Source organism: Brooklawnia propionicigenes (assembly GCF_030297015.1).
Taxonomy (GTDB): Bacteria; Actinomycetota; Actinomycetes; order Propionibacteriales; family Propionibacteriaceae; genus Brooklawnia; species Brooklawnia propionicigenes.
The window spans coordinates 1,956,916-2,069,941 of sequence record NZ_AP028056.1 but is presented as its reverse complement, the minus strand read 5'-3'; the positions used below and the strand labels follow the sequence as shown (position 1 = coordinate 2,069,941).

Annotated in this window: 112 protein-coding genes, 1 pseudogene and 1 riboswitch (1 of these 114 cut by a window edge); of the genes and pseudogenes, 47 read left to right on the top strand and 66 right to left on the bottom strand. The window is 65.6% G+C overall.

Annotated elements, in window-relative coordinates; all coding sequences use genetic code 11:
- From QUE25_RS09400 to QUE25_RS09370, 7 genes are all read right to left on the bottom strand, one after another.
- Positions 1 to 301 carry the start of a GDP-L-fucose synthase family protein gene (locus QUE25_RS09400; protein ID WP_286264355.1) on the bottom strand. The gene continues 677 nt to the left of window position 1, outside the view, so the window shows 301 of its 978 coding nt (coding positions 1-301); its start codon is at positions 299 to 301; its stop codon lies beyond the left edge, outside the window.
- Positions 301 to 570, bottom strand: coding sequence for a GDP-mannose 4,6-dehydratase (locus tag QUE25_RS09395; RefSeq protein ID WP_286264352.1), 270 nt, complete (start codon positions 568 to 570; stop codon positions 301 to 303). Before QUE25_RS09395 ends, QUE25_RS09400 begins: the two co-directional genes overlap by 1 nt.
- On the bottom strand, positions 554 to 868 hold the full coding sequence (locus QUE25_RS09390) for a cupin domain-containing protein (RefSeq protein ID WP_286264350.1): 315 nt from the start codon (positions 866 to 868) through the stop codon (positions 554 to 556). The genes QUE25_RS09395 and QUE25_RS09390 overlap by 17 nt, the downstream gene beginning before the upstream one ends.
- Positions 861 to 1,181 carry a dTDP-4-dehydrorhamnose 3,5-epimerase family protein gene (locus tag QUE25_RS09385; protein ID WP_286264349.1) on the bottom strand — a complete coding sequence of 107 codons (321 nt, stop codon included), beginning with the start codon at positions 1,179 to 1,181 and terminating at the stop codon, positions 861 to 863. The genes QUE25_RS09390 and QUE25_RS09385 overlap by 8 nt, the downstream gene beginning before the upstream one ends.
- A gap of 99 nt (positions 1,182 to 1,280) precedes the next feature.
- Positions 1,281 to 3,953: a CHAT domain-containing protein gene (locus tag QUE25_RS09380; protein ID WP_286264347.1), complete on the bottom strand. Its 2,673-nt coding sequence runs from the start codon at positions 3,951 to 3,953 to the stop codon at positions 1,281 to 1,283.
- Positions 3,916 to 4,329, bottom strand: a complete 414-nt coding sequence (locus tag QUE25_RS09375) for a hypothetical protein (protein ID WP_286264344.1) — start codon at positions 4,327 to 4,329, stop codon at positions 3,916 to 3,918. The genes QUE25_RS09380 and QUE25_RS09375 overlap by 38 nt, the downstream gene beginning before the upstream one ends.
- A 199-nt stretch (positions 4,330 to 4,528) precedes the next feature.
- Positions 4,529 to 5,770: an IS256 family transposase gene (locus QUE25_RS09370; RefSeq protein WP_043537034.1), complete on the bottom strand. Its 1,242-nt coding sequence runs from the start codon at positions 5,768 to 5,770 to the stop codon at positions 4,529 to 4,531.
- 474 nt (positions 5,771 to 6,244) lie between these two features.
- Between QUE25_RS09370 and QUE25_RS09365 the strand changes: the two genes are divergently transcribed.
- Both QUE25_RS09365 and QUE25_RS09360 read left to right on the top strand, forming a co-directional pair.
- Positions 6,245 to 7,195, top strand: a complete 951-nt coding sequence (locus tag QUE25_RS09365) for a hypothetical protein (RefSeq protein ID WP_286264339.1) — start codon at positions 6,245 to 6,247, stop codon at positions 7,193 to 7,195.
- A 307-nt stretch (positions 7,196 to 7,502) separates the two neighbouring features.
- Complete coding sequence (locus tag QUE25_RS09360; RefSeq protein ID WP_286264337.1) at positions 7,503 to 8,444, top strand: alpha/beta fold hydrolase; 942 nt, start codon at positions 7,503 to 7,505, stop codon at positions 8,442 to 8,444.
- Between the two features lie 53 nt (positions 8,445 to 8,497).
- On the opposite strand, the gene QUE25_RS09355 is transcribed toward QUE25_RS09360, so the two are convergent.
- Positions 8,498 to 8,779 carry a DUF2277 domain-containing protein gene (locus QUE25_RS09355; RefSeq protein WP_286264335.1) on the bottom strand — a complete coding sequence of 94 codons (282 nt, stop codon included), beginning with the start codon at positions 8,777 to 8,779 and terminating at the stop codon, positions 8,498 to 8,500.
- 487 nt (positions 8,780 to 9,266) lie between these two features.
- Between QUE25_RS09355 and QUE25_RS09350 the strand changes: the two genes are divergently transcribed.
- The 3 genes from QUE25_RS09350 to QUE25_RS09340 all read left to right on the top strand — a co-directional run bounded on the left by QUE25_RS09350 (position 9,267) and on the right by QUE25_RS09340 (position 12,444).
- Positions 9,267 to 10,304 (top strand): LCP family protein, encoded by a 1,038-nt coding sequence (locus QUE25_RS09350; RefSeq protein ID WP_286264333.1) that lies wholly within the window; start codon positions 9,267 to 9,269, stop codon positions 10,302 to 10,304.
- 212 nt (positions 10,305 to 10,516) lie between these two features.
- Complete coding sequence (locus QUE25_RS09345) at positions 10,517 to 11,683, top strand: nucleotide sugar dehydrogenase (RefSeq protein ID WP_286264331.1); 1,167 nt, start codon at positions 10,517 to 10,519, stop codon at positions 11,681 to 11,683.
- A gap of 158 nt (positions 11,684 to 11,841) precedes the next feature.
- The gene (locus QUE25_RS09340) at positions 11,842 to 12,444 is read left to right on the top strand and encodes a histidine phosphatase family protein (RefSeq protein WP_286264329.1); all 603 of its coding nucleotides are present in this window, start codon (positions 11,842 to 11,844) and stop codon (positions 12,442 to 12,444) included.
- Between the two features lie 137 nt (positions 12,445 to 12,581).
- On the opposite strand, the gene QUE25_RS09335 is transcribed toward QUE25_RS09340, so the two are convergent.
- The 3 genes from QUE25_RS09335 to QUE25_RS09325 all read right to left on the bottom strand — a co-directional run bounded on the left by QUE25_RS09335 (position 12,582) and on the right by QUE25_RS09325 (position 15,654).
- Entirely contained in the window at positions 12,582 to 13,484 is a 903-nt protein-coding gene (locus QUE25_RS09335; RefSeq protein ID WP_286264326.1) for an SMP-30/gluconolactonase/LRE family protein, read from the bottom strand.
- Entirely contained in the window at positions 13,468 to 14,754 is a 1,287-nt protein-coding gene (locus tag QUE25_RS09330; protein ID WP_340312740.1) for an MFS transporter, read from the bottom strand. The genes QUE25_RS09335 and QUE25_RS09330 overlap by 17 nt, the downstream gene beginning before the upstream one ends.
- A 312-nt stretch (positions 14,755 to 15,066) precedes the next feature.
- Positions 15,067 to 15,654: a nitroreductase family protein gene (locus QUE25_RS09325; RefSeq protein WP_286264323.1), complete on the bottom strand. Its 588-nt coding sequence runs from the start codon at positions 15,652 to 15,654 to the stop codon at positions 15,067 to 15,069.
- 90 nt (positions 15,655 to 15,744) lie between these two features.
- On the opposite strand from QUE25_RS09325, the gene QUE25_RS09320 reads away from it, so the two are divergent.
- A complete protein-coding gene (locus QUE25_RS09320; protein ID WP_286264321.1) occupies positions 15,745 to 16,371 on the top strand; it encodes a DNA-3-methyladenine glycosylase I in 627 nt (208 codons plus the stop codon).
- Between the two features lie 233 nt (positions 16,372 to 16,604).
- On the opposite strand, the gene QUE25_RS09315 is transcribed toward QUE25_RS09320, so the two are convergent.
- From QUE25_RS09315 to nrfH, 7 genes are all read right to left on the bottom strand, one after another.
- Positions 16,605 to 17,195, bottom strand: coding sequence for a TlpA family protein disulfide reductase (locus QUE25_RS09315; RefSeq protein ID WP_286264319.1), 591 nt, complete (start codon positions 17,193 to 17,195; stop codon positions 16,605 to 16,607).
- 64 nt (positions 17,196 to 17,259) lie between these two features.
- Positions 17,260 to 18,201: a cytochrome c biogenesis protein CcsA gene (gene ccsA, locus QUE25_RS09310; protein WP_286264317.1), complete on the bottom strand. Its 942-nt coding sequence runs from the start codon at positions 18,199 to 18,201 to the stop codon at positions 17,260 to 17,262.
- A complete protein-coding gene (locus QUE25_RS09305) occupies positions 18,194 to 19,900 on the bottom strand; it encodes a cytochrome c biogenesis ResB family protein (RefSeq protein ID WP_286264315.1) in 1,707 nt (568 codons plus the stop codon). The genes ccsA and QUE25_RS09305 overlap by 8 nt, the downstream gene beginning before the upstream one ends.
- 11 nt (positions 19,901 to 19,911) lie before the next feature.
- Positions 19,912 to 20,631 carry a cytochrome c biogenesis CcdA family protein gene (locus QUE25_RS09300; protein ID WP_286264313.1) on the bottom strand — a complete coding sequence of 240 codons (720 nt, stop codon included), beginning with the start codon at positions 20,629 to 20,631 and terminating at the stop codon, positions 19,912 to 19,914.
- Position 20,632: 1 nt separating this feature from the next.
- Complete coding sequence (locus QUE25_RS09295; protein ID WP_286264311.1) at positions 20,633 to 21,532, bottom strand: tetratricopeptide repeat protein; 900 nt, start codon at positions 21,530 to 21,532, stop codon at positions 20,633 to 20,635.
- A 26-nt stretch (positions 21,533 to 21,558) separates the two neighbouring features.
- On the bottom strand, positions 21,559 to 23,034 hold the full coding sequence (locus QUE25_RS09290; RefSeq protein ID WP_286264309.1) for an ammonia-forming cytochrome c nitrite reductase subunit c552: 1,476 nt from the start codon (positions 23,032 to 23,034) through the stop codon (positions 21,559 to 21,561).
- A gap of 4 nt (positions 23,035 to 23,038) precedes the next feature.
- Positions 23,039 to 23,533 carry a cytochrome c nitrite reductase small subunit gene (gene nrfH / locus QUE25_RS09285; protein WP_286264306.1) on the bottom strand — a complete coding sequence of 165 codons (495 nt, stop codon included), beginning with the start codon at positions 23,531 to 23,533 and terminating at the stop codon, positions 23,039 to 23,041.
- A gap of 212 nt (positions 23,534 to 23,745) precedes the next feature.
- Between nrfH and QUE25_RS09280 the strand changes: the two genes are divergently transcribed.
- Positions 23,746 to 24,924, top strand: a complete 1,179-nt coding sequence (locus QUE25_RS09280) for a pyridoxal phosphate-dependent aminotransferase (protein ID WP_286264304.1) — start codon at positions 23,746 to 23,748, stop codon at positions 24,922 to 24,924.
- A gap of 216 nt (positions 24,925 to 25,140) precedes the next feature.
- Here the strand turns inward: QUE25_RS09280 and QUE25_RS09275 are convergent, their stop codons facing one another.
- Both QUE25_RS09275 and QUE25_RS09270 read right to left on the bottom strand, forming a co-directional pair.
- Complete coding sequence (locus tag QUE25_RS09275; RefSeq protein ID WP_286264302.1) at positions 25,141 to 25,491, bottom strand: DUF488 domain-containing protein; 351 nt, start codon at positions 25,489 to 25,491, stop codon at positions 25,141 to 25,143.
- Positions 25,492 to 25,689: 198 nt separating this feature from the next.
- Positions 25,690 to 25,995: a DUF2249 domain-containing protein gene (locus tag QUE25_RS09270; RefSeq protein ID WP_286264299.1), complete on the bottom strand. Its 306-nt coding sequence runs from the start codon at positions 25,993 to 25,995 to the stop codon at positions 25,690 to 25,692.
- Positions 25,996 to 26,066: 71 nt separating this feature from the next.
- On the opposite strand from QUE25_RS09270, the gene QUE25_RS09265 reads away from it, so the two are divergent.
- From QUE25_RS09265 to QUE25_RS09250, 4 genes and pseudogenes are all read left to right on the top strand, one after another.
- On the top strand, positions 26,067 to 26,780 hold the full coding sequence (locus QUE25_RS09265; RefSeq protein ID WP_286264296.1) for a helix-turn-helix transcriptional regulator: 714 nt from the start codon (positions 26,067 to 26,069) through the stop codon (positions 26,778 to 26,780).
- A gap of 108 nt (positions 26,781 to 26,888) precedes the next feature.
- Positions 26,889 to 27,029, top strand: coding sequence for a hypothetical protein (locus tag QUE25_RS09260; RefSeq protein ID WP_286264294.1), 141 nt, complete (start codon positions 26,889 to 26,891; stop codon positions 27,027 to 27,029).
- A gap of 12 nt (positions 27,030 to 27,041) precedes the next feature.
- Positions 27,042 to 27,695: pseudogene (locus QUE25_RS09255) on the top strand (SDR family oxidoreductase); the annotation flags it as partial.
- 268 nt (positions 27,696 to 27,963) lie between these two features.
- Entirely contained in the window at positions 27,964 to 28,902 is a 939-nt protein-coding gene (locus QUE25_RS09250; RefSeq protein WP_286264292.1) for an alpha/beta hydrolase fold domain-containing protein, read from the top strand.
- 163 nt (positions 28,903 to 29,065) lie between these two features.
- Here QUE25_RS09250 and QUE25_RS09245 read toward each other — a convergent pair whose 3' ends face one another.
- Both QUE25_RS09245 and QUE25_RS09240 read right to left on the bottom strand, forming a co-directional pair.
- Entirely contained in the window at positions 29,066 to 29,989 is a 924-nt protein-coding gene (locus QUE25_RS09245) for a type IV toxin-antitoxin system AbiEi family antitoxin domain-containing protein (RefSeq protein ID WP_286264290.1), read from the bottom strand.
- 293 nt (positions 29,990 to 30,282) lie between these two features.
- Entirely contained in the window at positions 30,283 to 31,326 is a 1,044-nt protein-coding gene (locus QUE25_RS09240; protein ID WP_286264288.1) for a nitrilase-related carbon-nitrogen hydrolase, read from the bottom strand.
- A gap of 37 nt (positions 31,327 to 31,363) precedes the next feature.
- Here QUE25_RS09240 and QUE25_RS09235 point away from each other — a divergent pair, with 37 nt between their 5' ends.
- The 4 genes from QUE25_RS09235 to QUE25_RS09220 all read left to right on the top strand — a co-directional run bounded on the left by QUE25_RS09235 (position 31,364) and on the right by QUE25_RS09220 (position 35,286).
- Positions 31,364 to 33,580, top strand: coding sequence for a heavy metal translocating P-type ATPase (locus tag QUE25_RS09235; RefSeq protein WP_286264286.1), 2,217 nt, complete (start codon positions 31,364 to 31,366; stop codon positions 33,578 to 33,580).
- Positions 33,581 to 33,743: 163 nt separating this feature from the next.
- Positions 33,744 to 34,007, top strand: a complete 264-nt coding sequence (locus tag QUE25_RS09230; protein WP_286264285.1) for a type II toxin-antitoxin system Phd/YefM family antitoxin — start codon at positions 33,744 to 33,746, stop codon at positions 34,005 to 34,007.
- A 3-nt stretch (positions 34,008 to 34,010) separates the two neighbouring features.
- Positions 34,011 to 34,403: a type II toxin-antitoxin system VapC family toxin gene (locus QUE25_RS09225; RefSeq protein ID WP_286264284.1), complete on the top strand. Its 393-nt coding sequence runs from the start codon at positions 34,011 to 34,013 to the stop codon at positions 34,401 to 34,403.
- 43 nt (positions 34,404 to 34,446) lie between these two features.
- A complete protein-coding gene (locus QUE25_RS09220; RefSeq protein ID WP_286264282.1) occupies positions 34,447 to 35,286 on the top strand; it encodes an HAD-IIB family hydrolase in 840 nt (279 codons plus the stop codon).
- A 9-nt stretch (positions 35,287 to 35,295) separates the two neighbouring features.
- On the opposite strand, the gene hemQ is transcribed toward QUE25_RS09220, so the two are convergent.
- From hemQ to QUE25_RS09205, 3 genes are all read right to left on the bottom strand, one after another.
- Positions 35,296 to 36,081, bottom strand: coding sequence for a hydrogen peroxide-dependent heme synthase (gene hemQ / locus QUE25_RS09215; RefSeq protein WP_286264280.1), 786 nt, complete (start codon positions 36,079 to 36,081; stop codon positions 35,296 to 35,298).
- A gap of 62 nt (positions 36,082 to 36,143) precedes the next feature.
- A complete protein-coding gene (locus tag QUE25_RS09210; RefSeq protein WP_286264278.1) occupies positions 36,144 to 37,121 on the bottom strand; it encodes an SRPBCC family protein in 978 nt (325 codons plus the stop codon).
- 9 nt (positions 37,122 to 37,130) lie between these two features.
- Complete coding sequence (locus QUE25_RS09205) at positions 37,131 to 37,466, bottom strand: ArsR/SmtB family transcription factor (RefSeq protein WP_286264277.1); 336 nt, start codon at positions 37,464 to 37,466, stop codon at positions 37,131 to 37,133.
- A gap of 144 nt (positions 37,467 to 37,610) precedes the next feature.
- On the opposite strand from QUE25_RS09205, the gene QUE25_RS09200 reads away from it, so the two are divergent.
- The 4 genes from QUE25_RS09200 to QUE25_RS09185 all read left to right on the top strand — a co-directional run bounded on the left by QUE25_RS09200 (position 37,611) and on the right by QUE25_RS09185 (position 44,096).
- Positions 37,611 to 39,410, top strand: coding sequence for a DEAD/DEAH box helicase (locus tag QUE25_RS09200; protein ID WP_286264275.1), 1,800 nt, complete (start codon positions 37,611 to 37,613; stop codon positions 39,408 to 39,410).
- Positions 39,411 to 39,546: 136 nt separating this feature from the next.
- Positions 39,547 to 42,243: an ATP-dependent DNA ligase gene (locus QUE25_RS09195; RefSeq protein ID WP_286264273.1), complete on the top strand. Its 2,697-nt coding sequence runs from the start codon at positions 39,547 to 39,549 to the stop codon at positions 42,241 to 42,243.
- A gap of 132 nt (positions 42,244 to 42,375) precedes the next feature.
- Positions 42,376 to 43,056, top strand: a complete 681-nt coding sequence (locus QUE25_RS09190) for a response regulator transcription factor (RefSeq protein WP_286264271.1) — start codon at positions 42,376 to 42,378, stop codon at positions 43,054 to 43,056.
- Complete coding sequence (locus QUE25_RS09185; RefSeq protein ID WP_286264270.1) at positions 43,053 to 44,096, top strand: sensor histidine kinase; 1,044 nt, start codon at positions 43,053 to 43,055, stop codon at positions 44,094 to 44,096. Before QUE25_RS09190 ends, QUE25_RS09185 begins: the two co-directional genes overlap by 4 nt.
- Here the strand turns inward: QUE25_RS09185 and QUE25_RS09180 are convergent.
- The 3 genes from QUE25_RS09180 to QUE25_RS09170 are packed head-to-tail and all read right to left on the bottom strand — an operon-like array spanning position 44,019 to position 46,793.
- Positions 44,019 to 44,879, bottom strand: coding sequence for an FAD:protein FMN transferase (locus QUE25_RS09180; RefSeq protein WP_286264268.1), 861 nt, complete (start codon positions 44,877 to 44,879; stop codon positions 44,019 to 44,021). The two genes, QUE25_RS09185 and QUE25_RS09180, sit on opposite strands and share 78 nt — an antisense overlap.
- The gene (locus QUE25_RS09175) at positions 44,876 to 45,358 is read right to left on the bottom strand and encodes an FMN-binding protein (RefSeq protein WP_286264267.1); all 483 of its coding nucleotides are present in this window, start codon (positions 45,356 to 45,358) and stop codon (positions 44,876 to 44,878) included. The genes QUE25_RS09180 and QUE25_RS09175 overlap by 4 nt, the downstream gene beginning before the upstream one ends.
- A 13-nt stretch (positions 45,359 to 45,371) precedes the next feature.
- Complete coding sequence (locus QUE25_RS09170; RefSeq protein ID WP_286264265.1) at positions 45,372 to 46,793, bottom strand: ferredoxin reductase family protein; 1,422 nt, start codon at positions 46,791 to 46,793, stop codon at positions 45,372 to 45,374.
- Positions 46,794 to 47,044: 251 nt separating this feature from the next.
- Here QUE25_RS09170 and QUE25_RS09165 point away from each other — a divergent pair, with 251 nt between their 5' ends.
- The 3 genes from QUE25_RS09165 to QUE25_RS09155 are packed head-to-tail and all read left to right on the top strand — an operon-like array spanning position 47,045 to position 50,499.
- Complete coding sequence (locus tag QUE25_RS09165; RefSeq protein WP_286264263.1) at positions 47,045 to 48,061, top strand: ABC transporter substrate-binding protein; 1,017 nt, start codon at positions 47,045 to 47,047, stop codon at positions 48,059 to 48,061.
- Entirely contained in the window at positions 48,058 to 48,864 is an 807-nt protein-coding gene (locus tag QUE25_RS09160) for an ABC transporter ATP-binding protein (protein ID WP_286264260.1), read from the top strand. The genes QUE25_RS09165 and QUE25_RS09160 overlap by 4 nt, the downstream gene beginning before the upstream one ends.
- 3 nt (positions 48,865 to 48,867) lie before the next feature.
- The gene (locus QUE25_RS09155) at positions 48,868 to 50,499 is read left to right on the top strand and encodes an ABC transporter permease (RefSeq protein WP_286264258.1); all 1,632 of its coding nucleotides are present in this window, start codon (positions 48,868 to 48,870) and stop codon (positions 50,497 to 50,499) included.
- Between the two features lie 146 nt (positions 50,500 to 50,645).
- On the opposite strand, the gene QUE25_RS09150 is transcribed toward QUE25_RS09155, so the two are convergent.
- Positions 50,646 to 51,695, bottom strand: coding sequence for a glycosyltransferase family 4 protein (locus QUE25_RS09150; protein WP_286264256.1), 1,050 nt, complete (start codon positions 51,693 to 51,695; stop codon positions 50,646 to 50,648).
- A gap of 262 nt (positions 51,696 to 51,957) precedes the next feature.
- Between QUE25_RS09150 and QUE25_RS09145 the strand changes: the two genes are divergently transcribed.
- From QUE25_RS09145 to QUE25_RS09135, 3 genes are read left to right on the top strand one after another with little or no spacing between them, the layout of a single operon-like run.
- Entirely contained in the window at positions 51,958 to 53,142 is a 1,185-nt protein-coding gene (locus tag QUE25_RS09145) for an LLM class flavin-dependent oxidoreductase (protein WP_286264254.1), read from the top strand.
- A gap of 12 nt (positions 53,143 to 53,154) precedes the next feature.
- Positions 53,155 to 53,694 carry a MarR family winged helix-turn-helix transcriptional regulator gene (locus QUE25_RS09140; RefSeq protein ID WP_286264253.1) on the top strand — a complete coding sequence of 180 codons (540 nt, stop codon included), beginning with the start codon at positions 53,155 to 53,157 and terminating at the stop codon, positions 53,692 to 53,694.
- The gene (locus QUE25_RS09135) at positions 53,691 to 54,422 is read left to right on the top strand and encodes a CE1759 family FMN reductase (protein ID WP_286264251.1); all 732 of its coding nucleotides are present in this window, start codon (positions 53,691 to 53,693) and stop codon (positions 54,420 to 54,422) included. Before QUE25_RS09140 ends, QUE25_RS09135 begins: the two co-directional genes overlap by 4 nt.
- Before the next feature lie 106 nt (positions 54,423 to 54,528).
- Here QUE25_RS09135 and QUE25_RS09130 read toward each other — a convergent pair whose 3' ends face one another.
- The 5 genes from QUE25_RS09130 to QUE25_RS09115 form a co-directional block, all read right to left on the bottom strand.
- Positions 54,529 to 55,149 (bottom strand): vitamin K epoxide reductase family protein, encoded by a 621-nt coding sequence (locus QUE25_RS09130; RefSeq protein ID WP_286264248.1) that lies wholly within the window; start codon positions 55,147 to 55,149, stop codon positions 54,529 to 54,531.
- The gene (locus tag QUE25_RS09125; protein ID WP_286264247.1) at positions 55,149 to 55,916 is read right to left on the bottom strand and encodes a DsbA family protein; all 768 of its coding nucleotides are present in this window, start codon (positions 55,914 to 55,916) and stop codon (positions 55,149 to 55,151) included. Before QUE25_RS09125 ends, QUE25_RS09130 begins: the two co-directional genes overlap by 1 nt.
- An 84-nt stretch (positions 55,917 to 56,000) precedes the next feature.
- Positions 56,001 to 56,501: a hypothetical protein gene (locus QUE25_RS09120; RefSeq protein ID WP_286264244.1), complete on the bottom strand. Its 501-nt coding sequence runs from the start codon at positions 56,499 to 56,501 to the stop codon at positions 56,001 to 56,003.
- Positions 56,502 to 56,693 (bottom strand): GntR family transcriptional regulator, encoded by a 192-nt coding sequence (locus QUE25_RS14855; RefSeq protein ID WP_425332769.1) that lies wholly within the window; start codon positions 56,691 to 56,693, stop codon positions 56,502 to 56,504.
- A gap of 37 nt (positions 56,694 to 56,730) precedes the next feature.
- A complete protein-coding gene (locus tag QUE25_RS09115; RefSeq protein ID WP_286264242.1) occupies positions 56,731 to 57,417 on the bottom strand; it encodes a hypothetical protein in 687 nt (228 codons plus the stop codon).
- 75 nt (positions 57,418 to 57,492) lie between these two features.
- Here QUE25_RS09115 and QUE25_RS09110 point away from each other — a divergent pair, with 75 nt between their 5' ends.
- Complete coding sequence (locus QUE25_RS09110; protein ID WP_286264239.1) at positions 57,493 to 58,122, top strand: TetR/AcrR family transcriptional regulator; 630 nt, start codon at positions 57,493 to 57,495, stop codon at positions 58,120 to 58,122.
- Between the two features lie 36 nt (positions 58,123 to 58,158).
- Positions 58,159 to 58,818: an SDR family oxidoreductase gene (locus QUE25_RS09105; RefSeq protein ID WP_286264235.1), complete on the top strand. Its 660-nt coding sequence runs from the start codon at positions 58,159 to 58,161 to the stop codon at positions 58,816 to 58,818.
- Between the two features lie 54 nt (positions 58,819 to 58,872).
- On the opposite strand, the gene QUE25_RS09100 is transcribed toward QUE25_RS09105, so the two are convergent.
- The 5 genes from QUE25_RS09100 to QUE25_RS09080 form a co-directional block, all read right to left on the bottom strand.
- Positions 58,873 to 59,721 carry a M23 family metallopeptidase gene (locus QUE25_RS09100; protein WP_286264233.1) on the bottom strand — a complete coding sequence of 283 codons (849 nt, stop codon included), beginning with the start codon at positions 59,719 to 59,721 and terminating at the stop codon, positions 58,873 to 58,875.
- Positions 59,718 to 60,257 carry an ArsR/SmtB family transcription factor gene (locus QUE25_RS09095; RefSeq protein WP_286264230.1) on the bottom strand — a complete coding sequence of 180 codons (540 nt, stop codon included), beginning with the start codon at positions 60,255 to 60,257 and terminating at the stop codon, positions 59,718 to 59,720. The genes QUE25_RS09100 and QUE25_RS09095 overlap by 4 nt, the downstream gene beginning before the upstream one ends.
- 39 nt (positions 60,258 to 60,296) lie before the next feature.
- Positions 60,297 to 61,175 carry a DUF6544 family protein gene (locus QUE25_RS09090; RefSeq protein WP_286264228.1) on the bottom strand — a complete coding sequence of 293 codons (879 nt, stop codon included), beginning with the start codon at positions 61,173 to 61,175 and terminating at the stop codon, positions 60,297 to 60,299.
- Positions 61,176 to 61,360: 185 nt separating this feature from the next.
- Complete coding sequence (locus tag QUE25_RS09085) at positions 61,361 to 61,696, bottom strand: type 1 glutamine amidotransferase family protein (protein ID WP_286264226.1); 336 nt, start codon at positions 61,694 to 61,696, stop codon at positions 61,361 to 61,363.
- 42 nt (positions 61,697 to 61,738) lie between these two features.
- Positions 61,739 to 62,833 (bottom strand): carboxylate-amine ligase, encoded by a 1,095-nt coding sequence (locus QUE25_RS09080; protein WP_286264223.1) that lies wholly within the window; start codon positions 62,831 to 62,833, stop codon positions 61,739 to 61,741.
- Between the two features lie 397 nt (positions 62,834 to 63,230).
- Here QUE25_RS09080 and QUE25_RS09075 point away from each other — a divergent pair, with 397 nt between their 5' ends.
- A complete protein-coding gene (locus QUE25_RS09075; protein ID WP_286264221.1) occupies positions 63,231 to 63,836 on the top strand; it encodes a M23 family metallopeptidase in 606 nt (201 codons plus the stop codon).
- Positions 63,837 to 64,000: 164 nt separating this feature from the next.
- On the opposite strand, the gene QUE25_RS09070 is transcribed toward QUE25_RS09075, so the two are convergent.
- Positions 64,001 to 65,350 carry an aminotransferase class I/II-fold pyridoxal phosphate-dependent enzyme gene (locus QUE25_RS09070; RefSeq protein ID WP_286264219.1) on the bottom strand — a complete coding sequence of 450 codons (1,350 nt, stop codon included), beginning with the start codon at positions 65,348 to 65,350 and terminating at the stop codon, positions 64,001 to 64,003.
- Positions 65,351 to 65,440: 90 nt separating this feature from the next.
- Between QUE25_RS09070 and pdxS the strand changes: the two genes are divergently transcribed.
- Complete coding sequence (gene pdxS / locus QUE25_RS09065; RefSeq protein WP_425332703.1) at positions 65,441 to 66,331, top strand: pyridoxal 5'-phosphate synthase lyase subunit PdxS; 891 nt, start codon at positions 65,441 to 65,443, stop codon at positions 66,329 to 66,331.
- Positions 66,328 to 67,002 carry a pyridoxal 5'-phosphate synthase glutaminase subunit PdxT gene (pdxT, locus tag QUE25_RS09060; RefSeq protein WP_286264213.1) on the top strand — a complete coding sequence of 225 codons (675 nt, stop codon included), beginning with the start codon at positions 66,328 to 66,330 and terminating at the stop codon, positions 67,000 to 67,002. The genes pdxS and pdxT overlap by 4 nt, the downstream gene beginning before the upstream one ends.
- Positions 67,003 to 67,146: 144 nt before the next feature.
- On the opposite strand, the gene QUE25_RS09055 is transcribed toward pdxT, so the two are convergent.
- Positions 67,147 to 68,220 carry an NAD(P)/FAD-dependent oxidoreductase gene (locus tag QUE25_RS09055; protein WP_286268533.1) on the bottom strand — a complete coding sequence of 358 codons (1,074 nt, stop codon included), beginning with the start codon at positions 68,218 to 68,220 and terminating at the stop codon, positions 67,147 to 67,149.
- A gap of 50 nt (positions 68,221 to 68,270) precedes the next feature.
- Between QUE25_RS09055 and QUE25_RS09050 the strand changes: the two genes are divergently transcribed.
- Positions 68,271 to 68,585: a rhodanese-like domain-containing protein gene (locus QUE25_RS09050; protein ID WP_286264212.1), complete on the top strand. Its 315-nt coding sequence runs from the start codon at positions 68,271 to 68,273 to the stop codon at positions 68,583 to 68,585.
- Complete coding sequence (locus QUE25_RS09045; protein ID WP_286264210.1) at positions 68,582 to 68,854, top strand: metal-sensitive transcriptional regulator; 273 nt, start codon at positions 68,582 to 68,584, stop codon at positions 68,852 to 68,854. The genes QUE25_RS09050 and QUE25_RS09045 overlap by 4 nt, the downstream gene beginning before the upstream one ends.
- A gap of 296 nt (positions 68,855 to 69,150) precedes the next feature.
- On the opposite strand, the gene QUE25_RS09040 is transcribed toward QUE25_RS09045, so the two are convergent.
- The 10 genes from QUE25_RS09040 to QUE25_RS08995 all read right to left on the bottom strand — a co-directional run bounded on the left by QUE25_RS09040 (position 69,151) and on the right by QUE25_RS08995 (position 78,123).
- Positions 69,151 to 69,924, bottom strand: coding sequence for an aspartate/glutamate racemase family protein (locus QUE25_RS09040; RefSeq protein ID WP_286264208.1), 774 nt, complete (start codon positions 69,922 to 69,924; stop codon positions 69,151 to 69,153).
- Positions 69,924 to 71,174, bottom strand: coding sequence for an NAD(P)/FAD-dependent oxidoreductase (locus QUE25_RS09035; protein WP_286264206.1), 1,251 nt, complete (start codon positions 71,172 to 71,174; stop codon positions 69,924 to 69,926). Before QUE25_RS09035 ends, QUE25_RS09040 begins: the two co-directional genes overlap by 1 nt.
- Complete coding sequence (locus tag QUE25_RS09030; RefSeq protein ID WP_286264204.1) at positions 71,174 to 71,554, bottom strand: RidA family protein; 381 nt, start codon at positions 71,552 to 71,554, stop codon at positions 71,174 to 71,176. The genes QUE25_RS09035 and QUE25_RS09030 overlap by 1 nt, the downstream gene beginning before the upstream one ends.
- Positions 71,555 to 71,563: 9 nt before the next feature.
- A complete protein-coding gene (locus tag QUE25_RS09025) occupies positions 71,564 to 72,382 on the bottom strand; it encodes an amino acid ABC transporter ATP-binding protein (RefSeq protein ID WP_286264201.1) in 819 nt (272 codons plus the stop codon).
- Positions 72,383 to 72,458: 76 nt separating this feature from the next.
- Positions 72,459 to 73,322: a substrate-binding periplasmic protein gene (locus QUE25_RS09020; RefSeq protein WP_286264199.1), complete on the bottom strand. Its 864-nt coding sequence runs from the start codon at positions 73,320 to 73,322 to the stop codon at positions 72,459 to 72,461.
- A gap of 36 nt (positions 73,323 to 73,358) precedes the next feature.
- Complete coding sequence (locus QUE25_RS09015; RefSeq protein WP_286264197.1) at positions 73,359 to 74,015, bottom strand: amino acid ABC transporter permease; 657 nt, start codon at positions 74,013 to 74,015, stop codon at positions 73,359 to 73,361.
- Complete coding sequence (locus QUE25_RS09010; protein ID WP_286264195.1) at positions 74,012 to 74,692, bottom strand: amino acid ABC transporter permease; 681 nt, start codon at positions 74,690 to 74,692, stop codon at positions 74,012 to 74,014. Before QUE25_RS09010 ends, QUE25_RS09015 begins: the two co-directional genes overlap by 4 nt.
- Positions 74,693 to 74,770: 78 nt before the next feature.
- On the bottom strand, positions 74,771 to 75,835 hold the full coding sequence (locus QUE25_RS09005; protein ID WP_286264193.1) for a zinc-binding dehydrogenase: 1,065 nt from the start codon (positions 75,833 to 75,835) through the stop codon (positions 74,771 to 74,773).
- 6 nt (positions 75,836 to 75,841) lie between these two features.
- A complete protein-coding gene (locus QUE25_RS09000) occupies positions 75,842 to 76,831 on the bottom strand; it encodes a C-terminal binding protein (RefSeq protein WP_286264190.1) in 990 nt (329 codons plus the stop codon).
- Complete coding sequence (locus QUE25_RS08995; protein ID WP_286264188.1) at positions 76,831 to 78,123, bottom strand: aspartate aminotransferase family protein; 1,293 nt, start codon at positions 78,121 to 78,123, stop codon at positions 76,831 to 76,833. The genes QUE25_RS09000 and QUE25_RS08995 overlap by 1 nt, the downstream gene beginning before the upstream one ends.
- Positions 78,124 to 78,288: 165 nt before the next feature.
- On the opposite strand from QUE25_RS08995, the gene QUE25_RS08990 reads away from it, so the two are divergent.
- Positions 78,289 to 79,776: a PucR family transcriptional regulator gene (locus QUE25_RS08990; RefSeq protein ID WP_286264186.1), complete on the top strand. Its 1,488-nt coding sequence runs from the start codon at positions 78,289 to 78,291 to the stop codon at positions 79,774 to 79,776.
- Between the two features lie 220 nt (positions 79,777 to 79,996).
- Complete coding sequence (locus tag QUE25_RS08985; RefSeq protein ID WP_286264184.1) at positions 79,997 to 80,308, top strand: DUF2853 family protein; 312 nt, start codon at positions 79,997 to 79,999, stop codon at positions 80,306 to 80,308.
- Between the two features lie 30 nt (positions 80,309 to 80,338).
- Here QUE25_RS08985 and QUE25_RS08980 read toward each other — a convergent pair whose 3' ends face one another.
- The 7 genes from QUE25_RS08980 to QUE25_RS08950 all read right to left on the bottom strand — a co-directional run bounded on the left by QUE25_RS08980 (position 80,339) and on the right by QUE25_RS08950 (position 87,834).
- The gene (locus QUE25_RS08980; RefSeq protein ID WP_286264183.1) at positions 80,339 to 80,959 is read right to left on the bottom strand and encodes an AAA family ATPase; all 621 of its coding nucleotides are present in this window, start codon (positions 80,957 to 80,959) and stop codon (positions 80,339 to 80,341) included.
- 1 nt (position 80,960) lies between these two features.
- Positions 80,961 to 83,432, bottom strand: coding sequence for an ATP-binding cassette domain-containing protein (locus QUE25_RS08975; RefSeq protein WP_286264181.1), 2,472 nt, complete (start codon positions 83,430 to 83,432; stop codon positions 80,961 to 80,963).
- Positions 83,433 to 83,509: 77 nt separating this feature from the next.
- Positions 83,510 to 84,115 (bottom strand): ECF transporter S component, encoded by a 606-nt coding sequence (locus QUE25_RS08970; protein WP_286264179.1) that lies wholly within the window; start codon positions 84,113 to 84,115, stop codon positions 83,510 to 83,512.
- A gap of 34 nt (positions 84,116 to 84,149) precedes the next feature.
- A riboswitch (TPP riboswitch) is annotated at positions 84,150 to 84,259 on the bottom strand.
- A 170-nt stretch (positions 84,260 to 84,429) separates the two neighbouring features.
- Complete coding sequence (locus tag QUE25_RS08965) at positions 84,430 to 85,074, bottom strand: cysteine hydrolase family protein (protein ID WP_286264177.1); 645 nt, start codon at positions 85,072 to 85,074, stop codon at positions 84,430 to 84,432.
- A gap of 83 nt (positions 85,075 to 85,157) precedes the next feature.
- Entirely contained in the window at positions 85,158 to 86,417 is a 1,260-nt protein-coding gene (locus QUE25_RS08960) for an MFS transporter (protein WP_286264176.1), read from the bottom strand.
- Positions 86,418 to 86,518: 101 nt separating this feature from the next.
- Positions 86,519 to 87,316, bottom strand: a complete 798-nt coding sequence (locus QUE25_RS08955; RefSeq protein WP_286264174.1) for a transglutaminase-like domain-containing protein — start codon at positions 87,314 to 87,316, stop codon at positions 86,519 to 86,521.
- A 128-nt stretch (positions 87,317 to 87,444) separates the two neighbouring features.
- Positions 87,445 to 87,834, bottom strand: a complete 390-nt coding sequence (locus QUE25_RS08950) for a VOC family protein (RefSeq protein ID WP_286264172.1) — start codon at positions 87,832 to 87,834, stop codon at positions 87,445 to 87,447.
- 735 nt (positions 87,835 to 88,569) lie between these two features.
- Here QUE25_RS08950 and QUE25_RS08945 point away from each other — a divergent pair.
- The 8 genes from QUE25_RS08945 (at position 88,570) to QUE25_RS08910 (ending at position 100,325) form a co-directional block, all read left to right on the top strand.
- Positions 88,570 to 90,210 carry a hypothetical protein gene (locus tag QUE25_RS08945; RefSeq protein WP_286264170.1) on the top strand — a complete coding sequence of 547 codons (1,641 nt, stop codon included), beginning with the start codon at positions 88,570 to 88,572 and terminating at the stop codon, positions 90,208 to 90,210.
- Positions 90,201 to 91,013 (top strand): hypothetical protein, encoded by an 813-nt coding sequence (locus tag QUE25_RS08940; protein WP_286264168.1) that lies wholly within the window; start codon positions 90,201 to 90,203, stop codon positions 91,011 to 91,013. The genes QUE25_RS08945 and QUE25_RS08940 overlap by 10 nt, the downstream gene beginning before the upstream one ends.
- Positions 91,010 to 95,479: a hypothetical protein gene (locus tag QUE25_RS08935; RefSeq protein WP_286264165.1), complete on the top strand. Its 4,470-nt coding sequence runs from the start codon at positions 91,010 to 91,012 to the stop codon at positions 95,477 to 95,479. Before QUE25_RS08940 ends, QUE25_RS08935 begins: the two co-directional genes overlap by 4 nt.
- A complete protein-coding gene (locus QUE25_RS08930; RefSeq protein WP_286264163.1) occupies positions 95,476 to 96,534 on the top strand; it encodes a Wadjet anti-phage system protein JetD domain-containing protein in 1,059 nt (352 codons plus the stop codon). The genes QUE25_RS08935 and QUE25_RS08930 overlap by 4 nt, the downstream gene beginning before the upstream one ends.
- Before the next feature lie 488 nt (positions 96,535 to 97,022).
- The gene (locus QUE25_RS08925; protein ID WP_425332702.1) at positions 97,023 to 97,907 is read left to right on the top strand and encodes an IS5 family transposase; all 885 of its coding nucleotides are present in this window, start codon (positions 97,023 to 97,025) and stop codon (positions 97,905 to 97,907) included.
- A 121-nt stretch (positions 97,908 to 98,028) separates the two neighbouring features.
- Complete coding sequence (locus tag QUE25_RS08920; RefSeq protein ID WP_286264162.1) at positions 98,029 to 98,619, top strand: type IV toxin-antitoxin system AbiEi family antitoxin domain-containing protein; 591 nt, start codon at positions 98,029 to 98,031, stop codon at positions 98,617 to 98,619.
- The gene (locus QUE25_RS08915) at positions 98,616 to 99,518 is read left to right on the top strand and encodes a nucleotidyl transferase AbiEii/AbiGii toxin family protein (RefSeq protein ID WP_286264159.1); all 903 of its coding nucleotides are present in this window, start codon (positions 98,616 to 98,618) and stop codon (positions 99,516 to 99,518) included. The genes QUE25_RS08920 and QUE25_RS08915 overlap by 4 nt, the downstream gene beginning before the upstream one ends.
- Positions 99,519 to 99,566: 48 nt before the next feature.
- Complete coding sequence (locus QUE25_RS08910) at positions 99,567 to 100,325, top strand: recombinase family protein (RefSeq protein ID WP_286264157.1); 759 nt, start codon at positions 99,567 to 99,569, stop codon at positions 100,323 to 100,325.
- A gap of 316 nt (positions 100,326 to 100,641) precedes the next feature.
- Here QUE25_RS08910 and QUE25_RS08905 read toward each other — a convergent pair whose 3' ends face one another.
- Positions 100,642 to 100,782 (bottom strand): hypothetical protein, encoded by a 141-nt coding sequence (locus tag QUE25_RS08905; RefSeq protein WP_286264155.1) that lies wholly within the window; start codon positions 100,780 to 100,782, stop codon positions 100,642 to 100,644.
- Between the two features lie 194 nt (positions 100,783 to 100,976).
- Here QUE25_RS08905 and QUE25_RS08900 point away from each other — a divergent pair, with 194 nt between their 5' ends.
- The gene (locus tag QUE25_RS08900) at positions 100,977 to 101,861 is read left to right on the top strand and encodes an IS5 family transposase (protein WP_425332701.1); all 885 of its coding nucleotides are present in this window, start codon (positions 100,977 to 100,979) and stop codon (positions 101,859 to 101,861) included.
- An 820-nt stretch (positions 101,862 to 102,681) separates the two neighbouring features.
- Here the strand turns inward: QUE25_RS08900 and QUE25_RS08895 are convergent.
- From QUE25_RS08895 to QUE25_RS08880, 4 genes are all read right to left on the bottom strand, one after another.
- On the bottom strand, positions 102,682 to 103,431 hold the full coding sequence (locus tag QUE25_RS08895) for a hypothetical protein (protein WP_286264153.1): 750 nt from the start codon (positions 103,429 to 103,431) through the stop codon (positions 102,682 to 102,684).
- A gap of 209 nt (positions 103,432 to 103,640) precedes the next feature.
- Positions 103,641 to 104,252: a TetR/AcrR family transcriptional regulator gene (locus tag QUE25_RS08890; protein ID WP_286264151.1), complete on the bottom strand. Its 612-nt coding sequence runs from the start codon at positions 104,250 to 104,252 to the stop codon at positions 103,641 to 103,643.
- 3 nt (positions 104,253 to 104,255) lie between these two features.
- Positions 104,256 to 104,996, bottom strand: a complete 741-nt coding sequence (locus QUE25_RS08885; protein WP_286264150.1) for a CPBP family intramembrane glutamic endopeptidase — start codon at positions 104,994 to 104,996, stop codon at positions 104,256 to 104,258.
- 188 nt (positions 104,997 to 105,184) lie between these two features.
- On the bottom strand, positions 105,185 to 105,901 hold the full coding sequence (locus tag QUE25_RS08880; RefSeq protein ID WP_286264148.1) for a hypothetical protein: 717 nt from the start codon (positions 105,899 to 105,901) through the stop codon (positions 105,185 to 105,187).
- Positions 105,902 to 106,279: 378 nt separating this feature from the next.
- On the opposite strand from QUE25_RS08880, the gene QUE25_RS08875 reads away from it, so the two are divergent.
- Positions 106,280 to 108,412: a recombinase family protein gene (locus QUE25_RS08875; protein WP_286264147.1), complete on the top strand. Its 2,133-nt coding sequence runs from the start codon at positions 106,280 to 106,282 to the stop codon at positions 108,410 to 108,412.
- Here QUE25_RS08875 and QUE25_RS08870 read toward each other — a convergent pair.
- Positions 108,409 to 108,780 (bottom strand): sulfate permease, encoded by a 372-nt coding sequence (locus tag QUE25_RS08870; RefSeq protein ID WP_286264145.1) that lies wholly within the window; start codon positions 108,778 to 108,780, stop codon positions 108,409 to 108,411. The genes QUE25_RS08875 and QUE25_RS08870 overlap by 4 nt on opposite strands.
- A gap of 196 nt (positions 108,781 to 108,976) precedes the next feature.
- Between QUE25_RS08870 and QUE25_RS08865 the strand changes: the two genes are divergently transcribed.
- Positions 108,977 to 110,008 carry a DNA-processing protein DprA gene (locus QUE25_RS08865; protein ID WP_286264143.1) on the top strand — a complete coding sequence of 344 codons (1,032 nt, stop codon included), beginning with the start codon at positions 108,977 to 108,979 and terminating at the stop codon, positions 110,006 to 110,008.
- Here QUE25_RS08865 and QUE25_RS08860 read toward each other — a convergent pair.
- Entirely contained in the window at positions 109,966 to 110,517 is a 552-nt protein-coding gene (locus QUE25_RS08860; RefSeq protein ID WP_286264142.1) for an ImmA/IrrE family metallo-endopeptidase, read from the bottom strand. The genes QUE25_RS08865 and QUE25_RS08860 overlap by 43 nt on opposite strands.
- Entirely contained in the window at positions 110,514 to 110,984 is a 471-nt protein-coding gene (locus QUE25_RS08855; protein ID WP_286264140.1) for a helix-turn-helix domain-containing protein, read from the bottom strand. Before QUE25_RS08855 ends, QUE25_RS08860 begins: the two co-directional genes overlap by 4 nt.
- Before the next feature lie 426 nt (positions 110,985 to 111,410).
- Here QUE25_RS08855 and QUE25_RS08850 point away from each other — a divergent pair, with 426 nt between their 5' ends.
- Positions 111,411 to 112,376 carry a nucleotidyltransferase domain-containing protein gene (locus QUE25_RS08850; RefSeq protein ID WP_286264138.1) on the top strand — a complete coding sequence of 322 codons (966 nt, stop codon included), beginning with the start codon at positions 111,411 to 111,413 and terminating at the stop codon, positions 112,374 to 112,376.
- Positions 112,373 to 112,987 carry a ubiquitin-conjugating enzyme family protein gene (locus tag QUE25_RS08845; protein ID WP_286264137.1) on the top strand — a complete coding sequence of 205 codons (615 nt, stop codon included), beginning with the start codon at positions 112,373 to 112,375 and terminating at the stop codon, positions 112,985 to 112,987. Before QUE25_RS08850 ends, QUE25_RS08845 begins: the two co-directional genes overlap by 4 nt.
- The last annotated feature ends 39 nt before the right edge of the window (positions 112,988 to 113,026 follow it).

Here is a 113,026-nt window from a genome sequence, read left to right as displayed (position 1 = left end):
ACTGGATGCGCAGATTGTCCGACAGGAAGTCAACCGGGTACGTGCTGTTCGCCAGAATGCCGCCCACCTTCGCGGCCGCAAGCACCACATAGCGCGGTTTCGTAGCAGCGAAGAACTCAAACACGTTCTCACGCTGCTTCAGATCAAGCTCTTTGGACGTCCGGCCCACCAGGTTGTTGAACCCGGCACGCGCGAGCCTGCGCCAGATCGCGGAACCTACCAGCCCGCGATGCCCGGCCACGTAGAACGTGGCGTCCCGGTCGAGTTCTTCAGGCGTGTATGTCACGGAATCGGTCGTCATTATGCAGCCACCTGCCAAGAGGGAAGTGAAACCCTGTCAATCCACGCAGACCCCGCATGCTTCAACGCCTCAATGTCAGCATCGACCATCAGCCTCGCCAACTCCGGACCGTGAATCGTCGCCTTCCAGCCCAGCAGATCATTGGCCTTGGACGGATCACCGATCAGAGCATCCACCTCAGTGGGACGCAGATAGCGCTCGTCGAAACGCACGTGATCTTCCCAGTTCAGCCCCGCGTGACTGAATGCAATCTCAATGAACTTCCGCACCGTGATGCCGGTCCCAGTGGCCAGGACGAAGTGAGGTGCCCGGCAGCGCTTCACGCAATGCCCGGCCAAGCTGACCACCCGCCCCCACAATCACCGTCCGGCGTGGCTGCATCGGAGCCACCGCTGCCAAACGCGGGTGCGCAAGATCCGCATCAGACAAGATCGCCTCCGACAGCGGAATCGGCCAGTCAATACCAACAGTCTCGTCAGCGAGATTCAGATAGGCGTAAGAAGCCCGAGCCTGTGGCGACCAGTGCTCATTGACCAGATAGGAATACGCCGTATCTGGTTCAAGCACTTGGTAACCGTTGGCGACACCTCGCGGCACAAAGACCGCCTTCTCCCCATCTCAAGAGTGAACGACGCCCCAGACGTCTCCCCGGCCGCGGATCAACCCGCGCACCAAAGATGCGGCCCTTGGCCAGGCTGATCAACTTGTCCCACGGTTCGGCATGAAGTCCACGGGTCACCCCTGCCTCGGCGTTGAACGACATATTCTGCTGAACCGGCCGAAAATCCGGCAGCCCGAGGGCAACCATCTTGGCCCGCTGCCAGTTCTCCTTGAACCAGCCACGACTGTCGCCGTGCACCAGCAGATCAACAACAAGCAAGCCCGCTCCCCGGCTGACCCATCAGCCGCAATGCCAAGTCACGCACGTCAGTCCCCGCCGCAACGTCCCCGGATGAGCGTCCATCGATAGCCTGCAACGTCATCGCGAATAGGCACACAACCCAGCCCAGGCCCATGGCGCGGAACTGCACATAGTCATGCCCGGCTTTCCAGGAACCCCTACTACCTCTGGGCGCGCGCGCCAGTAGCGCTCTCGCGCACGGCGGAGAGCCTCCGCCGCAGGGTAACCCTCCAAGAGCGTGGCTACCAGCTCTGCCACGATGACGCCGGTACATCGATCACTCGCTGGTATCGCGAACAGCCCCGCCACCACGGACGCCGCCCCGGACAGCAGGCTCACGGTTGCGAGGTTCAGCGGCTCTCCCGTCCGCGGTCCCATGTATCGTCCCGCGAAACAGGCCTCCAGCACCAGCACACTATTCGACAGCGGCTGCGCAAGCAGATCGATAGCGTCGAGGACCCGCTCTCCGGAAGCGGCAACCAAAGAGCCCTCAGCACGCAGCGCCGACTCCCCATGGCAAGCGGCAATGATCAGCTGACCGGGCCCTAGCTCTGCGCGGAAGTCCTCGGCATCCTGATACACATTCGCCAGCACCTGCCGCTCGCTGCTCCACTCCAGGCCCGGATCGAAATAGGCCACCGTCTCGCCAAGCTGCTCCACAAGCCTGGTCGCCGTGGGCACAACAATCCTGGTGATCGCTGCTCTCACGCCGATAGGTTGATCATCCAGGAGCAGTGCTTCGATCGGGACATGCGTCAAGACAGGCGGCAGAAGCACGGAGATCGACCGCGGCCCCGAACCGACCAACCAGGTCTGGACGGGCCGTGGCACCAGCACACCCGCAAGACGGGACTGCCATTCGAGTAGCTCGGGTCTCCACAAGATGTCCGTCCGGGCCGCGTCGAATGCATGACTGAGTGCATTGATCTGCGAAACGTCCTCGCTATCCAGTCCGACGAGCTGGACCTCAGGCTCGCTCCCCGGAAGCTTCCAGACCACAGGCAGCGCGTGGTTCCTTGTTGGTGACGCGACAGCGAGGATCGCGTCACGAGGATGGGCTGCAGCGAAGTCGTTGAACCCACACCAAGCAGGTCCCTCCTCAAGATCGACGGAGGCGATGCTGGATCCAAGTCGCTGCAGGAGATGCGTCCTTGGGAACGCCAAGTCGTCGGAGCAACGCGAGATCCCCTGGATGCGTGCGATGAAGTCTCTGGTCGCTGCGCTGACTTGCTGATCGCTGACGGCGCGACGCAGGCCAAGCGGGGCCTCATCAAGAACAAGGTCGGCGAATACGTCGCGCCCCGCATCCCCCAAACGCTGCGAAGCTGTTAGTAGGTTGGTCGTGACATCACGAAGGGCGAAATCGTGATCTCCGCGGCGACCCGGGTCCAGTACCTGAGCGCGTGCAGTGCGCAACACCCGCTGGCTCTCGCGCAGAACCACAACGGCGTCATCAACTCGACCCTCGCCCGCGTGAAGCCCGGCAATGTGCGAAAGAGCGTAGGCTTCGCCGTCTTGAATACCCATCTTCTTGTAAAGGCCTGCCGCCTTCATCCCAGCAGCGAGCCGCGCATCCAGAGTCCCCCCGATCTCCGCGAGAAGCAGCTGGAGCCCTGCTTCGGCGAGAGGATTATCTGAGTCTTGCGTCAGCGCTTCGGCTTCCCCAAACGCCTCCCGGCTCCCCTTGATGTCCCCGACAAGCTGGCGGATCTTGGCAGCGGTTCGCAGTGTGCCGGCCAGACCGATTACCCCGGGCCCGTCGCGAAAGCACCCCAATGCCTCCTCAACGTCTTCGACCGCCCCTTGCTTGTCGCCCTCGGTGAGGCGCACCAGGCAACGATCTCGAAGTACGTAGCCGAGACCAGTTCGGTTGCCGATCTGGCGGTAGAGTCCGGCGGCCCGGTCCAATCGGGTCCGACCTTGTGCATTGCGTCCGAGGATCAAGGCATTGCTCGCCAGGGCGCGTTCGATATTCGCCTGGCCAAGTTGATCACCGTATTCAGCGTAGATGACGGCTGCTTCTTGGTACGCATCGTCGGAGACGGCATAGTGGCCCAGCCATGCCTCAAGATGTCCGAGTTCCAGCAGATAGTTGGCGCGGGCATGCGGTAAGACGTTTCCTGCCAGCGCGTGACCGATTGCCTCGAGGGCGTCGACCGGCCGGCCCCGATACCTGCATATCACCGCGAGTTGCTTCCATCCTCGACGCTCAGCCCGCCCATCGCCCGACTGTTGAGCGAGCTCGATTGCGAGTCTGGCGATAGGTTCTGGGTCCTCGCTTCCGCCGCCGTCCGCATATGCCTCTGCAAGAGAGACCAAGACCCACGCTCGACCGGCATCGTCTCCGGCGCGCGCGAAGATCCTCTCCGCATCCTGCAGATGGCCCACAGCCTCACGCGCAAGCCCGAATTGATTCAGCGCCATGCCAGACTCAAGATGCAGATGCGCGGCGACGGACGACGCGTCCCCATCAATTGACCTCAGCGCAATGCTGGCGGCCTCCAGCACGGCGGTAAGTCTGTCGAGGAATCGGAAAGCCTTGGCTCGCAGGGCTAGCACCCAGGCGTACGCATCGCTTCGGGTCCAAGAAGCACACACTCGGAGAAGCTCTTCGGTGTCATTGATGACTTTTTGAGGTTCGGTTTCACAGATCTCGTCCAGCCGGATCAATGCCATCTGAACCGCGCCAAGCTCGGCGGGCGTGGGCGCGGAATCACTGGACGCGGACATGGATGATGCTGCCGGTTTCATCGGTCAGACCTTGGAACAACACACCGTTGGCCGTTCCGTTCAGGGCCCACCCGTGCCCAGAAACCAGCCTCACTTCGAGGAACACGATGTCGACATACCCGCAGGAACGAAGGTAGAGGTTGATCGCTCGAGTGACGGATTCTGCCGTGGCCGACGCAGATGACTTTCGCCAGCCTCGCCGGATCAGCGTGGCCATGATCAACTTGAGCACATCGAACGTCACCCCGGCCGCCACGACATCGACCAACCAGGTGGCGACCTCCACGGGAAGGCCGAGAACTCCATCCGCATTCTGGGGGGCGTCGACCACATCTGCAGGTGCCTCAATGTCCGCGAAGATGACAGCCGATCCATCCGGCATGCCAGCGATCTCCATGGACTCAGAGTACGCGTCAGCGGCGGAGAGCGCCTCATTCCTGCTAGTTGACTGGGCTAACGTCCCCCGCCAACCCAACAACCAGCCCGCTGACCAACGTCACCGGCCAGAATTCATACAGATGATCCACGGACGAGTGCACAGCCAAACACGTCCACGCAGGGTCAAGTCCAGTGGAGTGGTGTAGCGGTTCCTTCGTCTAGGCGGTGAGGGCGAGGGGTTCGGTCACCTCCTCAACGGCGTTGGTGATGGTGCTGAGTCGGCATCGTGCGAGGACGTCGAGGCCGAGGTAGCGGCGCCCTTCTGCCCACTCATCGGTCTGCTCGGCCAAGACAGCGCCGACGAGGCGGATGATCGCTTCCCGGTTGGGGAAGATCCCGACCGCGTCGGTGCGGCGGCGGATCTCACGGTTCAGGCGTTCGGCGGGGTTGTTCGACCAGATCTGGGTCCACACGTCCTTGGGGAAGCCGGTGAACGCGAGCACGTCTGCCCGGGCGGCTTCGAGGTGCTCTGCAACCTCGGGTAGCTTCTCGGCGGTGTAGTCGAGCAGACGGTCGAACTGCGCCTGGACCGACTTTTTGTCGGGTTGGTCATAGACCGAATGGAGCATCGCTTTGACCGCGGGCCACATGCTCTTCGGGGTCACGGACATCAGGTTCGCGGCGTAGTGGGTTCGGCAGCGCTGCCAGGACGCGCCAGGCAGGTTCGCCGCGATCGCCTCCACCAGCCCGGCGTGGGCATCGCTGGTGACCAGTCGGACCCCCGCAAGGCCGCGGGCCACCAGATCGGCGAAGAACGTGTTCCACGCCGGTTTGGTCTCGGAGGTGACGACCTGCAGGCCCAGGACCTCGCGGTGTCCGTCGCCGTTGACGCCGGTGGCGACGAGGACCACGGCGTTGATCACGCGTCCGCCTTCGCGGACCTTCATCGTCAACGCGTCAGCTGCAACAAACGTGAACGGCCCGGCCTCGCCCAGGGGGCGGTGCCGGAACTGCGCTACGTGTTCGTCGAGGTCGGCGGCCATGCGTGAGACCTGTGACTTCGACAGGCCGTCGATGCCCAGGGTCTTGACGAGTTTGTCCATCCGACGAGTACTGACGCCGGCGAGGTAGCAGTCAGCGATCACCGTGATCAGGGCCGCTTCGGCTCGTTTGCGGCGCTCCAGCAGCCACTCGGGAAAGTAGCTGCCGGAGCGCAGCTTCGGGACGGCCACGTCGATGGTGCCGACGCGGGTGTCCAGCGGGCGGTGGCGGTAGCCGTTGCGCTGCGCGACCCGCTCGGTTGAGGGCTGTCCCCATTCGGCGCCGCACACGGCGTCGGCATCGGCCGAGAGGAGGGCGTTGATCATGTTCTGCAGCAGCTGGCGCATCATGTCCGGAGAGGCTTCGGTCAGCAGGTTGCCCAGCACGCGGGCGGGGTCGACAATGTGAGGAGCGGTCATCGTGGTTGATTTCCTTTGAGAGAGCTTTGGTAGGTGAACTCGAAGGATCCCACGGTGACCGCCCTGCCGTCATCGACGGCCACGGCCACTGTGGGGGCTACACCACTCTAGGGGGCTCTACTGAGCGGGCTTGACCGTCGTCCTTGGGGTGGATCATCGTCCTTGGGGGCGGGATGGCTCCGCAGGCTCGATCGCACAGCCCAAGATATTCAGTGCAGAGACTCGCGTGACAGCCAAGGTTTCCGGGCGGTCTCACGGGCTCGACCGTTCCGCCCAGGTATCTAGCTTGTTACAACCTCTTGAAGTCCATGGGACAAGGACTCTCGCGGATCGGCGCCGCCCTAGCGTGGACGGCGTAACCGGTGGAAGCGCGGCCACGCCGTCCAACACACCCGAGGATCGGTCAGCAGATCAGAGCAGGCAGATGCACCACTGCAACGCTCCGGATCGCTGACGCCAGGAAAGGGACCTTGAATGCTCACCGCCACACGCATCGAACTCCGCGGCGTCACCCAGCACAGCGACTACCCGGACGGGGTCATGGCCGAGTGCAAGCTCGACAAGCTGAATGTCGTGCCCACCAGCTGCGGGGATCTCATCCCGCACTACACCGAGCCGGACGTCCGAACCAAGGACGCCAAGTCGATGTCCTTCTACCCCTCCGGAGCGATCCGCGTCATCAATCTGGAGAGCCAGACCCTCATTCCCACCCCCCTCGGCGCCATCCCCGCCGAGCTGGTCACCTTCTACGAGGACGGTCAGCTGGACGGAGTCTTCCCGCTGAACGGACACATTGGTTTCGGATGGACCGAGGCCGAAGAGCTGAAGCTGGCCAGGCCCTTCACGTTCTCGTTCTCGTTCGGCCAAGTCACCGCCAAGATCATCAACGTGCGCTTCTACCCCACCGGCGAGGTCAAGAGCCTCACCCTGTGGTCGGGCGAGACCGTCAAGCTCACGACCCCGGCCGGCATCTTCCCGGCGCGCGCGGGTCTGCGGCTGCATCGCAGCGGCGCGCTGGCTTCGTTCGAACCGGCCATGCCGATCGCGATCCGGACGCCCATCGGCTTCGTCCAGGCCTATGACGTGGACGCCCTCACCATGGCCGGCGACCAGAACTCCGTCCGCTTCGACGAGGCCGGCCGGCTGACCCACGTGGCCACCTCGGGCGACATCATCATCGCGAGCGAATCGTCCGATACGCACCGCATCTCCTCACGAACTTGCCTCGCCCTCGCCAGGGACATCCCCGTCAAGCTGGCGATCGAGATCTTCTTCGACGGTGACCAGGTGACCATCGACAGTGGTGAGGTGTGCCAGACCTTCTCGCTGACCGACACCCGCTTCGTCGCGCTGCCGGACATCGACACCGTCAGCCTCGGTGCCTGCGACTTGGGCTGCGACTCTTGCTCCCTGGGGTGCGCCTGAGGGTGCATGAAAGCCGGTCACCGGGTGATCCGGTTTGCCTCGGTGCGTGTGACTTTGGCTGCGACTCCTGCTCCCTGGGATGCGCCTGAGAGTCGGTCACCGGGCATTTCTGGTGCGCCTCGGTGCCTACGACTCCTGCTCCCTGGGGTGCGCCTGAGGGGGCCTTGCGAGTTGGTGACCGGGTCTTCCAGTGAGCCTCGGGACGGTCGATCAGGTGCGTCTGGAGGTTCCGGCGAATCGGTCGCCGGGACGAGGGTCGCCGCGCGGTGCCTACTCTGGAAGCAGGACCACGTACCGGGAGCATGCCATGACCAAGCCTAGGAATTGGACGCCCAGACGACGCGCCGCGTGGGCGCTGGGCACGGCTGCGTTGGTTGGAGGTACAGTCGCCGCCATCATTGCGCGGAAGCGGGCCGCCGAGACCCCGCCGCACCGTGTGGGCGTCGCGGCCAACGGCATGGGTTACGAGGTGCTCGGCGACGGCGCGCGGACGATTTTGTTCATCCCCGGCGGGCCGGGTAGTGAGATATCCACCGGGTTGATGGGCAAGCTGCGGTCGATGATGTTCGCGCCCTACGTGGATGCCGGATACACCGTATGGAATGTGATCCGACGACGCCATATGCCGGTCGGCCACACCGTCGCAGAGATGGCCGACGACTATGCGCAGTTCGTCCGCGACGAACTGGGTGGGCACGTGGATCTCGTGATCGGCGAGTCCTACGGCGGGATGATCGCGCTGTATCTGGCCGCCAATCACCCCTCCCTGACCGACCGACTAGTGCTGGCTGTCGCGGCTGGGACGATCACTGGATGGGGTGTCGAAGTGGATCTCGACATGGCGCGGGCGCAGGCGGAGGGTCGTTACGACGATGCCGGCGCGGCCTTCCTTGAGTACATCACGCCCGGCGACGAGATGGCCAACCTCCGCCGACGACTCGGCCCACTGGTCGGACGCTTCCTCGCGCACCCCGAGACTCCGCCCGGGGATTTGATCGTAGAGGCCGAGGCAGAGGTCACGTTCGATGCCCGCCCCGAGCTGGGCAAGATCACGGCGTCGGTGCTGATGCTGTGCGGCGATCAGGATCGCTTCTTCTCGCCGGACGACGTCGCCGAGACTGCCGGGCTGATCCCGAATTGCACGCTGATCTGGTACGAGGGCATGGGACACATGCGTGCCGCGAGCAGTGGCCGGATCCCACGCGATGTCCTCGCTTGGACCGAACAGCTGGACGCCGCCGCGGCGTGATGGCCCTGCGCTAGGCAAGGGCCAGGGACGTTACTGCCCGGCGCTGTGGTCGGCTAGGAAGCGGCTTCGGCGGCGAACCGCTTCGCGCTGCGTTCCCGCGCCTTTGCCGCCTCGACCTCGCGGTTCTTCGCTGGCGCGGCGGTGACCAAGTCGTCCAGCAGGTGCTGGGTGGTGTGAGCGATCTCCGCGACGGCCCGGTCGAACGCCTCCTGGTTGCGCGCGGACGGCTTGTTCATTCCACTCACCTTGCGCACGAACTGGAGGGCTGCGTCGTATACCTCGTCGGACGTGGCGTGCGGCTCGAAGTTGTACAAGGGTCGAATGTTTCGGCACATGTCGCCAGGATTGCACGGCCGGCCCCTTGATCCAAGGACGCATTCCGCGGCCTCGACTTGCGCGAACCGAGAAGCCGCCTCGTTGTGCCGTCTCCGACCCCGAAATCCGCCTCCAGACCCCGGCTGCGGCAGGAAATCCCCCGCACCCGCTGATCTTGGGTCGGGTTATCCGCGGGGCCTGCAGACAACCAGACCCAAGTCGGGCACAACGCGACGGCGCGGAGGTCGCGCTGTGCCCTCTGCCGGTGGCCGCACCCTCCGCGGGCGGCTGTGCCCTCCGCGGGTTGGGAGCCCGCTGCGCAACAGCGCGGGCTTCTTGCGCCCCAAATCTGAAGATGCGCCCGATATATCGGGCGCATCTTCAGATTTCCGGCGCGGGAACTGCCCCGACCTCGGGCGAGGGACTGGCGGGGGCCGGACGATCGGCCGACTGCGGCGTCCACGTAGACTGCCCTCAATGCCCACCCGGTCAGGAAGGTCGAGATTCATGACGGACGAGCCGCTGTCCAGCCCCGGTGAAGGCACCGGGTCCTCCGCGCCGGAGACACCGTACGTGCCGAAGTACGAGAAGCGCCGCAACCGTTGGCTGCTGGTGACGGTGGTCGCAGTGCTGGGCGCGCTGTTGCTGGGCGCCGCCGGAATCGCCATCTACTACGGAGTGTCGGCCCTCAACGCCCTCAACGAGGTGCAGCGCGACCCGGGCCTGATGCCCACGGGTCAGCGTCCATCTGCCGTTGAGCCCGAAGACCAATCCAAAGCCCCCCTCAATATTCTCCTGATGGGTTCGGATACCCGCGGTGACGAGCGCGGACGCTCGGACGTGCTGCAGCTGCTGCACATCTCCGGGGACCGCAAGAACGTCTACCTGATGAGCATTCCGCGCGACTCCTATGTCTCGGTGCCGGGTTACGGGATGGCCAAGGTGAACGCCGCCTATTCGTGGGGTGGGGTGCCGCTGGCCATCGAGACCGTGGAGGGCATGCTCAACGTCCCCATCGACCACACCGCGATCATCGACTTCGATGGCTTCGTCAACGTCATCGATGCGGTCGGCGGAGTGACGGTCTTCAACAAGGAAGAGTCCAGCAACGGCGGGTACAACTTCCCCGTCGGCAACGTCACACTGACCGGCGATTCGGCGCTGGCCTACGTGCGCGAGCGCTACGACCTGTCCGGGGGAGATTTCAGCCGCGCCGAGCGGCAGCGCGACGTCATCAAGGCAGTGCTCATGAAGCTGGCATCCCGCGGCGTGCTGAGCGACCCGGGCGCCTTCCGTGAAGCGGTCGGCACCCTCGGCTCCAACTTCACCGTCGATTCCGGACTGACGAACAATGAGATCGTCGATCTGGGCTGGCAGCTGCGCAGCTTCCGGCCGGACGACATCAAGTCGTTCCAGCTGCCCACCGCCGGTTTCGACACCACAGCGGACGGCCAGTCGATCGTCCTGGTCGATCAGACCAAGCTGGGCGAACTGCAGCAGGCCCTGCGCGCCGACGATCTGGAGACGTTCTATACGTCCCTGTGAGGGGTAGGACTCAGTTGTGAGCCGCCTCGGCAAGACGCCGTGAGCCAGCTCAGCGCGTGGACCACGGGCACCATCAGACTCCCCGCGCTCGAGCCGCTGAACTCGGCGGCGGCTGGCGGGCACCATCGCAGCCGGCTCGCGTCGTCCAGTAGTCTGCTGAACAGGCAGCCCCTCCCGGCGCATTCGGCGCCGAGTGAGCCGAAGGAGTCAGTGTGAAGATCGTTGTCGTCGGTACCGGCTATGTCGGCCTGTCGAACGCTGTGATTCTGGCGCAGCACCACGATGTGGTCGCCGTCGATATCAACGCCTCGAAGGTCCAACTGATCAATGCCCGCAAGTCGCCGATCGAGGACGCGGAGCTTGAGGACTATCTCGCGAATGTCCCCCTGTCACTCGAGGCGACGACCGATGCACCCTCGGCCTACCAGGACGCCCAGTTCGTCGTAGTGGCCACCCCCACCGACTACGACCCGGTCGCGAACTTCTTCAACACCTGCTCGGTCGAGTCCACCATCGCCGACGCGCTGGTGGTCAACCCCGCGGCGACCATCGTCATCAAGTCGACGGTACCGGTCGGATTCACCGAACGGATGCGGGCCCGGCACCCGAAGGGGTCGATCATCTTCTCGCCGGAGTTCCTGCGCGAGGGGCGCGCGCTGTACGACAACCTGCACCCGTCACGGATCGTGGTCGGCGACCGCGGCGAGGCCGGCCGGCTGTTCGCCGATCTGCTGCTCGAAGGCACGGTCGAACACAACGCACCAGTGCTGCTGACCGACGCGACCGAGGCCGAGGCGATCAAGCTGTTCTCCAACACCTATCTGGCGCTGCGGGTGGCGTACTTCAACGAGCTCGACACCTACGCGGCCACCCGCGGGCTGAACACCGGGCAGATCATCGAGGGCGTCGGGCTCGATCCCCGGATCGGCTCCCACTACAACAATCCCTCATTCGGCTACGGCGGATACTGCCTGCCGAAAGACACCAAACAGCTGCTGGCGAACTATTCCGAGGTGCCGCAGAACCTCATCGCCGCGGTCGTGGACGCCAACCGGACGCGCAAGGACTTCATCGCCGACGACATCTTGCGCCGCAGCCCCCACGTGGTGGGCATCTACCGGCTGACGATGAAGGCCGGCTCCGACAACTTCCGCGCGTCCTCGGTGCAGGGCGTGATGAAACGCATCAAGGCCAAGGGCGTCCCGGTGATTGTGTACGAGCCGTATCTCCATGACAACGAGTTTTACCGCTCCGAGGTCGTGCGCGATCTGGACGAGTTCAAGCGCCGCTCGGACGTGATCGTGTCCAACCGCGTCGTCGACGAGCTCCGCGATGTGGAGGACAAGGTCTACACCCGAGACATCTACCGTCGTGACTGATGTGCTGGTGTGGCTGTCGGACGAGGCCGCTGGGCCGAGCCCCCATGGGGCGCTTGCCGCTGGCAACTTCCCTTGCCATCCGGCACCCGAGGACTACACCGCTGGGAACATCGGCGGTGGCTTGATTCACCTTCAATGACAACGAAAGCAGGTACCCGGTGACCCGCATCGCGTTTGTGCGACATGGCCAGACCCCGTGGAATGCGACCGACCGGTTTCAGGGGTCGTCCGACATCGCCCTCAACGACTTCGGGCGCGCCCAGGCCGGACGAGCAGCCTCGTGGTTTCTCGACAACCTGCCGGACGCGCAGTGGGATTTCGTGCGCCATTCGCCCTTGTCAAGGGCTGCAGAGACCGCCGCGATCATCGCCGACACGCTGTCGGTTGACAAGCGGATACCGCTGCCCAGCCTGACCGAGCGGGACTGGGCGGCAGCAGAGGGCCTGACGTTCGAGCAATGCCTCGAGCTGTGGCCGAAGATGGCCGAAGTCGACGAATTCGCCGCCCGCGAGCTGATCCCCGGCGCCGAGCCGAAGTCCCTGGTGGTCGAGCGCGGACGCTACTGTGTCTCGACACTCGTCGACCAGTTCCCGGAGGCGCAGGTGATCGCCGCGACCCACGGCACCTTGATGCGGCTGACCCTGACCGACTTCTTCGGCGCGCAAATGGGGTTCGTTCCCAACACCGGCATCGTCGTCATGGATGCCCAGCGCGTGGATGGGGATCTGAGCGTCAATCTGGTGGCGAAAAGCTGGGCCTGAACGGGCGGCATTCTTGTCAATCGCCTAGCCACCCCGACCTTGGGTAGGTTTATCCGCAGGGGTTGCGGATAACCCTACCCAAGATCCTGCCGGGGACCGACCGGCCGGCTCAGAACGGCGATCAGCGTCCGAAGCGATCAGGCGCGGCGCGCCCAGGTGGCGTCCGTGGTGGTCGTCCGGATGCTCAGCAGCTTGTCGGTCGCGCACATGTACAGCGTCTGGCCGTCCGCGCCGCCCCAGCACAGGTTGGCGACACGCACCGGCGTGAAGATGCGCCCGATCTCGGTGCCATCGGGTTCGAAGATGCGCACACCGTCGCCTGCCGACGACCAGATGCGGCCGTCACGGTCGACCTTGATGCCGTCGGGTACCTCGTTGTCGATCTCGATGATCGTGCGTCCCCACTTGGCCAAGCGTCCGTCGATGACGTCGTAGGCGCGGATATGTCGTCCCGGGCCATCTTCGCCTCCCGAATTCGACGAATCGCAGACGTACAGCACCGACTCGTCCGGCGAGAATGCCAGCCCATTCGGGGCGATGACATCGGTCACGACCGGCCAGATCTGCCCGGTCAACTCATCGAAGCGGAAGATCCAGCGGTCGCCGTATTCGCGCACGCCGGGATGTCCCTCGCCAGCCAATTCGATGCCATAGGCCGGATCGGAAAACCAGATCGCGCCATCGCTGGCGACCACGACATCGTTGGGAGAGTTCAGCGAGACACCGGCGAAATGGTCCACGAGAACAGTGACCTCGCCTGTGCTCGCGCTGCGGCGCTGCACGGCGCGGCGTCCATGGCTGCATTCGATAATGTCGCCGTTGCCGTCGATCGCGCGCCCATTGGTGAACTCGACATTGTTCGCGAAAACAGACATAGTCTGCTTGGGCTCCGACCACGCCATGATCGCATTGTTGCGGATATCACTGAATATGCAGGACTGACGATCTGCCAGCCACAAGGGTCCCTCGGTCCAGCTCATTCCTTCGCCAAGAGTCTTGAACTCGACTCCCGGCTCGATCAGCTCAGAGAACTTCGTCATCAGCAGTGGCTTCCTTCCAATTGCCGTCCTCAGGAACAGTTTCACGAATGCCCGCCAGCGGAATCAGTCCGATGAGGCAGATGATAGCCAACATGATGTAGTGGGCAGTGAAGCCGAAGTGATCGATAACAAAGCCTTGCACCGCGGCCGCGAAGACACCGGACACGCCCAGCGCCAGGCCGATCATCAGGCCCATGGCCGTACCGGCCGAACGCGGTAGTGAATCGATCAGCAGCGCGTACACCACCGGGAACGGAGCATTGCGCACCAGACCCCACAGGATCAGCACGATCCATGCCATCGTCAGCGAGCTCAGCGGGATGAAGCACAGCACCATGATGGCCCAGCCGATAACCAGGAAGCGCAGCGCGAACTTTCGGCCGGTGTGGTCGGAGGCCCAACCCCACCCGACCTGGCCGATCCAGCCGGTCAGGCCGGAAGCGCCGGAGACCAGTGCGGCCTCGGTCAACGAGATACCGTGCTGGGTCAACTGCGTAGTCAGGAACGTAACGGCACCGGTCTCGGCCCAAAGGAAGAGGAAGATCAGCGCCATGCACAGCAGGGCGTTGCGACTCTTCAGCACCTGCTTGACGGGCTCGATCAGGTTGCCGGGCGATTTCACCGACAGCTCGTGGGTCGGCCGGGTCATGCCGTGGTCGTCGATCCAGTCGTAGACCTTCTGTTGGTGCTTCTTGGTGCCGATGATCGCTTGGGCGATCATGATCGGAATGCCGATCAGCGGGATCACGAGGAAGGCCTCGCGCCATCCGCTCACACCGAGAACCAGCGCGATCAGGGCGCCGGTGGCGAACTGGCCGAGCGGGAATCCGGTGTGGTGGACGCCGACGGCGAAGCCGCGGTGCTCGCGGGGCCACCATTCGCCGACCAGGGCGACGTTGACGGGCTCAGAACCGCCGCGGCTGATGCCCATCGGAATGCGCAGCAGCAGGAAGGACAAGAACACGCCGGAGAATCCGTAGGTCAGGGCACCGCCGATCGTGCCCAGGGCCATCGCGATGATCCAGGTCCAGGTGCGCCGGTAGCCCGATCCGATGCGGTCGGCGATCCAGCCGAAGAAGATGGCGCCGACAATGGTGCCACCAAAGAAGACGGAGTTGATCAGGCCGGCTTCGGCGTTTGTGAGTCCGAACTCGTCGATGATCGCGGGGAGCACCGCGGGAAGAATGCCCCCGTCGATGGCCGTCATGAGAATGGCAAGAGTGGTAATGAGAAGAATCCACCAGCTAGTCGCAGGGGCATGCGGCAGCATTGAGCGCTTGGCGGGTTGTTCGTCTGGCTGGCGGAATTGGTCGTCCAACGATGTGGTTTGGCCGCTCAAAGGAGTCACCTCCGGGTCGTGGCCCGGCGGCGTCGTCGGGCCGATCCTATGCGATCTCTGATGTATCTGATCGCATATTCGAGGAGGCTAGACCTCTCCGCGCGGCGCGGTCAAGAGGTCATCCGCGTGTCAGTCAGGGCGATATCTTGCGGATGCTCGGTCAGCAGAAGCCAGCCCACGCATTCGCGGGTCGGGTTATCCGCGGGGGGTGCGGATAACCAGACCCACCTGCGGCAGTAGGACTCAGTAGGCGCCGATGACGACCTGATCCAGTGGGAGGCGTCCGCGATCGGCGGAGTCGCGCTGCTGAATCTCGGCAGGCACCGCGTCCGAGTTGTCGTAGGCGCCGAGCGCCATCACGGTGAGCGGGTTCACGCCCTCGGGCAGCTGGAATGCGGCACGAATCGCAGCCACGTCGAAGCCGCCCATCTGATGGGCGCGCAGACCGAGGTATTCGGCCTGAATGGTCGCATTCGCAGCGGCTTGGCCGACGTCGTAGTTGATCCAGCGGGTCATCTTGCCGCCCCGATCGGGTACCGCGGAGAAGACGATCAGCGCAGATGCGCTGCCGGCCCAGATCTTGTTGAAGCCAGCCAACGCGGAGGCGATCGCGTCGAATTCGGGGGTGCCACGGCGGGCAGCGATGAACGCCCAGGGTTGGGTATTGCCGGCCGAGGGGGCCCAGCGGGCGGCCTCAATGATGCTCAGCAACTCGTCCTGGCTGATCTCGTGGGTCTTGTCGAAGCCCCGCGGGCTCCAGCGATCGGCCAGCACCGGCGCAATGGGCGTACCGGTGACGTTGCGGAACTGAGTCCCTGCCGTCTGAGTCATGGATGTCCTTTCAACTGTCCTGCGTGATGGACAACCGGAGCCACGTGGCGACTATTCCGGCGGGCGGCAACTCACAGGCAAGATGGTTGCATGGATCTGATCGTCGGAGATGACGGACGCGCGCGACCGAGCTGGGCGGTATCCAGCCCGATGTACCTGGAGTACTACGACACCGAATGGGGCGTACCGGTGCGCGACGAGCGCGGACTGTTCGAGCGACTCAGCCTGGAGGTCTTCCAGTGCGGGCTGAGTTGGTCGACCATCTTGAACAAGCGCGAGCGCTTCCGCGAGGTCTTCCACGATTTCGTGCCGGATACGGTCGCCGCGTTCTCGGAGGCCGATGTAGAGCGGCTGATGGGTGATGCGGGGATCGTCCGCAATCGCCGCAAGATCGAAGCCACCATCAGCAACGCGCAAGCGACCATCGCGCTGCGAGACGACGGCGGCCTGCCACTACTGATCTGGTCTCACTTGCCGGAGGTCACCCCGGCGCCGGCCACGATGGCCGACATCCAGGCCGTCTCCGCGGAGTCAGTCGCGCTCAGTAAGGCGCTCAAGAAACGCGGTTTCCGCTTCGTTGGACCCACCACGATGTACGCGCTGATGCAAGCCATCGGCATGGTGGACGACCACCCGGTCGGCTCCTGGCGACGCGGATCATCCGGAGTCTTCGGACCCGACGGGCGGGCGCTGCCCCAAGACCAGCCCGCCGACTGACACAAGCCATCGGCATGGAGGACGACCACCCCGTCGGCTCCTGGCGACGCGGATCATCCAGGGTCTTCGGACCCGACGGCCGGGCGCTGCCCCAAGACCAGCCCGCCGACTGACACAAGCCATCGGCATGGAGGACGACCACCCGGTCGGCTCCTGGCCCGCGGATCGTCCAGGGTCTTGGGGCCCTACGGCCCAAGACCAGCCCGGCAGAGCCACCACCCGGACACCGGCGATCAGACTGTCACCTTCGCGACGGCCTGATCGATCTGGTCGGGGCTGAGTACCCCAATGCGAGTCTCCTGCACGACTCCGGCGGAATCGAGGAAGAAGTGCGCGGGCACGCCCATCACGCCATATGCGGACGACAAGGTGGTCTGCCCATCCGGCAGCTGCGTGAACGACAGCCCGAGGCGGTCGGCGAACGGCTGTACCGCGGTGGCCGGTTCACCGACGTAGACCGCGATCACCTCGACTTCGCCCCCGGACCGCTCATGGAATCCCTGCACGTCGGGAACCTCCGCGCGGCATCCGGTGCACCAGGTGGCCATGAAGACCAGCCAAACCGGACGGCCCCGCAGGCCATCCAGTGAAACCGAGGCGCCATTCAGATCGGTTGCAGTGAAACCGGGCGCTTGATCTCCCACGACGGGTGCGGCCGCTGCCCCCGGCACATCGACCTTCGACACGGCCACCGGTGCAGCCTCGTCGCCGGGGCGCATAACCAGCCAGCTGCCGATCAGCACGGCAAGTGCGGTAACCGCGAGCACCGTCAGGTTTCCCAGCCGACTGCCCCGTATCCGTGCCCGCCAGTCGGGATCAGGCATAGGAGTGCCAGCCTCCGAAGAATCCCCGATGTGGATCCTCGACGACGCCGCGACAGCACCAGGATCAGGCATAGGAGTGCATGCCTCCAAAGAAGAGATTTCCGAAGTAGGTGAAGACGATAGCGGCGAACCCGAGCACGAGCAGCCAGGCGGCGCGCCTGCCCCGCCAGCCGCCGACGACCCGGGCATGCAGATAGGCGCCATAGATCAGCCAGGTCACCAGCGCCGCGGTCTCCTTCGGGTCCCACGACCAATAGCGTCCCCAGGCAATGTTCGCCCAGACCGATCCGAGGATGATCATGATCGTCAGCATCGGGAAGGTGATGATCACCGCCTTGTAGCCGAGTTCGTCCAGCACATCGGGCTTGGGCCAGCCGCTCCACCTGACATGCGGAGACAGTAGGTACATCACGGCCGCGCCGAAGGCGATGACCCCAGCCCCGTAGGCGAGCGCCGCGGTGAAGACGTGCAGGGTCAGCAGCGGACTGTTCTGTAAAGCCGGCATCAACGGGTTCGCCTCGTACGACAGGGTGGACGCATAGATGAGCATCGCCAAGATCACCGGCAGCACCGCGACGGCCAGCGTGCGAACCCGGTAGCGATGCTCGAAATAGACCAGAGCCAAGATCATGCCCCAGCAGAAGGAGACCGCGAACTCGTAGTGATTGGAAAAGGGCGCATGCCCCGTCGCGAAGAACCGCGCCAGCAGCGATCCCGTGAGCAGGATCAGCGCGCCCTGGGTGAACTTGCTGCCGTACCAGGCGATCCCGCGCGCCGGCGCGCGATGGTTGCTCGTCTGCGCGGCGGCAGAGCCGTCGCCACTGGACGCCCGAGTCACCTCGGCCGCACCTGCAGCGGACGATCCACCCACCGCGACCGTCATCTTGGCGCTCGCCGGCTGCGGTTTGGCCACGCGCGCGGCCACCAGCGCGAACACATAGGCAACCAGCGCGATGATCACCAGCACCGTGGTGGCCAACAACAGCGCCTGGGAGATTTCAAGCATTGGGCTCATCCCCTTCTTCCATCAGATCGGACGACTGTTGTTCCATTGGGTCCGGTTCGGGCGACCCAGCCTCCGGCGACCCAGCTTCCATTGGGTTTGCTTCCGGCAACCCCTGCTCGATCACACCCAGTTCCGGCGACCCAGCTTCTGCCATCAGGTCCGCTCGCACCGCAGCGTCCTCCAACGCCCCCGGCTCCAGCCTCTCCCCCGCGCCCCCCGCGTCCGCCTCACCCAATGCGTCCGCCTCACCCAAAGCGCCCGCCAATCCGGCAGCGACCTCGGCGAACTGGCGGGTGAAGGTGGCATCCTGCCGGTCGGGTGAAGCCAGCTGCACCAGCGAACCGCCACCAGCTTCGGGCGTGACGCGAATCCAGATCCGGTGATGCCGGAAGAACATCGTCAGGCAGGTGCCGATGATCAGCAGCAGACAGCCCAGCCACACGATTCCGGTGCCCGGGTCGCGTTTGACCAGCAAGCCGGTGAACTGCTGCTCACGCTCGAAGGTGTAGGTCAGGCCATCGATCTGGACCGACCCCGACTGGTCGAGCACTGCCGCGCCCACCGGTGCGTCTAGGCTGGTCGGGTAGACCTCGATCCGCATCTGACCAGGTTCAATACCGGTTCCGGTGCGCCCGGATGCCGAACTGATCACGAAGAGCTCCTGGTCGCGTCCGGGCACCTCGAGCACGCCGTAGCTGAGCGATCCGTCCGGAGTCGTCCACTCCAACGGCACCCCATCATTGAAGAGCAGCCGGCCGGAGGCGTCCCGGATCTCCATGACCGCAGCGATGCCGAAATAGGCCTGATGGAACATCACGCCGTCGTACCTCAGCGGATCATTGACCCGAACATCCTGCCGAGCCACCTCGCGGCCGTCGATCGAAAGCACCAGATCGGTGACGTAATCCTTGGGGCTGCCATTGTCGTAGTAGGTGTCGGAGAACGAGATGGCCTCAGCGACCAGTCCGGTGCCGTGGCCCACCTCGGCGGGCCGGCCGACGGTCAACGTGAACTGGTCATCGCGGAATCCGGTCAGCGAGCTGACCACGAACCCCGCCATGATCACCACGAACGCGGTATGCGCGATCACCGTCCCGAACGGGGCCAGATGCCACTTGTCGGTGTAGAGATTGTGCCCCGGCCCGTGGTGATCCTCGATCACCCGCACGCGCCTGGCCTTCGCGTCCTCCTTGATCAGCGCCACGGCCTCCCGGCTCGGCAGCGGCGTGGTGAACCTGTCGTTGAGCCGGGCCCTGCGAAAGAACTCCGCGGTCACCTTGGTGTGCGGGTGGAAAGCAGTCTGCATCAGCACCGGAATTCGATGAGTGGTGCAGGCAGTGATGCTCAGCGCCAGCAACCCCATGATGGTCAGGAACAGCGGAGAGCTGAAAACGTTGAACAGGCCGACGGCGTCCATGATCGACGTCCAGCCGCCGTAGCTGGGCCGCACCGACTGCAGCCAGCCGTCCACCGAGGCCGGGTCGCCGCGAACGCCGGCAGGCATCTGGGGGAAAAGCACCCCGAACAGGCAGGCCAGCCCGGCGGCCAGGATGAGCGTCAGCCCGACCTTCTTGTTGTAGAAGAACGCGTAGATCGCCCGCAGCGCCTGGGTCGGCGCGAGACCGGCAGCACCGTCGAGCCCATCGACGGGTTCATCGACGCCCACTGGACGACTGCGGTTTCGCGTCTCGATACTCATGGCTGACTCCTTCAGATGCCGATTCCCGGAATGACGCCCGCCAGCCGGGCGAAGAGGTTGGTGATCATGAGGAAGCCGATCAGCATCAGCAGCCCACCGCTGACCAAGGAGACCGCCGCATGATGCCGGGTGAACCAGGCCAGCCGTCCGTTGGCGCGCACCGCGCCGAGCGCGACCAGAACCAGCGGCAGGCCGAGCCCCAGGCAATAGGCGAGCATCAGCGTGATACCGCGTCCGCTGGTGGACGAGACCGTAGCCAGGGCGAGAATGCCGCCCAGCACCGGGCCGATGCACGGCGTCCATCCGACCCCGAAGACCACGCCCATCAGACCCGACCGCAGCGCGCCGGCACCGCCGGCCTGCGTCGCAACCGGTCCCGCGGACGAGCCCATCCGCGGGCGCACCGACCGATTCAGCAGCCCGATGTCGACCAGTCCGGCCACGTGCAGGCCCATCACGATGAGCAACACGCCGCCGGCCACTCGCAGCAGCCCGACACCGGATCCCAGTGAGCGGCCGATCAGGCCGATGGACGCCCACAGCCCGATGAAGACCACACTGAATCCGGCGACGAAGCTGAGCGTGTTGCGCAATGCCACGCTCCTGGATACCGCCGATCCCGGAGTTGCCCCGATCAGCTGACCCACGAAGGCGGGCACGATCGGCAGGAAGCACGGAGAGGCGAACGACACCACCCCCGCCAACAGGGCCAGCGGAATCGTGATCTCCATGTCACGGTCCCGTGCTCGGGGTCGGTGAAGCGGCGCGGGCACGCTCCAGATGAGCCCTCGCGGTGGCCGCGAGTTCGGAATCCGGATCGAGTTCGATGACCCGACCCCAGGCCTGCTCGACTTTGTCGTAGTCGGGCGGGGTTTGCGCCATGTACAAGAAGCCGAGGTTGTACCAGGGCTCCGCCTGGGCAGGCGCGACCTGGGTGGCCCGCAGCCAGTGCTGTTCGGCCTGCTCGTCTTGGCTGAGATTGAACTCGGCCACCCCGATCGCCAGCAGGGCGTCCAGGTCATCGGGCGTGATCTGCAGAACCTGATCGAGTTGTTCGATCGCGTCCTGATAGAGGGCAGCATCGAGGTAGAGCTCAGCCAGTTGCTGGCGCGCGGCCGTGTTCGACGGATCGGCATCGATCTGTGCCTTGAGCTCGTCGACTCGTGCCTGGTCGATCTGAGCGAAGGTGCTCATCCCGCTCGGCATTCCGGACGCGGCCCCCTGCGATGAGGCCGACTCGCGGTTGGTGATTCCAGTCTGCTGGACGATGATCACGATCGCTGCCACCAGCAGCGCGACCAGCACGAGATTGATCTTGCCGCCGACCGCCGAGTTCTTGGCGCGCGGTTTACTGGGCCGAGCGCGGGCGGCGGGGCTGCCGGCAGGTTGCTCGGCATCTTGCCCGGACTCGCCGGTCGCGTTGTTGGGGATTTCGTCGAAGTCGTCCGCGAATTCCTCGACACCGACCGCGTCGCCGTCAGCCGGATCGGTCTCCGGGGCGATGTCGAGTGCGGCCAGCTGCTCGTCCGCCCATGCCTTGAGCCCGACGGGCGCAGAGGCGAGAAAACGCGCCAGTTCCCCAGCATCTGGCTGCGCCGGGGAACTGGCGGGTGTTTCAAGAGGCTTGGGCACTCCATTCTCCCTTGTTATTTGCGATATCAGCGGTTCGGAGTCGGGCTGGCGCTGGATACCGGGCCGGTGGCCGGACCGACATCGACGCCGCGGATGGCCAGCTGGCCCTTGCGGGAATAGTCGGTTGCCTGGTTCAGCATCGCGATCGCGTAGGCCGGAGCGTGGAATCCCCTCGAGTTCTCCGAGATCGTGTAATCGATCAGGAAGGATGCGCGGCGCTGGTAGTCGCGGGCGAGGTCGAGCTGCTCCTCGGTGGCGGTGCCATTCGTGGTCGCTGCGGCGAGGTCGTTGATGAACTCGTCGAATGCCGCGAACGAGATGTCCTGAGCCTCGTACCAGCGGTTCTGGATGGTGTCGACCCGCTCCTTCATCTCCGTTGCCGTGGAATGATGGCAAGTCAGGCAGCTGGCATTGATGGATGCCTCGTTGCGCATCGGGCTGGTGACGTGGTGGTCGCTGACCTTGGCTGCGCCTTCACGGGTGTAGGGCATGTGGCAGTCGGCGCAGGTCACGCCATTGGAGGCGTGGATGCCCTGGCTCCAGGTCTCGAAATCGGGATGCTGAGCCTTCAGCACCGGCGAGCCGGTGTCGGCGTGGGTGAAGTCGACCCAGCCGATCTCGTCGTAGAACTCGATCGCGTCCTGGACGGTCAGGCCCTTCGTCCATGGGAAGGTGAGGGTCTTGTCGTCGCCGGCGAAGTAGTACTCGACGTGGCATTGCGCGCAAACGTAGGCGCGCATCTGCTGGGTGGTGGCGTCGGTATTGACGTCGAAGTCCGCCACGCCTTGGCCGGCCATGTACTTCTTGATGCCGTCGATGAACGCTGGGCGGGTGATCCGCAGTTGCATCGTCTGCGGGTCGTGGCAGTCGATGCAGGCGATCGGGCCACCGGCATGCTGCACGGCGTCGGCGTAGGGCAGCTTGTTCATGGCCGCCCAGCCCGCCGTCCGGTCGCCGTCGCCGAGTTCGTCGACGATCTGCGGCAAGGATGCATGACAGTTCAGGCAAGCGCCGGGCTGATTGAACTCGAGCATCCGGCGGGTGTACTGCTGATCGATCAGCATGTACTCGTGGCCGCGCGGCTCGCGGTAGTCGACCGAGAACGGGTAGCCCTGCCACATGTTGACGAGCCGCGGGTAGGTCTCGAGCTTCGAATGGGTGACGAACAGCCGGGGGTCGGCCTCGGTGGGCTCGCGGGGGACCTTGTCGGCCTCGTCCATCTCGGCGGTACGCAGATAGGCCTCGTACTGCAGCGGGAAGTTCTGTCCCCAAACAGCCGGATCATAGGTGGTGTCGGTGATCTCGACGACCTGGGTGAACGGGTGCTTGGACTCCTGCTGGTGGGTGAAGATCGTTGTCAGCAGCCAGGTGAGCCCCGCGGCGGCGACGGTGCAGGCGATGAGCACCACGATCGGGACCCACTTCCTGCGGGGTCCTGTCCAGGTGTTCTCACTCGATGTGTCGTGAGCTGGGGTGCTGGGATCGGTCTTGTCTGTACTCATCGGTTCACCTCATGTGTCCCACGCCGTCGTGGCAACGGATGCATGACACGGTTTCACCCGTGTGATTCGAACTGTTGGTGATCTGATCGACGAAGGCGCCGTGACAATACACGCAGGCGGCCTCCGTGACGCGGCGATTGTGGTCGCGGATCTCGATATTCTCCGGGTAGTTCTGCAACGTGAATTTCAGCGAGTGCATGAACCCGTTCTCTGCCTTGTTGGCATACTTGGCGATCAGGTTGTCATGGGGAGCGTGGCAGTCGTTGCAGGTCGCTACGTGGGCGTGGCTGCCTTTCATCCAACCCTCGTACTGCTCATTCATCGCATGGCAGCTGGCACAGGTCGCCGGGTCGTTCCCGAAGTACTTGGTGAATCCGGCGTAGTACATGGTGAACAACCCGATCCCGAGGATCACGCCGATCAGGGCGGCCAGGCCAATGCCCGTCCAACCGGCGAACACCCGCGTGAAACCGTGCCAGAAGCGTTTCAGCAGCGTCACCGCGTACACCTCCCCACTGCGGTTTCGTCGTCGTCTTGGGTCCGGGGCTGTCGGGATGGGGCATCTGTGCGCCATCATGACCGTTCAAGGTCCTTCTAATACTGGCAGCACAGAATTTTCACAGCATCCGGTAAAAATCCGGAATTAGGTCAGGGTCGCCTATCTTTGGCCACCGGGGATCGGACTTGCCGCGAGATGTGATGATCGAAGGCATGAGTGTGCGCAAGTCAAGACGTGGTGAGGTCGAGCCGTTCTACGCGATGGAGTTGATGAAGTTCGCCAATATCAAGAGTGCCGAGGGCGCGGATGTCATTTCGCTGTGCCTGGGACAACCTTCGGACGGCGCGCCCGCCCCGGTGCTTGAGGCCGCTGCCCGGGCGCTGGCGTCCGGATCTGCCCTCGGATACACCGACGCGAGCGGACTGCTCGAGTTGCGCGAACAGATCGCCTCGCACTACCTCGCCTACTACGGTGTCGAGGTCGATCCGGAACGCGTGCAGGTGACGACCGGATCGTCCGCTGGGTTCACCGCGGTCATTCTGGCGGCCTTCGATGCGGGCGATGAGGTCGTAATGACCCGGCCCGGCTACCCGGCCTACCGCAACGTGCTCGCGGCGCATGGCTGCCATGTCATCGAGATCGACTGCGGTCCCGAGAGCGGATTCCAGCCGACCATCGAGATGCTGGAGGCGCTGCCCGTGGCGCCCGCCGGGCTGGTGGTGGCGTCGCCCTCGAACCCCACCGGGACGATCATCGCCCCCGAGCAGCTGGCAGCCATCGCCGCCTGGTGCGAGGACCACGGCACGCTGCTGATCTCGGACGAGATCTACCACGGCATATCTTTCGGTGCGCCGACCGCCTCGGTGCTGCAGAGTTCGCAGAACCATGTCGCGGTCGGCTCATTCAGCAAGTATTACTGCATGACCGGATGGCGGATCGGCTGGCTGATAGTGCCGGACGAGCTGGCCCGCCGGGTCGAACTGCTGCTCGGCAACCTCAATCTGTCGACTCCGACGCTGTCGCAGATCGCCGCGATCGAGGCATTCAGTGCGGAGGCCAAGCCTGAGTTGGACGCTCATGTCGCCAAGTACCGCCGCAATCGTGATCTGGTGCTGAGCCGGCTGCCCGACCTTGGAGTGACCGGCTTCGTGGTGCCCGACGGGGCGTTTTACGTCTACCCGGACGTCTCCCATCTGACCGACGACTCGCTCGCCTGGTGCCTCAAGGTGCTGGACGAGACCGCGGTCACCCTGACGCCGGGCATCGACTTCGCACCCGTGATTGCGGGCCGGACATCGACGACCGACGGCAGCAGATTCATCCGGATCAGTACTGCCGGGGCCTCTGAGGAGATCGAGGAAGCCTTCGATCGGCTGGTCGCCTGGGTCTGAGCCGGCGACCTCGCACATGTGGGTCGGGTTGTCCGCGGCGTCTGCGGACAACCCGACCCAAGTCAGGCGGTGCGGGCGATGAGCCGCGCAAAAAGGGGGCCTGCGGGGGCCTTTTTGCTGCATTCGGCAGGCGGTGCGGGCGACGAGCCGCGCGGAAGGGGTCTGCGGGGGCCTTTCTACTGCATCCGGCAGGCGTACGCCGCCGGCAGGAAGGTGCTACAGGTGCTTCAGCATCTCCTGGAGCACCAGCCCGTGGTTGTTCACCGGGTCTTTCGCTGCGATGAGCAGCGTCACCGTGGTTTTGCCGGACATCCGCTTGGCGAACTTGGCCGCCGCCCCCGAGGTCTCCAGCTCGACCCGGTAGCGGGCGGCGAACTCGTCGAACCGCTCCGGACGATGCCCGAACCAGGTGCGCAGTTCGGTGCTCGGGGCGACATCGGTGCACCATTCGTCCAGCTCCGCGCGCTCCTTCGAGACGCCGCGCGGCCACAACCGGTCGACCAGCACCCGGTAGCCGTCGTCGTCCTCGACGTCTTCATAGATGCGCTTCAGCAGGTAAACGGTCATCGCGAACCCCTTCGTGCTCGACCCTCAGTCAATCATCGGTCAGCTGGCCCAGCGTGCGCGCCCGGGGCACGGAAAGCTCCGGGGCCGGTCTAGTGTGCCGGTCAGGCACGGCTGGGCGTGTCCGCGCCGAGTAGGGAAAATATCCGTGCCTGTTCGGCAAGGCCGAGCGTGTGTGCCCGGGTACGGAAAACCGGCCCACTATTCGGAGGCGCGAACCTTCAACAGGCGCACCCCGACGCCATCGCCACCACGATCGACGTAGCTGGTCTCCACAGCCTCACCAAACAGGTCAGAAATCTGGGAGAGCAGGTGCTTGGGGTCATGCGGGGCGATCAGCTGGATCGCAGAGCCCACATCAAGGCTCGCCAGCGCCCCCAAAACCGCGCCATGACGGATGGCGTGCGGGATCGTCCGGGCGTCAAGCTCGTAGTCAGAGGCAGATGAGCAGCCGCAACTGCACTGATGCTGGCTGGTGGTCTCGGTCAGCGAGATCTGCTGGGTCATGATGCTCCTGTTCAATCGGCAGGCAAATTATTTACAGGTTCGTTGTGTATTTAATCTAGTAGTGTTGGTTCATGGTTGGCAAGCAGGAACTTGGTCCCTCACTGCCGGCCCCGAGTGGCCGGCACATCAGTCCCGTGCGCATGAAGGTGCTGGCACTGCTCAACGAAAGGGGCCGCGAGGGCATCGTTGTCGCGCAGGCCGCGGAGCGGCTCGGCGGCCACCCCAACCGAGCGCGAGCCCACCTCGACGGTCTGGTCGCCGACGGTTTGGCGTCCAGCGGGGCCGATCAGCCGATCGGACGCGGTCGTCCGGCCCTGCGCTACTGGATCAGCGCCTCCGGGCGCACCCTTCTGGAGGACGAGGCCGACGCCGACAATCAGAGCCTGACCAGGGCATTCACCGAGTACCTGGCGACCCAGGGAGACCAGGCGACCGTCCGCGCGGTCGGACAGCTGTGGGCGCGCTCGGTGCCGATAGCCAATGATGCGAAGGCGGGCGAGAACACCGCGGCGCGGCTGACCGCACTGATGTCGACAGCCAATTTCAATCCCGCCGTCGACCTCGACGGCCGGACGATCAGGCTGCGCACCTGCCCATTCGTCGACCAGGCACACGCGAACCAGAAGGGCATCTGCGGCGTCCATCAGTGGCTGGTCGATGGGGCTCTGGAGGCGTGGGAGTTCACCGGACAAGCACAATTGCATCCATTCAGCGACCCCGGTGCCTGCAGTCTGGAGGTCACCGAGCAGGCCCCGAACGGGACCGGCCATTCTGCTGCCGACTAGCGGTTACGGTGCTAGCGTTCAAGCCATAGCACCGCTGCTCGATGGAGAAAGCGGGAAGCTTGACCAGACGGCCTCGCTCAGGCCTCAAGCTTTTTCAAGGAGCAAAATATGAGCGAACAATCAACACCGCAGATGAAGATCATTCCCTTCACGGAACAGATCATTGCGGGGCGCTTCAGCGATAAGACGGTCATCGTGACCGGCGCGGCCTCCGGCATCGGACGAGCCACCACGCTGCGAATCGCATGAGAAGGCGGGCGGGTCATCGCCTCGGACATCTCCTCAGATCGCCTGGCGGTCTTGGTCGCCGATAATCCGCAGCTGGACCTGGTGCCCGTGGTCGGCGATATCTCCGTTCAGGAGGACGTCGACCAGATTGTCGAGATCATCGGCTCCGACAACGGCCTCTATGGTTTGGTCAACAACGCCGGCATCATGGACAATTTCCAGACCATCAGTGAGGTTACGGACGAAGTCTGGGAGCGCGTCTTCGCGGTGAACGTCTGGGGCACCATGCGGATGTCGCGGGCGGCGATTCCCTACATGCTGGAGAATCGGCAGGGCGCGATCGTCAACCTGACGTCGGCCGCCGGGCTCGGTGGTGGCGCCGCGGGCGTGGCGTATACGGCCTCGAAGCACGCGGTCATCGGGATGACGAAGAACACGGCGATCATGTACGGGCCGGACGGCATCCGCTGCAATGCGGTCGCGCCGGGCGGTGTGATCACCAATATCGGTGGGCAGATGTTGTCGCGGCGGGCTCAGGAACGCATAGGAGCCGCGATGTTCGTCACCAGTCCCGGCGTGGCCACACCAGAGGCGCTGGCCGCGACGATCACCTGGCTGCTGTCGCCCGATGCGGGCAACGTGAACGGCGCGGTGGTCAGCTCCGATGGCGGATGGAAGGCCTTCTGAGGTTTCGCCTCTGGGATTTCACGAGCCGAACCGACTTCGCTCGCCGTAAGGCAGTTCGCTTCTGTCAAACTTCCTTACGGCGAGCGTTTGGTCGGTGGTGGACGAACTCGGTTGTTGCGTGCGCCACCGTCCACATCGCAATCGTCCACGAATGGTTCGAACGACTTTCGTAACACGGCCGAGCCGCTTGCCTCTGGCTGAGCTAGCTGTGGGCCGCACGCCCGTGACCGCACAGCCTCGAATGGGCGCGCTCGCTAGAGTCGGCTTCATGTCGATCTTCTCCGCTCGCCCGGTGGCCGCCGGGGTCGCCCGCCTCATGCAACTGGGCGTCCGGCTCGGCTCGGCCCGGTCGTCCGAGCGTGCACGTATGCGCCTGCCGGAGTATTCGGGGCGGACGGAGAGCTTGCAGATCCCGACATCGTTCGGTCTCACGACCGCCACGGTGTATCGGCCCGAGACGAACGGCCCCCTACCCGCGGTGCATCTCAACCTGCACGGCGGCGGGTATGTGCTCGATCTGACTTCGATGGACGATCCCGCCTGCCGCCTGCTCGCGGCCACATCGGGATCGGTGGTGGTCAACGCCGAGTATGTGCTCGCTCCGCAGCATCGGTTCCCGGATCCGCCGGACCATGCCTACGAGATCGCGAGCTGGCTCGCCGCGCATGGCGCGGAGCACGGGTGGGACGGCAGCAGGCTCACCATCGGTGGCCAAAGCGCAGGTGGAGCGTTGGCAGCGGCGGTGGCGCGAATGGCGCTGGAACGTGGCGGCCCCGCCTTGTCGCTGCAGGTGCTGCACTATCCGGTGCTGGATCTCACCGTGCCGGCGCGGTCGAAGCGGTCGGTGATCCGCAGGCCGAAGCTGCGGCCGTGGATGGGCGAGGTCTTCGACTCCAGCTACGTTCCTGATCCCGCTCAGCGAGCCGACCGGCTGGTGTCGCCGGCCGCCGCGGGCGATATCGCGGATCTGGACGGGATCGCGCCCGCGGTCGTGATCGCCGCCGAGTTCGACATCCTCGCCGCCGAGGCCGGTAGGTACGCCGACCGGCTCGCGGGGGCGGGCGCCCTGGTGGAATTCCGGACGATCGCCGGAGCCGACCACGGCTACGACCTGGACGACGACGCTCGATGCCGGGAGGTCTACACGCTGATCGCGCGACACATCCGGCATGCGGCGGCTGGGCAGGCGGACGGTATCGCCGACTGACGGGCACGCGCGGATGGCTCCGCCATCCCTACTGACCAGTCGCCACCACATCCGGCAGGTTGCGTGCGGCCGGGAGCTGGGCATCGCCGCCGCGCCGCACCTGAGTAGCGGCGGACCGGCGAGACCGGGAGGTTCCGATGCGCCCATGCCGCGTCGAGGCGGCTCAACGGCAGCGTCTGCACCTCTTGATGTCCCCGGTCCAGCCCAATGAGTGACGCATCTCGGCCACTTCGCGGAACGTCCGGCAAGGCGTGCCGTGGCACTGTTCCCACCCGTAACGCAACGTCGGTCTCCCCTGCATGGTGTGGTAGTTGTCCCGATCCATATCACGGAACGCGCCGACTCCCTCGTGGCCGGTCCTTCCGTCGAGCTCGACGATCAGGCCTTCGTCGTAGTAGACGTCGCGGATGTAGCTGCCACTGCGCACCTGCCTGCGGCCCGGGGCCATGCCGTGGGCCCGCTCGACGTCGCGCAGGTAGACCAGTTCGAGCGGGCTGTGAATGCCCGTGCCGGCATCGGCCAGCAGCTCGGTCAGTTGCCTGCGCGCGGCGCACTGAGGCATCGCATCCAGTTCTTCGCGCATCCGTTGCACGCTGGCCTTGCGGCTTCCCGCGGCCAGGGTCACCCAGTGGGCGGATCGATCAGGATCAGCGGCACACAGGTCGATGATCGCTCTTTCGGTTCTCAACCGCGGGAGGTCGCCCATCGTGCGGAACGGCACTCGCGTGCGAGTGAACGACCACCAACTCGTGCTTACCCGATGCGGGCTCGTGTGCGGAAGGACGATAGGTATGGGCAGGTCGGCGTCGTCGATGATGTGGGCCAGCTTCAGCGCCGCCTGCCCTCCGATTGCGGCTTCGTCACCGGCGACGAAGTATCCGGCCCATGCCAGCGACAACCAGTCGGGCGCGAGGCAGTGCGTCAGGTAGACCCCGCGAGCGAGGCGGGTCCAGAATCCATCGTGGACGAGCCGGTGGACGGTCCTCTCGGACAGGCCACAGTGCCTGATCTGATCCCAGAGGAGTACACCGGCCTGGGCGCGCGCCAGCTCCATCAGCCGGTCGGGGATTGCCGGGTGGGTTGCCATGCGACGAGTCTCGCCGATGCAGCAGGATTCGCAATCCCCCTTGCTGTTTCTGTGGATAACTCGACGACGTTAAGAAGATTGCGGAGGACTTCGGAGGCTTCATTGGCGTTCTCGGGTGCGTTGCTCGGTCTGCCGTCGCTATGGCTGGCCCCTGATCCCGGCGTTCGAGGCTGTTTCAGCCCCGCCAGCTGGCTGGGCCCCAAACTTGGGTCGGGTTGTCCGCACACGTCGCGGATAACCAGACCCACGCTGGCCGTGGGAGCCGACTGGCGGGCGGGGCGTACATCAGCCCGTCAGTCGGAGTCACCATGGGCGCTGGTCAGGGAGCCGCTGGAGAGAATCGGGAGCTGTCGGCGGGCTTCGTCTACCGTAGTGAGGTCGATGTCGACGATCAGCATTCCGGCGTCGCCATCGAGTGCTCCGACGAGCTTGCCATAGGGATTGGCCACCCGACTGTGTCCGATGCCCAGAGCGATCGCCCCCTGGGGCGGTGTCCAGGCCTGATCGCAGGCGGCCAGGAATGCCTGGGAGTCCATCGCGCGGGCGCGGGTGAGCACATCCCACTGCTCGAACTTGCCCGGGCCGTCCGCCCACGAGGCAGGCACAACCACGAGCTGCGCGCCGCGGCGCCCCAGTTCGGTGAACTGATCAGGGAACCGTAGGTCGTAGCAGGTGGCGAATCCGATGCGCGTGCCGAGGACATCAATGGTCACCAGTGACTTCCCCGGGGCGACGGTGGCGGACTCCTGCGAGCCGTACGCATCGTAGAGATGCACCTTGTCATAGTGGGTTTCGATGCCCGGTCCGGTGATCAGCAAGGTGTTGTGCACGCGGGAATCTGGGGCCGGGGCGACGGCCTCGCCAAGCTCATCCTCCGGCGCGCCGAGGACACCAGTCCCCGAGGCCGGGGCGACCATCTCGGCAGAGCGATCCAGTGATACGTCGGCTGTCTCAGAACCTGACGCCGGGGTGAACATGCCCACAACCGCGATGACGCCGGCGGCCGCCGCGGCGGCCCGCACCCCCGAGGCGAACGGACCATCCAAGGGCTGAGCCACCTCCGCCAGCGTGGCGGCGAAGCAGGCCATCGCGGCCTCCGGGAAGACGACCAGTGCGGCCCCGGCCTCGCCAGCTGCAGCGATCTGTTCAGCAATGGCGGTCAAGTTCTCGGCCGGATCGAGACCCGCACTCAGCTGTGCCAGCGCGATCCGCAGGCGCTCGCCAGATTCCGCCGCCGAACTTCGAGCATCGTCGCCGCGCGGAGCAGATTCGCCACCACCACGCGGCGGGTTTGTCTCGACCACAGCGGAACTTCGAGCCTCGAGCAGTTCAGTCACCTCTTTATTGTCGGCCATCACGACATAGCGTGGCAGCATGGCGAGTCACGAATCGCGGCAAGAGACGCACAACCACGACATGGCCGGGATGCAGATGGCCGGCATGACGGGCGCGCACGACCACCAGCCCCACAGCGATCACAACCACGAGATGCACGGCCACGACATGGCCGATCACGACATGCATGACCACGACATGGCCGGCATGCCAGGGATGAGCGGCCATGACATGCACGGCGGCCATGCCCACCACGTCGCGCAGTTCCGCAGACTGTTCTGGATCATGCTGGCCCTGGCAATCCCCACGGTCGCCTTCGACGAGATGTTCGCGCATCTGCTCGGCTACCACCTGCCCGCCGCCGGCTGGGTCGCCTGGATCTCCCCCATCCTCGGCACCATCATCTACGTGTGGGGCGGCCGTCCGTTCCTGAGCGGCGCCGTCTCAGAAATCCGCTCCCGCAAGCCCGGCATGATGCTGCTGATCGGCCTGGCAATCAGCGTCGCATTCCTCGCCTCCTGGGGCGCCACCCTCACCCTGCTCGACGCCGAACTCAGCTTCTGGTGGGAGCTTGCCCTGCTGGTGGTCATCATGTTGCTCGGCCACTGGATCGAGATGCGCTCACTGGCCCAGACCTCCTCAGCTCTCGACTCGTTGGCAGCCCTGCTGCCCGATCAGGCCGAGAAGCTCGTGGACGACAAACCCGTCTCCGTCTCCCCTAGTGATCTCCAGGTGGACGACATCGTCATCGTCCGCCCAGGAGGATCGGTCCCGGCCGACGGCACTATCGTCGACGGCTCGGCCAGCATGGACGAGTCCATGATCACCGGCGAATCGCGCGCTGTCGCCCGCGGCGTCGGCGACCATGTCGTGGCCGGCACCATCGCCACCGATTCGGGCCTGCGCATCCGGGTCACCGCCACCGGCAACGACACCGCGCTGGCCGGCATCCAGAAGCTGGTCGCCGACGCGCAGTCGTCCTCGTCCAGGGCGCAGCGGATCGCCGACCGGGCCGCCGCACTGCTGTTCTGGTACGCACTCGGCGCCGCCGCGATCACCGCGACGGTCTGGCTGCTGCTGGACGCTCCCGATCAGGCGGTGATCCGCGCGATCACCGTGCTGGTCATCGCCTGCCCGCACGCCCTGGGCCTGGCGATTCCGCTGGTCGTCTCGATCGCCACCGAACGCGCCGCCCGCGGCGGCGTCCTGATCACCGACCGGCTGGCGCTGGAGTCGATGCGCAACATCGACGTCGTCGTCTTCGACAAGACGGGGACGCTGACCAAGGGCGAACCAGCCCTTACCGCCGTCGAGATCGCCGCAGGCCAGACCAAGGACGACGTCCTGACCCTGGCTGCCGCGGCCGAATCGGCCAGCGAGCATCCGCTCGCGAAGGCGATCGTCGCAGCCGCCCACGACCACCAGCCCGATCTGCCTGCGGCAAGCGACTTCTCGTCCTCGCCTGCGGTCGGGGTGAAGGCGACCGTTGACGGCCGCACCGTCGAGGTCGGCGGACCGCACCTGCTTGAGCAGCACGGCCTCGATCCGCTGACCGGCACCGCCGATTGGGACGCCGCGGGCTCCACCGTGGTGCACGTCGTCGTCGACGGCCAGGTGATCGGTGCGCTGCGGCTGGCCGACGAGATCCGGCCCGAATCGCGCGACGCCGTCGACGCGCTGCATGCCGCCGGTGTGCAGGTGGTGATGATCACCGGTGACGCCCAGTCGGTGGCCGAGACCGTCGCCGACGAACTGGGCATCGATCAGGTCTTCGCGGGCGTCCGCCCGGAGGAGAAGGCCTCCAAGATCTCGGGACTGCAGGCCGTCGGATACAGGGTCGCGATGGTCGGAGACGGCGTCAACGACGCACCCGCGCTGGCTCAGGCCGATGTCGGCATCGCGATCGGCGCCGGCACCGATGTCGCGATCGGCACGGCCGGGGTCGTGCTGGCCAGCTCGGATCCGCGGTCGGTGCTGTCGGTGATCGAGCTGTCGCGTGCCAGCTACCGCAAGATGCAGCAGAACCTGTGGTGGGCGGCCGGCTACAACCTCATCGCCGTGCCGCTGGCCGCCGGCGTGCTGGCGCCGATCGGATTCGTGCTGCCGATGAGCGTCGGAGCCATCCTGATGTCGGCATCCACCGTTGTGGTCGCCCTGAACGCGCAGCTGCTGCGCCGCATCGATCTGCGTCCGGCGAGCAGCACTGCGCGCTATCTGGGGACGAGCACCCGGGCGGCCACCAGCGCGCGCAACTGACCGGACGCCGCAAAACGCCAGCGCGCAGCACCCGCCACTCACGTACCCGAGATACCGGTCTGGTCGGCCACCTGGGCACCGGCATCATCCAACGCCAAGGCGGTGATGTTGGCGGGCATCGCCGCGCCCACCCGAACCAGCCCAATGAGCTACAATGACGCACATGAGCGAGGTTGGGATTCGTGCACTGAAGCAGAACGCCTCCGCTGTCGTCGCTGACGCGGCAGCCGGCCAGACCATCACCATCACCGACCGCGGACGACCGGTCGCCCTGATCACACCGATTCCGTCGTCCCCACTACAGGGCATGCTCGACAGCGGACAGGCTCGGCCACCTAGGTCGGACATCAGCGATCTGCCGGACCCGGCCCCGGGACCGGACCTGGCGTCCGAACTGGCCGGCATGCGCAATGCGGAGAGGTACTGACCGGTGGCTTACTACATCGACACCTCGGCTCTGGTGAAGCTTGTCGTCGCCAAGCCCGAGACTGCGGCTCTGCGCTCCTGGATCGCAGCTGAGCATCCGAGCCTGGTGTCCTCGGATCTGGCCCGCACCGAGTTGCTGCGAGTCGTCCGCCGGGTGCTGCCCGATCGGCTCGAGCAGGCCAGGGCGGTGCTCGACTCGATCACCCTGACGAAGGTGGTCACCCCGGTCTTCGAGTCTGCCGGGCTGGTCGATCCCACTATCCTGCGGACTCTGGACGCGGTGCACCTGGCGTCCGCGCTCGAACTCGGCGACGACCTCGACGGGATCGTCAGCTACGACGAGCGGATGGCCGGCGCCGCGCGCAGTCACGGCATCACGGTCGTCGCGCCGCGCTGAGACTTCAGCTGCGGCGGCGGGCCACCTGGTAGCGTCAAAGGCGATGACTAAAACTGTCTTTATCGACTTCGACGGAACCCTGGCCGATCATGGGCAGGTGCCCGCCGCCCACATCGAGGCCATCCAAGAGATCCGAGCTAACGGTCACCATGTGCTCTTGTGCACCGGACGCCCCAAGTCGCTGGTGCCGAAGCTTCTGCGGGATTCGCTTTTCGACGGCCTGGTCTGCGCGGCGGGCGGCTATGTCGAGATCAACGGTCACGTATTGATCGACACCCGGTTTCCGGCGGATGTCGCCTCCCGGACCGTCGCGCTGCTCACCGAGCACCACACCACCTTCATTCTGGAGGCTCCGGAAGCGGTCTACTGCCTGCCGGACGCCGCCGATCGCGTGCGCGAGGCATTCAGCGGAAAGGTCTGGTCGACAGATCCGGACGATGAGTCCTATGAGCTGATGTCGGCGGTGCACACCGCCGACGATCTCAGCGGCTGCTCATTCGGGAAGGCGGTCGTGGTGGAGTCCTCGGGTCCGACCGTCGGCGAGCTGGCCGAATTGATCGGACCGGCCGTCTCCGCGATCCAGATCTCGGTGCAGGGCATGAGCGGCGGCGCCGGAGAGATCTACCTGCGCGGCATCGACAAATCGGCCGGCATGGCTCGGGTCGCCGAGTACCTGGGGACCCCGCGATCTGAGATCGTCGCCATCGGCGACGGCTACAACGATGTCGAGATGGTCGCGTACGCGGGCATCGGTGTCGTCGTCGAGGGTGCGCCGAAGGCACTGCTCGACCACGCCCAGTTCATCATTCCCGGTCCGGCCGAGCACGGCTTGGTGGACGCATTCGACCGGCTCGGGCTGAGCTCCGCGCCAGTCGTTCACTGACCTGAGGCCTCAGGCCAACAGCACCGCAAGCTGCGCCGTGGTGATCCGGCGTCCGGTGTAGAAGGGCAGTTCCTCGCGGACGTGTCGGCGGGCCTCGGTGTAGCGCAGGTCGCGCATCATGTCGACCAGATCGGTGAGCTCATCGGCCTCGAAGGCGAGCAGCCATTCATAGTCGCCGAGCGCGAAGGCCGCGACGGTGTTGGCGTTGACCTGCGGATACTGGCGGCCCTTCTTGCCGTGCTCAAGCAGCATCTCGCGGCGCTGCTCGTCCGGCAGCAGGTACCACTCGTACGAGCGGACGAACGGGTAGACCGTGAGCCAGGTGCGCGGCTGCTTGCCGTACATGAACGCCGGGCCGTGGCTCTTGGCGAACTCAGCCTCCCGGTGGACGCCCACGGCGCTCCACGCCAGGGTCAGCGCACCAGCCGCAGGCAAGCGACGGAAGGCGACATGGGCCGCCTGCAGGGTGGCCATGTCCGGGCAGTGGGTCCACACGATGACGTCCGAGTCCGCCTTGAAACCGCTCGCGTCGTACAGCCCACGGACGGTGACACCTCTGCTCGTCCACTTCTCGACCCAGCGATCCAGCTGGGTCTGGGGATCGGCCGCGTCGGCTCCGGCGCCGCCATGACGGGTGTAGACGGCGTACTGCGTGTAGGCGATCGTCTGGTTCAGCTGCTCGGCGCTGATGCCGGCGGGATTGAGTTCGGTCATGGTGCCCTTCCGAATCGAGGTGGCACCCAGACTAGTGGCCGCCCATCCCCCGAGCGCCCGCCACAAAGCAGTTGCTTCCATTGGAACGGGAGCGTTCTGCTCTGCGGCGAGCGGACGGCGGGCGCACCCCGGGGCCACGGTGCTCAGGCGGACAGGAGCTCCTCCAACCTCGCGTAGGACATCTCCATGCCCTCGGCCATTCCGGTGCCGAGGATCATGTCCCTGACCTCGAGGCTGGGGTATTCGATGACCGTGGTGATCAGCGTCGCGCCGTCCTCTTCGAACAGGTTGAGGTCGTTGATCGTCTGCGGACCGGGCGTGCCGGCCATTCGCTCGGTGGTCACCGCGCGGGACGGCTCGTCCACGAACAGCAATTCGCCCTCGAAGCCGAAGGGCTGGCCCTCGACGTCGCCGACCGGCGCCCATGCGTAATGGAAAGTCTCGCCGACGGCAGTGGCGACCTCGCAGGTGGTCATCTCCCAGCCATCGGGTCCGAGCATCCACTTCCTGATGAGTTCGGGATCGTTGTGGGCGCGCCAGACGAGCTCGCGCGATCCGTCGATCAGCCTGGTGATGCGCACATGGGTGTCGCTCAGCAGTTCGGTGCGGGTGCCCTTGCCCTGGGCGTAGGCGCGCAGGCCTTCCAGCACCGCGTCGATCTGGCCCATGGCGAGGGTGAGACCTTCGACCACACCCATCGACAGCACCTGTTCGAGTGCCTCGAGTGAGGTGAACGACGACACCGTGGTGAGCCGGCTGCCCTGCTCGGTCGGTTCGAAGACGAACTCTGCCCGCATCGCGGGGAGATCCTCGACTGTATTGCCGTGCTCGTCCGCGAAGGAATCGAGCACCACGAAACGGTTCTTCGGGTCGATCTCCAAGAACTCCCAGCTGCCGTACGCCTTCTCGCCCTGCGGGCTGGTCATGTGGTACTGCGCATGATCACCCACCGTGTGGTCCCATTCGGTAAACGTCGCGGGCCAACTCGGCGGCCCCCAGAAACGCTCCAGCTGGCGCGGGTCGGAGTAGGCGGCCCACACCCGATCGACCGGATGGGCGAAGTCTGCGATGACACGGATGGTGAGATCTTCTGGACTGGTGATGACGTCGGTGACTGGCATGTCGGCTCCTTACGGAGTTGTCGGTTCGACCGATTCTGCGAGCAGCGCATCGAGCCGGTCAACGCGTGCTCTCCAGAGGTCTTCGTACTGTGCTAGGAGCACCCGGGCTTGGGCGATCCGTTGTGGGTCGGCCCGGACGAGGCGTTCGCGCCCGGCCGCCCGCTTGACGATGAGTTGAGCCTCTTCAAGCACGGAAATGTGCTTCTGCACCGCGGAGAACGACATGTCGTACTCACGCGCCAGCTCGGACACGGTGATCTCCTTGGTCATCGTGCGGCGCAGGATATCCCGCCTCGTCGACGCCGACAGCGCGTGGAAGAGGCGGTCCATCTCGGTTTCGCTCAACTCAACATGTACAACCATTTGGTTGTACTTTACGCCGGATGGGGTCAGATTCAAGGCCCGGTGGCTGGCTCGGCCGCAACCGAATTCAGGCGCTCTCATCGGTCCGATACGCGGCTATCATGCCCGGGGCGGTAGATTTGGGCAGTGACCCAAGACGAGAACACGACGCCCGACGCCGATACGACCCCTTCATTCGAGGAGCTCGGCATCACCGGGCCTGTGCTCGCAGCGATCCGAGACCTCGGCTATGAGACCCCCTCGCCCATTCAGGTGGCGACCATTCCCCCGCTGTTGGCCGGACGCGATGTCGTCGGCCAGGCGCAGACCGGCACCGGCAAGACGGCCGCCTTCGCGCTGCCGATCCTCGAACACCTCGACATGAACCAGAAGGCCCCGCAGGCACTGGTGCTCGCCCCCACCCGCGAACTCGCACTGCAGGTCTGCGAGGCCTTCGAATCGTACGCGGCCAAGATGCAGGGTGTGCGGGTGCTGCCCGTCTACGGCGGGCAGGGCTACGGCGTCCAGCTGTCAGCGCTGCGCCGCGGCGTCCACATCGTCGTCGGCACCCCCGGACGCATCATGGACCACCTCGAGAAGGGCACCCTCGACCTGTCGCAGTTGACGCACATGGTGCTCGACGAGGCCGACGAGATGCTGCAGATGGGCTTCGTCGACGACGTCGAGACGATTCTCGCGAAGACGCCGGACGACAAGCAGACCGCGCTGTTCTCAGCGACGATCCCGGCGCAGATCCGCAGGCTGGCTCAGAAGTATCTGCATGATCCGCAAGAGATCATGATCAAGTCGAAGACGTCGACCGCCACCAATATCAAGCAACGCTACTTGGTCGTCTCCTATGCGCAGAAGGTCGATGCTCTCACCCGCATCCTCGAGGTCGAGGCGTTCGACGGCGTCATCGTGTTCGTCCGGACGAAGAACGAGACCGAGACGCTGGCCGAGAAGCTGCGCGCTCGCGGCTATTCCGCGGCCGCGATCAACGGCGATATCCCGCAGGCCATGCGCGAGCGGACGATCGGTCAGCTCAAGGACGGCACCCTCGATATCCTGGTCGCCACCGATGTCGCGGCTCGTGGCCTGGATGTGGACCGGATCAGCCACGTGATCAACTTCGACATCCCCACCGACACCGAGTCGTATGTGCACCGCATCGGACGCACCGGCCGCGCCGGACGCAGTGGGGACGCGATCAGCTTCATCACCCCGCGCGAGCGCTACCTGCTCAAGCACATCGAGCGGGCCACCCGTCAGCAGCCCGAGCAGATGCAGCTGCCCACCACCGAGGACGTCAACAGCACCCGGCTGGCCCGTTTCGATGACGCCATCACCGCCGCGCTGGCGGAGACCTCGCGGATCGAGGCCTTCCGCGACATCATCGCCCACTACATGCGCCACAACGACGTGCCGGAGGCCGATGTGGCCGCGGCGCTGGCGGTGGTGGCTCAGGGCGAGACGCCGCTGCTGCTCGATCCTGCCAACGATCCGCTGGCCCGGCCGGCCGGCCGTGACCGCAAGCAGCGCGACGACCGCGACGACGACCGTTCCCGCGGACGTGGCTCCGACGACCGCTCGCGCGACCATCGTTCGCGCGGTGACTACGCCCCTTACCGCATCGAGGTCGGTCATCACCAGCGGGTCAGCCCCGGCCAGATCGTCGGTGCGCTGGCAAACGAGGGCGGACTGAACCGCGAGGACTTCGGCGCGATCACGATTCGTCCGGACTTCTCGATCGTCGAGCTGCCCGCCGATCTCGACCGCTCGGTGCTCGACCGGCTGCGCGATACCCAGATCGCCGGCAAGTACATCGAGATCAAGCCCGACCGCTTCGCACAGAACCACAACAAGGGCACCAACCGGGGTGGCCGGGGCCCGCGTCAGGCCGACCCGGCCCGGGGCAAGCGTCCCTACCGGAAGCCGCGCTACTAGGCACAATCGTCGGCTGCCGGTGAGACCAGCCCGGCAGCTGTGGCGCCTGGCCAGAGCGCGAGACGACCTGTTGATGACTAGGGTGGACGCAAGACTTCCGCGGGCATAGGCATCCGCCGCCGGACGAGGAGGACTGATGGCAGCCAAGAAGACCCAGACCATCCAGGTCGGCGAAGTGACGCTCGCCGTGTCCAACCTCGACAAGGTCATGTACCCGCAGACGGGCACCACCAAGGGCGAGGTCATCGACTACTACCTCAAGATCGCCTCGGTGCTGGTACCGCAGGCGGCCTGGCGGCCGGCCACCCGCAAGCGGTGGGTGGACGGGGTCGGCACCCCTGACAAGCCCGGACAGGTCTTCTTCCGCAAGGACATCGAGGACGGCGCCCCCGGCTGGGTGCCGACCGGCCAGATCGTCCACAAGGAACGGACGAACGTCTACCCGCTGGCCAACAACGCCGCGGTGCTGGCCTGGTTCGCGCAGCTGGCCGCCCTGGAGATCCATGTGCCGCAGTGGCGCTTCGGTGACGACGGCGCGCCGCGCAACCCCGACCGCCTGGTCATCGATCTGGACCCCGGCCCCGAGGCCGGTCTGCCGCAGTGCGTCGAGGTGGCCCAAGCGATCCGCGAGATCTTCCAGGGCATGAAGCTGGACGCCGTGCCGGTGACCTCCGGCTCGAAGGGCATCCATCTGTACGCGCCGCTGGATGGCCGGACGACCAGCGAGCAGGCCTCGGCGGTGGCCAAGCAACTTGCCCTGTCACTCGAAGAGACCATGCCGAACCTGGTCGTGGCGACCCAGCGGAAGACCCTGCGCGAGGGGCGGGTGCTCATCGACTGGTCGCAGAACAATGCCGCGAAGACGACGATCTGCCCCTACTCGCTGCGCGGTCGCATGCATCCGACGGTGGCCGCGCCCCGTACCTGGGACGAACTCGAGCGGCCCAACCTGGCCCAGCTCGACTACCGGGAGGTGCTGGAACGGGTCGCCTCCGGCATCGATCCGATCGCAGACCAGGGCTGGGTGTTCGACCAGGCTCCCGGCAGCACCGACAAGCTGACCCGCTACCGCGAGAAGCGCGACGCCGACGCCACTCCGGAGCCGGTGCCTGCCGAGCCTGGTGAGGGCGAGGGCGGGCGGGCGGACGATGCGAGCGGCCCGGCGGACCAGAAGGGCGGCCCGGTAGACAGCAGCAGCTCGACGGACCAGAAGAGCGCCGCGGCAGCGGCCAGCGGTGCTCCGACCTTCGTCATCCAAGAGCATCATGCGCACCGTCTGCACTGGGATTTCCGGCTGGAACGCGACGGCGTGCTGGTGTCGTGGGCGGTGCCGAAGGGGCCGCCGCTGGCCCCCGACGATCACCGGCTGGCCGTGCAGACCGAAGACCACCCCCTCGAATACGGCAGCTTCGAGGGGATCATCCCGAAGGGCCAGTACGGCGGCGGTTCGGTCACCATCTGGGACGCCGGCACCATCGAGGTGGAGAAGTGGCGCGACGACGAGATCATCGTCGTGCTGCACGGACGAAAGACCGGCGGCCTGGGCGGGATTCCGCGCCGCTACGTGCTGATCCGCACCCAGGGGCAGGGCGAGAAGTCCCATTGGCTGCTGATCTTCAAGAAGGACCAGCCCGGTTCGTCCCCGGATGCTGGCTCGTCCCCGGAGGCCGGTTCATCCCCAGAGGCCGGCTCATCCCCCGAGACCGGTACATCCCACCAGCCCGCACCGCCTGACCAGCCCGCACCGCCCGACCAACCTGACGCGTCCCCGCAGCCCCACCAGCCCGACTCGTCCAACCAGCCCAGCTCGTCCCACCAACCCGACGCGTCCCCGCAGCCTCCGCCTCCCGACCGGCTCCCGGCCCCCATGCTGGCCAGCCTCGGTTCACCGTCCGACCTGCACGACCCGCAACAGTGGGCGCTGGAGATGAAGTGGGACGGGGTACGCGCGATCTGCGCGGTCGCCGGCGGCCGCGTCCGGCTGGTCTCACGCAACGGCAACGACATCACCGACCTCTATCCCGAGCTGGGCGAACTCGCCGACGATCTCGGCGCCCAAGCCGCGATCCTGGACGGCGAGATCGTCGCGCTCGACCCTCGGGGACGACCCGATTTCTCGCTGCTGCAGCCCCGGATGAAGGCAGACCCGCGGGTCGCACCGCGGCTGGCCGATCAGGCCCCGGTCACCTTGATGCTCTTCGACATCTTGTCGCTCACCCTGGATGGGACCGAGCACCACCTGATGCGCACCCCATACCGCGCACGCCGCGAGCTGCTCGCCACCGCCATCAGCCCGACCGAACGCGTCCGGGTGCCGCCGGCATTCGACGGCAGCCTGGACGAGGCCATCGCGCATGCCCGCGCGGAGCGGCTGGAGGGTGTGCTGGCCAAACGCCTCGACTCCATCTACACCCCCGGACGCCGCTCCCAGCAATGGATCAAGATCAAACCGCGCACCGATCAGTCTGTCATCGTGATCGGCTGGCGGACCGGCCCCGACGGCAAGCTGCGTTCCCTGCTGGTGGCGGTGCCCGGCGCCGACGGCGAGCTGCACTATCTGGGGCGCGCGGGCTCGGGAATCGCCCCCGGCGACATCGACGACATCGCGCGGACGCTTGCCGGGATCGAACGCAAGACCCCACCGGTGGCGAGGATCCCGGACGCGGACCGGCGGGACGCACGCTGGGTCACCCCGACTCTGGTCGGCGAGGTGGCCTACTCCGAGCTGACCCCGCAGGGGCGGCTGCGCGCGCCCAGTTGGCGGGGTTGGCGTCCAGATCTGTCGGCCTCGGATGTTCGCTGGGAAGGTGCCGGTGCACTGCCCACGCCATGAACCCTCAGTGAATCGGCTACCGGCTGAAGACCCTGCATACTTAGCCTCAGCTTCTGTCGTGGCACCGGATCCGCCTAAGGCGCGTCCGGAGTGCGACAATCCGGTGAGGCTCGCACCACGAGGAGGATGATCATGGTCGACTCGTCCGGCGCGCGGGGCGCCTCACTCCTACTCGTTGAGGATGATCCGGATATTGCCGAGATGCTCGTCGAAGTCTTGTCCGAGTTCTACACGGTTGATCATGTACCCGACGCCGAGCAAGGCCTGGAGAAGAGTCTGAACCGCCATTTTGACGTGATGGTTGTGGACCGGCGGTTGCCGGCAATGAGCGGCCTGGAGTTGATCGCGGCCGTGCGCCGTGCCCAGATCACCACCCCGATCCTGATGCTCACCGCGCTCGGCACCCTCGAGGACCGGGTCTCCGGTTTGGACGGCGGCGCCAACGACTACCTGGTCAAACCGTTCGAGTTCGAGGAGTTGCTGGCCCGATTGCGCGCACTCACACGCGGGTACGCGGCTGAGGGACGCCGGCGCTACGTGGGTGATTGGGTCTACACGCCCGACACCATGACGATCTACTCGCCTTTCGGCACCCGTATCTCGCTGACCGCCACCGAGAATCAGTTGCTCGAGTTGTTGAGCTCGAGTCCCGAGCATGTCTTCTCCCGCGAGGAGATCCTGCAGTCGGTGTTCAAACCAGACGACTCGCCCGGAACCGTGGACACATATGTGCATTATCTGCGGAGGAAGACAAGCAAAGACTTGGTAGAGACCGTTCGAGCGCAGGGATACCGATTGGGAGATCTGCCGTGACCGCCAACGAAGATGGCACTCGAGTCCGCCGGGCCGCGGCATCTGTTGGTTTGTGGGTTGGGGTGACAACGGCGATCGTTACGATCGCCGGCGTCCTCATTTTGATTTGGGCGATCCGTATCGGCTCGCGGCGTGAGCAGGGCGAGCACCAGGGTCCCGGCGGCGAGCGGGGCGAGGGGGCGCTGGTTGTCGATGTCGACCAGGTGGTCCTGCTCGTCATCATGCTTGGCCTGCTGGGGGTCGTACTCACAGCCGCTGTCGGCTGGCTGGCGTCTCGACGTGCCGTGCAGCCTCTGGCTGAAGCCTTGCGACTGCAACGCAACTTCGTTGCCGACGCCAGCCACGAAATGCGGACTCCGCTGACAGTGCTGAGCAGCCGGGTTCAGACGCTGGAGCGTCGCCTGGCTCGTGGACAGCCGGTTGCTGACATCGTCGAACGCCTGCACGCCGACGCCGACTCCATGGCTGCGATCCTCAATGATCTACTTCTCAGCGCTGAAGGATCCGAAACCGCAATGGACACACCGGTGTCCGTGGTCGATGCTGTGAAGCAAGCAACCGGATCGCTGGAGGCGCTGGCGTCGGCATCACAGATCGTGATCGCGGTCACCGCCGAGTCCACGCCGACGGTCCTCGTGCCGCAGGTGACGCTGGTGCGCTGCGTGGTGGCGTTGATCGACAACGCGATTCAGCACTCTCCTGCTAGCGGGACCGTGACGGTGTCTGTGTCGACTCAGGGCGCCATGGCAGAAGTCCGCGTGCGAGATGAGGGCGCCGGCATCACCGGCATCGCCCCGGGGGCGGTGTTTGAGCGGTTCTCACATGCGCACGAGCAGACCGGACGACGCGGCTTCGGTCTGGGCCTGGCCTTGGTGCGAGATGTCGCGGTGCGCTTCAGCGGAACCGTCGCCGTGGAATCGACGTCGGCCACCGGAACGACATTCCTATTGCGTTTGCCCCAGTCAGGCGGACGCCGCCTGCGGCAAGCGGCCGAATCGCTCCAAGCCGGCCCCATCAGCCAAGATCCGAGTGCCACCTGACCACCGGCGAACCCGTCCATCGGAGGCGATCAGCAGGCCCGCGCGAGTGCCGGCGGTGGCGATCCAGTCCAGATCATCAAAGCCCGCGATCATCGCCGTCGTGGCCCACAGATCGGCCTCGGTGAGCCGGTCCGCCACGACAGTCGACGATGCGATCCCGTGTGCAGCTCCACCGGTGCGCGGATCGATGATGTGATCACCTCGCTCGGCGATGCCCGAGGTGGCGATCGCGCCACTGGTCACCGATAACCTCGCCGCCATTTGCCGGGGATCGTTGGGGTCCACGATTCCCACCTCCCACACCCACGGCGAGTCCTCGGCTGTGAGCAGCTGCATATCACCGCCTGCATTCACGCCCACGGCCGCAACATCGCGAATCTCCAGCAGCGGCGCCAGCTCCTGCTCGACGACCCTTTCAACCGCCCAGCCTTTGACGATTCCTGTTGGGTCGAACCAGCCTTTCCACCACGGATCGAAGAGTCCGCCCGTGCGCGCTCTCGCGTCGAGACATTCGCGATGGATCTCTGCGATCATTGGATCCGCGTCTGCCAACCCAAGGTCTCCTCGAGCGATACGGCAGATGTCGGAGCTCTCGAGAAACGGCGAGCAGACGCGATCGACTTGGTGAAGCCGGGCACCGACGCGTCCCATCGCTGCGGCCACGGATTCCCCGGCGACGCTCTCGGCAGCCGTGATCACGTGGATGCTGACCGCCGTACCCATGATTTGCTCGACCTTGACGCTCCGGCGGAAGTCGGCGGGCCGAGGGTCACCGGCGCTCATCCGCACTGCGCCTGGTCGAGAGCACTCTGCAGCGACTCGAGGTATCCGCGACTGGTATAGGTCGCGCCCGAGATCATGTCGATCTGGGCGCTCTGCGCTGACAGCGTCTCGCTGGTGAGCTTGGGGATGGCATCTGAGTTGATTTGTTGATCGCGGGAGTTTTCGGATGGATACGTGATGGCGTCCGCTGCGGTGATCGTCCCGTTCTCGACAACGATCTGTACCTGGACGTCTCCGTAACGAGTCGAGACGGACTGACCCTGATAGGTGCCGTCGACCAGGCCGGAGCAGGATGTTGTGGCCGACTCGGCTGAGACGCCCGGGTCAACGTTGCCGGACGCACTGGAAGTGGTCTGGGGACTGCTTGCCGTGGCGGTACCCGGGGAACTCGAGAGGGCGCTACTGATCGAGGCGCGGTAGCTCACGAGGAGAACCACCCCGCTCAGTGCGGCCAGCGATGCGTATGCAATCCGTTTCATGACTCAGCCTTTCCTAGATATCAAAGTCTTCGGAGTGAATGTGACCCGGATCCACCGACAAGGACTCCAAGTCATTTCTCAGACTCCTCATCCACGGCCCCGGACCACACAGATAGATGTCGTAGTCCGACAACCCCGGGGCGAGCTGCTGCAGCAGCTCGGGTCCGGTCCACTGCTCCCAGCTCCGCGGAAGCCAGGACGAGGTTCGCCGCGAACGCGGCCCGATCATCGCGACGTGCGTGAGCCCCCGCTGAGCCACGAGTTGGTCGATCGAGGTGGTCAGCAACGCCTCATCTGGACGGCTATCGCGGGTGACCAGAGTCGCCTGCCCCGGCTCGTATGGCTGTTCCTGCAGGATGGAGACGAGCGGGGCGACTCCTGCGCCGGCGCCCAGCATGAGGAGTTTGTGTCCGCGGCGCCGATCGCCGGTCAGATGTCCGTAAGGTCCCTCAACCAGCACCGATGTGCCTGGTGCCATACGTGTCAGCCGCTGGGTACCGTCCCCGACGATGCGGGCGGTGATCGTCAATCGATCGTCCGATGGTCGCGCCGAAATCGAGAACGGATGCCCTCTGGTCCACCCCGGGCCGTCGAGGAAACGCCATACGAAGAACTGACCGGCCCGGACATCCAACTGGTCCAGACGATGTCCCGACATCTGCACGCACACGCCGGTGGAACCGTCGGGAGTGACCGACTCGACGCGGATGCGGTGGCGGATCGATCGTGCCAACGGGGCGCCGAGGCGAAAGACGAGAACGCAGCCGGCCGCCACTGCCCACAAGGCCCACCAATAGGCAGCGGCCCACGGGAAAGCGAGAAAGTCGGCCCCCGAGAACAGCTGATGCGGCAGCGCAAGCCCAACTCCCAGGTAGGCATAGAGGTGGAGCAGATGCCACGATTCATAACGCAGCCTCCGGCGTGCGCGTCGGATCGACAAGGCCACTACGCCGACGATCAGTATCGTGCCGACTACGGCCAGGGTCATATCAACCGACTGCACGACCATCTGCGCAAGTTGGTCGAAGAAGCCGATCAGCGCGCCGGCCGCGTACCCGGCAACGGTCAACACAACGTGGGCCAGGAAGAGCCAGAACGACCAGAACCCGGTCAACCGGTGCGCCCGGGTCAAGGCGTCGTGACCGAAGGCTCGCTCGAACAACGGCACGCGGGCCATCAGCAAGACCTGATAGAGCAGCAGATTGGCAGAAACCAGTCCGGTGAGCCGACCAGCGGATATCAGCGCCTCGGCCCCACCTCCAATCGTTGCCTGGAGACCTCCGCCGGCCACCCACAACGCCGCAACGAACAAGCTGGTCAGCCAGATCACGACGACTCCGGCAGCTTGCCATGCCTGCGCTGCTCGAAGCGTCGCCGTATGTGCCGGGGTCGGGAAGTGTGTCAGGCTTGAACTGCGTTCGTGGATCGCTGTCATGGCAACCATGTTTGGTTCCGGGGTCTAAGACTTCTCCAAGAAAAGGCCCCCCTCAGCCATCCCCCAAGAACTCCATAGGTAACTCATAGCTTCGCCGATCGACACGGCCCGGACCCTACCCCCGGCGCGCCGGGTCGGCAGCCATCTGGCGTTGTTAGCAGCAGATGGTGGTCCGGGGTGAGGATAGGCTCGCAAAACGGGCCCGCAAGCCGGTCCGGTCTCAACGCATGATGCGACCCCTGGGAGGCTGCATGACTCCGATCACGATGACCCGCCGCACCTTCGGCGGGCTGAGCGCACTGCTGCTGGCCGGCCTGGCCGGTTGCGGTCGTGAGAACCCCGGCTCCGGCGGCTCGTCCGAAGTGACCTACCAGCTGTCGTGGACGCATTCGGTGCAGTTCGGCGGCACCTACATCGCTCAGGATCGCGGACTGTTCGAAGACCTGACGGTGAGGCTGGCGGCCGGCGGGCCCAACGTGGCCGGCGATGCCAACACGGTGAGCGGCGCCGCCTTGATGAACATCTCGTCGGCCGACGGTGTTGCCCGGTCCAATGCCGAGGGAGCCGACCTGGTCATCATCGGCGCGCAGTACCAGAAGAGCCCCGCAACGATTCTGTCGTTGGCCGATGCACCGCTGCGCGAACCCCAAGACCTGATCGGCAAGCAGATCGGGGTTGCCGGAACCGACACTCCCGGACTCACCGCATTCCTCACGGTGAACGGACTCGGGCAGGGCGACGTGCAGTTCGTCCCCAGCCAGTACGACCCCGCGATTCTCACCGCCGGCCAGGTCGACGGCATCTTCTGTTTCTACAACGATCTGCCGGTGGCGCTGGCGGTTCAGGGCATCGAAGGCCACTCCATGCTGCTCGCCGACTTCGGCTACAACCCGATGAGCCAGACCTACACCGTGCTGCGCTCCAGCCTGGAGGACGAGCGCAAGCGAGCCCAGATCCTCCGGCTGGTACGCGGGGATGCGCGGGGCTGGCAGGCCTATCGCGACGACCCGCAAGGCGCCGCCGAGCTCACCGTCCGAGCCCATCCGGACGCCGGACTCGACCTGCCCACCCAGCTGCGACAGGCCGAAGTCCAGCTCGACATCATGTTCTCCGAGCTCACCGACCAGTTCGGATTCGCCTGGTTCACCGATGAGCAGGTCGCCGAGAACCTGAAGCTGTTCGACCTGCTCGGCATCGAGGGCGCCGACGAGCGGCTGTGGGATCGGTCGATCCTCGACGAGGTGTACCAGAACGGTCCCACCGCGTGAGTATCACGAAGACTCGTGCGCCCGCCCCGGAAGTCAGATGTACCGCGGTCGGCAAGCACTTCGGCACCGGCGGCGATCGGCTGACGGTCCTCGAGCCGCTCGATCTCAGCCTTGCTCCCGGCTCGCTCACGGCGTTGGTCGGGCCCTCGGGTTGCGGCAAGTCGACGCTGCTGCGGATCATCGCCGGGCTCGAGCAGCCCGACCCCGGTGGATCGGTGAGCATCGGCGACGACGAGCCGCAGGCGGTGCGCAAGCGAGGCGAACTGGCCATCGCCTTCCAGGACGCCTCCCTGCTGCCGTGGCGCACCACCGCGGCCAACGTCGCGTTGGCCCAGCGGCTGGCCCGGCAGCCGGTGGATCACGTCAGGATCGCAGAGCTGCTGAGCACCGTCGGGCTGCGTGGCTTCGAGGACGTCCGGCCGGCGCAACTATCGGGCGGGATGCGACAGCGGGCGGCGATCGCCCGCTGCCTGATCACCGAGCCGCGGCTGCTGCTGCTCGACGAACCGTTCGGGGCCGTCGACGAACTCACCCGTCGGCGCCTCAACATCGAGCTGCCACCGCTGTGGTCGGGCACGGCCACCACGACCCTGCTGGTCACTCACTCGATTCCCGAGGCCGTGCTGCTTGCCGACCGGGTGCTGGTGATGTCGCCGAGGCCGGGGACGATCATCGCCGATCTGCCGGTCGCCCTGGAGCGTCCACGGCAGATGAAGCAGCTGCACAGCGAACGATTCACCAGCCTGGTCGAGCGGATCGGGGCGTTGCTGGGCGTCGACGAGTACGCGGAAAGCGGCAGCTGACAGATGGTCGTGCAGACGAGCCCGCGCGTGCGCCCCGAGGTCGAGCAGCCCGGGCGCAAGCCGTCCCGGCTTCCCGCGGCGGCCCGGACGCTCGCGGGCTGGGCGCTGGTGATCGGCGCGTGGGAGCTGGCCGGACGCACCGTTCTCGCCGGCCGGCACCTGGTCGGTGTGCCCTCGGGTGTCGCCGTCAAGCTCGTGGACAACGCCGAGGTCTATTTCCGCGGGCTATGGTTCACCACTCGTGAGGCCTTTCTCGGCTATCTGATCGGCAATCTGGCTGCGGTCGCGCTGGCGTTGCTGGTGGTGCTGCTGCCGGGGTTGGAGCGGCTGGTGCTGCGGCTGGCGTTGGTCGTCTACTGTCTCCCGCTGGTTGCGCTCGGGCCGCTGCTGCGGCTGGTCTTCGGGTTCGGGGACGGCCCGCAGATCACCCTGGCCGCGCTGGCGGTCTACTATCTGTCGCTGGTTCCGCTGCTCGTGGGGCTGCGCGCGGTGCCGCGGTCGTGGCTGGATCTCACCGCCTGCTACGGCAGGGGACGCTGGACGACGCTGGTCACCATCCGGGCACGGGCGGCGCTGCCCTATCTGATGGCCGGATTGCAGGCCAGTGTGCCCGCTGCCTTCCTCGGTGCCCTGGTCGGCGAGTTCACCGGTGCCGAGCGCGGGCTGGGGGTGCTGTCGATCCTCGCATTGCGCAGCCTGGATACCGATGGCCTGTGGGCACTGATGCTGCTCAGCACGGCCGTCTCGCTGATCGGCTACCTGGCCGTCTCGCAGCTGGCGCGCCGCCTGACCACCGAACAGCCCACCGTGCTGCTGGCGCCTCCCGGATCGGACCGGCGGCGGTCGTGGTGGCGGCGGTCGCTGCAGGCTGCCGGTGGAGTGGTCGTGGCGTCCGTGCTGGTGATCGGCACTTGGGTTGGCCTGTTCGGGTTGCTCGGCCTCGATCCCTACTTCGCCAAGCGTCCCGCGCAGGTGTGGGAGTGGCTGGTGACCGCTCCGGCGGCGCCCGAGCATCGCGATGACCTGCTGACCGCCGTCGGCCAGACCGCGGCCGTCGCGATCCCCGGATACTTCGCCGGGTTGTTGGCCGGTGTGCTGCTCGCGACGGCATTCTCGTTGTCGACGCGGACGCGTCAGGCCCTGACCCCGGTCGCGGTCGCGTTGCGCTGCGTGCCGGTTATCGCCATCGCTCCCCTGCTGGTCGCCGCCCTCGGCCGAGGCGCGTTCGGGACCGCAGTCGTGGTGGCGATCATGACGTTCTTTCCCACGCTGGTCTCGTGCCTGTACGGGCTCGGGCAGCTGCCGGGACAGGTGGCCGAGGTGTTCGCGACCTACGCGACCCCGCCGGCCCGGGTGCTGATACTCGGCCGGCTGCCCGCGATGGCGCCATCCTTCTTCGCCTCGGCACGGATCGCGGCGCCGACCTCGCTGCTGGCGGCGACCGTCGCGGAGTGGCTGGCCACCGGAACCGGACTGGGCAACATGATGGCGGTGGACGCGGCGACCAGCCGGTACACCTCGTTGTGGTCGACGGTGGTCGTCGTCACAATGATCGCTCTGGTGTCATATGCGCTGGTCGAGCAAGTGGAGCGGCGGGTCCTGGCGGTGGTGGCACCGGAGCAGATGCGCTGGTGAGTTCCCGCCGAGCGCGTCGCCCTCGTCATGCGGACTGCCTCGTCCTACTACTGCCTCGTTCTGCAGGTTTGCCCCATCACGGGGCTTGCCCCCTTCACGCAGGCCACCCAGTCACGCGAGTCGCCTCGTCCTGCCGGCCTCGGCTGTCAGCCGACCGTCGAAGCCCCCGCCGGCAGCGCTGCTGCGACGATGCGCGCAGTGTCGGCCCAGGTGGGAAGCTGCAAGCGCAGCTTCTCGGCCTCGTCCCGCCAGCGTTGCCGCAACTCGGGATCGCTCAGCCAGCCGTGCAGCACAGCCGACAACGCATCGGCATCGCCCGGTGGGAAGCTCTCGCCGACGCCCTGCGCCTCGACGGCCCCGGTGCCGGCGGGCACGATGGCGGGGATGCCCCGTGCCAGCGCCTCGGTGATGACCATCCCGTAGGTCTCGGTCCTTGAGGTGTGCACCAGCAGATCGGCCTTCGCCCAGACCGACTCCAGGGCGTCTCCGGAGCGCTGGCCCAGCACCGTGACTCGGTAGGACAGCCCGGCCTGGTCGATGCGCTCGCGGACTTCGCGGCTGAGATCGTCGTCCACCTTGTCCGACCCGACGAGCTGGGCGGTCCACTCGAAATCCTGCAACCGAGACAAGGCTGCGATGAAGGTCAGCGGATCCTTGGTCTGGGTCAGCCTGCCCAGCCACAACAGCATCGGCGGATTGCCGGCGCGTGCCGAGCCGATGGCCAGTTCGGCGGGTGCCACTCCAGGTATCGCGACCACGGCATCGCCACGCCCATAACGTGCGGCCACCTGATCGGCCGCCCACGAGCTGGTCACCACGACCGTGTCCGCGGCCTCGACTGCCTGCGCCTCGGTCGCGGTGAGCCTCTTCCGAACGCGCTGCGACAACGCCGGATCGTCGGCCGGGAAGTAGTGGATCAACATCGTGACCCGTCGTCCGGACTCGACCGCCGCACTGATCACCTCCGGTTCTGCCGAGCCGATGATGTTGTCGATCAGCCAGTCCTGCTCGGCGGCGAGCAGCCCCGACAGCCGCTCCCGCTCCTGCTGCTTGGGGACGGGCCAAGACCCGGGGACCGGATATTCACGCACGTCCAGCCCCAGCGCCCGCAGCGCCACCGCCAACTCGTCGTCGTATCGATTGCCTCCACTGGCAAGATCGCTGCGCCAGCGGGCAAAGCCAATTCGTTGCTTCATCCTCGCGTCCGCCTCCCGACGAGCTGCCCAGCGGCCCCGATGCCACCTTCTCCCGCATCTGTGCAGTCGTCGTATGACAACGATCCTATTGGCCCGGGGAGCAGGCCATGCGGATTCGGAGGCCCTCGCGCGCATCGCGATCGACTCCCGGTCGCATGTCACCCCCCATTCTGTGACTTCGCCAGGACGGGAATAGTTCGGGGCGCTGATCGGTTCCATTAGATGCAAACGCATGAATTCGGCCAACCCACGAGGAGTGGAGATGCAGTTCGGAGTCTTCTCGGTCAGCGACATCACCCGCGATCCCGTCTCGGGCTACACGCCCAGCGAGGCGGAGCGGATCGACGCCGTGACCCAGATCGCGCGCAAGACCGAAGAGGTCGGGATGGACGTCTTCGCCATTGGCGAGCATCACAACCCGCCCTTCTTCTCGTCGTCGCCGACCACGCTGCTGGCTGCGATCGCGGCGACCACCCAGAGGCTGATCGTCACGACCGCGACCACCCTGATCACCACCAACGATCCGGTGCGCATCGCCGAAGAGTACGCGATGCTTCAGCATCTGTCGAAGGGCCGGATGGACCTGATGCTCGGCCGGGGCAACACCGCGCCGGTCTATCCCTGGTTCGGGGCCGACATCCGCAAGGGACTGCCGATGGCGCTGGACAACTACAACCTGCTGCACCGGCTCTGGCGTGAGGACGTGGTCGACTGGGAGGGCGAGTTCCGCACTCCGCTGCAGGGTTTCACCTCCACTCCGCGACCATTGGACGATGTCCCGCCGTTCGTCTGGCACGGCTCGATCCGCACCCCGGAGATCGCCGAGCAGGCGGCGTTCTATGGGAACGGCTTCTTCGCCAACCACATCTTCTGGCCGAGTGAGCACTCGTTGCGGCTGGTCGACTTCTACCGGCGGCGCTTCGAGCACTACGGTCACGGCAGCCGCAAGCAGGCCATCGTGGGGCTCGGTGGACAGGCCTACATCGCCAAGCGTTCCCAGGATGCGATCAAGGAGTTTCGTCCGTATTTCAACGAGGCCCCGGTCTACGGTCACGGACCCTCGCTCGAGGACTTCATGCAGGCGACCCCGTTGAGCGTGGGCAGCCCGCAGGAGGTCATCGAGAAGACACTGAGTTTCCACGACACCTTCGGGGATTACCAGCGTCAGCTCTTCCTCATCGACCATGCCGGACTGCCGCTGAAGACCGTGCTGAACCAGCTCGAGTTGCTAGGTGGCGAGGTGATCCCGGCGCTGCGCAAGGAGTTCGAATCGCGCAAGGATCCCGAATCGGCCGAGGCGCCGACCCACGAGGCCCTGGTGAAGGCGAAGTATGGCGACCAGCCCGCCCGGCAGCCGCGTCCGAACGCCAACCGCGGCGACAACGTCACCGGCGGTTCGCCCTACCAGGACAGCACGACTGCGGCCAGCTACCCCGGCCTGCACTGAGGAGTTGCCGAGATGGAGCGATCCACCAAGCACCTGGCCAACGACGCGTGGGAGGCGTTGCTGACCGCTCATTCGGTGATCATGAAGCAGCTCAGTACCCCGGACACCTGGGACGACGTGTCGATGCGCGAATACGACGTGCTGTACACGCTGTCGAAGTGTGCCGCCCCGATGCGGCTGAGCGAACTCAACGAACGGGTGCTGCTCAGCCAACCGGCGCTGTCGCGGATGGTCGATCGGCTGGCCGCCCGGGGGCTGGTGAGCCGGGTGGCCGATCCGGCGGACCGCCGCGGCGTGCGGATCTCACTGACCGAGGCCGGCCGCGCCAAACAGCGCGAGGTCGGCGGCCGGCATTCGGTCGAGGTCGCGCAGGCGGTCACCAGCCGGCTGAGCCAAGCCGAGATGGACGAATTGGAGCGGCTGTGCGGCAAGCTCGCCGCCCGGGGCCCGGGTCAACCGGCGAGCGGATCGCCATCGGACGAGGCCGGCAGGCCGACACGCCGGCCGGCTGCTCGTCCAAGGAACGTGAAGACAACGAAGGACGCATCATGAACACTCCCCTGGATTCCACTCATCAGGCGATGATGGCCGGCCCCGATACCCGTCGGCCGCCGTACCGCATCGCCGTGGTCAGCGGCGGCACCAGCGATCCGTCATCGACCCGGATGCTCGCCGATCGGATCGGCGAGCGCGTCCGCAGGCTGGCCGAGGCTCGCAGCGAGCAGGTGCTGGTCGAGACGATCGACCTGCGCAAGCTGACCGCCGAGATCTCCACTGCCATGGTCTCCCAGCTGCTCGGTCCGGGGCTCACCCGGGCGGTCGAGATCCTGGTCGCGGCCGATGGTCTGGTGGTCAGCACCCCGGTCTACAAGGCCGGCCCCAGCGGGCTGTTCACGTCGTTCTTCCAGATCCTCGACAACGATCTGCTGATCGGCAAACCGGTGGTGCTGGCCGCGACTGCCGGCAGTTCGCGGCATGCACTGGTGATCGACGCCCAGATGCGGCCACTGTTCGCCTATCTGCGCACCCTGGTAGCGCCGACCTCGATTTTCGCCGCCAGCGAGGACTGGAGTTCGAGCGAGCTCGGTTCCCGGATCGATCGCGCGGCCTTCGAGCTCGTCCTGCTGGTCGAGAGTGGTTTCGCGGGGAAGATCAAGGACGAGTCGTGGCAGAGCTACCAGCACGGCTACGGCAGTGCGGGAGGTACCGAACTCGGCATCGACCTGGACACCGACCTGATGCGGCTGGCCACCGGCGGGTCGAGAGTCGATCGGGGCTGACAGCACCCGCGCTTCGGCCGAGCGGCCGAGCGCGTACGGCCCACCGGCCCGTCCGACCCAACAGACCGGGGACGCAAAGGCCAGAGTGACGCAGCGGTCAGCCCGATCAGGCGAACAGCGCGGCGCCGTACTTGAGCAGGATCGCCAGCACGATGAAGGTCAGCCACAACACCACGATCAGCCCGTCCAACCCCATGCGCAGCCCCGAGGCGAGTGCATTCTGCACCCGCGGCGGGAGGAAGAGGTTGTTGTCACGGATGTTCACGTGGGTGAGCGAGCTGAACACCAGGGTGGTGGACAGCGTGACCAGCAGGCACCACGGGCACAGCGCATTGATGTGGAACATCGACTGATAGAACAGCCAGTAGGCGAACACCAGGCCGATCGTGTAGACGATCTGGGCGGCGAGCATGAACCCCCGCGGGAACTTCACCTTGGCGAGACTGGCCACCGCGATCGTGATCACCACCGGCTCGGCGATCAACCCCAGGTACGCGTTGGGGAAGCCCAGCAGGTTCGCCTGCCAGGTCGCGCCGACGGTGCCACAGCTGATCACCGAGTTGATGTTGCACGCCAGGTCGGCGCCCGGATTCCTGGCGAGCTCGAGCGCGTCCACCGACAGCACGAAGGACGCGGTCAGGCTGATCAAGGACGAAAACAGCATGTACCCGAAGATCCAGCCGTTGGACTGCCTGAATCGGTGGACCCGCTCGAAAAGCTCGCTCATCAGCCGGCCGCGTTCTCGACGGCCGACTTCAGCGCACCGGCGGTGAAGATTTGCGAGCCGGTGAAGTCCTCACCATTGATCTTGACCGTTGGCGTGCTCTTGATCCCGGCTGCGTACGCGGCAGCGTTGGACCCGTTCACGAAGTCGGCATTGGCCAGATCCGCGAACGTCGCGCTGACTGCGTCGCTGACGCCAACCCCGCGCGCCAACGCGACGAGCTCGTCGTCGCTCAGGCCGCTGGTTCCCTCACCGGGCTGGTTGTCGTAGATGGCGGCATTGAAGGCCATCGCGTACTCGGGTTCCGCATTGGCTACGGTGACCAGCGCATTGGCCGACCGGGTGGAGAAGTTGGTGCCCTGCGACTGGGGGTCCAAGAAGTTCATCAGATGAAGCTCGACCTTTGCGGTGCCATCGGCCACCAAGGCCTCCAGGTCATCGCGGTTCGCGCGCTCGAACTGCCCGCAGTAGGGGCACATGTAGTCCTGGTAGATGGAGATCGTGACCGGAGCGTCCTGCTCGCCGATGACGAGTGCGTAGTCCTGGGTGGCGACGTCGCGGCTCGCGGTCGACGGCGTACCTGTACTGCTGTTGGTGATGCCCCAGATCACGGCACCGACGATCAGGGCGAGCACGACACCGGCGATGCCGATGGTCGTCCAGGTTCGGATCTTGTGCTCCCGCGCGGCTTGGGCCTGCTGCTGGCGGAGCTGTTCGCGGCGGCTGGTGCCGCCGGCAGGTGGTTTGGAAACGTTCTTGGTCTTGCTCATGGAGTTGGTTCACTTTCGACGTCGGGCTGGGCGGACGAGGGCAGGCCCGACGAGGGTTCACATCGAGGAGTGAACAGTGAATCGTCAGGCCGGCGCCAGCGCCGGTGGGCCGCGACGATGCCGAAGGCAGCCAAGAATCGCACCCCGAAGGTTGCTGACATGTCCTTCCAGCGGTGCCCGCACCGGGGAGTCGACGACGATGACCGGTGACTCGGCGGCCAGACCAAGCCGATGGCCGAGCCACGCCCGCGCGGCGCGCAGCGAGCGTCGCGCCCACAGGGCCAGGCCCATCGTCCATGCCAGCGCGACCAGCCCGGCCAGCAACGCAGAACTCGACAGTGCTACCGAGATGTGGCCCACCTCGCTGAAATGGGGGCCGGGAGCATAACTACCGCCCGGGCAGGCGGGGCTTTCGACGAGCACCCGCAGGTGGATTCCCAGCCACGCGACGCCGCGGGATTCGGTGATGCAGGTCTGGAGGGTGCCCGACAGGATGCTTCGCGACAGCGGGGTACTCAGGGACAGCAGCCCCACCAACGCCAGGAGGACAGCTCCTCCGACGCCGTGCAGCCGCGCTCGTCTCACCTATGCCCTCCCGAAGTCTGCTGCCAGTGTAAGGCACTCGCCAATGCAGCTCGCTGCCGGCAGAGAGCTCACATAGCTGCCGACGCCCCTGATCGGGACGAGCATGCCGATGTAGCTGAGCGAGCGGACCGCTTCTCGCACGGTCGACTTGCCCACGCTGAATAGCTCCATCAACTCGTCTTCTTTGGGAATGCGTGAGTTGATCGGCTAGGTGCCGCTGATGATGTTCTCAGAGCGGAAGGAACAGCCCGGTGCCGAGATAGGTGGCGCTGCTGGCTGCAAGCAGCAGTGCCGCGAACGCGAGGAGGGCGGTCAGCACATGGCTCAGTGCCATGGAAAGGCGTTTGGTCAGCGCGACGAGTCTGGTGACCGCGGGGCCCTCGGAGTTGATCAGGTAGGTGACGGTGACAGCGAGCAGCGGCAGCTGACTGATGAGAAACCAGACCATGACCAGAACGGCGGGAACGACAATCCCCCGAGACTGCCCGGCGAGAGCCGCGGTTGCATAGAAGGTGGGGTCGGTGAGCGCAGCGATGCCCCAGGCAGTGCCCGCCGCCAGCATCGCGGGCATCGACGATCCTCGAGCGCGGCGGGACTGGGACGGACTCGACTGGTTCCGGTTCCGATAGCGCCGCACCGCCCAGACGGTCAGCGCGACCGCGGCCGTGAGCTGCAACCAGAAACGGGCAGGGTCGGGCACCTGGATCAGGCTGACGACGACATCGACGAGTCGCTGCACCGACTCCCCCAGCGCGACCCCAACCAGCACCGTCACACCCAACGAAGACGCGAAGAACGCCAGCACTGCGCTGCGACGAGCCCCCGACGCTATTGCGGTGGTCAAGATCAGCGCGCCGACCGGATCCAGGCCGGCGACCCCCAGCCCCGCGATCGCCGCGAACATTCCCCATGACATGGCAGCCACGCTATGTTGTTCATCTGTCTCGTTCAAATGACTTGGACATACGACCGATTACCGTAGACTGGCATCATGAGTGAGCGGGATGCCGGATCTCCTGGACGGATGAGCATGGTCGACCGACGAGAGCTGTTGGTCTCGGCCGCCCTCCAGGTGATGCGCCGCGAAGGCGTCGCGGCAGCGACGACGCGGGCGATCTGCACCCAGGCAGATATGCCACTGGGCGCTTTCCACTACTGCTTCCACAGCAAGGCCGAGCTGTTCCGCCTGATCCTCGACAGCGATCTCCAGGAGAGCCTGGAAAACGCATGGTCGGCCCTCGATCCCGCGCTGACTGCCGAGGAGAATCTGAGTGCAGTGGTCGCGACCTACTGGACGGCTGTTCAAGCCGATCCGCAGTGGTGTCTGGTGCTCAGCGAACTCACCGCCCACTGTCTACGAGACCCCGAGTTGGCTGCGCTGCCCGCTCGCGATTACGCCAGATATCACACCCAGGTGATCGCGCAACTGGAGCGCTTCCTGGCGGACAGCGGCTTTCGCTGCAGCGTCGAGGCCGACACGCTGGCCGATATTCTGATCGCAGGCCTGGCGGGAATTACGTCCTCCTGGCTGGCGCATCGCCGCGACGACATTGCTCGAACAAGCCTGGACGCTTTCGTCGAAATGGTCGCAGCCACGATCACGCCGGCGGCCAGCAGCTAGAGATTCAGAAAGGCACGATCGACGAAGGGAAGGGCCATGAAGACTGTGATCATCGGTGGGCACGGCAAGGTCGCACTGCTCACCGCGCCGCTGCTGCGCCAGGCCGGGGACGAGGTGACCTCGGTGATCCGCAATCCGGACCAGATTCCCGATGTCGAAGCCGCGGGCGCCACCCCGCTGGTCCTCGACGTCGAGTCGGCCTCCCGCGATCAGTTCGCGGCAGCCTTCGCGGGCGCCGACGCCGTAATCTGGTCGGCCGGTGCCGGCGGCGGCAATCCGCAACGCACCTATGCCGTCGACCGGGACGCGGCAATCAGGTCCATCGACGCTGCCGAGCAGGCCGGCGTCCTGCGCTACATCATGGTGTCGTACGCCGGCGCGAGCTTGGACCACGGCGTCAACCCCGCCGATTCCTTCTACCCCTACGCGCAGGCCAAGGCCGCCGCGGACGAGTACCTGCGCGAATCCGCGCTGCACTGGACGATCCTGGGGCCGTCGATGCTCACCCTCGAAGCGCCGACGGGAAGAATCCGGGCGGCCAGAGCCAACGGTGGCGACATCGTCCGGGGCCCGACCTCGCGGGGAAACGTGGCCCGCGCGATCGCCGCGGCGCTCACCGACAACAAGACGATCGGCAAGAAGATCGACTTTGCAGACGGAGACACCGAGATCGCTCAGGCACTGCACGCGGCGTAGATCCCGGACGAAGCTGTAGCGCTCGTCCGGGATCACAGGCTCGCCGCGATGCCGCTAGATCGCGGTCATGTGCTGGTTGTTGCGGGGCAAGCCATCGATGGGCTCGGGTTGGTCGTCCAGGCTGATGGCGCGGAAGGCCATCGGCACGCCCTGCCCGGTCCACAGGGAGGCGCGATCCATCAGCTGGGCATGCACGTGGGGTTCGGTGCTGTTGCCCGAATTGCCGCAGTTGCCGATTCGCTGGCCCGCGGTCACCCGCTCGCCGACGCCGACGGTCAGCGATCCGCGCTGCAGGTGCGCAACCGTGGCGTAGACGCCGTCGTCACCGCGGATGGTGACCTGGTTGCCGATCACGAAGCCCGGCCCGCCCAGCTCCCGGATCGCCGCTTCGACCAGCAGGTACACGACGCCGAGCAGGTTCGAGCGTGCCCGGTGGTCACGTCGCCAGTCGGATGCCTTGACGACCGTGCCGTCGATCATCGCCAGCACGGGCTGCCCCAAACCCGGGTATTCCTGGGCGGCGCGCATCGGCTCACCACCGAACGCCGGACGCGTGTGCTCGGCGGGTTCGTAGGCGAGATCGATTGCGTAGGCCTGCCCGTAGGCTCGCAGCCCATGGCTGGGGACCCGTGTGGCGGGACTGTTCAGGGCGATCCATCGGCCCCTCACCGGCGCGTGCACAGTGCGCGTCGGCGCGACCGGAAGCAGCCGCGGCGCGAGGAACGCGAGCACGACGCACGTCACGAACGCAATGAACGCCGCCAGAACCATGACCGCCCTGACCTGACGAATGCCTTCGGACGATAAGGACGAGCCGACGATCAGATTGCCGACCAGGATCACCGCCGCCACGCCGTAGACCGGACCACGTACCCGATACAGGGCCAGGATTGCGCGCTTCATCGTTGCGCTCCGATCAAGCAGGCCAGCAGCGGCACGACGCGGGAGGCCGGGATTTCGTAACTGCCGCGTCCGCTCTGGCGTACCCATCCGGTGGCGACCAGCTGTCGCAGATGATGGTGCAGCTGCCCGGTCGTTCCGAGCGACTCCATCTCCGCGAGGTCGGCTGTGGCGTGGGTGCCCAGCAAGATGTGCCGCAGCAACTCGAGGCGTACCGGATGGCCCAGCGCGCCGAGCACCGACGACTGGTCCGACCAGTCGGTCTCGAGCAGTCCCTGGGTGCCGAGACCTTGCTGCCACGACACCTCGGCTCCCGTCGGGAGCGTCAGCGAGCCGACCAGCATCACCTCTCCCGCGGCCGTCGAAGGATCCTCTGGCAGGCGCGAACGCAACCCGGTCAGCGCCCAGAAGGTGTCACCTTCATCGATCGGCGACGACGCCTCCTGAGCCGCGACGCGGACGGGTGCTGCTTCCAACGCAGCGACGCGCTCGTCCAGCGCTTGCACGTGTCTTTGTAGCATCTCCATGTCTTCGCTCATGGGACGATAGTACGTTAGAACGATTCTTCGTACAAACGCTTATTCGGACGAACTAACTGGTTGGATCTCCAATCCATCGACGTACATCTCGATGTAGCTGAAGTCACCGCCGGGTGCGTGCCACCGCGCCTCGCCCTGCAGTAACTGACGCCGGCCGGATCGCTGGGTGAACTCACCGACGGGCGTCGACCAGCGCATCGGGATGAAAGTGCGCCCATCGCCGGAAGCCATCGACCGGTCGTCCGAGACGAAATCGACCAGGTCACCCGCCTCGTCGAAGATCAGCAGCGCAGTGATGGTGTGGCCCGCATTGGAGTAGGTCGCACGCACGGTGTGTTCGTCCACCGGCTCCCACTGCACGGGCGCTGTCAGCAGCGCCGAGGGGACGAACAGGCACAGGTCGTTGAACAACGTGACCGTCTCGGCTTGGTCCATCTGCGGGCCGGCGGCGTCGACCACCGGAACCATGAACAAGGCAAGGCCGCGCATCGTGGCGCGGCCGTCGATGAGTTGGTGCAGCACATCGACCGGCAGCCCCTTCATGGTCGCGTGCATGTGGAACAAGCGCGCCACCGTTGGCTGGTACGAGTTCACCTGCTCGGCGACGAACGGCATCCACGGCTGGTCGGGACCGCTGCGGATGCGACCGCGCAACCGCGCCCGGAACTCCTCGGCCACCGGGCTTCCCACCGCTCCCATGCGCCGCAGGTAGGTCGCAACCTGCGGAGGCAGCGCGGCCAGATCGTCCTCGGTCACGATGTGCGCCGGGTCCGACGAGGTGGGCAGATCGGCGACCGCGCGGCGGAACCGGGAGGCGTGTGATCGCGGACCGTACCGGCGCCAGCCGTACACTCCGGCGACCAGCAGCAGTGCTGCCGACCCGGCCAGTACGAGTCGGGATGCGGCGTGACCTGTCATGCATTCACTATGGCGTCATCCGGGGCCAACACCAGATTGCCCGTGTCTCAAGACGAGGGTCGCCGTGCCTCGGAGTTCGCTCGAACTGGGACGAGAGCGCAGGGCAACGGGTCCGGAGCCGAACTCCGGCCGAACGTGACTCGGCTCCGGCTTGGGCTGTCGCCCCTGCCGGGGCATGGCCCGAGTCAGAAGTCAAACATCACCGCGTGGCCGCCCGTGAAGTAGATCGCGTCGAAGTCCGCCGGATCGATCTCGTCAGGACGAGCGGTGTGCTCGAGCAGTGCCATTCGGGCCGGATCGGCCCGCGATGCCCTGGCAGTCGCGTCGTCGTTCGGGAACTTCAGCGACCGCGGCTCCAAGGGTGAGTGGCCACCCTGCGGGCTGACGATGGTTTGCTCGAAACCGCGCTGTTCGAAGACCTGCCAGGCGTGCGTGAGTTCGGACAGCCACAGGCCGGTTGGGTGAGACGGATCGTCGTAATGCGCCACGTTGGTGACGACGTCAAGGATGCGCTTGGTCACGATGACTGTCTTCCGTGAGGGATCGGGCTGGGGATGCGCACGCTAATCCGAGCCGGACCGGTACAGGTCCACAAGCCCCGGGACTCCGCCGCGGTCGAAGGCCGCCACCTGTCGCGCCGCCGGGCTCCCCTGGCGGCGCAGGCGATCCAGGTATCCCTGCACTCTGTCCAGATCACCGAAAGCGGACAGCGTGGCCTCATGGATGTCTACCATGCGCTCGAGCAGAGCGAAGGCAGGAATCGCCTCGCCGTGCAAGGGGTCGACGACTTCGGACCCGAGTCCGTTGCGGGCAGCCAACCAGATCGCGCCGTTCACCAATCCGGGCAGGATCCGCGGTGGTTCGATGCCCGCTTCGGCGTCCCGCAGCCCCTGGTCGACGATCGCCCGCAGCACAGTGGCGAAATCAACAGCATCCCGCGGCTCAAGCTGCGCGTCGGCGATACGCAACTCGATGGTCGGGAAGTTGTGGGACAGCCGCGCGAGCCAGGTCACCGCGCCGGAATCGATGAGGACGCCGGTCGAGATGAGTCGCTCGACAGCGCGGGTGTATTCATCGCCGTTCGAGAACTCGGGAGGGTAGCCCGAGATCGGCCAGTTGAGGCCCATGATGTAGCGCCAACTCGCAAAGCCGGTGGGCTCTCCGCACCAGATCGGCGAGTTCGCCGTGAGCGCCATCAGCGCGGGCGCCCAGCGAGCCAGGCGCTGCAGCACATCGGCTCCGGCGTCGCGCGAGGGCACCTCGATGTGCACATGCGTCCCGGTCACGTACTGATGGTCGGCGGCGCTGCGCGCCTCCGCCCGGATCATCCGATAGCGCTCCTTGGGCGTCACCGTTCCCGGCTCATCGCCGCCGACCGGCGGCAGTCCGGTGCCGGCCATCACGATGCCCAGCGGAACCGCCGCGGACGATGCCTCGGCTCGGAACTCGGTCAGTATCGCCTCGGCCTCGGCTGCGTCCTCACAGACCGGGGTCGCGGTCTCCAACTGACTGGCGAAGAACTCACGGTCGGCCGACTCGCGGTGATCGGGAAGAGACCTGATCAGCGCGGCCGCGTGGTCGGTCGGTCGTCCGGTCTTGGCATCGAGGAGGAGGTACTCTTCCTCCACGCCGAACTGGCGTCGCCGGCTGGGTGTCATGTCCGGTCCTTTCGGATGACCATTCGCGTGGCCGCCATACCGGCCGGAGACAAGACCGGGTCCGTGACCTCGCGCACTTACTTACTGGTCGGTATTGCGGTCAAGCGTCCCACGGACGAGCGGACGGCGCAGAGATTACAACGATCCGATGATTACAGCGATCCGATCGAGTGGACGCCCGGTGTCAAGGAAGAACCGACGGGGTCGTGCGATGTCCGGATCGCCGGTGTCGTCGGCGCGCTCAGGCTAGCCGGGCACCGAACTTGGGTCGGGTTGTCCGCACCCCCTGCAGACAATCCGACCCAAGATCGGCGGTGTCCACCGATTCACCTCCCAGAACCGGTTGCTGCGCCCGATATCGTGGTTCATGCTCCGGAAAAAGCGAGGAATCATGCCTGTGGGCGCCGATTTGAGCTATCCCTTCAAGGGACGCTGGCTGACGCAGAACAGCCCCGCCAATCACGTGCCCAGTCACGGCACGACCCTGTTCGCCACGGCCTACGCGATCGACTTCGTTCCCGTCGACGACTTCGGACGCTCCGCCCCGATCACCGTCTCGTCGCTCCTGCGGCCCGAGCCCGCCGCGTTGTTCACCGGCTTCGGACGACCCGTACTGGCACCGGCGACCGGCACCGTTGTCGCCGCCCTCGATTCCCAGCCCGACCATCCCGCGTACCGCGGCATCCCTTCGGTCGGATACGCGCTCACTCAACGTCGCCGGGTCGCCGCAGGATGGGCCGGGCTGGCGGGCAACCACGTCATGATCGAAACCAGTGGAGGCATCGTCGCCCTCTGCCACCTGCAGCTCGGCAGCATCCGCGTGCAGGTCGGTCAGCAGGTAGACGCCGGCGACCCCCTCGCGCGTTGCGGGAATTCCGGCAACAGCACCGAGCCCCACCTTCATCTGCAGGTCATCGACCGACTGGACGTCGAGCGCGCAATCGCGGTCCCCTTCACGCTGAACGGCACCCTGCCGCGCAACGGCGAGATCATCGACGCCTGAGGGTGCGGCCCTCGTCTGCTTTGCGGCCCGGGTCTGCTTTCGGCCCCGACCCCTTGCGGTCCCGGTCTGCTTCGACCCTAGTCAGCCGTGAGCCCCGGTCTCATTGCGGCCTCGGTCAGCGCTCGACCCGGCCCCCTTGCGGTCCCCGCCAGCTTCCGGCCCGGTCAGCGTCCGGCGCGAACGGCCTCGGCCAGGTCGACGGCGAGCGCCTCGGCCTCGGAATCGTCCAGTTCGTGGATGGTGAGCCGCAGGTGACGCGATGGTCCAGCGGCCGGATCCAGCCGGAATTCGTCGCCGGTACGCACCAGCCATCCGCGCTCCTTCAATCGCTCGCCGACATCGCGCGCGAACACCGGGAGCCCGACCCACAAGTTGATGCCGTCACCGGCCACGGTCTCAATGCCATGCTGGGCGAGCCGGGTGGCGAAGGCCTCGTTGCGCGCCGCGTAGTGCGCCCCCGCACGAGCGATCGCGGCGCGGGTGCCGGCGTCCGACAGCAGCGCATGCGCGGTGCGCTGAAGTAGGTGGCTGACCCAGGTCGTTCCTGGGCTCAGGCGCATCGCGAGCCGGGACGCGGTCTCCGCGTCGGAGGCCACCAGCGCCAGGCAGATGTCGGGACCGATGAACTTCGACACCGACCGCACCAGCGCCCAGCGCCGATGGTCCGGGCCAACCATCGAGTGGAATTGACGCTGGGACAACAGCGAGTAGTAATCGTCCTCGATCACCAGCACGTAGGGGTACTCGGCCAGCACCGCGCGCAGCGCCTCGGCCCGCCGGGCGCTCAGCGAGACCCCGGTCGGGTTCTGGGCGCGCGGCGTGCCGATCACCGCGCGGACGCCCTGCGCGAGCGCCGCCCGCAGCCCGTCCACCGTCATGCCCTCGTCATCGACCGGCACGGCCACCGCCCGGTAGCCGCCGAAGCGGGTGACCTGGATGCTGGCCAAGAAGCAGGGATCTTCGAGCGCCACAGCGTCATCGCGAGTCAACGCCTGGGCGAGCAGCCGCTCGACCGCGTCCACAGCGCCGCTGGTGACCGTGAGTTGAAAGTCGGACGGTACGTCGGGAGCGATCCAGTCGCGAGCCCAGGCCTCCAGTCCGCGGTCGATCACGGGCTCTCCGTACAGCACCGGACGCCCCACCGCGGCATGCAGAGCGGTGCTGAGGTCGGGGATCAGTTCGGCCGCGGGGTTACCGGTGCCGACATCGCGCAGGGTTCCGGAGGCGACGTCGCGCAGGGTTCCGGTGGCGACGTAGCCTTCCTGCGCCATGGGAGTGTGCTCGGCCACGCGGGTGCCGGCGCGTCCCTGCCCGATCACCGCACCGGAGCGGGCCAGCAGTCCGTAAGCGGCCACGACCGTATTGCGGTTGACCTCCAGGCGGCGGGCGAGCACCCGCACCGGCGGCAGTGGATCGCCGGGCACCAGGATGCCGCTCTCGATGAGGTCGCGCACGCTGTCGGCGATCTCGGCGGCGGTGCCACCAGTGATCGCCGTCTCAGCTTGCTCTGCCACGATGGCGATTCTAAGGCCCGCGTGCTAACTTTTGGCCTAGGTCAAAAGATTGCGCTCGCTGCACAGCCCAGAACCCAGAACCAGGAGACCATGATGAGCACCACCACCGGCACCGATCGGGTCAAGCGCGGCCTGGCAGACATGCTGAAAGGCGGCGTCATCATGGACGTCGTCACCCCCGAGCAGGCCCGGATCGCCGAGGACGCCGGCGCCGTCGCGGTCATGGCACTCGAGCGCGTGCCGGCCGACATCCGCGCGCAGGGCGGCGTCGCCCGGATGAGCGACCCGGATCTGATCGAGGCGATCATCGCCGAGGTGTCGATCCCGGTCATGGCCAAGGCCCGCATCGGCCACTTCGTCGAGGCGCAGGTGCTGCAGGCGCTCAACGTCGACTACATCGACGAATCCGAGGTGCTGTCTCCGGCCGATTACGTCAACCACATCGACAAATGGCCGTTCACCGTGCCGTTCGTGTGCGGCGCCACCAACCTGGGCGAGGCGCTGCGCCGCATCAACGAGGGCGCTGCGATGATCCGATCCAAGGGCGAAGCCGGCACCGGCGACGTCTCGGAGGCAACCAAGCACATCCGCACCATCACCTCCGAGATCAACGCGCTGACCGCGAAGTCGGCTGACGAGCTGTACGTGGCAGCCAAGGATCTGCAGGCCCCCTACGACCTGGTGGCCGAAGTCGCCAGCACCGGACGCCTTCCCGTCGTGCTGTTCACCGCCGGTGGCGTCGCGACACCGGCCGACGCGGCGATGATGATGCAGCTCGGCGCCGACGGCGTGTTCGTCGGCTCGGGGATCTTCAAGTCGGGCGAGCCGGCCAAGCGGGCAGCGGCGATCGTGAAGGCCACCACCTTCTACAGTGATCCGTCGGTGATCGCGGAGGTGTCGCGCGGTTTGGGTGAGGCGATGGTCGGCATCAACGTCGCCGATGTTCCCGCGCCGCACCGGCTGGCCGAGCGCGGCTGGTGAGCGGCCTGCGAGTCGGTGTCCTGGCGCTTCAGGGGGATGTCCGCGAGCATGTGCGTGTCCTGAGCAGCCTGGGCGCGAGCGTGGTGAACGTGCGGCGTCCCCAAGACCTCGAAGGCATCCGCGGCCTGGTGTTGCCAGGTGGCGAATCGAGCGTCATCGACAAACTCGCGCGCGCCTACGGGCTGCGGCAGCCGATCCGGGACGCGATCGCGGCCGGCCTGCCGGTGCTGGGCACCTGTGCCGGCCTGATTCTGCTCGCCGACCGCGTCGGCGGCGCCATTGCCGGCCAAGAGAGCTTCGGTGGCCTGGATATCACTGTGCAGCGCAATGCGTTCGGCAGCCAGGTCGATTCGTTCGAGACCGAGCTCGCGGTACCCGCGTTCGGCAAGCCGCCGGTGCACGCGGCATTCATCCGGGCTCCGTTGATCGAACGGGTCGGACCGGGCGCCCACGTGCTCGCCACCTTGCCCGATGGACGAATCGTCGCGGTCGAGCAGGGCGCGCTGATCGGTCTTGCCTTTCATCCCGAGGTGACCGGAGAGACCCGCTTCCACCAGAGGTTCCTCGGCACGGCGCGGCGTTTCGCGTCCAAGACCGATGCCCCGCAGGGTCCGAGGGACCGGGCCGCGGCCGCGATCAACACCGCCGACGCAACGAGAGGACGCACGTAGTCAGTCGGGCGGGGTGCGTCATCGCTTGGGGTGACGCACCGACAGCACATCCCTGGGGTCATCGGACAGCTTGACTCATATACCCCAGGGGGTATACTCGCTTCATGCTCACTCACAGGACGACCCAGCGCCAGCCCGCGCCCCTCACCCCGACGGTATGCACGGACGACGGAGTGTGCTCGATCGGCTATGACGCCCTGGTGCTGTCCCCGGGTGCGCAGCCTGTGCGGCCACCGATTCCCGGGCTGGAATTCGGACGGTGCCGGTCAGCACGTTGTTGCCGATCAGGCCGGCCATCGTGACCGGATCCTTGGCGTTGCCGTAGGGCGGGGAATAGGCCAGATCCAAGTCGATCAGGTCTGCCACGGTCATCCGGTTGCGCAGTGCGGTGGCGAGTACATCGATCCGTTTGTCGACTCCGTCGGTACCTACAGCTTGCGCACCGAGCAGCAACCCGTCGTCCTCACGGAAGTGCACGACGAGATGGACCGGACAGGCGCCGGGGAAGTAGCTGGCGTGCTGGGTGGGATGCAGATGCACGGTGTGATGGGCGATGCCCTGGGCAAGCAAGGTCGCTCGGTTGGCGCCGGTGAGCGCGGCGGTCAGCCCACCGGCGCGGACGATCGCGGTGCCGCATGGCTGCGGGATCGGACGCGCGATGGCCGGGCGGAGGATATCGTCTGCGACCAGACGTCCGGCGCGGTTGGCGGGCCCTGCGAGGGTGATCGGACGCCGCAGGCCGGTGATGGCGTCGGTACTCACGGTGGCGTCCCCGACCGCCCAGATGCCGGGCACATTGGTCCGCCCATGCTCATCCGTGATGATCGCGCTCTTCTCGCAGGCCACCCCAGCGGCTTCGAATACCGCGGTGTCGGGGCGAACGCCTACCGAGAGCACGATGAGGTCCGCGTCGATCCGGCCATCGTCGGCCAGCACCACGGTGTCATGTTCGGGACCCTCCTCGATGGCCGTGGCAGCGACCTGGGTGCGCACGGTGATGCCGAGCCGGCGCAACTCGTCGGCAACCAGGGAGGCGAGTTCGGGCTCGAGGGGCGGGAGAACGTGCTCGGCGAGCTCGACGACCGTCACCTGCAGGCCCCGGTGGGCCAGCGCTTCGGCGGCTTCTAAACCGATGAATCCGGCCCCCAGCACAACGGCACGAGTGGCCCCCTGACTGACGATCTCGTCGAGCCGGGTCGCGTCGCCGACCGTGCGCAGGGTGTGAACCCGCGAGGAGACTGTGGTATCCGTGGCAGGTGGACGACGTAATGGCGTCGTCGCTCGTCCTCGATACCCGTAGCCCCGCCGAATTCGCCAGCGGTCATCTGCCGGGGGCGCTCAACATCGCGCACACCGAACTCCGCCGGCGTATCGACGAGGTGCGCGAGGTCGCGGCCGGGCGTCCTGTCCGAGTGATGTGCGCCTCCGGGATGCGTTCCTATCTGGCCCACCGGGTGCTCACCGAGAACGGCTTGGATTCGGCCACGCTGTCCGGCGGCATCCTTACCCTGCGGGCCTTCCTCGACGGCACCGACGTCCTGCATGACACCGATTCCATCCACACATCCGGGAGACTCCAATGACCAGCCACAGTCCCGAAGCCAGGAAGAACGTCGTCAACCGGCTGCGCCGAGCGTCCGGCCAACTCACCGCTGTCATCACTGCCGTCGAGACCGGCGCCCCCTGCCGCGAAGTCGTTACTCAACTCGCCGCTGTGCGTAGCGCACTCGACAAGGCAGGTTTCGTCATCATCTCCACCGCCATGAAGGACTGCCTCGCCGATCCGGACGAGACCGCCGACGACGGCACCACCGCGGAGCAGCTCGAAAAGCTGTTCCTCATGCTCGCCTGAATCATCAATGATCACGCCAACCAAACGAAGGAATCATCATGTGTCGTGCCGTTCGCTGCCACATCTGCGGAAAGACCACCTGGGCCGGCTGCGGCCAACACATCGACCAAGTGAGGCGCACCGTCGCCGACGAACACTGGTGTGACGGTCATGCTCCCCAGCGCACCAAGGGCCGTTTTGCGTCGTTGTTCAACCGCTGAGCGGTTCGCGAACATCACAGGACCACGCGGCGCCAGAAGCGAGCCGACCGGCCGGAGTCCGCGGGGACCAGCCAGCTGGTGCTCGGCAGACAGCCCCTACACCCATCCCCCGTACGGCTTCTGAGCAACCGCATTGTGCAGCCACTTGATGAGCGTGGTGAAGTCGAAGACCGGCCTACCCACAGCCGACTGGATGGCGGCTGCATAGGGTGGCAGATCGCTGCACTCCAGGAGCACGGCTCCCACTTGATCGTCTTCGCACAGTCTCTTGGCGAGGCTCACCACCTCGTTCTGGACGCCGTCGTTGTCGAAGCTGCCGCGCCCTTCGATGATGCAGGAGAACTCGGGTTCGTTCTGCAGTCCCCCGATCACCAGGTCTGAGGTGTCGCCAACTCCGCACGATGCCCAGATCTCGTCATCCAGGGACGACGAATCTGCCGTGAGAATAGCGATCTTGCGGCCGGGCAGAATCGTCCTGATCCAGGGGATCTGGATGAGCGACGACAGCGCCGCCGGCACACTGAGTCGGGGGCTCACACGAGCGTGGTAGCGCCCGAAGAAGCCGCAGGCCGAACAGATGGCCCGCACGCCCGCCTGCTCCAATTCCTGGCAGGCAGCGAGCACGGAATCGCTGACATCGACACGCTCACTACCGAACAGCTTCGAGATGTCGAGACCGCGCACGGGCTGGAGCCGTACCGGAAAAGCGAACGTACTGGCATTGACGACATTGCCGGGCACCATCGGGTACCAGACATCCTCGATATAGATGACGCCGACCGGGAATCCGGCAACGACCTGCGCGGGTGCCATTCGCACCGGGCCGATCGGGGCGCCGGCAGGGAGATAGCCATATGGCGCGGTGGGCATCACGCGTGTGCTCCGAAACGCGCCGGGGCGAACGCCCGGTAGTCTTCTGGAGCGTCTCCCTCAATGAGGGCGCGCAGTACCTTGGCCGTTGACGGCGCATAGGTGAGACCGAGCATTGCGTGTCCGGTAGCGAGATAGGCGTTGCGCTGACCGGGCACCAGCCCGATGATCGGGACGCCGTCCGCCGACATCGGTCGCAGACCGGCCCAGCCAGGATCAACATCATCCACGGGCACGTCCGGATAGATCTCCTGCACCTGCGCGATCAGCTTGTCGATCACAGTCGGTGCGACGCTCGGCTCGGGCTGGCCAATGATCATCCCGCTGGACGCCCTCAGCCCCCAATCGAGCGGGGTCACGGCGATGTGGCTGACATCTGTCAGCACGGAGGCAGCCGGCTTGAGCGAGTCGTCCTCGAAGTGCACGTCGACCGAATACCCGCCACCGGGAAACAGCGGTAGCGAGTACCCCAGCTTCTTGGCGAGCCCGCGCGAGCCGACGCCTGCAGCGATGATGAACTGGTCCGCCTCGATCGGCCCCTGCGACGTCACCGCCGCGCGAACCACACCGTCGGAGGTCTCGAAGGAGATCACCGGGGAGTGCTGAATCAGCTTGCCGCCGGCCTGTTCGATGCTGGCCACCAGCGCCTTCATGACCGAATCCGGTTCGACCTGCAGATCGTCGGGTGCGAAGTAGGCGTACTCGACGTCGGGAGCGAGGTTCGGATCAACCTCGTGGACGGCTGAGGCACCCTCGAGCAGTCGGATGCGCTTCTTGAGCTCCGGGAATCCGTCGAATACCGCGACTGCCTGCTCGTAGGCCTGGCGGGACGTGAAGACGTGCATCGAACCACCGGTGTGATGCTCGAAGTTCAGGCCCTGCTCCTGGTACTCCGCGAAACCGTCGAGCACCATCCGGGTGAGGATGTCCTGAGCGTCGGTCCCCACGACGAAGTTGGACTTCTTCGTGGCCCATGCCATCCGCAACAGAAAACGAAGGTAGTCGAGCGAGAACTGCGGGGTGATGCTGATCGCCGAGTTCCCGCCGAACACGGAACGGGCCGCGATACCGATCGAACCGGGTGCGGGGACCGGGAAAGACAGCACACCGGTCACCAGAGCCGCGTTTCCGTGGGAGGGACCTTGGCCGTAGTCACCGCTCTCGACGATCGTGACCTCATGACCTGCTCCGAGCAACTCATGGGCTGCGGCCAAGCCGACGACTCCGGCTCCGATGATGACGATTCGCATCAGTGCTCACTCCCGACGAAAGCGGTGATCAGCATCTCGATGCGATAGCCCGGCAGATCGGCGCCGACGGTGGCGCGCGGAGGGTAGGGTGCCGGCACGATTTGCTTGTAGGTGGCATCGAATCCAGCGAAGTCGTTCTCGATGTCGTTGAGGAAGACCTGGACTTGGACGAGGTCTGCCAGACTCGAGCCGGCCTTGGCGAGCACCTGCTCAAGCAGTTCGAAGCAGTATCGGGTCTGTTCCTCGATAGTGCTGCCACGGACTGCCCCGGTCGCCGGGTCGTGCGAGGTCATGCCTGAGGTGAACAGCAGGTTCCCGACGACCTTCCCGTGACTGTATGCGGCCACGGACTCGCCAACCGAGATCACGCGGGGTTTCATCTCTATCTCCTACCTGTCGGTGACTGCGGACAAGAACTGGCGCGTGCGTTCCTGCCTGGGATTGCTCATGACCTCTTCGGGCACACCCTCTTCGAGGATCGCGCCGTCTTCCATGACCACCAGGTAGTCCCCAATGGTGCGAGCGAAGCTCATTTCGTGGGTGACGACCATCATCGTCATGCCCGATTGGGCGACAGACTTCATGACGGCGAGGACGCTTTGGGCCAACTCGGGGTCCAGCGCGCTGGTGGGCTCGTCGAAGAGCATGATCTTGGGCTCCAGTGCGAGTGCACGCGCAATCGCGACGCGTTGCTGCTGACCGCCGGACAGCTTGGGCGGGTACTGCTCTGCTTTATCGGACAGCCCAACACTGTCGAGTAGCTCGAGTGCACGCTCGCGCGCCTCGTCCTTACTGCGCTTGAGCACGCGCTGTTGGGCCAGGACGATGTTGTCGATAACGGGCATGTGCGGAAACAGATTGAATGACTGGAAGACCATGCCGACGTGCCGTCGCAACGCCAGTAGCTCTTTGCGGGAGTGACTGTGTCCGCCCTCAAGGAACTGACCTGCGACGAGCATGTTTCCGTCGTCGGGCGCCTCGAGGAGGTTGACGCACCGCAACAGTGTGCTCTTCCCCGCTCCGCTGGGTCCGATGACAGAGCACACCGAGCCTTCTTTGACCCGCAACGAGACCCCTTTGAGAACCTCGTGGTCGCCATACCTCTTGCGGAGGCCCGCCAGCTCGATCGCGAATTCCGGGCGTCCGCGACCACTCGTGGAGTCATCGGGCTCGGTGGCCGTGACCGTCAGTTCACTGTTGTCGCTCATTTTCTGCGTCTCCCGCGCGTTGAGAATCAAGAACCGAGCGCCCGGGTGGATAAGCCCACCCGAGCGCTCGCTGGAATCAGCTGTCGAGCAGGTAGCTGTCTTCGACCTCGGTGAGGCTCGGATCCACGTCGTGGTCGATGAAGATCTGCTTCAAGGTCCCGTCGGCCCGCAACGCAGCGATATCGGCATTGAGGGCCTCACCCAGAGCCGTATTGCTCTTCGTGAACGGAATGCCGACCTGTGCAGGCTTAACCGAAGCGCCGATCGGCTCGTAGGGATCGGCGGTGGTGACCTTCCAATCGCCACCGTTCTGACTGGCGCTGAATGCAGCGGCGGGAACCGAATCGATGCCGACATCGATTCGGCCGCTGTCGAGGTCGGCCCACATCTCGACGTTCGACTTGTAGATCTTCAGCTTGTCGCCGAGTTGAGCCTGAAGATCAGCGACCCATAGGTAGCCGTCAACGGTGCCGACGTTGCGGGTGAGGATGGTGGGGATATCGGTCACGCCGTCTTTGGAGATGATGCCCATCCCGTCGACGTACATCGCCTCGCTCAGCCCGACGACTTCAGCCCGGCTCGTCGTGCGGTAGTAGTCACCAATCGCAACATCGGTGCGACCGGACTGGACGGCCGGAACCGCGCCGCTGTAATCCACCTGCACGTATTCAGGCGTCAGGCATTCCATTTCGGCGATGGCGGTAATGATGTCCACATCTACGCCGGCCGCAGTTCCCCCTGCCAGCGAAGAGAACGGGGGAAACTCGGGTGCCGCAATGGTGAGAGTGCCATCTTTGATGGTGGTGAAGACATTCGCGGGTGTGCAGTCGGCCGCGACGGTGGAACTGGACTCGCCGGAGCTACCGCTGGAACAGCCGGCAAGCAGCAGTCCGGTCACCGCGGCGGCGACCGTCAAGCCCTTCGAAAGGCGCATCGACATGATTCGACTCCTCTAGTGGTGTAGTGCGGATGACCGTCATTGACCGAGCGACATACGTCGCTCAACCTGTCGGGTCACCCAACTTGCAGGGATGGTGATGGCTGCGTACATGAGTCCTGCTAGGGCAAACGTCTCGAGGGCCCGGAAGGTCTGATTGCTGATGCTGTACGCATTTGCGGTCAATTCGCTCACCGTTATCGAGTAGGTGAGCGAGGTGGCCTGGAAAATCTGGATCGCGAGCCCCATGAGCGAAGGAATTGCGACCCGCAGCCCTTGGGGAATGATGACGAAACGGAGGAGGTCCGCATTCGTCAAGGCGAGTGCCTGGCCCGCCTCGATGGTGCCGGCATTGACTGATCTCAGCCCGCCGCGCAGGTACTCGCCGGCATAGGCCGCTGTCGTGTAGGTAAGTCCGATGACCGCACACAGAAACGCGGTCGGTGACCAATGCAGTGCCGGCAAGCCGAAATAGACGACGTAGAGCACCACCAGAGCGGGTGCACCGCGCCCGATCTCCACTAGGGCGATGGATAGCCAGCTCAGCGGCTTGAACCGGGAACTGACCCCGAGTGCCAGGAGGAGCCCGAGAGGTAGACCAATAAGGAGACTGAGCGCGGTGAGCTCAAGCGAGACGATCAACCCACCAAATAGCTTGGGGAAGATGCCCGCCCAGAACTGAAACATGTTGGTCATCGTGCGCCCGCCTTACGCATGCGAGCTTCCATGCCGCGGGCGGCAAGACCCATCGGTATCGACAATGCCATGTAGACGATGGCTGCGATGAAGAAGAGAAGAATTCCCTCCGGCGACCTGCGCGCATAGGTGCTGGCCGCAAAAACCATTTCTGTCACACCGATCACGGAAGCGATTGAAGAATCCTTCACCAGACCGATGAAGTAGGTAGCCAGTCCGGGGAGCATCGCCCGCAGAGCCTGCGGGGCGATGACCTTCGTGAACATCGTCCAACCCCCAAGTCCAAGCGCGTGCGACGCCTCGAACTGCCCCTTGTGGACTGCCACCAGACCGCCTCTGAAGATCTCGGCCAAGTATCCGGCAGAGATGATGCCGAGCCCGATGATTGCCGCTTCGAGCGGATCGAGAAGAACCCCGATTCCCGGAAGGCCGAAGTAGATGAAAAACAGCCACACAATGGGAGGGATGCCCCGCGCAATATCGATGAAGCCCTGCGCCACGAGCCTGAATGGAACGAACTTTGAACCCCGCATGAACATGAGCGGAATAGCGATGACGAAACCGATAAGGAAAGCGCCGACGGTCACCATTAAGGTGTATGGAATGGCCAGGATTATTGGCGCGGATCCCCCCACGGATACCTCCTCTGCCGGTTTGTCAGAGGTAAGTTGCGTCATACCTCCGTAATGCTCTAGAGCATACGCGAGGAGTGTTTCACGAGTTTTACGAGAGGGATTAGCCTGGTATCGTTCAGGTTACCTTGAAGTAACAGGATTGCCTGGGCGCAGAAGCGCCTTCACTGTCTCGCGACGATCCATTTGACGATACGCCTCAGGCGCATTTTCGAGGGTGCCGAAATAGCTGAAGACCACACCTGGACGCAATTCGCCAGAATCTACCAGTGGAAGCAGCTCGGGCAGGTAGTCGCGGGCCGGACACATTCCACCTGAGATCGAAATATTACCTCTGAACAATCTCGCCAGGTCCACGTTCACTCCATGTGGGAGGCCGACATATCCGACGGTGCCGCCAGGCCTGACCAGGGATAATGCCGTATCGAATGATCCGCTCGAACCGACACATTCCACGACTCGTTTGGCCAACTCATCGGAGGTCAATTCGCGCACCGCAGCTACCGCGTCATCGCCGCGCACTGACAGAAACGCGTCGGCACCGTTGGCCCGTGCCATTTCTTCGCGATCGGGATGCGCCCCGCCCAGCACGATAATTCGACCGGCACCGATCATCCGGGCGGCGATGATTGCGCATTGGCCGACCGCTCCGTCTCCGACAATGACGACCGTGTCGCCAGTCTGAACACCCGCATTGCGGACACCGTGCAATCCGGTGGGCATGACATCGGCCAAAGCAAGCAGGTCCGGGATGCGCTCGATCGGCGGCGCCGAGCCGTCGGAACTCAGTTTGACTAGCGTGGCCGATGCGTGCGGCACTCGTACCAGTTCGCCCTGGCCGGCATCGACGACCTCGCGGCTCCAGAAGCCACCGTCCAGACATGAGGAGCTAAGCCCTTCGCGACAGAAGGAGCATTCTCCATCGGAGTAGCGGAAGGGTGCGACCACCCAATCACCAATATCTAGCCCTGTGACCTCGGATCCCGTCTCGATGACTCGACCCAGAAACTCGTGGCCGATCCGTGACCCTGGTGCGACGGCGGCCTGACCCCGGTAGGTCCACAGATCCGAGCCACATACGGCTGCGGCCTCGACCTGCACAATGGCGTCGCCGGGGTCTTCAATGCCTGGGTCGGGAACCGTTTCGACCGAGACCTGATAAGGGCCGTGAAAGACCACCGCACGCATTTCAGTTCACCTCGTCCCGGTACCCATGTTGACGAGATTCTCCGGTGCTTCATTGAAGACCAGGCGCTGGACGAGTTGCTGCAGCGCGATCCGACGTCCATCGGCAAGAGATTCCTCGGAGATGAAAGCAGCGTGCGGGGTAATGAGAACGTTCTCCAGTGAGAAGAGGTCGGACGTCTCGGTGTCCTCATCCTCGATAACGTCGACCCCGGCACCGGCAATCTGACCTGTCGTCAATGCTTCGACGAGAGCCGGTTCGTCGACCACGGACCCTCGCGCGGTGTTGATGAGAAATGCCGTCGGTTTCATGAGCTCCAGTTCGCGCTTGCCGATGAGATGCCTGGTCTCGGGCAATAGTGGAGTGTGCAAGGACACGATGTCGGAGGTAGCCAGCAACTCGTCGAGACTGTCGACCTTCTCGACTCCATACTCTTCGAGGTACTCAGCGGACTTGGTTGGAGCGTACACGATGACCCGTAGGCCGATGGCCTGGAGGATCGGCACCATGAGCTTGGGGATGCTGCCGAAGAAGACGAGTCCGATGGTCTTGCCGGACACCCGAGTCGGGAGCCCGCCGAGCATAGGGTTCCAGTGCCCGGCGCGCACGCTGCGATCGAGGAAACTGATCTTGCGAACAAGATCGATGATCATCCCGACGGTGTGCAGGGCGACGTCTTCGGAGCAGAAGCCTGGAGTGTTGGTCACCCCGATGCCGAGGTCGGTTGCCGCATCGAGGTCAACGTTGGACACGCCGATCGCCTGCAGGCTGATGACCTTCAACTTCGGCAGCCGTTCCATTACGGCGCGGGTGACCTCGAAGTACTCCACGAGGACTCCGTCTGCATCTGCCACAGCTTCGACGAAAGTGTCTTCGGCGTTGTCAGGGGTGGTGACACCGACCAACTCGATCTTGTCGGCAACACCCCACTCGGCCAACAACTGGTTCTCGTAGTCCAAACCACCATCGATGTTGAAGTAGACAACTCGAGCCGGCATCAGTTCACTTCCTTTTCGTTCACATCGGTCAGAACACCTTCAAGGATCGCAAGACCTTCGTCGATGAGATCGGTCGTGGTGTTGAGGGGCGTAGCGAAGCGCAAGCCGTTGCCTCGAACACCACACGACAGCGTGAGCAGCCCGTTGTCGAGACAACCTCGCCGGACCTGTTCGAGTAGGTCGCCTCCTGGTCGTCCATCGACGTGGTTGAGTTCGATGGCGCGCATGAGGCCGAGCCCTCGGGCGTCGGTGACGATGGGGTAACGCTCCTTGATCTCTTCGAGGCGGGCGGCCAGATGGTCACCGACAGCATTGACGTTGTCGAGCACCTTCGCCTCCTTGAACTCGTCGAGCACGGCGAGCCCGGCTGATGCGACGACCGGGTTGCCGCCGAAGGTGCCGCCGTGGCGTCCCGGACCCCAGGCCTGCATGATCTCGTGGGTGGACACAACACCGCTGGCTGCCAGCCCCCCAGCCATGGCCTTACCGATCGTCATGATGTCGGGCACCACATCGAGGTTCTCGCTGGCGAAGAATTTGCCGGTGCGTCCGTAGCCAGCCTGGATTTCATCGAAGATGAGCAAGATGCCCTGCTCATCACAGATCTCGCGGAGCGTCTTGACGAAGCGGGTCGGCGGGACGACGTAGCCGCCTTCGCCCTGGACCGGCTCCATGAGGATGGCGGCCACCGAACCCGGATCGCGGATGTAGGAGAACAGATCGTCGAGCTGACCCAACGCATAGTCGGTGATCTCGTCGGGGGTGAAGCCGGCCGGGGCTTGGCTGGCCGAGGGATAGGGGATGAAATCGATGCCCGACATCAGCGGGTCGTAGCCCTTGCGGTACTTGGAGTTGGAGGCGGTCACCGAGGTCGCGGCGATCGTCCGACCGTGGAATGAACCCTTGAAGGCGATGATTGCAGGCCGTCCGGTGTATGCCTTCGCCAGCTTGAGCGCTCCGTCGGTGGCCTCGGCGCCACCGTTGCTGAAGAAGGTGGTGGACAGTTCCCCAGGTGCCAGCTCGGCGATCCGCTCCGCCCATAGCAGGGTGCTTTCGTAGTTGACCATGTTGAATGAGGCGGTCAGCAGCTTCTCAACCTGCGCCTTGATGGCCTCGACCACTCTGGGATGGCAATGTCCCAAAGCGTTGACCGCGATGCCCTGCACCCAGTCGAGGTAGCGACGACCGCTGGTGTCCCAGATGTAACTGCCCGCGCCGCGATCGATCATGAGGTCGGTTGTCTTGTACAGCGCGGGGCTCAGGTAGGTCTCATAGTCCGCGTAGGTGATCATCTGCCGCGCTCCTTCTGGTTCAACCTTCGAGTCGAGGGAGCGGCGCCGGTCCCAAATTCTGTTGACACAAACTGTAAGGGCGCAGTCCGGGCCGATGGCTGGTACGTCCGGTATCAGATTTGTGAGATTGTGGGCCTTCAGGTACCGGGTGGCTAAGGTTCACCCATGGCTGTCACCGTGCGAGAACTCCTCGGTATCCGTTCGCTGGGATTGCTGCTGCGCTTCGAGGGATCCGACAACGCCTTGGACGCTCAGATTCACTGGGTTCACCAGAGTGAGCTCATCGATTCGACCCTGTTTACCGAGCCCGGTGAAGTGCTCATGACCACGGGCTCCAGGCTGCCGCGTCCCGATGAGACCAGCGCGGAAGAACTTGCGGAGGTCTACCGGCAGTATGTTCAGAGATTGTGTGACAGTTCTGTCGTCGCCCTCGGTTTTGGTGTCGGCGATCGGCACGACCAGGTTCCTGATGAACTCCTGCGGTCGGCACATCGCTACGGCCTGCCGGTCTTCGAGATCCCCTGGGAACTGCCGTTCTCAGCTGTCATCAAGGCGGTCTCGAAGTCCCGTTCGGACGCCGAGCATGCCTATCTGCGTCGCACCAATACCGCCCAGCGTCGGCTCATCGCGGCGGCGGGACGTCCGAATGTTGCGCAGTCCGTGGTGAGCAGCACAGCGCAGACCATCGGTGGATGGGCCGTTCTGGTCGATCACAACGGGCGCATGGTGGTGCACACCCACACCGACCAGCTGAGTCGAGCAGCCCAAGCCGTGCGTCAGCACATGGCCAGCGGCAAGACGGTGAGCTTCGCCGATGACGAACGCGCGCATCTGTGTGTGCACACGATCACCGGCAGCGAGGACCAGATGCGGGGCTTCTTGGTGGCGGGCACACCAGGGGATCTTGATCCCTTGGCCATCTCCACCTGCCTGCTCGCCTCGAACCTGCTGGGCATCTTCCTGTCCTTGACGGGACGCCTGGAGACGGCGCTCAGCGAGATGCGCTCCAGTCTGATCGCCGAAGCCCTCGCCGGCAATGCCGATCTGGTTCAACGCGCCGGAAAGAGTGTGTGGCCGAAGACGCCCCACGACCCCGTTCAACTGGGTTGCGTGGAGGGCACCGAAGCCCAACTCGATGCCCTGCGTCTTGCCGACATTCCGGCGGCCTGGGGGCAACTCGACGGTCGCTTGTGGATCGTCACCCGACCGCCCATGCAGGCCAGGCTTGCAGCACAGATCGACGAAGACGGGCTACGGATGGGATGGGCGCCGCCGTGCAGTTGGCGAGAACTGGGCGAGGCCAGGAGGCTGGCTCTGGGTGACCTGTTGCGCCACGACGCCGGGGTGAATCTGGTAGACCTGCTGCCGCGTCAGGAGGCAGAGGCCTTCGCCCGCACGAAGCTCGGCCCGATTGTCGATCCGGGCAACGAAGAGCTGCTGACTACGCTTGCCGCCTGGCTGGATGCAGACGGATCCCTCGATGTCGCGGCGGCCGCACTCGGCGTTCATCGCCACACGGTGAGCCGTCGCATGCGGCGGATCTGCGAGTTGCTCGGCCTGGGGTCGGTGGATCATTCGGTGCGCCATGATCTCTGGTTCGCCTGCCAGGTCCTGGCACACCACGGCGAACTCCCGACGGCCACCACGGCCTGATCCGAATCGCCTCGGCTCGGTGCGGGGTCGTCCAACGACTTCGCCCCGCGAGGTCACAGGCGCGCGGTGCAAGCAGCGCGTGAACCGGTTCGATCGCAAGTGCGACGAGCGACCGGTCTGACAGGCACCGCACGGCACCCTCTTGTTCCATGATTGACATGGCGGATCACTGGCCCGGCATGGACGTCGCGGCATCCCGCCCTCGAGAGAAGGAGTCCCGATGGACTACGTCGAAGATCTCAAGAAATACACCAAGACTGTGGACGAGGACGCAGTCAAGGCGATGGCTAACACCTACCGTCTCGTGCTGAGTCAGCCGGATTCTGCCGTTGTCGCATTCGGCGATCCCGGGGAGCTGGAACGAGTGAAGGCGAACTTCCTCGTCAAGAAGCTGGGCCTGCCCGACGACGAGTCCCTGGATGAGGGCATCGCTGCCGTCGGCGCGAAGCTGAAGGGCGTCAGCCGCAAGAACCGTCTCGTCGTCTACTACCTGCTCGCCGAGCACTTCGGCAAGCTGGACGCATTCAAGTAAGCACCACGTCCTGGCCTGGCGGAACGCCACTCAGGTCCACACCACCAGATCTGCCAACAGGTCCGGACGGTGACGGGCGAGATGGCGTTCCTCCTGCCGGGACCACATCTGCCACCAGGGCCGGTAAGAGTCCCCATCGCGGTCCATGGCACGCCGGTAGCGCTGCCGGGGGTCGGCGTCCACCCAGATCCTGAGGTCGGAGACAGCCGCCGTAGACCCGGTGAGCGCGCCGGCACCCTCCACCACCAGCGCCCGGCCAGGTATCAAGCTCACCGTGCGGCCCGGTCGGTTGCGCACCCAATCCCACTGAGTCCATGACCCTCGCGCGCCGGTCAGCAGCTGCTCGGTGATCCGCGTCCCCTCCTCGAGTCCGTCCCAACCCGGGTACCAGGAGTCGAGGTGCAGCACCTGCACATCCGATGGATCCTGTGCTTGCAGCGCGGCGGCCAGCTGATGTGCCAGGGAGGTCTTGCCGGAGCCCGAGCGTCCGTCGATCACGATCACCGGCGCATTCCACCGGGTTCGGCCATCGACCGCAGCCGCCGCGGTGGAAGGGTGGCAGTCCTTCCACCGGTGACAGATCTGCATCACCCGGTGGACGAGGTACGGCGGCAGGGCATCGTCCTCGTGCCAGCGCACAACGGGGCGCACCTCAGCGCCCCAGGGGCTGGAAGACGCCCCAGTGCACGGCGGCGCCCAACGCCAGGACGGGGACGGCCACACAGATCATCATCATGACCAGGTCCGCCACCCCCACGTGTGAGGGCCGGGCCCAGGTTCGTGGCATCTCCGCACCGAAGCCGCGGGCTTCCATGGTCAGGGACAGTTTCGCCGACCGGCGCAGTGCCAGCACCAGCAGGGCGAACGCGCCTGCGATGAAGGCGGCGACACGGTTTCCGTCTCCGATGCCCCGGACCCGCCTCGCCCGGCGCAGGGCCTGCCAATCCCCCACCATGAGACCCGCCATGCGAACCCCCGCCAGGGAGGCGAGCACCGGACGGGCGGGCAGATGCAGCACCTGGGACAGCCCATCGGCCATATCGGTGGGGTCGATGCGGGAGAGCACCGCGATGGCCGGCAGACCCAGTGCCAGCACACGGACGAGGATTGCCACCGACAGCGTCACGGAGTTCTCCGAGATGATCGCCGGCCCGAACTGCCAGTACACCTGCCCACCAGGGGAGGCGTACAACAGCATCGAGAGCGCTGCCAAGGGCGCACCCACGAACAGCGGGACCATCCGTAGTGCCACCTGACGTGGGCTGATACCGACCAGTGGAAGCAACAGGAGTTCCAGGACCAAGGCGATCGAGGCGGAGAGCACATCGATGGAGATCATCAGCGGCGTCGTCATCGCGACCAGCCCGAGGAACTGCACCACCGGATTGACTCGCTGAAGCAACTCCCCGCGCAAGGCGGCCTGCCATCGTGACCGCGCAGCACCCGGGGCATCCGGTGTGGACGAAGCTGTCCGCGGCACGAAGCCCGAGGGTTGCACTGGATCATCGGCGACGCGACCCGAGGGCGCCGGATCATCGGCTGCGGACACTGGGTGCACCGGAGGATCGTCGCCCGCGGCCCTACGGGTGCGGGGGTCCCACCCGAGGTCGGCGAGGTCGATGACGTGGCCGTCCATGGCCGCCACGAAGGAGCGGTCGTGGGTGATGGAGACGATCGTGGTGCCGCGGGTTACGGCGTCGCGCAAGATGCCGACGAGTTCCAGCCACGTCGTACGGTCCTGCCCGAAGGTCGGCTCGTCCAGCACGACCACCTCGGGCGCGCAGATCAGGGCGGTCGCCACGGACAGCCGCCGCTTCTCCCCACCCGACAGCGTCATGGGGTTGGCGAGGGCCACGTCGTCCAGGGCAAGAAGGCGCAAGAACCGGTCCACCTGGGTGGCCGTCTCCTCCGCCGGGGTGCCCGCGGCGCGGGGACCGAGCTCCAGTTCTTCACGTACCGTACGCGACACGAACTGGTATTCGGGCTCCTGGAACACCATGGAGATGCGCCCGAGCAACTCGCGGGACGACCAGGCATGGGGGTCGGTGCGCCCGGGAGCCGGGGCCAGGTCTTCCGCCACGCGGACCTGCCCTGCGAGCTGAGGCAGCAGGCCGACCAGGGTGAGGGCCAGGGTGGACTTGCCGAGACCGTTGTCCCCGACGATGCAGGTGGACGCGCCGCGGGGAATATCGATGTCGATCCCCGCCCGGACCGGCCGGCTCTGCTCGTACCCGATGGTCAGGTCGCGCCCCGAGAGCACCACCGCGTCAGAGCCAGCGGCCGTCGGACCGGCTGCGGCCGGCTGCGTGGTCATCCGGGCGTGGGCCTCCTTGACCACGGCGACATCGTCGCCGGGCAACCAGATGCCGGCGGCGCGCAGCTGCCCGCCCTGGTCGCGCAGCACCTCGTCCAGTGGGCCGTCGGCGGCGATGGTGCCGTCGAGGATCACGACGCAGCGGTCCACCAGGTCTGCCCACACGTCCACACGGTGCTCGACGACGACCAGGGTGGCTCCGGTGCGCTCCAGCACACGCTCGGCGGCTGCACGCACTTCGTCGACTCCGTGCGGGTCGAGATTGGCGGTCGGTTCGTCGAGCAGCAGCAGACCCGGACGCATGGCCAGGACGCTGGCCAACGCCAGGCGCTGCTTCTGCCCGCCGGAGAGCTTGGAGGTGGGATGGTCCAGTGGCAAGTGCAGGCCCACGGCATCCAGCGCGTCTCGCACCCGGACCCAGATCTCCTCGCGGGGGACGCCGAGGTTCTCGCAGCCGAAAGCGACATCGTCCCCCAGGCGAGCCATCACCACCTGGGCCTCCGGGTCCTGCATGACCAGTCCGACACGCTCGCGTGCGGCGTGCGGGAGGCGGTCGTCGAGTGTGAGTTCGCCCAGGGACTCGCCCTCGTCCTCGCCGCCCAGCAAGCCGGCGAGCCCACCCATCAGCGTGGACTTGCCCGCACCCGAGGCGCCGAGCACCAGTACCCGCTCGCCCGGCGCGATGTCGAGGTTCACGTCGCGCAAAGCCCACGCCCGGCGTCCGGCATGCCGCCATCCCCACCCACGCGCGCGCACCCGTACGCCGGGAACGGCGCGGACCTCGGGCAGACGAGGCGAGTGGAGGGTCACGGCTGGAATCCTGTCGGGATTGTGGTCGGGAACGGACGACGAGGCGGACGCGACGGCGACCTCTGTGCTGGGTCTGTTCAAACCCGGCCGCGGATCTCGCGTCCCGCAGCGAACCGGTCGAGGGCGCCGGTCTGGGCGAGCCCGCGCACCAGCAGCCAGCCGACCAGGCCCGCCAGGACCAGACCGGTGACGATCATCGTGGACAAGTAGATGAGATTGAAGGTCAAGGTCTTGGCGAAGTTCGGGGAACTGCCGAAGAAACCTTCGAACACCCATGCGGCCACGCCCGCGCCGGCTCCGGCCAGCATGGCGACGGGCAGGTTGAACTTTCGGTAGCCGAAGATCAGGAAGACGAGTTCCGCACCCAGCCCCTGGACGAGGCCCGAGTAGACCGTCGAGATGCCCCACTGGGAACCCAATGCCATCGACACCACGGCAGCGAGGACCTCGACGAAGACCGCGGCACCCGGCTTGCGGATCACCAGTCCGCCCAGGACGCCCCCGAGCAGCCAGATCCCAGCGACCAGCCCGCCAAATCCCGGCGTGGCTGCGTCGATGACGGCGTATGCCGCGCCCCCGACCTGATTCCATACCAGGAAGATGACTCCGCAGGCCACCCCCAGGATCGCGGCGGTCACCATGTCAACGACGCGCCACTGCAGGCGACCGTTGGATTCGCTCATGTCTCTGTTCCTTTCCCGTGCACTGCGAGTGCCCGGGAAAGAGCGGGAGCCTTCCTACGCCGGTATGGTCCGGTTCAGGTTCGACGGTCGAGGGCGGTACGCCCTCCTCTCAACCCGGCTTCCCGGGTTCCCGTGGCACTGGCTGGAGTATAGCCCCCATGCTGATTTTGGCCCGCAGCGGTTCAGGTTCCTTGTGGTTCGGATCCTGATCGACCGCTTGCGCACGGTCCCCGTGAATCGACTTTCGCGCCGCCAGAAGCCACGTGATGCCGCATTCGTCCGTCTCCCGGGCTCTGCGCGCCTAAGGCAACCGATCAAGCCTCTGCCATCAGCGCTGCGACGACTTGCTCGGCAGTGAGGAGGTTGACCCCGATCAGTCGGAAGTCGGCGAGACGTTCCGGGGTGGATTGCGACACGGCATCGGTCACGAGCACCGCACGAAGATCGCGTTCGCTGGCGTCGAACAGCGTGGCCCGCGGGCAGTTGGGAAGGTTGCAGCCGGCGACCACCACCGTGTCGACCTCGTGAGAGTGCAGCCAAGTCTCGAGTCCGGTTCGATAGAACGCGCTCCACCGCGGCTTGTATACGACCGCCTCGCGGGCAGAAAGCTGCTGCGGTTGACCACACAGGAGCCTGTCGGGATCAAGGGTGATCCCCCGGTGCCCGGGAAGAAGGATCGCCGGGATGTCGGCGCCAGGACTTCCCGGTGCGACCACACCTGCTCCCGCTTCGATGCTGGCACGACGTATCGCGTCCACATCCGAGCTGCCCGGCTGATAGAGCCGGATCACGTGCGCGATGGGACGCCCAGCAGCACGAAACCCGCCGGCAAGCTCGGCCAGACGAGCAAGCAGCCGTTGCGTGCCAGGAACCGGCATTGCTCCGTCGATGAAATCGTTCTGTACGTCAATGATCAGCAACGCCGAACGAGCGAAATGCGGAGCAGTATAGTCACACACCTTTTCATGGTAGAGCCGCAGCGGCCGCCTTCTGGATGGCTCGTTCTGTTGGCCGACACGTCGTCGGTCTCGACCATGAGCACTCAGTCGTCGCGGTCCGAGACGGTGTGCTTGCCTTCGGGAGGCTGCGAGGAGTCCGCGACGGCGAGAAGAGCGCACACGCTCATGGCCACGAGCACGAGGAAGACGGCCACGAACGTCATCGTCCACCCCGGCACGCGCGAGTGGATCCAACCCGCGGCGACCGGCCCAGTCGCCGCCACGGTGTACCCAATGGTCTGAATCAACGCGGTGATCCGCCGGTTCTCGTCAACGTCGCGTGCCCGCTGGATGACCACCACGAAGAGAACCGTGAAGAATGCGCCCTGCGCCAGGCCGCCGACGAGGCTCCACACCGGCCACCATCCGGGAACCGCGATCAAACCGATCGGCAAAGTGATCCAGCAGACACACACGGCGGCCATCGTGCGAAGCTGCGACCAGCCGAGGGCACTCATCAGGATCGGCACCAGGAACGGACCCGCGATGCCGGCCGCCTGGAAGAGGCTGGACCCGAGGCCCGCGCCTACCACGCTCATGTGCCGCATCTCGGCCAGCGCCGTCGGCAGCCACGCCGTCACTACGTTGTAGGCGAGGATGTGGCAAACGAATGCTGCCACGAACAACCAGACGACGCGCCATCGTCCGATCTGCCGACGCTCAAGGCCAGCCGCGATAGGCGATGCCGGCTGGACCGGGGATAGCCCTGCGCGCCGCCGTATGCCGGCCCGTGCTCCGGGATCCCCCGGCGGGTAGACGGCGACCCACGCAACCAGTGCGACCAATCCGAGCACGACCCCGCTTCCGGCCGCGGACCATCGCCATCCGACGACCAAGGCCACCGGCGCGGCCGCGGCGGTGACGAGCGCAACGACGATATTGACCGTCGACGTATACGCACCGGTCAACAAGGCCGTCCGGCGCTGGAAATCTCGCCCGATGAGCATCGGAATCGACAGGTTCCCGATCGCCAATCCCGCGCCCAGAATCAATGAGCCCAGGTAGAGCCCTGGCTGCGCCCCGAACGAGCGCACCAGCGAGCCGGCCACGACACCCAGCAGGCAATAGATGGTGGCGTGGTTGATTCCCGTAAGCCGCAGCAACACCGAGGCGATCGGGGTCAGGACGCCGAAGCACAGCACGGGAAGGCCGACAAGCACGCCGGCCTGCACCGGATTGAGCTGAAAGTCGGCCGAGATCTGTCCGAGCAGCGGAGGAATAACCACTACCGGGGCCCGCATCACGCTCGCGCATGCCAACAGCGCGAAGGCGGGGGCCAGAGCCCACAGCCGTCTACCGCGCATGTGAGCACCGTGTCCGCCAGGACGATGGCGCGCTCGAGTTCGCGAGATCCAGGCCTGCGGCTCTCACTGTCTGCATACCCCCATACCCCGAGTCGCGGCGCTCAGCCCAGCTGCACCACGTGGGTCAGATCATCGGACGGCAGAGTGTCGACGGTGGCTGTCACCTCCACGTCGGTTAGCTCGGCCCACCCGTAGATCGTCGACAGGAACGCGGCATCGGCCGCGTCGCGGCCCGTGGCGATCCTCACCAACGAGGAGCGGGGCGCCAGGGCAGTGCTGTCCACCACGCACCAGCGTCCGCCGACATAGGCCTCACACACGGCGTGAAAGTCCATGGGATCCAGACCCGGGGCGTAGACGGAGACGAGTCGCGCCGGCACTCCGCGAGCGCGCAGCAATGCGATGCACAGGTGCGCGAAATCCCGGCACACGCCCTGGCGCATCAGTAGCGTGCGCACCGCCCCGTCGGTCGGCAGGCTGGAGCCGGGGACATAGGCCAGCCGGGTTCCCACCCACGAGCTCACTGCATCGAGCAACGCGATCCCGTCCACGCCGCCGAACTCCGCCGCGGCGGTTGCCGCGAGAGTGTCGGACTCGCAGTACCGGCTCGGCCGCAGGTAGCGGATGACGTCGCACGACTCCGCGGTATCCGGCGCGGAACGCCCACGCATCGTGGCCTCATACCGGACGGTCAAGCGGCCGGCCTCCGCCCGGATCCGATGCAACCGCGTACCGTGCAAATCCAGGATCTCCTCGGCCGGCACGTGCCGGCCATCGAGTGCTGTGTCCAGCGTCTGAGTCACCACCAAGCCGGGGGATGTTGCGACGGCGACGGACAGGACCAGATCGCTCGGCACACGAACCTCGATGCCCAGGGACGCGCCAACGGTTCGATGCATGCGCTCATCTTGTCAGAGCCGGCAAACGAATCGCGCGGCGACGTGCTCAGGGTCGGGTGCTGCGCATTGCGTTCAGGCAGCCTGCTCGTCTCGTGGGGGCCGGACGATCTGGGTTCCAGCCGCACCGGTCAGCTCTGAGGCTGCTGCGTGGCGATCCACCATGTGGTCCCCCAAGGGTCCTCAACCCCGCCACGCAGATCGTCGTCGCCCGCCTTCTCGGGCTCGCGGACGACCGATGCCCCGGCCGCGATCGCCCGATCGAAGGTCGCGACCGCATCCTCGACATAGAGATGGAGATGTGCGGGAGCGCTCGGGATATCGCTCGCCCCGCCGCCGATCATCACGATGCTGTCATCGATCCTGACCTCGGCGTGCTTCAGCGACCCGTCCGGTCGGTCGAACCTCCGCTCCAGCGAGCCACCGAAGGCAGCCTCGAGGAAGGCGATGAGCCCTTCGGCGTCCTGGCAGATCAGGTAGGGACTCAACGACGGATACGCGGCAGGCTTCCAGTCGTCCATGACGTCAGCATACGAGCCGGAGGCTCGGCGAGTTCGACGACAGCGGGCGAGCCATCCGCGACAGTCGGGGCGGGGTTCGAACGTTCTGGTATGGGTGGACGCAGGGGGTAAGGAAGCGCGAGATGACCAGACCCTTCCGCAGGACCGAGTTGCGCAGGCTCTCCGCGAGTGCGCGCTGGGCGGATATCAGCGCACCGGTTCGAATCAGGTTGAAGATGTCCACATCGCTGTGCTGCTGGTTCCTGGACGTTGTGCGCGATCCCCGATGAAGCAGGCGACGAACGCCTCCCCGAAGATGCTCGTCGCCAACTCAGCCAGTTCGACTTCAGTTGACACGCTCACGGCGTTACCCTCTCGGTGCACGATACCGCGCGGGATCGGCAATGCCGGAGGTCCCTGATAGTCGCCTCAGTCGTCACTGTTAGAAAGCCTTGGCGCCTGGGACGAGAACCTTGGTGCCGCGACGGGCCGCGGCGAGCGCTCGGGTTGCCTCATGCAACTCGTCCCGCAACCGCACGAGTCCCACCGCATAGCTGTCTGGGTCCCACTCGGTTTCCTCGAGGTGTGACAACACCGATGGTTCCGAGGCACCTCCTGTACAGGACATTGAGCGTGTGGTTCGTACGGGGCCGCGCGGGGAGTCCCCAAGCAAGATCGACCACACTGCCACGAGGGTCGAGAACTGTCGTCGTGACGTCCTAGTGTTTGCCATACGTGAGCTGGGAGGTAGATGCAATGACCGCGCCGGAGAGCCAGGAACGTCTTGGCGCGTCTCGGGACGTCCCGCCTGGACTTGCGGTACCAGCCGTTTCGGATGCATCGTTCCCCGCCCGAGTTGCTGCGCTTCTTCGGTCCCGACCTCTCTCGGAGGCGGCATTCAACGCGGATCGGCAGGACTGGCCCGGGCAGGTGTATGACATTCCATCGTTCGCGCTAGCCGCGATCGACACGATCATCGCCAACCAGGGATTCGAAGAGGAAGCCACCTACGAACAGGTAACGACTGCATTGACGGCTCTCGCCAGTCGAGCCGCCCCCGCCCGTCCGACATCAGAACATCGCAAGGTCGCTGCCTATACCGTCGACAGTCTGCTCAATCGGTCGAACCGGGAGGCGGAGTTTGCGTACCGAATCAGTGACTACGCCACGGACGCAGGCGGCCATCGGCAACGGGAGGTGCGGTTCCGACTGCTCCTGGAGCGCGAGGACTCAGCCAGAGGCGAGATCGTGCTCAACGCAACGCGTGATGCCATCATCGCGTTGATTGGGGGTCTTGAGTTCGATGTTGAGGATGAGCAGGTCGCCAATGAGATCCTGCTAGAACGACAGCTCGCCCGCGGTGCCTTCGACGCGGCCGAGCGGGCTGCGGTACGAGCCCGGCTGCTGTCGGTTCGTTTGGCTGACGACTTGGACCGGCTGATTCGCGAGACACGCCGGGACGTTCGGACAGTCCTTGGTGAGTGGGCCACGACTGTGCCGCAGCGGTTGGACGAGTCTCGCGACCACATCGAGTCACGGTTGGATTCGGAGCATCGGCTCCGCGCGAAGGTGTCGGAGTCCCTAGAGGCCGGGGATTCCGAAGTTGCGGAGTCCGCCGCACGGATTGCAAGCATTCTCGGCGAGTGCCAGCGCCGTCATGAGGCACTGCATCGCCGCGTCATCGGCGCGCGTGAGGTGTTCCTCGACGAGCAGAACCGACAGGTGTTCCGGCCTCCACCGCTGGGATATCTGCCCGACCTGCCCAGCGAGGTACTCCATCCCCTGCTCGTAACGGGCTCGGACGACGCCTTGACCGTCACGTTCCAGTGGATCACGGATGTATCCGGCCCGGTCGCGCCCAGGCTGCCGCGCCTACATCGTGTCGTCACCGATCTGCTCACCATTCGCGACAGTGAGGAACCCGACGCGGATCTCGACGACGAGGAAGATCTCGACCCGCCTGAGCTACCACTCATCAGCCCGTACGCGGTCGCCGCGGCTGCACGAGCTGTCCAGACGGTGGATCTTCCCGCTCGCCTGTCGACCGCCATAGTTGAGTGTTTCAACCAGGGTGCTGCCGACGACGGCACCAACCCATTCACAGTCGCTGAAGTCGTGACCCTAGCTGCGCTGTGGTGCTATGCCCCCGAAGACATCGAGCCGGGAGAAGCAGCACGCCAAGACCTAGCGTCGGCGGTGCTCGGTGCACGCGCGGCCGTGGACAGCGACGGCGTCGTGCTGGAGTTGCCAGGCTGGACCGGTGATGACTTGATCCTCGCCCCGTTCGCGGACGCGCTGGAAATGGCCGACCCGCCGCCGACTCGTGCTCTGCCTGAGCATCTGCGCCACTTCGCTGAAGGTTCACCACCAAGGGCTGGAGGTGCGGGATGGCACTGACCGCCGACGATCACGTCGATATCGGAACTCTCATCGGCTTCGCGGTTCAGCCGACGGCCCGCCCCGGCAACAAGCCGGAGTACCGGCGGGTTCTTAGCCGGTACCGCAGCGAAGTCGAGTTCAAGGATGCGACTGACGCCGTGCTGCATGGACTGGGCACCGACGTCTTGTCGGACTCTGCCCACGGACTTATCATCGGCGTCCTCCCAGACTCGCCGTTCGCGTTCAAGTACAGCGACCTGCCGTTCACCGGCAAACGGGAGCACCGGCTCATTGCTGGGCTCGTGCTCGCCGCTGTCGCCGCGTTCGCGTTCCCTACCCCGGCCGAACTCGACGACGACCGGGTTCGTCGCGTGAATGACCTTGAGTTCGAGCAGTGGCTACGCGAGACGTGTGAGCAGTTTCGGCAGCACGACGCGTTGGGAGAGCCGATCCCGGACGACGGGCTCGACGAAGCGTGGCGTTACTACGTTGTCATGCCTCCGACAATGCGTGGCGATCGAGGACGCGGCAGCGGGCGCCTGACAAACGGTTGTACCTTGTACTGGGTACGAGCTTGTCTCGGTTGGCTCACCGAGCAAGGAATGGCACGTGAGGACAGCGCGAGCAGCACCGCCAACTCGGTAACGTGGACGTTGACCGAACGGTTCCGGACACACGTGCGTGACATGGCCGCCAACACCGCTTACGAGACACTCGCTGATCAATCTCGTTCCGTGTCCCGCACCTTGGTGTACGACGCGGCGATCAGCGACCCGGTTCGCGAGGACTCCAACACCTCCGCTCAGGAGCAGTCCGCATGACGTTTCATCTCGCCCAGTTCCGACTCAAGTCCGTTGGGGAACGTTCCGCACGGTTCAGTGACCTGACCCTGGACATGACTGCCCCAGACGGTGACGGGCTGTCGTCTCCGTCGGATTCGGTGATCTGGCTACGCAACGGCGGCGGGAAATCCTCCCTACTGTCGTTGTTCTACGCCGTGCTGCTGCCGCGCGTGTACGACTTCATGGGGCGAGAAGCCAAGCGCGCACTCACGGACTACGTCGACTCCGGAGACACGTCGCACACAGTGACCGTGTGGCAGCCGGTGAACAGCGACCGCGACGTGGCCGGCGTGGGCGGCGCGCTGGTTGTCGGGGCAGTCTACGAATGGGTGGACTTGCGCCGACCCGTCGACAGTGACAACGCTCGTGACCGGTTCAACGCCTCCTACTACGCGTTCTACTGCGTGCCTGGAGTGTTGGACGCCGACACCATTCCGTTCATGGACTCCGACGGACAGCCCCTTCGTCGGGCTGCGTTCCTCGCTGAGCTGCGGGCGATCGCTGACCGCGCCCGTGGTGAGGCCGAGTTGGCGATCACCGAGCGGCAGTTCGAGTGGGCTGCAACCTTGAACGCGCGGGGTATCGACCCGGACTTGTTCCGTACTCAGAAGACGATGAACCACGTCGAAGGTGGCGTGGAGGACCTGTTCAGGTTCGCGTCCGCACGGGAGTTCGTGAACTTCCTGCTCGACCTCACCGTCGCCCCGGACGAAGCCGGAGCCGTCGCCGAAAGGGTGTCCGCAATCGCGACGCTGGTCGCGTCGAAACCGACCAAGCAAACAGAGCAGGACTTCTGTCTAGCTGCCGCCGACGTCCTTGCCACCATCCATGATCGGGCGGTCGATGTCGGCAACGCTGAGGAGGAGTTCGACACTGCCTCCGCCTACGCCATGGGCTTGGCCGGACAGTTCGAAGCCACCTTGCGGGCGCTCGACGCCGAGATGGGTGTGCTGGATACCCGGTTGACCACATGGACTGATGAACGTGAAACGAATGCCACCGACCGGTCCGTGGCCAACGACACCGTCTTCCTCTACACGCTACGAGCGGCACACCTGCGGATCGAAGAAGCGACGCGGCTCGTCAAGACCGCCGAACAGACCTCGCACGATACCTCGCTACGCGCGCAGGCATGGGCTGCGACCGCACCGCTTGCGGAACTGGCCTCCTTGCGGGAGTCCTTGGCACAGGCGCAGCAGCTCGCCGCCGCCGAAAACGAAGACATCGCGCCGTTGCGCCGTACACACGACGACCACGCAGCAACGCTGCTGACCCGCCTGGCCGCGGTCGCCGGCACCGAACGCGACACAGCCAACCGAGAACGAGACTCCGCCAAGGCCCTGGCTGGTGACGCGCAGCTACTCCGTAAGCATGAGAAGGAACAGCGGAACCTTGGACGAGAGGCGGACCAGCGCGCAACGTTGGCCCGTTCAAAGCTCGAGACGCTGGACGGCGACATCAAACGGGCGGTGACCGACGGTTTCCTACCCGCCGGAGTGTCCCCGGCAGTACACCAGACAACGTTGCAGACCGAAGCAGCCGCCGTCGACACGGAGTTGGCGCAGGTCCGTGGCCGTCGTGCCGCGCGACCAGCACGCCGTACGGAGCTGACCGGCGAAACCCACACCATCAGCACCGACATCGTCCGCGTGGATGGCGAACGTGGCCGGGTGATGGCCGCGATAGACGCTTTCGCTGAGCGTGCCGACAGGCTCGCCAGCGACTCCCGGCTTCGAGAACTAGCCGAGGCGACCGACGAATCACCGTTGGACCCCTGGAGTGAGGGAGACCAGCTCACCCATGCGTTGCACGCGAACATCGAACGTGCCGATGCCGACCTCATCCGAGGCCGGGCAGATCACTTCGCTGACGAGGACCTGGTCCACGAACAGGAAACGACCGGGGTCCTGCCGTCCAGCAGTGACGCCATCGCCGTCGCGACGCTGCTTGCAAACTCCGGCATTCCCGCCGAGACCGGTTGGCACCACCTGCGATCGAACTACCCGCCTGACCAATGCCGCGCGCTGCTGGACTCCCCAGACCTCGCGCGGCTCGGTTGCGGCGTGGTCGTCGCGACCGATCACCTCGACGCGGCCCGAACTGCCCTGCTCGCGGCGGACAAGCACACCCGTTCTCTGGTCGGCCTTTACACCGCTTCGACCGCCGCCCAATTGGCCAGCACCGTCCCTCACCCTAACGAGGACGTCGCCTCCTGGACCGGCCTGCATCCAGGCATGGTCAACGAGACCATCGCGGACGAGACAATCGTTCGCGTCAAGGACGAACTACGCGCGTACGCCAAGCTCGCCGCCGACCTGGAATCGCAACGCAATACCGACCGGTCGCTACTCGACGTGCTCACCCGGTTCCTCTCCGACTGCCCCGACGGCCACCTCACCCAGCTGCGAAGCGAAGTGACCAGCCACGACGCGACACTGGATGAGCTTGCCACCCGCAAGACCACTGCGGAGGAGCAGCTGTTTCAACTTGAGAAGGACGAAGTTGCTGACAGCACAGGCGAGCAGGAACTCACAGCACGACACAGCACGATAGAACGAGCCTTCGACCGGATCGCCGACCTCGCTGCCCGTACCGAGCAAGCCTCGGGATGGCGCGAGCATCTGGCAACCGCGGAGCAGGACGCCGTCACCGCCTACGGCAACGCCGAGCAAGCCAACCTGGCCGCGCAGTCCAAGGACGGTGAGGTGGCGGACGCAAGGGGCCGCGCGCAAGCCGCTGACCAGCGGGCGGACTCGCTGAGCACCGAAGCGGCACGGATCCAGTACCTCGACGCCGGCTACACCGCCTCGAACAACCCGGACCTTGGCCAGTCGGTGACTCTGGACATCCTGCGGCAACGGCAGCGTGAAGCGCAGCGCGCCTACGAGGTGCGTACCGCGTCATCGGTGTACGCCGACCGAGTGCGCACGCTGTCCGAACGAGTCAGCGACATCCAGCAGCAGGTGGACCGGCTAGACGCAGCGGTCTGCATCCGTGCCGAGGACCTGCTCGCGAGCCCGGAAGGTCAAGACACGCAACGTCGCGCAGACGCGATCAACGCCGCCCAGCAGGCAGTGACTGCTGCAGCCAAGGCTCAGGGCGAAGCGCACGCCACACTGACATCCGCACAACAGCGGTACACCGAGGCCCGGGAACGACGCCGTGATGTGCCCCGCCGCAACGAGGTGCCGCAAGAGCCGACAACAGTCGCCGAAGCTGACGCCCTTCTCGCCGACTGGGAACAGCGCAACGCTGCCGCCCAGGCGCGCCGCATTGAGATTGACCAGGCGATTGACGGGCTTAGTACCTCGAAGCAGACGTGCGAGAACCGGCGCCAAGTGTTCACCGTGCTGCGAAGCAACCTCAACCTGCCAGAAGGGACCGAGCCCCCACAGCACGCCTCGCCCTACCCGCACTCTGCCGACCAAGCGCAGGCGGACCGAGACGAAGCCGCGGCGCGGATTCACGAGGCCAACGCCCGTTGGGCTGAAGCGCGAGACAAGCTCAAGGACGCCGTCGGTCGAGCCCGCACGACTGGCTCCCAGTATCCGACGGTCACCGTCACCGCGAAGGACCGTCTTCTTCACGACCACGAGGACATCCTTGCCCGCAGCGCCGCCGCGCTCGCGGAGAACCTGCGGCTGCGGGCGACCACGATCAGCGATGAACTCGCAGGAATCGTTCGGGATCAGGACATCGTGGCGACCAGTCTGGTCAATCTCGTCAAAACGACGTTCGACACGCTTCACAAGGCCGAGCGATACTCGCTGCTGCCCTCCAGCTTGGGAGCGTGGGCGGGACAGAAAATGCTGCGGATCACCTTCACCGTCCCGCCCAGCGACGCAGACATGCGCACCTACGTCAACCGAGTCATCGACCGCCGCATCAACGAAGGCGTCAAACCCGAAGGGATGCCGCTACTCAAAGACGCAGTCCACGAGGTGGTCGGGCCACGCGGATTCATCGTCAAGGTCCTCAAGCCCTCCGAGGACACGACGGGCACCCGAGAGGACATCACCCGCCTCTCAAAATGGTCCGGAGGAGAGAAGCTGACCGTGTGCGTCGCCCTGTACTGCACCATCGCCGCCCTACGCGCAGCGAACTCCGGCCGTAAGGATCGCGCCGGAGGTGTCCTCGTACTGGACAACCCCATCGGCCGCGCCTCGCACGGGTCGCTGGTGAAACTGCAACGCGCAGTGGCCGCCCACCACAAGGTTCAGCTCATCTACACCACCGGCGTCAAAGACCCCGACGCGGTGTCACGCTTCCCCAACGTCGTACGCCTCGACAACCGCACCGGTCGAGGTAGCCGCAGCCGCCACTACATCGTGCAGGCGCAAGCCGATACCGACCCGAACACCGGTCACGTCGACGGCATTCGCGTCGCGCATACCGACAGCGCGGCGCACGTGCATGTCGTGAGCAGCGCCGAAGGACCGGAATGAGTCACGGACGAACCGACCTGACAGAGCAGCTATCGGCGTTCATCGGCTCCTACCCTCGCATGCGCGTGCCTCTGGCCGCACTGCGTGAACACGCCATCCAGAACGATCCGGCTTTCGTCTCCGATCCCTCGGCGCGTCAGCGCCTGCACAGCAGCCTCACCGAACTACAAGACCGGCTCGAAATCTCCTGGCCAAAGGGCCGGACGGGGCTGGACACGCGTGCGCTACCCGAGTTGCCGCGCTGGGTTGCAAGGGTGGCCGCAGAACGAACCCCGGACCGCGCACCGATACGCCCGCGCGTATGGCCGTCCGTGCTCGAACCGGCTGCACGGGTAGCTACGCGGCCTGACGAGCAGGACCTACTCACGGCCATCGCCTCGTGGATGGCCGCAAACCCGACGCCTGTAGTAGTTCCCATGCAAGAACGCTCCCTGGAGATCACAGGCGACGAGAAGCGGTTCGACAAGCTGCGCAGCACACGACTGTTCACCACCGGCGCCCTCACTCTCGACCTTCTCGCGTGCGCCCCGGCTCTGCTCCCGTTCGCGTCAACTCATGTCGACGGCGCCGGACCCACCCAACTGCTGGTCGCCGAGAACAGCGCCACTTACCAGTCGTTGACCCAGGCGCTGTTCACGCTGCCGACGTCTACCCGGCCCGACACGCATGTGGTGTGGGGCGCCGGCCGCCAGTTCCCCATCTCAGCCGAGCACGTGCTCCTGCTTGACCCCGCTCCAGCAAGCTTTCTGTACTTCGGAGACCTCGACGTGGCCGGACTCCAGATCGCCTGTGACGCCGACGCGACGATCCACCGGGTCACCGGCGGCCACTTGATACCCGCAACGAGCTTGTACCGAGCGGCGCTGGAGTATGGGGTTCCGCGCCCGGATCCGTCGAACAAGGCCACCCCCGCCCACCACGCACAGCTCCTTGCTTGGGTATCGGCGGAACTTCAAGACGGAGTCGAGAAACTCCTGAGGACTCGTACTCGCATCCCTCAGGAATCGGTCGGCCTGACATTGTTACTTCGGTGTCCAGAGCTTCTCAGGTGTTGAGCAATGGTTCCTAATGCTACGCGCCGCGCTTCGACGGACGTTGAACCGCTGACAGGTTGGGGGAACTCGGGCTGCTGTGCTGTCGCGTGGACGCTGTCTACCCCGCGAGAGCCTGTTAGGTCGATCCAGCCACGCGGGGGTGCGCCAGCCGACAAGATGGTCCACAGGCGTCTTTGCTGGCAGGACGGAGGAAGGCTGCGGAGATCAGTCGTTTGAGGCTGTCGGGGTTCCAGTGCTTCGGCACTCGGCAGAGGCTCCGAGGCCATTGAGGCTAGTGCGGATCGCCGACCGGTCCTGTATGAGGGCCCGTGCTGTGTCCGTCACACACGGGCGTGCACGATGAGGCCTGCAACGGGAGCCGTCTAGGTCGTGTTTCGAAAGTGGTGTCCGACGAGGGTGTGGCGGCTGGCGTGTCGGTCCTGACGGTGGGAGGGCTCCCGGGGTAGACGGATTGGTATCTAGTCACTCCTACTTCCCCGGGAGTCCTCGTGCCAATCGTAGATGTTGCCCGCCGTCATGACCTCACCGATGCTCAGTGGGCGCTCCTCCAGAGCGTGCTGCCAACTCCCCCAGCACGGGGACGGCCACGCAAATGGCCGTTACGGCAGCTGATCGATGGGATACGTCACCGAGCGAGAGTGGGATGCCCATGGCGCGATGTCCCCGACCGGTACGGACCCTGGGGACGGATCTACATGTTGTTCGCCACCTGGCAGATCCGCGGGGTGTGGGAACACATCGAGGACACGCTGCGAGCCGTTGCACAGGCTCGTGGCAAGGTGAAATGGCAGGTCTCGGTGGACTCCACCAGCTGTCGTGGGCACGTTCACGCCGCTGGTGCTCGACGTGACTCGGTCGAACGGGTTCCCGGAGAACCCGCCGATCACGGGTTCGGTCGTTCCCGGGGCGGCTGGTCCACCAAGACACATCTGGCCGTGGACCAAGACCGTGGCCTGCTGGCCTTCCACATCACCGGCGGCCAAGCCGGCGACAGTCCGGAGTTCACCACCGTGCTGGAAGCGATCAAGGTCGCCAACCCGGTCGGGGCACCGCGCCGGCGTCCCGATCGCGTGTTGGCCGACAAGGCGTACTCCTCACGGGCCAACCGGGCTTGGCTACGTGATCATCGGATCAAAGCCACCATCCCGACCCCGGCCGACCAGGCCCGCAACCGCCGACGCCGTGGCCGCCGGGGCGGTCGCCCGCCAGCGTTCAACCCAACCACCTACAAGGACCGCCACGCGGTCGAATGTGGCATCAACAAGCTCAAACACCAACGAGCCTTCGCCACCCGCTACGACAAACTCGCTGTCCGCTACACCGCCACCCTCCACATCGGAGTAATCAACGACTGGCTCAAACGACTTACGTAACACGACCTAGCAAGATTACAGTTCGAAGGCTCGGAGCTGACCGTGAGACGACCTGCTGGCCTTCACCGAGTCGCGTGAGCGCTCGAACTGACACGGTTCGTCATCAGATACACTTATATGTATGCGTTCTGTCTCGGAGGAGGAGGTGGCGGCGATTTCGACGTTGAGGCCGGGCACGGCCGAGCGGGCCGGTCTGTCTCGCAGCGGCCTGTACCGTGCGGCGCGTGAGGGGCGGCTGGAGCGGGTCGCGCGCGGCATCTATTTGCCGACGGATGCTCCGGCTGCGGATTGGGACTGGATCGAGGCTGCGACCCGTCGTCCGGATGCGACGATCTGCTTGGTGTCGGCGCTCGCTCATCATGATCTGACGGATGCGATCCCCGCCGCGCTGGATGTTGCGATCCCGCGTGGGTCGCGCACGCCGGCGAGCACTGGTGCGATCGCGTGGCATCAGTTCGATCGGGCCACGTTTGACATCGGCCGGGAGGAGATCTCGATTCCAGGTGCGGATCAGTCGATCGGGATCTATTCGCCCGAGCGGTCGATCGTGGATGCGTTTCGGCTGCGTGGTGAGGTGGGGTATGAGTTGGCACGGGAGGCGTTGAAGGAGTGGCTGCGCCGCGGCGGGAAACCTGCCCGGCTGATGGAGATCGCCTCTCGGCTTCCTCGGGCGAAGTCTCCCGTCCTCCAGGCATTGGAAGCTCTGGCATGAACATCGGCGATGAGGTGTTCCGCCGCATCCAGTCCGCAGCACGCTCCGCCGCCGCGAAGACTGGGACGGGTGCACCGACGCAGGAGTATCTGATCCGGCACACGCTGGAGTCGTTCCTGGATCGTCTCACTCGGACCGCCCATGCCGAGGACTTCGTGCTCAAGGGCGGGATCTTGCTGGCCGCCTACGACGTGCGGCGCCCGACCAAGGACGCCGATGCGAACGCCGTCGGAGCAGACGTCACCGTCGATCACCTCATCGCGGTCGTTCACGACATCGCTGCCGTCGAGACCGATGACGGGGCGGTGTTCGATCTCGACTCGATCAGCGTGCAGGAGATCCGCGAGCAAGCCGACTACCCGGGATTCCGGGTTCGGGTGGGCGTGTCGATCGGGCCGTGGAAGGGCGTCGCCGCGTGGGATGTGTCCACCGGCGATCCGATTGTGCCCGCTCCCCGTCGGGTGCGCATCGACCGTGTCCTGGGTGACCCGATCGTGCTGCTCGGCTATGCGCCGGAGACCACGATCGCCGAGAAGGGTGTGACGATCCTGGAGCGGGGGATCACCAGTACTCGGTGGCGCGACTACGTCGACATCGTCCAACTCGCCCGACAGGGTATCAATGCTGACGAGTTGCTCCGCTCGGCGCGGGCCGTGGCCCGTCACCGCGGCGTCACCCTCGAACCCGTCGCACCCCACGTGGTCGGCTATGGGCAGATCGGCCAGGCCAAGTGGGCGGCGTGGCGTCGCAAGGAACGACTGGAGGCGGTCTGCGAAGCAGACCTCGACAAACAGCTCGCGCTGGTGGCCTCCTACCTGGATCCCGTGTTCAGCCGCAGAGACACTCCACCGCCGCCCCACACGCAGCGCGCGTCTGCGCCCCGAAGCGTTGGGGCATGACTGCTACAACCACAGAGAGCCCGTTGTCTCCGCTTCGGGCTGTGTCCTATGTCCGCGTCTCCACCCTCGATCAAGCCCGACGGGGCTCTGAGCCGGAAGGTCTATCGATACCCGCGCAGCGGGAAGCGAACCGTCGACGAGCGCTGGAGATGGGCACGCTCGGTCGCCGAGTTCGTCGAACGGGGCCGCTCCGGCGGATCGCTGGAGCGACCCAAGTTGCAGCGGATGCTCGAGTACATTCAGGACCGACCGGTGGACTTCGTGATCGTGCACAAGATCGACCGCCTCGCCCGGAATCGCGCCGATGATGCGGCGATCACGAAGACGATCCGGGGAGCGGGTGCGTACCTGGTCTCTACCACTGAGGCGATCAGCACGACACCGAGCGGGAGGCTGCTGCCTGGGATCATGGCATCCATCGGGGAGTTCTACTCCCAGAACCTCGCCACCGAGGTGATGAAGGGGATGCGACAGAAGGCCATTCAGGGAGGCACGCCGGAGCGGGCGCCGCTCGGCTATCTCAACCAGCGTCGCTTCAACGACCGACGTGACGTCCGCACCGTGACTGTCGACACTGAGCGAGCTGAGCACGTCATCTGGGCGTTCGACGAGTATGCCACCGGCGAGTGGAGCGTCACCCGGCTGGCCGCTGAACTGGAAGACCGCGGGCTGAGGATCAGGCCGGGACCGACCACGCCAGCCCGGTCGTTGACCGTGACTGGGCTGCACCGTCTGCTGCGCGACCCCTACTACAAGGGCGTCGTGGTGTTCAACGCGTCGAGCATCCTGGAGGACATAAGCCACTGATCGACCCGGTGACCTGGGCGACCGTGCAGGACATCCTCACCGCACGGCGCAACGGAGAACGCTCCCGTGTCCACGACCACTAGCTCAAAGGCACGGTCTTCTGCTTCGAATGCGGCAGGCGGCTGATCGTCCAGAACACCCGCGCCGGTCAGCGCAACCCCACAGGCCGAAGCGGTGACCACTGCGAAACGGCCACGTCTACGAGTACTTCGTCTGCCACCGGCGCCGCGACTCCACCTGCCCCCAACGCAAAGCCCTGCCGATCACCAACGTCGAGCGACTGGTCGAAGACCTCTGCGGTTCGATCGAACTGAACTCAGACCAGCGTGACCGCGCCGAACAGATCGTGCTGGCCACCCCGCATCGGCAGCAGGCGGTCAACAACGAGCGACTCGAAGAGATCGCCGAGAAGACCAAAACGATCGAGGCAAACCACACCAAGCTCCTCGACGCCCACTACGCCGACGCCATCCCCGCGACCTCTTCCTCACCAGCCAACGGCGCCTCAAGACCGACCTGTCGGAGCTAGGTCGTGTTTCGAAAGTGGTGTCCGACGAGGGTGTGGCGGCTGGCGTGTCGGTCCTGACGGTGGGAGGGCTCCCGGGGTAGACGGATTGGTATCTAGTCACTCCTACTTCCCCGGGAGTCCTCGTGCCAATCGTAGATGTTGCCCGCCGTCATGACCTCACCGATGCTCAGTGGGCGCTCCTCCAGAGCGTGCTGCCAACTCCCCCAGCACGGGGACGGCCACGCAAATGGCCGTTACGGCAGCTGATCGATGGGATACGTCACCGAGCGAGAGTGGGATGCCCATGGCGCGATGTCCCCGACCGGTACGGACCCTGGGGACGGATCTACATGTTGTTCGCCACCTGGCAGATCCGCGGGGTGTGGGAACACATCGAGGACACGCTGCGAGCCGTTGCACAGGCTCGTGGCAAGGTGAAATGGCAGGTCTCGGTGGACTCCACCAGCTGTCGTGGGCACGTTCACGCCGCTGGTGCTCGACGTGACTCGGTCGAACGGGTTCCCGGAGAATCCGCCGATCACGGGTTCGGTCGTTCCCGGGGCGGCTGGTCCACCAAGACACATCTGGCCGTGGACCAAGACCGTGGCCTGCTGGCCTTCCACATCACCGGCGGCCAAGCCGGCGACAGTCCGGAGTTCACCACCGTGCTGGAAGCGATCAAGGTCGCCAACCCGGTCGGGGCACCGCGCCGGCGTCCCGATCGCGTGTTGGCCGACAAGGCGTACTCCTCACGGGCCAACCGGGCTTGGCTACGTGATCATCGGATCAAAGCCACCATCCCGACCCCGGCCGACCAGGCCCGCAACCGCCGACGCCGTGGCCGCCGGGGCGGTCGCCCGCCAGCGTTCAACCCAACCACCTACAAGGACCGCCACGCGGTCGAATGTGGCATCAACAAGCTCAAACACCAACGAGCCTTCGCCACCCGCTACGACAAACTCGCTGTCCGCTACACCGCCACCCTCCACATCGGAGTAATCAACGACTGGCTCAAACGACTTACGTAACACGACCTAGCCCGCGAGAAGGCGAAGCTGGAGTCCGACAGCGCCGACGTCGAACAACGCATCCGCGACGCCCTCGACCTGCTACAAGACGCACACACCGCCTACACGAACGCATCCACGACAGTACGAAAGCAGCTCAACCGGGCCATCTTCACCGGGATCTTCCTCAGCCCAGACCAGATCCGCGCCGAACTCAACGAACCCTTCGCAAGCATCACCGACCAAGGCAGGCTCGGAGACGACTGAGGCCGCCCTCTCGGACGGCCCCGCAAGCGTCGGCTGCAATTCTGATAAGAGCAACTGGGTGGACTCCATCGACCACTATGGGAACACGCGACAGCGGGTCGAGCAGCTGATTTCCACGTGGAATCAGGGGTCTGGTGGCGCCGCTGAGTTCATTGGTGAGCCGGATGACCCGCTCATCGACACGTCGGCAGAGCCAAGGAGACGCACTCGAACACCGCTGACGGGGGAGGAAGTGGACGCTATGCGAACAGCCCGCGCCAACGGTGTCAGCGTGAACATCTTGGCAAAGCAGTTCGGCGTTCACCGGGGCACGGTGTGGGCGAAGACGCGGCAACCCTGAAGCTCATTGGGACGCGGTCCAGTGGCGGTGACGCGAGGGTGCGATCCCAATCACGCCGAAGGTCCGGAGGCGAAGTCGGCATCGTGTCAGCTGACCTGGTGGGCGGTAGCGACGACAGGTTGGCCGACTCGTACCCCGTTCCTCCGGTCGGAGGTCGCCTCGAAGACGGCGGACCGCATCGGGTCTTTGCGTGGGTCACCGGGCTACCACAAGCGGGCCGAGCACCAATTCAACCTACTGCAATGGACTCCCGGAGGCCGACAGTCCGTGGGCTTGGGAAGGCTCAAGCCCCCCTGCGGCCAGCGCGCGGAGACGCGCGGCCGCGATCACGCACATGACGCACCAGGGCAGAAGCGACAGGACCGACATCACGAGCCCAATCAACCCAAAGGTCGATGGGACGAGCATCAACACCCCGGATGCGAGCGCCCACCATCCGAGGGCGCGCCCAAGTGCCTTGGTGCGTAGCAGGGCAATGGCGACGAGTAGCAGGGCGATGCCGTTCAAGACGTAGTACGTCAGGAATGCGGTCCCACGCCACGACGCCAACAGCACCTCCCCGGCTGCCACAAGTGCTGGCTGATCGGCGGGAGTGGCACTTGCGTGCTGTTGTGAGAGCAGCAGCATGTCGACGGCCGGGTTTGAGGAGAGGTAGGCCGCCATCCCGAGGACCATGAGCAACCCGGCGATCGCGGCGGTCGACCTCGCCCGATCCCAGAGCACGACTATCAGTGCGAGATAGACCAAGGCCACGAGCACGTTGTTCACGCTGAGCAGCAGGTCCAGGCTGAGCATGCCGAGTAGCGGGTTCTCATCCATGAGGACGAAGAAGCCATCCACCGACGCCGGCGGCGGGTGCAAGGCGAAAACGGCGATCTGTACAACGATGAAGACGACCGAGCCGGCAGCAGCACCGGCACCGGTGAGCAAAACGCCGCGCCAATGTTCTGCACCCGTTCCCGCTGCGGTAGTCCGATCATCCACGGGTGTCGTTCTCCCTCAGGCAACGCCACCCTGCCTGACGCTGATTTGTCACTGAAGGGGACACACAGCAAGCCTACTGCGAAGCCCGCTCCAGGGTCGGGAACTCCGAGCTCGTCGCCCGAGTGGGCAGTCCTCGCCAGGCACGCCAAGCAGGCCCGCAGCGATCGCCGCAAGGTGTGGGTGCAGGGGCCATGGGCATCCCGCCGGAGTCACGGCGACGCAGGTTCATCGTGCTCGCCGGCCTGGCTCCCATGCAGCAGGGCGTCGACGATCAATCGGCACTGGTCTCGAACTGCTTCCTCGGCCACCGGATCATACGTTAGCTGACTTGCCATTCCCTGCATGAAGGCGAGCACCGCCCAGGCCGTGGCATCCGGGTCGATGGACGCGGGAACCTCGGCCTCTGCTTGGGCGCGGCGTACTAGCGACGCGAATGCGGCTCGAAGTTCCTGATCTGATGCCGCGACCGCCATCCCGATCTCCGCGTCGAACGGAGCCCGTTCGACGAAGGCCGCGCCCTGCAACTCGGCCGCTCGGCGGGGTGCGTCCAGGGGCAGAACTGTCACCATGAGCGCTACGAACCAGTCGCGCAAAGTAGGACGCCCGGGTTCGCCGAGAGCAGGCAGGGAAGCCGTCTCGCGCAGCCGCCCGAACATGGCACGGAGCAGTTGTTCCTTGCTGGGGAATGCTTTCTGCACCGCACCAAGCGACATGCCCGCTTCCGCAGCCAAGGAGCGGAAGGTGACCGCCGAAAGCCCGTCACGTGCCACCAGGCGCAAGGCAGCATCAGCGAACTCCGCCTGACGCGGGCTGAGGTCCACGGCTCAGGCCTGCCCGAACTGAGTATCGTTGGGCAGCCGACGCCAGAGGTAGACGGCGTAGCCGACCAGCACAGCCGTCATGGCCGCTACTGCGACCAGCGTCACACGACTCAGCGAGTCGCCGATGCTAAACGCTACAGCGTCGTACAAGATGTGCCACACGATGCCGATCCACAGGCTTCCCGTCACCTCCACGAGTTCGGCGAGGACGAACCCAACCAGGCACGCGAACGCGAACTGCAGCCCAACAAAGGTCGGTTCACCACCAGCGAAGAGGTTCGTCAGGTGCAAGGTGCCAAACACCATAGACGCCCCGACGACCGCCCGCCTCCGACCGAGACTCCGCAACGACGCGAGCAGCAATCCTCGGAACCAGATCTCCTCGCTGAAGCTCACTGCGATGGCGAGCACCACGTAGGCGAGTGCTTGGCTGGCCGCCACGGCGATAGGCGCGGAGGCAACGAGGATCACCGGCAGGGCCGCCAAGGGAATCGCCCACAGCGCGTCCGCCATCGCTCGCGGGCGGCGAAACCCATACCCGGCGAGGGTCGGCCGGGTTCGCCACATGATCACCAACCCGATCAGTGCCGACGCCCCGACAAAGGCGGCCTGAGCATAGGTGGCTGTGGGTTCGTCGAGTCCTCGAGCCTGGCTGAAGCCGGTCCCAAACGCGGTCAGGACGACACCTCCCAGGCCGACGACGATCGCACAGAACCACGGCAGCCGCACCTCCCAGGTCGCCATGGGACGGACGTGAGGGGATACCTCAATCTGTGCAAGTTCGGTCTGCATGACTCCCTTTCGGAATACGCTTGTATCTAGAATACGACTGTATCCACAGTTGTCAAGCGGATGCCAGGCGGCGCCTCGGTAGCGCGCAGGTATCTGGGGCCACTGACGCCACGGGGAACACGCAGACTATGCGAGCAGTCCTACGACTGGTCGTTGCCCATGCGATGTTCGAGAGCTTCATACAGACTCTTGGTGTGTTGGCGGAGCCTCTCGAACTTCGGTTGGCTCGGGTCGTACTCCTTGCGGCTGTGGTCTTGCACAAGGACAGCGAGTGTCCAGATCACTCGGATCATCGCGTCGTCGTCGGCCAGTACCGACTTGATGCAGTCGATTCGCGGGTGGGGCACATCGATGCGGCGCTCTCTGACCTCGGTGACGCGTCGCTCGACGACCTGCACCTTGACGGCTCCGTCGCGGTGGGCTCGGCGGTCTTCATACGCGGCTTTGCGGCAGGCCGGGGAGCAGTAGATACGCGGTCTACCCGTCGGCTTGACCTCTCGGAGCTTGCTACCGCAGCGAGCGCACTTGGTGGGCAGTTCCACGGTCCGTCCGATCCGGGTCGTGCGGTCGAGACGCCGTTGCCTGGCCTTGTGTAGTTCACGGATGCGGGCCGTTTCGTGGGGGCGAAGCTCGCTGAGGAGGACGATCAGGCGTTGCTCCATCGCCCTCTGTCGAGGCCTTCCGAGCTCGTCGCTCTCGACGGCGAAGAACCTGTCGAGCACTCGGCTGTTCAGTGTGGGGATCGCCGCGGTGGCTTCGACGAGTTCGGCTTCGTCGCCGGATTCGAGCGCGGCGAGCCAGCGCTGGTAGCGGGCGTCGAACTCCGCCTTGTCGGGGTCGTAGCGTTTGCGGGCCATGTTCTACGGTACGTCGGTTTCGTCACCGACGTAAGTGGCTGATCCTTGATCTGCAAGAGGCGTGTCGCCTCTGTGAGGAACGATCTTGGAACAGAGTTCGTACATCGTGCGTGCGGGCGTGCACCTGTTCGTCATGGCTGGTGAGGCGAGGAGTCTGAGGCTGCGGGTGACGCGGCGGGATGAGGCTGACCTGGGCAAGCTCATCGAGTGGGTGCTCGGCATCGCCGAGGCGCGGCACCGGGCCTGGGTCGCTGGCGAACCCGATCCCTACGGGCTCCAGCTGCCCAACGAGTTCGCCGAGGCACCTCCAGCCCTTCGGACTGTCAGGGGTGCGCGAGAGAATCGAGAGCAAGTATCGCTCCCGCAAGGAGGCCCACCATGAGCACCACGATCACTACTGGCGTCATCGTTGAGACAGACGCTCCTGTACTGCTCGCGGCGTCCTACCTCCGTGTCTCCACCCGCGAGCAGGCCGAACGCGGCGGCACCGACGAGGGCTTCTCCATCCCCGCGCAGCGTGAGGCGAACGCGAGGAAGGCCGACGAACTGGGTGCGAAGGTCGTGCGCGAGTTCATCGACGCCGGAGAGTCGGCCAGGTCGGCGGATCGCGACGGGCTCAAGGACATGCTCTCGTTCATCACCGCCACCAGGGTGACGTTCTGCATCGTGCACAAGCTCGACCGGCTCGCTCGCAACCGTTCCGATGACGTGAAGATTCACGAGGCTCTGCTCGCCGCTGGGGTGACGCTCGTGTCGGCTACCGAGTCCATCGACCAAACGCCCTCCGGGATGCTCGTCCACGGGATCATGTCGTCCATCGCAGAGTTCTACTCCCGCAACCTCGCCACCGAAGTCACCAAAGGGTTGACGCAGAAGCTCGTGCAGGGCGGCACGCCGATGCGCGCCCCGGTCGGCTACCTCAACGTCCGCCGCACCGACGCCCAGGGCCGTGAGATTCGCACCGTCGAGATCGATCCCGAACGTGCGCCGCTGATCCGGTGGGCGTTCGAGACCTACGCCAAGGGCGAGACCTCGGTCACCGGGCTGCTGCGCGACCTCACCGCGCGAGGCCTGACCACCGTGCCATCGCCGAAGCGCCCGCCGAAGCCGCTCGGGAAGAACACCCTCTACAAGCTGTTCACGAACCCGTACTACGCCGGAGTGGTCCGCTACAAGGGAGCCCTGCACCCCGGCGCGCACGAGCCACTGATCGAACCCGCGCTGTTCGACCAGGTGCAATCGCTGCTGAAGGCCCGCAACGCCAAGATGACACGGCACGTCACGCACGCCCACCACCTGAAAGGCCTGCTGCACTGCGGCTCCTGTGGGTCGCGGATGCTGCTGGACTTCGCCACCAACCCGCGCGGCACGACCTACGCCTACTTCATCTGTTCCGGCCGCGCAGCGAAGAAGACCACCTGCACCCGACGCGCCGTGCCCGTCCACGTTGCTGAGCAGCTGGTGGAGGACTCATACCGCGACATCACGATCAGCGAGGCCGACTACCGACACCTCGCCGCCGAAGTCGACGCCGCGTTCGATGAGCAGAGCGCTGGGCGGGATCAGGAGTTTGCTGACCTCACCGCCAACCGCGCCAGACTCGAAGCCGAGAGCGACAAGGCCCTGGCGGCGCACTTCGCCGACGCCATCGACCTGCCAACGTTGAAGCGGCACCAAGACCGCATCCGCGCGGGCCTCGCCGACATCGAGCAACGCCTCGCCCTGCACGACGAACACCACTCCGGGGCACGGGCGTTCCTCCACGACTCGCTACGACTGCTCACCGACGCGCACCGCGCCTACGCGCACTCCGACGGCGGGAACCGAAGGCTCGCGAACCAGGCGTTCTACACGCGCCTGGAGATCACCGACGACGGGCAACTACGCCCACGCCTCGCCGAGCCGTTCGCCACCATCGTCACCGAGGCGATGAGCGCCGCGGCAGGCAAGGAAGCCAAACGGGAACACTCGCCATCTTCCGATGTCGCGTGTTCCCGTAAGACACTTTGGGTGGACCTCCGTAGAGAGTTTGAGAACCCCTGCCCACACCTGAAAACCTTGTCTTTGCGCAGGTCACGGGGCTTCTACGACCACGACCAGCGCTCCTCTGAGCCTACCGTTTCCGACTCAAGGGGGCGAGTGGTGCGATCACTTGGGATGGTTCAAACCCTCCTTCGCACGGAGCAGGTCGACGATCTGGTGGCGCAGTACCGCGAGGGCGCAACGCTCGTGGAGCTGGCATCCGTGTTCGGCGTGAACCGCCGCACGGTCGCCACTCACCTCACCCGGCGGGAGGTGACAATCCGCCGCGGGCGGTTCGACCCTTCCCGCATCCACGAAGCGGCCGACCTCTACCTCAGCGGGTTGACGCTGGTAGAGGTCGGGGCGAAGGTTGGCGCGGGGCCTCAGGCTGTCCGACGAGCGCTCGCTTCGCACGGCGTCGTGATCCGGCCTGGCGGGCGCTGTGGTTCTCGCATCACGGCATCCACTGCCGTGGGCGGTTGGGCCTAAACACGAAGGGCTGGCTCATGCAGGCTCGCCTCGACGCGCGAGTCATGGCGCTGGTGACGACGGACCGCAGCCTCGTGCAGGCGCGCACGGATGAGCAGAGCGACGCTCACGGGTCCCATGATGATGAACTTGAGCGCGTTCCAGCATGCCCACAGCACGATGAGGTGCAGCCAGCCCGGGCCGCCGTCGGCTGCCGAGCCAGAGCAGATGCTGGCGATCAGGATGTACGGAAGCGCGACCAGCATCGCGGGTATCCCCCACTTGAGTCCGCGACGTGTGCGGATGGCAGCGAGCAGTCGGTTGCTCGGCATGTAGCGGAGCAGGTAGTCGCGGGTGCGAACGCTGAGCGTCCAGATAAGGCGGAACATGTCGGGCCTCTCGTCACACGTGTTACTCCGTCGAGGAGGCAGAACGTGTGTGAGTGCCCGAAGGCCGTCCCGGAGGACCCGCAATATGAGGAGAACCTGCCTCACCATCCACTGTACGCCGGGGGCGGCGTTCATGGAACCCTCGCCGTCGCGTCGCCGCGCGCACCTCTCTGTGTAGGAGTGAGAGGACCCGACGATGACGAACCTGAGCCAGGTAGTCCAGGACGAGCGCACGGCGCGCATGGTGCTGTCGATGCTCGTTGAACCGGACGATGCCGTGACCGGTCGCCTCCTGGGTGAGCTCGGTGCGCTTGAGTTGCTCCGACTCGCCGAGGGTGATGAGGTGGTGCCGGGCCTCAGCCCCGTTGACGCTCAGGTGTGGCGTGCCCAGTTCGAGCGCTCAGATGCTCGGACACTTGAACAGAACCTCGTCGGAGCCGAGCGCGCCGGTATCGGCACGCTAATTCCCGGCGACGAAGAATGGCCTTCCGCGCTCGACGATCTTGGCGACCGACGGCCGTACGTCCTCTGGACTCGTGGCACGGCATCGTTCCTCGCGCGACCGCTCAACGATCTCGTCACGATCACCGGCGCGAGGGCTTCGACCTCTTACGGCGAGCATGTGGCCGGGCAGCTTGCCTCCGACCTCGCCAGCGCTGAGCGGATCATCGTGGCCGGCGGTGCGTACGGCATCGAAGGTGCTGCCCATCGAGCGGCCCTGGCATCCGGTGGCGACACGATCGCGGTCATGGCGAACGGCGTTGACCGCATGTACCCGATGGGTCACCGTGAACTGCTTGAGCGGGTGGCCGACCTCGGCCTCGTGCTCAGCGAGGTTCCACCTGGCGCAGTGCCGACGCGCCACCGCTTCATTGCTCGGGCGCGGGTTATGGCTGCACTCTCCGCAGCGACCCTCGTGGTTGAGGCCGGCGCTCGCTCTGGATCAATGACCGTCGCCCGGCGCGCGCACGAACTCGGGCGCGCCGTCGGAGCTGTACCAGGACCCGTGACCAGCGCCACGAGTGCTGGGCCACACCACCTCCTTCAGGATGGCCTCGCGAGGCTGGTCACCGACACCGGCGATATCGAGTCGTTGGTCGCGCACAAGAACCGTCCTGATCCTGGTCAAGCGATCGGTCGCCGAGATTCACAGCGGCAACCAACCGCGGACCGTTCTCGACCCGCCTATCGGGACACAGCCTGCTTGGCGACACCGGTGGTGTTGTAACGGAAGCGCGCCATCTCGACCGTCACGTCGTACTGGCTGGCAATTTGGTCAACGGGCGTTCGTCGACGCGCTGCACTGAGAAGCAGTGGGCGCGGGAGAAGAAGTGTGCCCCCGAAGGCCGTGGCCTCCTCCTCTTCCTCTGGTTTGCAGGTCCGGAAGGGCATCCCGTTGAGTTCACGAATTTCAGCAAGGTCGTGTTTCAGCATGATGTGCGCCAGTTCGTGCGCAATATCGCTGTTCTGCCGACCCGGAGTCCGGAGCGGGCTAACGACAACGATCCGGCGATCCTCGATCTCGAAGGTCGCGGCGGAGAAGGCGAACGCTTGCAGTCGCTCCAGCTCTTCAAGCTCGCTGATGTCCACCAAGTCTGCGGCATCAACGATCGACACATTCAGGTGTTTGGCGAGATCGCGCGGATCAAGGCGATCGTGCGAGGCGAGTCCAAGTTCCTTCCGAACCCGCGCGGCCTCGCGTTCGGCCTCTGCCTTGAACCCGCGACGTAGCGTCACAGCTCCCCAGCCGAAACGCGCGCGGCCAACTTGCTGTGCATCTCACCCAAGAGTGAGTTGAGCCGTTCGGGCACCCCGGGCCGGAGCATCGAAGCGGCGCGGAGGTGGCAAGCAACCACCTGGCGCTGCACCGGCGCCTTGGCCAGGACGTCGTACATGCTGCGCAGCATTTCCGCGATCTTGGATGCAGCATCCGGTTCAAGGCGCGGATCGGAAGCAAGATGCGCGATCGCCTCATCGATTGGCGCCACCTCGCGCAACGCCGTCGACATGAAGAACTGCCCGGGCGACACGCCGAGCCACGCGCACAGAAGGGTGAACGAGGTCAGGTCCGGCTGAGCGCCTGCCTCGATGCGAGTGAAGGTGCTAAAGCTGACGCCAGCCTCGGCAGCCGCTTGACGAAGCGACAGCTTCCCGCGACGTTCGCGAAGCATCGCACCTAATTGTGTGAGGTCGAGCCGCTCCATGCCCGGGGCGGTGTCGGAGGTCCCTGTCATGCTGGACTCGCCGTGCTAGCCGCCACTGTCCGTCTCCGTTCCATGAGGGCAAGCCTAGCGCGTCGTTGACTCGTTGCTGATACGACACGGCGTGTCTCAACACGCCTGATGCCGCTTTGCTGATACAGTCGTGACGTGCTCCAACCTGGAGACACGCCATCGAGCGCGAACTACAGAGGAGGTGAGGAACATGGCAGGCAAGCGAGGACGCAGCGCGGTCACGGGCCGGTTCGTGAAGCAGTCCACGGTGAAGCGTCACCCGAAGACCACGACTAACGAGAGCACCGGCAGGGGCAGTACGAAGAAGTAGGCACCGTGCCGCGCTCCGCACCGCACAGCAATGTCGGTGGCAGTGGCTACGGTGATCGACCAGACGAACCAATCAGGAGAACGACTATGAGCGTGACTGACGCCTTCAAGACCTTTCAGGACGTCGTGAACGCCGACATCACGCAAGTCCGCGAAGCCCGCACTCGACGCGATCTCTTCAAGGGTGCCTTCGGGGCCGAGGTCGACGTGAAGGAAGTCATCGCGTCCGGATCGCTCGCGCGAGGGACACACAAGGACCCGATCCATGACGTCGATGTGATCGTCGTCTTCGATCAGGAGGAGCATCCTGAGTGGGGAACTCCGGGAAGTTCCGCCGCGGATGCTCTCGATTACACGCGCGGGCGTGTCAACGCGCTGCTCGGGGCGACGAACGGCACCTACGACCACGCCGTCCGGCTGGCCCGGTGGCGCAACCATGCCGTCAAGTGCTTCCTGGATGACCCCGACGATCCTGACGCGTTCACGGTTGATGCCATGCCTGCACTGCGCCGCGATGGGCGGCTCCTTATTCCGGAAGCACTTTCGGAAGACTGGGTCGCTTGTGACCCAGAGTTCCTGATCGCCGAAGTGGCGGATCGACACGCGCAGTGGAGCAAGTTCGCCGGCACTGTTCGGATGCTCAAGTGGTGGGCTGCCGCGCAAGACACCAAGATCAAGTCTCTCGTCATGGAGGTCCTCGCGCTCGACTTCCTGCCGACGGACGTCAACCAGCCCGCTGCGATCAAGCAGTTCTTCGTCAGTGCCTGCTACCACATCGAGGGCGGGAACGAAGTCGCCGATCCCGCTGGACTCTGCGGACCGATTCAGCCCGACATCGACTACGACGCGTTCGCCGACGCCCTACGGTCCGCCCGAGACAACGCCATCAAGGCGTTCCAGGCGCAGGCGAACAACGACTCTGCGGCTGCGATCAAGCACTGGGGCGAGGTCTTTGGGGATGATTTCCCGAAGCCTCCTGCCTCCACTGGCATCCCGGCGCCCGCGGTCGTGCCCGCGGCGCCCCGGCCGGTGAAGGACACTCCGCAGGGATGACTCGCGCAACAGGACCGGATCACGACGCGGGCACCACGGCGCTCAGCCCCGTGCTCTGGACTGAGTGCGAACCCGCGCGGCTGGCGCGCGACCAAGATGAGGTCCTGGCTTTCGCGCCGTTGCTCGAATTCCAGAGTCCCGCGGATGACGGCTTGACGCACGGCGGATGGATCGGTGTCCTCCCCCGCTGGCCCTTCGAGCGGCCGAGGCCCGAAGCTCTCGATGAGCTGCTTGGCAACCAGGAACTGAGGGTGCTCGTCGTCTACTCCGCAGCGCACCCGATGGTTCCGCCGACGATCTACTCCATCGACCCGGAGCCGTCGATCTGGGAGCAGACACAGTCCGCATGGCATGTAGCTCCGGGAGGCTCGCTCTGCCTGCTTCAGAGTGATGGCGGCTGGCAGCCCGAGGCCAGTCTCACCGAGCTCCTGGCGAAGGCATCGGGGTGGCGAATCGAGTACGCCCTCATGAAGGCTGGGGTCATCGATGCAATGTCGGTCAATGGAATCGTCTCTGACCCATCGCACGACCACCTGATTGATCGAGCGATTCAGCGAGTAGCTGAAACACCGGACCCGGACGAGGTTGGGGGCGCGGATGTCTCCCCGTAATCCCTACATCGTGATGCCCCGAGACGCGGTCACCAAGAT

Bases quoted from the DNA above. Each gene is read 5' to 3' on its own strand.
- QUE25_RS09125 (WP_286264247.1), bottom strand. From the start codon at position 55,916: ATGAGCAAGACCAAGAACGTTTCCAAACCACCTGCCGGCGGCACCAGC.
- QUE25_RS09005 (WP_286264193.1), bottom strand. From the start codon at position 75,835: ATGCGTGCGGTGGTCTTTCACGGCCCTTATCAGGTCTCGGTCGAAACG.
- QUE25_RS09330 (WP_340312740.1), bottom strand. From the start codon at position 14,754: ATGCTGCCGCATGCCCCTGCGACTAGCTGGTGGATTCTTCTCATTACC.
- QUE25_RS09235 (WP_286264286.1), top strand. From the start codon at position 31,364: ATGGCGAGTCACGAATCGCGGCAAGAGACGCACAACCACGACATGGCC.
- QUE25_RS09035 (WP_286264206.1), bottom strand. From the start codon at position 71,174: ATGCGAATCGTCATCATCGGAGCCGGAGTCGTCGGCTTGGCCGCAGCC.
- QUE25_RS09020 (WP_286264199.1), bottom strand. From the start codon at position 73,322: ATGTCGATGCGCCTTTCGAAGGGCTTGACGGTCGCCGCCGCGGTGACC.
- QUE25_RS09300 (WP_286264313.1), bottom strand. From the start codon at position 20,631: ATGGAGATCACGATTCCGCTGGCCCTGTTGGCGGGGGTGGTGTCGTTC.
- pdxS (WP_425332703.1), top strand. From the start codon at position 65,441: ATGATGAGCACCACCACCGGCACCGATCGGGTCAAGCGCGGCCTGGCA.
- QUE25_RS09135 (WP_286264251.1), top strand. From the start codon at position 53,691: ATGAACACTCCCCTGGATTCCACTCATCAGGCGATGATGGCCGGCCCC.
- QUE25_RS09360 (WP_286264337.1), top strand. From the start codon at position 7,503: ATGACCAAGCCTAGGAATTGGACGCCCAGACGACGCGCCGCGTGGGCG.
- QUE25_RS08910 (WP_286264157.1), top strand. From the start codon at position 99,567: ATGTCCGCGTCTCCACCCTCGATCAAGCCCGACGGGGCTCTGAGCCGG.
- QUE25_RS09165 (WP_286264263.1), top strand. From the start codon at position 47,045: ATGACTCCGATCACGATGACCCGCCGCACCTTCGGCGGGCTGAGCGCA.
- QUE25_RS08945 (WP_286264170.1), top strand. From the start codon at position 88,570: ATGACCGCGCCGGAGAGCCAGGAACGTCTTGGCGCGTCTCGGGACGTC.
- QUE25_RS08940 (WP_286264168.1), top strand. From the start codon at position 90,201: ATGGCACTGACCGCCGACGATCACGTCGATATCGGAACTCTCATCGGC.
- QUE25_RS09045 (WP_286264210.1), top strand. From the start codon at position 68,582: ATGACCAGCCACAGTCCCGAAGCCAGGAAGAACGTCGTCAACCGGCTG.
- QUE25_RS08935 (WP_286264165.1), top strand. From the start codon at position 91,010: ATGACGTTTCATCTCGCCCAGTTCCGACTCAAGTCCGTTGGGGAACGT.
- QUE25_RS09350 (WP_286264333.1), top strand. From the start codon at position 9,267: ATGACGGACGAGCCGCTGTCCAGCCCCGGTGAAGGCACCGGGTCCTCC.
- QUE25_RS09275 (WP_286264302.1), bottom strand. From the start codon at position 25,491: ATGACCGTTTACCTGCTGAAGCGCATCTATGAAGACGTCGAGGACGAC.
- QUE25_RS09015 (WP_286264197.1), bottom strand. From the start codon at position 74,015: ATGACCAACATGTTTCAGTTCTGGGCGGGCATCTTCCCCAAGCTATTT.
- QUE25_RS09365 (WP_286264339.1), top strand. From the start codon at position 6,245: ATGCTCACCGCCACACGCATCGAACTCCGCGGCGTCACCCAGCACAGC.
- QUE25_RS08870 (WP_286264145.1), bottom strand. From the start codon at position 108,780: ATGTTCCGCCTTATCTGGACGCTCAGCGTTCGCACCCGCGACTACCTG.
- QUE25_RS09000 (WP_286264190.1), bottom strand. From the start codon at position 76,831: ATGCCGGCTCGAGTTGTCTACTTCAACATCGATGGTGGTTTGGACTAC.
- QUE25_RS09025 (WP_286264201.1), bottom strand. From the start codon at position 72,382: ATGAGCGACAACAGTGAACTGACGGTCACGGCCACCGAGCCCGATGAC.
- QUE25_RS09010 (WP_286264195.1), bottom strand. From the start codon at position 74,692: ATGACGCAACTTACCTCTGACAAACCGGCAGAGGAGGTATCCGTGGGG.
- QUE25_RS09050 (WP_286264212.1), top strand. From the start codon at position 68,271: ATGGCGTCGTCGCTCGTCCTCGATACCCGTAGCCCCGCCGAATTCGCC.
- ccsA (WP_286264317.1), bottom strand. From the start codon at position 18,201: ATGCTTGAAATCTCCCAGGCGCTGTTGTTGGCCACCACGGTGCTGGTG.
- QUE25_RS09290 (WP_286264309.1), bottom strand. From the start codon at position 23,034: ATGAGTACAGACAAGACCGATCCCAGCACCCCAGCTCACGACACATCG.
- QUE25_RS08885 (WP_286264150.1), bottom strand. From the start codon at position 104,996: ATGGCGACCTGGGAGGTGCGGCTGCCGTGGTTCTGTGCGATCGTCGTC.
- QUE25_RS09220 (WP_286264282.1), top strand. From the start codon at position 34,447: ATGACTAAAACTGTCTTTATCGACTTCGACGGAACCCTGGCCGATCAT.
- QUE25_RS09325 (WP_286264323.1), bottom strand. From the start codon at position 15,654: ATGACTCAGACGGCAGGGACTCAGTTCCGCAACGTCACCGGTACGCCC.
- QUE25_RS09305 (WP_286264315.1), bottom strand. From the start codon at position 19,900: ATGAGTATCGAGACGCGAAACCGCAGTCGTCCAGTGGGCGTCGATGAA.
- QUE25_RS08920 (WP_286264162.1), top strand. From the start codon at position 98,029: ATGCGTTCTGTCTCGGAGGAGGAGGTGGCGGCGATTTCGACGTTGAGG.
- QUE25_RS09270 (WP_286264299.1), bottom strand. From the start codon at position 25,995: ATGACCCAGCAGATCTCGCTGACCGAGACCACCAGCCAGCATCAGTGC.
- QUE25_RS08845 (WP_286264137.1), top strand. From the start codon at position 112,373: ATGACTCGCGCAACAGGACCGGATCACGACGCGGGCACCACGGCGCTC.
- QUE25_RS08915 (WP_286264159.1), top strand. From the start codon at position 98,616: ATGAACATCGGCGATGAGGTGTTCCGCCGCATCCAGTCCGCAGCACGC.
- QUE25_RS08960 (WP_286264176.1), bottom strand. From the start codon at position 86,417: ATGCGCGGTAGACGGCTGTGGGCTCTGGCCCCCGCCTTCGCGCTGTTG.
- QUE25_RS09355 (WP_286264335.1), bottom strand. From the start codon at position 8,779: ATGTGCCGAAACATTCGACCCTTGTACAACTTCGAGCCGCACGCCACG.
- QUE25_RS08955 (WP_286264174.1), bottom strand. From the start codon at position 87,316: ATGCATCGAACCGTTGGCGCGTCCCTGGGCATCGAGGTTCGTGTGCCG.
- QUE25_RS08865 (WP_286264143.1), top strand. From the start codon at position 108,977: ATGACGAACCTGAGCCAGGTAGTCCAGGACGAGCGCACGGCGCGCATG.
- QUE25_RS09190 (WP_286264271.1), top strand. From the start codon at position 42,376: ATGGTCGACTCGTCCGGCGCGCGGGGCGCCTCACTCCTACTCGTTGAG.
- QUE25_RS08995 (WP_286264188.1), bottom strand. From the start codon at position 78,123: ATGATCACCTACGCGGACTATGAGACCTACCTGAGCCCCGCGCTGTAC.
- QUE25_RS09140 (WP_286264253.1), top strand. From the start codon at position 53,155: ATGGAGCGATCCACCAAGCACCTGGCCAACGACGCGTGGGAGGCGTTG.
- QUE25_RS09130 (WP_286264248.1), bottom strand. From the start codon at position 55,149: ATGAGCGAGCTTTTCGAGCGGGTCCACCGATTCAGGCAGTCCAACGGC.
- QUE25_RS08875 (WP_286264147.1), top strand. From the start codon at position 106,280: ATGAGCACCACGATCACTACTGGCGTCATCGTTGAGACAGACGCTCCT.
- QUE25_RS09370 (WP_043537034.1), bottom strand. From the start codon at position 5,770: ATGACCGCTCCTCACATTGTCGACCCCGCCCGCGTGCTGGGCAACCTG.
- QUE25_RS09380 (WP_286264347.1), bottom strand. From the start codon at position 3,953: ATGAAACCGGCAGCATCATCCATGTCCGCGTCCAGTGATTCCGCGCCC.
- QUE25_RS09030 (WP_286264204.1), bottom strand. From the start codon at position 71,554: ATGAAACCCCGCGTGATCTCGGTTGGCGAGTCCGTGGCCGCATACAGT.
- QUE25_RS09280 (WP_286264304.1), top strand. From the start codon at position 23,746: ATGAGTGTGCGCAAGTCAAGACGTGGTGAGGTCGAGCCGTTCTACGCG.
- QUE25_RS08950 (WP_286264172.1), bottom strand. From the start codon at position 87,834: ATGGACGACTGGAAGCCTGCCGCGTATCCGTCGTTGAGTCCCTACCTG.
- QUE25_RS09250 (WP_286264292.1), top strand. From the start codon at position 27,964: ATGTCGATCTTCTCCGCTCGCCCGGTGGCCGCCGGGGTCGCCCGCCTC.
- QUE25_RS09260 (WP_286264294.1), top strand. From the start codon at position 26,889: ATGAGCGAACAATCAACACCGCAGATGAAGATCATTCCCTTCACGGAA.
- QUE25_RS09265 (WP_286264296.1), top strand. From the start codon at position 26,067: ATGGTTGGCAAGCAGGAACTTGGTCCCTCACTGCCGGCCCCGAGTGGC.
- QUE25_RS09170 (WP_286264265.1), bottom strand. From the start codon at position 46,793: ATGACAGCGATCCACGAACGCAGTTCAAGCCTGACACACTTCCCGACC.
- QUE25_RS08970 (WP_286264179.1), bottom strand. From the start codon at position 84,115: ATGAGCGAATCCAACGGTCGCCTGCAGTGGCGCGTCGTTGACATGGTG.
- QUE25_RS09040 (WP_286264208.1), bottom strand. From the start codon at position 69,924: ATGCCCACCGCGCCATATGGCTATCTCCCTGCCGGCGCCCCGATCGGC.
- QUE25_RS09315 (WP_286264319.1), bottom strand. From the start codon at position 17,195: ATGCCTGATCCCGACTGGCGGGCACGGATACGGGGCAGTCGGCTGGGA.
- QUE25_RS08855 (WP_286264140.1), bottom strand. From the start codon at position 110,984: ATGGAGCGGCTCGACCTCACACAATTAGGTGCGATGCTTCGCGAACGT.
- QUE25_RS08930 (WP_286264163.1), top strand. From the start codon at position 95,476: ATGAGTCACGGACGAACCGACCTGACAGAGCAGCTATCGGCGTTCATC.
- QUE25_RS09080 (WP_286264223.1), bottom strand. From the start codon at position 62,833: ATGACACCCAGCCGGCGACGCCAGTTCGGCGTGGAGGAAGAGTACCTC.
- QUE25_RS09335 (WP_286264326.1), bottom strand. From the start codon at position 13,484: ATGACGAAGTTCTCTGAGCTGATCGAGCCGGGAGTCGAGTTCAAGACT.
- QUE25_RS08850 (WP_286264138.1), top strand. From the start codon at position 111,411: ATGAGCGTGACTGACGCCTTCAAGACCTTTCAGGACGTCGTGAACGCC.
- QUE25_RS09115 (WP_286264242.1), bottom strand. From the start codon at position 57,417: ATGTCATGGGGAATGTTCGCGGCGATCGCGGGGCTGGGGGTCGCCGGC.
- QUE25_RS09155 (WP_286264258.1), top strand. From the start codon at position 48,868: ATGGTCGTGCAGACGAGCCCGCGCGTGCGCCCCGAGGTCGAGCAGCCC.
- QUE25_RS09095 (WP_286264230.1), bottom strand. From the start codon at position 60,257: ATGAGCGAAGACATGGAGATGCTACAAAGACACGTGCAAGCGCTGGAC.
- QUE25_RS09090 (WP_286264228.1), bottom strand. From the start codon at position 61,175: ATGACAGGTCACGCCGCATCCCGACTCGTACTGGCCGGGTCGGCAGCA.
- QUE25_RS09110 (WP_286264239.1), top strand. From the start codon at position 57,493: ATGAGTGAGCGGGATGCCGGATCTCCTGGACGGATGAGCATGGTCGAC.
- QUE25_RS08985 (WP_286264184.1), top strand. From the start codon at position 79,997: ATGGACTACGTCGAAGATCTCAAGAAATACACCAAGACTGTGGACGAG.
- QUE25_RS08880 (WP_286264148.1), bottom strand. From the start codon at position 105,901: ATGGCCCGCAAACGCTACGACCCCGACAAGGCGGAGTTCGACGCCCGC.
- QUE25_RS09105 (WP_286264235.1), top strand. From the start codon at position 58,159: ATGAAGACTGTGATCATCGGTGGGCACGGCAAGGTCGCACTGCTCACC.
- hemQ (WP_286264280.1), bottom strand. From the start codon at position 36,081: ATGGAAGCAACTGCTTTGTGGCGGGCGCTCGGGGGATGGGCGGCCACT.
- QUE25_RS09180 (WP_286264268.1), bottom strand. From the start codon at position 44,879: ATGAGCGCCGGTGACCCTCGGCCCGCCGACTTCCGCCGGAGCGTCAAG.
- QUE25_RS09210 (WP_286264278.1), bottom strand. From the start codon at position 37,121: ATGCCAGTCACCGACGTCATCACCAGTCCAGAAGATCTCACCATCCGT.
- QUE25_RS09375 (WP_286264344.1), bottom strand. From the start codon at position 4,329: ATGGAGATCGCTGGCATGCCGGATGGATCGGCTGTCATCTTCGCGGAC.
- QUE25_RS09320 (WP_286264321.1), top strand. From the start codon at position 15,745: ATGGATCTGATCGTCGGAGATGACGGACGCGCGCGACCGAGCTGGGCG.
- QUE25_RS09175 (WP_286264267.1), bottom strand. From the start codon at position 45,358: ATGAAACGGATTGCATACGCATCGCTGGCCGCACTGAGCGGGGTGGTT.
- QUE25_RS08990 (WP_286264186.1), top strand. From the start codon at position 78,289: ATGGCTGTCACCGTGCGAGAACTCCTCGGTATCCGTTCGCTGGGATTG.
- QUE25_RS09100 (WP_286264233.1), bottom strand. From the start codon at position 59,721: ATGAAGCGCGCAATCCTGGCCCTGTATCGGGTACGTGGTCCGGTCTAC.
- QUE25_RS09230 (WP_286264285.1), top strand. From the start codon at position 33,744: ATGAGCGAGGTTGGGATTCGTGCACTGAAGCAGAACGCCTCCGCTGTC.
- QUE25_RS09145 (WP_286264254.1), top strand. From the start codon at position 51,958: ATGCAGTTCGGAGTCTTCTCGGTCAGCGACATCACCCGCGATCCCGTC.
- QUE25_RS09245 (WP_286264290.1), bottom strand. From the start codon at position 29,989: ATGGCAACCCACCCGGCAATCCCCGACCGGCTGATGGAGCTGGCGCGC.
- QUE25_RS09195 (WP_286264273.1), top strand. From the start codon at position 39,547: ATGGCAGCCAAGAAGACCCAGACCATCCAGGTCGGCGAAGTGACGCTC.
- QUE25_RS09150 (WP_286264256.1), bottom strand. From the start codon at position 51,695: ATGAAGCAACGAATTGGCTTTGCCCGCTGGCGCAGCGATCTTGCCAGT.